This is a genomic window from Aestuariivirga sp. (assembly GCF_037139295.1).
Lineage (GTDB): Bacteria > Pseudomonadota > Alphaproteobacteria > Rhizobiales > Aestuariivirgaceae > Aestuariivirga.
In genome coordinates, this window is the sequence record NZ_JBAXGR010000006.1 from 1 (window position 1) to 91,176 (window position 91,176).

Consider the following 91,176-nt stretch of genomic DNA (forward strand, 5'->3'; position numbering starts at 1 on the left):
CGGACGCGCCATCTTGTCGCCGATGTTGGCACCGCCATTGCCCGGCTTTGTCACGCTGCCGAGATTGCCGTTGCCCGGCTTGGTGATGTTGCCGAGGTTTCCGCCGTCACCGTTGCCGGGGCGGGCCATCTTGTCGGAGGGCTTGAAGCCCTGGGTGGGCTTCTTGTTGAGGCCCTCCATCGTGCTCTTGCGGATGTCCTTGGTCTGCATCCCGCCCTTGGCGGGCAGGGTGGCCGGGCGCTGGAGGTTGCCCTTGTTGTTGCTGCCGACTTTGTTGTTGCCCAGCTTGTTGCGATCGATGTTCGAGATGTCGTTCTTCTTGAACTCGTTGCGGATATTGGTGTTGCTGAGCTTGTTGAAGTCGTTCTTGTTGTAGTTGATCTTGCTGCGGTCGACATTGCGCCAGTCAACGTTGTTGACGTTGAGCTTGCCGTTGAAGTCGCTGCCGATGATGCACTTGTTGCAGTCGATGTTGATATCGTTGCCGCCACCGTGCCAGTAGTTGTTGTTGTGATTGTGGTTGTTGTTGTTGTTCCAGCCCCAGCCCCAGAATCCGTTGTCCCAGTCTACCGCGGCGGTCCAGATGGCGCCGGTCACGGCCCCTGCGAAGAAGGTGGCGCCGGGATTCCAGTAATAGGGGTAGGGCTGCGGGTAATAGCTTATTGGCTGATAGGCGTAGCTCGGCTCGTAGAGCATCTCCGGCTGGTACTGCGGCACGTAGATGGCTTCGCTGCTGGCCGGCTCGATGACGATGTTCTGGCGGCCCGTGTCGGCGTTGACCTCCTCCGTCACCTTCATCTTGTCGTCGGTCTTGATGACGCCGTTGGCGACGGCCTGCTCGCGCAGCTGCTGGATGGCGTTGAGGACGTCTTCCTGCTGGTTGACGATCGACTCGCCCAGGAGCTGGGTCCAGTCGAGGTCTTCGGCCATCATCTTGACGATCTCGGGATAGTTCAGCAGCGAGATGACGCTGCCATCCCAGGTCGCCTTGGGCTTGAGGTCCTTCTTGGTCTTGGAGTCGTCAAGGAAGCGCTCGGCCTCGACGATCTGCAGGGGGTAGAGCGAGGCAGCCGAGATCAGCGCCACGAGCTCATCAGGGTAAAGCGCGATGCGCGCCACGAGGATGTCCATCTCCTCGGGAGACAGCGGCTGGGGGGCCTCCTCGGCGGCCTGGGTGGCCTCGGGCGGCGTGGTTTCAGCGCGCAGCGGTGCGGGGGCAGAACCCAGCGCGATCACCGCAGCGGCGGAGAGCAGAAGCGGGCCCGTCATCAGGCGCTTCAGGAAAGTCTTGTCCATCTCTTCTCCCATTCAATTCGGGGGTGCTCGACCCACGGTCGCGGACCCTACGGCAAACGTCTTCACGTGTTCAAGTTGCAATATGCGGGCGCCCCGGTCGGATTTTCCCTTCCGCCGGCTGCCCGCGATTGTTACAATTTCCCACGTGGTGACATTTAGACGGCAGCTTAATGGCAGGCTGGCCCGGCAAATGCCTCCTGCGATACAATTCGCGGGATTTTCGGAGCGGAGGGAACGAGGCGGCAATGGCGGACAGCGCCACCCAAGGCTGGCTGAACCGGCGCACCCTGACGTGGGCCGGCTATGACGTGGCCAGTTCCGTCTATTTCGGCGTGGCGCCCGCCGTGCTGCTGCCGCTCTATTTCCGGAGCCTGATGGCGGACTTCGCCAACCCGACGGCCGCCTGGGGCGCACTTGCGGCAGGCGCGATCCTGGCCAGCGGCGTGGCCGCGCTAATCGCCGCCGCGCTCACGGCGCATATTTCGCGCCTCACGCTGCTCAGCGCCGCGACGGCAGGGATGGTCCTGTCCATTGCGGTCCTGGCCTGGCCGCCGCTCCCGTCGCTGGCCATGGCGGCTGCCGCCTTTGTGGCGGCCCAGAGCTTCTATTTTGCCGCCACCAGCGTTTATGAATCCTTCCTCCCCGATCTCCTGCCCCAGCGCTTCCTGCAGAAGCTCTCGGGCTTCGGCTGGGCCATCGGCTATCTCGGCGGGGCCTTTGCCATCGTCATTCTTCTGCAGCTGGTGGGCGGGCAGACCCAGACGCAGGCGCTGATGCAGGATTGCTTCACTGTCCTGGCGATCATCAGCGCGGCATTCTTCGTGATCGTGCTGATGCTGATGAAGCGGGCTGACTTCGGGTCGCTGGGCCCCGGCCCCGGCGCCCCGCAACTGTCAGGCGTGATTGCGGTGATCGGCCAGTGGCGGCGCCACCGCGGCCTTTACGTGCTGCTGGCGGGCACCATGCTGGTGCACCTCGCGGTCTCGGTGGTCGTCACCTTCACGGCACCTATCCTCGCCACGCGCTTCGGCCAGACTCTGCCGGACCTGCTCTGGCTGCTCCTTCTCTTGCACGTGCTCTCTGTGCCATCGACCATCGGCTGGAACATGCTGATGACCAGCTGGTCGCGCGTGGTGCCGATGACCATCCTGCTCTCGGCCTGGGGCTTCGTGCTGCTGCTCATGGCCTTTGGCTCCGGCCCGCTGATGCCGGTGGTGACGGTGACGGTGATCGGCTGCTGCGTGGGCGCCACGGCCTCGGCGCTGCGCGGTTTCCTGGCGGAGAGCGTGCCGCCGGGCAGTGCGCCGGCCTTCTTCGCGCTGGCCACGGTGGCGGGGCGCGTGGCGGCGGCACTCGGCCCGGCGCTGTTTGCGGTCATCACCATGCTGAAGGGGCAGGAGGCCGCGCTGATGGTGGTGGTGCTGCTGCTGTGCGCTGGTGCTGCGCTGGTGCTGGTGCACTTGGTGCGCTCTGAGGTGCCGCTGCAGCCCGCCCGCCTGAAGGCCGACGGCTAGACAGAACCGAGCTCGACTGAAACCACGGGGTTGCGTGGAGAGGATCACATGCGCCGCATCATCATCGTCATTTCGTGCTTGTTGCTTGGCCTCATGGCTGGTCCTGTGCTTGCGCACCCGGACAAGCTTGCTGGCGCTGACTGGGTGCTGGCCGGACAGACGGGCGAACGCGCACCTTACCTGCGCTTCGATGGCGGACGGGTGGGCGGGCTCAGCGGCTGCAACCGGTTCGGTGGGCGTTATGAAGCGGATGGCGACATGCTGGCCTTCTCGCCCATGATGGCGACGCGCATGGCCTGCCGGCCGGACATCATGAAGGCGGAACAGACCTTCATGGACATGCTGGCCAAGGTGAAGGCCATGGTGCTCGACAGTGACCGGCTGGAACTGCTGGATGGCGAGGGCAAGGTTCTTGCGACATTCGACAGGCGGGTGGCGCAGTAGGCGGCACTCCCCACGTCTTGCAGGCCATCATCGCCGGGCGTGACGACGTGGTGGGTGAACGCCGCATCTATAGGCAAAAATTCTCCTCGGTATCATTCCCAAGACTTGACTTTAATCCTATAACATGCTATATCGGTGGCTCGTGCCTGCTGCTGATTGACATTGTGAAGATTTTACAGAGGTTTCCGGCGCCGGAGGTTTGTCCTTCCACGGAGGCGACGGAAAGAAGATGCCCGGGTCAGGCCCGGGCATGATGTGTTTGTTCGTCACCGCCGGGTTTTGTTTGTTCATCGTCGCCGGGCGTGACCCGGCGATCCTTTCCCGCTTCTCACACGTCCGCGTAGCTGCTCGTTTCCACCGCACCACCGGGGTGGGTGACCGCACCATTCACGGCGGGGCCGACCTGCTGGGCGTATTTCCAGATGGCGCCTGAGTTGTAGCCGTGGGGGTGGGGCGCCCAGGTCTTGGCGCGCTCGGCGAATTCGGCCTCCGACACGTTGCAGGAGAGTGAGCCCTCCACCGCGTCGATGGTGATGATATCGCCGTCCTTCAGCAAACCGATGGGACCACCCAGTTGCGCCTCGGGGCCGACGTGCCCGATGCAGAAGCCGCGCGTGGCGCCGGAGAAGCGGCCATCGGTGATGAGCGCCACCTTGTCACCCATGCCCTGGCCATAGAGTGCAGCCGTGGTCGACAGCATCTCGCGCATGCCGGGGCCGCCGCGCGGGCCTTCGTAGCGGATGACCAGCACCTGGCCTTCCTTGTACTGCTTCTTGGAGACCGCCTCGAAGCAGGCCTCCTCATTGTCGAAGCAGCGGGCGGGGCCGGAGAAGGTGAGGGTCTTCATGCCAGCCACCTTCACGATGGCACCTTCGGGGGCGAGGTTGCCCTTTAAGCCCACCACGCCGCCCGTCACGGTGAAGGGGTTGTTGGCGGGGCGGATCACGTCCTGATGGGGGTTCCATTTCACCGCCTCCATGTTCTCGGCCATGGTGCGGCCCGTCACGGTGAGGCAGTCGCCATGCAGGAAGCCGTGCTCGAGCAGTGTCTTCATCAGGAGCGGAATGCCGCCCGCCTCGAACAGGTCCTTGGCCACATAGCGGCCGCCGGGCTTCAGGTCGGCGATGTAGGGCGTCTTCTTGAAGATCTCGGCGACGTCGAAGAGGTTGAACGCGATCCCCGCCTCATGGGCGATGGCGGGTAGATGAAGGGCAGCATTGGTGGAGCCGCCCGAGGCCGCGACGACGGTGGCTGCATTCTCCAGCGCCTTCCTCGTCACGATGTCGCGCGGGCGGATGTTCTTCGCGATCAGCTCCATCACCTTTTCACCTGCAGTGTAGCAGAAGGTGTCACGCACTTCGTAAGGGGCGGGCGCGCCGCAGGAGTAGGGGAGTGCGAGGCCGATGGCCTCGGCCACCGTGGCCATGGTGTTGGCGGTGAACTGGCCCCCGCAGGAACCGGCCGACGGGCAGGCGACCTGCTCGATCTCGGCCAGGTCCTCGTCCGACATGAGACCGGCGGAGTGCTTGCCCACCGCTTCGAACATGTCCTGAATGGTGACCTGCTGGCCGCGGAAGATGCCGGGCAGGATGGAGCCGCCGTAAATGAAGATCGACGGGCAGTTCAGGCGCACCATGGCCATCATCATGCCGGGCAGCGACTTGTCGCAACCGGCGAGGCCGACGAGCCCGTCATAGCAGTGGCCGCGCATGGTGAGTTCCACCGAGTCCGCGATCACCTCACGCGAGACGAGGGACGCCTTCATGCCCTGGTGGCCCATGGCGATGCCATCCGTGACCGTGATGGTGCAGAACTCGCGCGGTGTGCCGTGGGCGGAGGCCACACCCTTCTTCACCGCCTGCGCCTGGCGCATCAGCGCGATGTTGCAGGGGGCGGCCTCGTTCCAGCATGAGGCGACGCCGACGAAGGGCTGGCCGATCTGCTGGGCGGTCATGCCCATGGCATAATAATACGACCGATGCGGCGCGCGCGACGGACCGACGCTGACGTGGCGGCTGGGCAGTTTGGATTTGTCGAAGGTGGGCTTGTCCATTCTCGTTCCTCCCGAACGGGGGGATCATAGGGGAGTGGGGGAAGGCGGCAAGGTGGTAGAGTTGCGGAGGCGGATTACAAAGGTGTCAGGTGCGACTTGCCGCTCATGTCTTCTCCCGCTGTTTGAGCGGGAGAAGAAGGGACCCGTTGCGGCACGCAACGGGGAGATGAGGGGAGGCAGTTGACATGTTTTTCGGAGTTTGTGTCCCCTCACCTCCCCCGACTTCGTCGGGTCCCCTTCCTCTCCCGCCTTGCGGGAGAGGACGCTCGGATGCAGATCAGTACCTGATCTCGAACCTGCAGGCCTCGCTGCCTGTGGCGATGCAGTCCGTTTCGCGCACATTGGTGTCGGGATTGATCAGTTTACGGAACAACCGTTCGAATGTTGCCGAATAATAGCTGCAGCAGGGATCGCTGGCCTTGTCCCAGCGACACAGCGGGCAGTCCTCGAAGGTCAGCGTGATGGGGCGGCCCATTTTCCAGCTGAAGCGGCTGGTTCCCGCGAAGGTCCAGGCATGGGCGCCGATGGCTTTCAGCAGGATGAAGGCGGCGAGGCGGGCGGGCAGAACTTTGAGCAGGCGCTGCACGGGTTTGGGGATTCGGTTGGCCAGCAGATAATCTGCGGTGCGTTGCCCCGCGATCCACGAGACAGAGGCCGCGCGGCCTGCACCTAGGTCGCTGCGCAGGTGTCGGTGGAGGACAGTTACCTCTTCCTCCGGCACCATGGTTTCGGGGAGCGCGTGGACGTAGGTCTCAAGCTTGGCGGCGATGAAGAGTTTCTTCGTCACCGCCTTGCTTTCGAGTGCATCCAGCGCTTCCGCGAGGCGGATCACCGCGTTGGGGCCGATCCGGCCCGTATGGGCCGCATCGCTCATTGCATCGCGTCTTCCATCTGGTCCTTACCGCCGCCGCAGGCCATGGCTTCGGCGGCTTCCTGGCCCACCTGGCGATTGGACTTGCGGTTGTGAGTAGTCTGCCACTCCACCTTGCTCATGTCGGCGCGGGTACGGGTGCGGTCGAACTGGAAGTCGACGGCGTCCTTCTTGCCCCAGTAATTGACGCGGCCGAGGTCATAGAACTTGCGCTCGAAGCCCGACTTGAGGAAGGCCTTGAGGCAGCCCAGCAGATAGCGGCGGCGCTCGCCGGAACCGGCCCAGGGGTAAGAGAACAGCGCCTTCTTCATGTAGAAGCGGCGGTAGTTATGCATCACGCGGTCCAAGAGCTCGGCGCGGTCCATGGCATCGGGCTTCATGATCGGCGTGACGAAATTATACTTGTCGTAGTCGAAGACCTCGACCTTGTCCCCTAAATCGCGGAACAGGTCCGAGAAGGGCCAGGGCGTGAACATCGACCAGTTGGCAAGGTCCGGCTTCCAGTCCTGCGCCATGCGGTAAGTCTCTTCCAGCGTCTCGCGCGTTTCGTTCTCGAGGCCCACGATGAACTGGGCCTCGACCACGATGCCCGCATTGCGCAGCAGCTCGATGGCCTTCTTGTTCTGCGCGACGGTGGTCTCCTTGTTGAAGCGGTCGAGCTGCAATTGCGCGGCGGCCTCGGTGCCGAGCGAGACGTGGATGAGGCCGGCCTTGCGGTAGAGCGGCAGCAGGGCTTCATCGCGCAGGATGTCAGTCACGCGGGTGTTGATGCCCCACAGGATCCTGAGGTCGCGCCTGATCAGCTCTTCGCAGAAGGCGACGAACTTCTTCTTGTTGATGGTGGGCTCCTCGTCGGCGAGGATGAAGAAGCCCACGTCATGCTCGCGCATCAGCGTTTCGATCTCGTCCACCACCTTCTTGGGGTCGCGGATGCGATAGTCACGCCAGAACTTCCACTGCGAGCAGAAGGAGCAGGTGAAGGGACAGCCGCGCGCCATGTTGGGAATGGCCACGCGCTTGCCCATGGGGATGTAGATGTATTTGTCCCACTGCAGCACCGACCAGTCCGGGCTGATGCCGTCCAAGTCCTTCACAGTTGGTGCGGCGGGTGTGGCGATGACGTCGGTGCCATCACGATAGGCGATGCCGCGGATGTCTTTCCGGCATTCGGGCCAGCGCTTCTCGTCGATGGCGCGGACGAGATTGACGATGATCTCCTCGCCTTCACCGCGCACGATGGCGTCGATCCACGGCGCTTCGCCCAGCACCTGATTGTACATGAAGGTGGCGTGGATGCCGCCCAGCACGGTGACGGCGTTCGGATGTTCTTGCTTGGCGATCTCCAGCAGGCGCTCGGCCTTGTAAATGGACGGCGTGATGGCGGTGCAACCGATGATGTCCGGCTTTTCACTCCGCAGGATGTCGCGGATCTGGTCCTCGGAGAGGTCATTCGTCATGGCATCGACGAAGCGGAGGTCGGGGTAGCCCGCCTTCTTGAGGGCACCCGCCAGATAGGCCACCCAGGCAGGCGGCCAGTTGCCCGCGATTTCAGCGCCGCCGGAGTGATAATTCGGGTGAAGCAGAAGAATGCGCATGGTGGGCCTCCCTGTGTCAGCTGTCAGGGAGGCTATACGTCAGTTCAAACTGACACTTTGATCAGGATCAAGCTTCAGGAGGCGGAACCGAGGCTCTTCTTCAGGTCCCGGATGCGGTTGGTCAGCGACATGACGCCCGCGTCAGCTTCCTCTTCGGCGATATTGGCCTCGGCGAGGCGCTGCTTCCATTCGGCATCCAGCTTTTCGAGGTCGCGGGTGAGGTCCTCGGCCTGGCGTTCGGCCTCGGCCATCCGTTCGGCGACCGCCGGGTCCATGTCCGGCGGCGGGGGCGGCGGGGCGTGGATGATGAAATCATCGGCCGGCGGGGCCTTGGCCAGTTCGTTCAGCCGGTTGATACGCTCGCGCAGGCGGGCTTCGGCCTCGTCCTCCGGCGGCGGCTGGTGGTGTGCCGTGGCTGGGGCGGGCTTGGCTGTCTGGTGCGGCTGGCGGAGGCGCGCGAGGGCATCTTCCCCGGCGGCGAGGTCGCGGCGGAGATCATGCTCGTTGGTGCGCGACTGGGCCAGGGAATATTCAAGCTCGGTGATGCGCTCGGCCAGGCGGCGGTTTTCAGCACCGCGGCTGGTTTCCAGCGCCTCAAGTTCGTGAAGGCGATTGCGGTGGCGGCTGACCTCGGCCATCTGCTCAACCATCTGCGTCTTGGTGGCTTCGAGGCGGGCGCCAAGGCGCTGCGAGAGCATGGCATATTCGGCGCGCAGCCGGTCACGCTCGGTCTGCAGGCCGACCAGCGAGGAGGGCACCTGGCGCTGCATGCGGCGCGCGCCGACCTTGATGCCGGCAGTCCACAAGCCCCGCGCCATGAACAGCGCGATGAGCGTTGCCAGGGAGAACCCCAGCACGATCAGCAATATCGTCTCGGTCTGAGACATCAGGCCTCCGCAACTCGCCCTACAGTAGCCAATCGCCGGGGCGATTGCCAGCCTGCGGCACTGAGAGCCCTCTCATCCGGGAATCGTGACGGGACGATGGCTGGCCCCTTCGAGGGGCCGCCAGCCGACGTGGCGTCAGAAGGGGTTCCAGGTCGGCTTGCCGGAATATTTCAGGTAGCCGACATTGGCGCCAAGGCGGGCGCCGACGCCGGTGCGGATGGGGGCCAGCACGATGTCGCCCTGCTGCTGGTAGTTCACGCCCACGCCGCCGATGAAATAGGCCGAGCCCTCGACGCCGCCGAAGCGGGTGTAGAGATCTGCCGGGCTGTGGGAATTATAGACCAGCACGAGGCTGCGCGAGCCGTTGCCACCGAAATCGAAGCCGACCGACGGGCCCTGCCAGTAGATGCGCTGCTTCTGGCCGGTCTTGTAGTAGACGGTGCCCTCGCCATAGCGCAGGCCGCCGACGAAGGAGCCGGCCAGTTCCTCGCCCACGATATAGGCGGTGGGCTGGCCCTGCTTCTCGAACACGGTCTCGACGGCGCGCGCGAAATCGCGCGAGGCCTTGCCAAAGAAGCCGTGGCCTGCGGCAACGATTTCATCCGGTGTGAAGGTGTCGCTCGAGGTGGCCTGGGCCTTGGACACGGAGCCCGTGGTCTGGGCCAGGGCGGGAAGCGGTGCGGCGGCGAGCAGGCCGAGCGCCAGCGAAACGAACATCGACTTCTTGAGCATGGGACTCCTCACGCAATTGACGTTGGGACGCTGACAGCAGCTCATGGCGAGCCTGTGGCAGCACCCCTCATGGCGCGAAGAGTAACAGCGGGGACTTGCGCGTTGGTTAACGCTTCCTCAAATCACGCGCTGGCGATGAAACCGGGATTGTCATAGCCCCGCGCGCGCTTGCCATAGGTGAGCACCGGGCCCTCGACGGTGACGACCTTGCCGCCCGCCGCCAGCAGCACGGCATGGCCCGCCGCCGTGTCCCACTCCATGGTGCGGCCAAAACGCGGGTAGAGATCGGCTTCAGCGGCAGCGATGAGGCAGAACTTCAGGGACGAGCCTGCCGAGCACAGCGACTTGACCTTGACCGTCTTGAGGAAGTCCTCGGTGGCCTGGTCACGGTGCGAGCGCGAGGCGACCACGGTGGCGCCGTCGGCAGGCTGGGGCCGGACATGCAGCGGGTGCCAGGCGGCGACGGCATCGCCATCGACCTTGCCGTGGGCGGCGCCGATGCCCTTCTCGCCCCAGAAGATGCGCTTCAGGGCCGGTGCATAGACCACGCCCACCACCGGCACGCCATGCTCGACGAGGGCAATGTTGACGGTGAACTCGCCGTTCTTGGAGATGAACTCCTTGGTGCCGTCGAGCGGGTCGACGAGGAAGAACTTCGCGGACACCTCCGGGATACGGCCCGCCGAGGCGGCCTCCTCGGAGATCACCGGGATCGAACCGTCGATGCGGGACAGGCCCGTCAGGATAATCCTCTCGGCGGCCTCGTCAGCCTCGGTCACCGGTGTCAGGTCGCCCTTTTCCTTGGCGGAGAAATCGGTGGCGTAGATGGCCATGATCTCGGTTCCGGCACGGATCGACAGATCGACGAGGGACTGCAGCAGGGACGAGGGGACGGGATTCATCTGGACGGGCACTCCGGCGCGAATTGCGGGGGTTTCATGGTCGCGAAAACCCCCTCCGTCAATGCGGAAATATTTAGGTCTGGGTGGTACAACAGTCACACGAATCACTCGCCCCCAAGGAACACCCATGTCCGACGCCGACGCTTTCAACGCGAAGCTTTCCGACCTCGACCTCGCTGCCCTGCTGTGCAGCCGCGTCTGCCATGACGTGATCTCGCCGGTGGGCGCCATCGCCAACGGTCTCGAGCTCATCGACGACCCGGAAATGGATGAGGAAACCAAGGTCACCGCGCTCGACATGGTGCGTTCTTCCGCCAAGACGGCGGCGGCGAAGCTGAAATTCTGCCGCATCGCCTTTGGCGCTGCGGGTTCGGCCGGTGCGCTCATCGACATGGGCGAGGCGGGCGAGATCGCCAAGGCCTTCGTCGGCGACGAGAAGGTGAAGCTCGAGTGGAACGCGCCGCGCGAGAACCGCCCGAAACAGCAGGTGAAGCTCGTCCTCAACATGATGCTGATGGCCATGGCGGGCATCCCGCGCGGTGGCCTCGTCACCATCACCGTCGAGGGTGACACCTTCACGGCGCGCGCTGCGGGTGACCGCGCCAAGGTGCCGGAACAGATTTCAGGCGTGCTGGCAGGAACCACCGAACTGACCGCCCTCGATGCGCGCCTTGTGCAGCCCTACTACGCCAAGCAGCTGGCGCGCTCCGCCGGGCTGACCCTCACCATGGACATGGACGAGGCGGACGTGGTGGTGAAGGCGGCCTGACCGTTACCGCTCTGCAAATCGTATTGACGTCATCATCGCCGGGCTTGTCCCGGCGATCCTCTTTGGTCGCCAGAAAGAAGATGCCCGGGTCGAGCCCGGGCATGATGAACATCGAGCCAAACAAAAACGCCGCCCAGTGGGCGGCCTTTTCTGGTCAACACGTGTGTAACTTATGCGCTTTCGCGGATGTCTTCGCCCATCGCGGGGGCGTTCTCGCGCAGCACGTAGCCGCGGCCCCAGACGGTTTCGATGAAGTTCTTGCCGCCTGCAGCGCTCGCCAGCTTCTTGCGCAGCTTGCAGATGAAGACGTCGATGATCTTGAGCTCGGGCTCGTCCATGCCGCCGTAAAGGTGGTTTAGGAACATTTCCTTCGTCAGCGTGGTGCCCTTGCGGAGCGAGAGCAGCTCCAGCATCTGGTATTCCTTGCCGGTGAGATGGACGCGGGCGCCACCCACTTCGACGGTCTTGGTGTCGAGGTTGACGCAGAGGTCGCCGGTGATGATCACCGACTGGGCGTGGCCCTTGGAGCGGCGGACCACCGCGTGGATGCGGGCGACCAGCTCATCCTTGTGGAAGGGCTTGGTCATGTAGTCGTCGGCGCCAAACCCTAGGCCCCGGACCTTGTCCTCGATGCCGGCGAGGCCGGAGAGGATGAGGATGGGCGTGTTGACCTTCGCCACACGCAACGTCTTCAGTACTTCGTAGCCCGACATGTCCGGCAGGTTCAGGTCGAGCAGGATGATGTCGTAATCATAGAGCTTGCCGAGGTCGACGCCTTCTTCGCCCAGGTCGGTGGTGTAGACGTTGAAACCTTCAGACTTGAGCATCAGTTCGATGCTCTGGGCCGTCGCGGTATCATCCTCGATCAGCAATACCCTCATCTCGAATCCCCTATGGTCCCTAGCCCCGTTCTGGAGCCTTCCGGTTTGCGCGGCCGACCGGGCCTTGGCGCACAACTAACCGTTAACGATGACGCCTAAGATATGTCGGGAAAGGTTAACAAACCCTAATCTCACAGCAGAATCCTGTTGACTTGTTAACCGAGATGTAGGGGCCGATTCCACTTGACCGCTACATCTAGATGCCAACCGCGGCGCAACGGCGCCAAAACCCCTGTGGTCCGGCACGACTGGCCGGTAACCGCCCCTTAAGCTTACCGGGCCATCATGTGAACTGCACGACTGCCGGAATCTCTTGCGTAGTTGATTCGGCGAATCGTGGGAAGGGGCCTTGAAGGCGCCTCCGAAAGTGTTGTGAGTAGAGTAAAGGGTCCAATATGCGTTCACGCGAAACGCTCCTTCGGTTGCACCGTTTCCGCACCGATGAAAAGCGGCGCCAGGTTGCCGACATCGAGTATATGATCCAGGACTTCACCCGGAAGTTCGATGACCTCGATGCCCAGGTGAAATTCGAGGAAGGCCGCACCGGCGTCTCCGACCCCAGCCATTTCAATTATTCGCTGTCGGCGAAATCGGCCCGTGCGCGGCGCGACAACTTGCTGCGCTCCATCGGCGAGCTGAAGGGCCAGATGAACGAAGCGCAGATGGTCCTGGCCCACGAGGAACAGGAACTGCGCCGCGCCGAGATGCTGGCCGAGAAGGAAGCCATGGGCTTCGCTGCCGTGCCGTTGCAGGTCGCCGCGATGCGGTGACGCTTCGTACAAGTCTGTATTGCCATCATCGCCGGGCTTGTCCCGGCGATCTTTCTTTGTGCGGCACTGAAAGGATGCCCGGGACAAGCCCGGGCATGATGACTGGTGGGGGGGGTAGCGCCTTACAGCTTGTACTGCTTCAACCGCTCATAATAGGGCCGCGCCTCATCGGCGATCTTTTGCAGGTGCGCAGGGAGTGGCGGGGGCTGAGGTGGCGGCGCGCCGAAGCCTGTCGAGGCCCAGACGGCATTGTACCAGTGCGATGCCCAGACGCCATCGAAGGGCTTGGGGCCTGAGGGCCATGAGAGCATATGATCATCGAAGGGAATGCCGCAGGCTTCGCAGAGGCGGGTGAGGGTGCCGCGCGGGTCGCTGAGAATGTCATCGGTGTCGACCACCGGCGGAGCCTTGCCAGTGTGCTGGGTCACCATGTCGAAGATCTCCGCCTGCTCGACGAAGCCGATGTCGCGGAGCGTCACGTCCGACCATTTCTTGGTGTAGCTCGCCAGCACGCGCTCCGGCGCGCGGATGAGGAAGGCGTTGGTGAGGCCGGTGATCCAGACGCGGTCCCAGCCCTTCAGCATGTGGTGCGTCATGTGCTTCTGGTAGAAGACGGGCCTGGGTGCGGAGCCCGTGCACTTGGCCACGAGGCTGTTCCAGTCGGAGTCATCCGCCGCGATGATGTCCTCGCGCATCGGATGGTCGTTGCCATGGTGGATGAGCGAGAAAGCATAGAAGGGCTCGTCCCAAGCCACGCAATCGGGCCGGTTGCCGAAGGAATACATCATGGCGGTCGAGATGTTGCGCGGCCCCGACCACATGGCGATGTTGGTGCTCATGGTCAGATGCTCCTCCGCGCGTCCTTCACGCAGAGCTCCTTGTAGGCAGCCGACAGGCGGCGCGAGATGGGGCCGGCACCCGACCACTCCTCATTCGACAGGGGATTGCGCACCGGGCGGCCGTCGATGATCCGTACCGGGATCAATCCGGCGAAGGTGCCGGTGACGAAGGCTTCATCCGCGCCATAGACATCGTAAAGCGAGAAGGGCTTCTCGAACACCGGGATGCCGAGGTCCTTCGCCAGCCTGATCATGTTGCCGCGCGTGATGCCGGGGATGCAGTATTGACCGGTCGATGTCCACAGCTCGCCCCGGCGCACGATGAAGAAATGCGTGGAGTTGCAGGTGGCGACGAAGCCGTGCGGATCGAGCATCAATGCTTCATCTGCTCCGGCATTGGCCGCCTGGATGCAGGCGGTGATGCAGTTGAGCTTGGAATGCGAATTGAGCTTCTGGTCCTGCACGTCCGGATAGCCGCGGCGCACATTCACCGTGTGGAGCGACAGGCCCTTCTCGGACTTTTCCGGATTGGGCGTCTTGTATTCGGGGATGATGACGATGGTGGGCTTGCCGATCGTCACGCGCGGGTCCTGGTAGGGCGTGGCCTTGACGCCGCGGGTGACCATGAGGCGGATGTGGACGCCGTCTTCCATCTTGTTGGCATCAAGACACTCGAACAGGCGCTTCACCAGATCGTCGGGTGCAAGGCCGATGTCCATGAAGATGGCCTTGGCCCCTTCATAGAGCCGCTCGATGTGCTCGCGCAGGAAGGGCACGCCACCCTTCACCATGCGGAGCCCCTCCCACACGCCATCACCCAGGATGAAGCCTGAGTCGAAGACCGACACCATGGCTTGCGCGCGCGGCGTGAGCGTGCCGTTGACGGAGATCAGTATGTTGAGGTTGCGGGGGTCGATCTCGACGTCGTGGATGTTGTCGGCCATGGAGCGGCTTTCTTGGTGCGAATGTGATGGGGCTTTTAGCGCGGGGAGGCGAGAGATGCATCCCCCAGAAATTCATGCCGTCATGACTCAGACCGCGTCGCGTCCGGGGCTTCCCAGCCATGATCTTGGGTGAGCGGCGCGCCGCCGAGGTCGGTGGCCAGGACGCGCTCGATCTCGTCGCTGCCCTGGCGGGCAAGGTCAATCAGGTGCTGGGTGTCGTCCACGTGCTTCGCGGCGCGGCGGATGAGCCGTTCGTCTTGGTTCTTGAAGCGCATGGCGGCGCGACGCGCCTCGAAGGGGTGGAGGCCGAGGCGCACCAGCAGGTCCTCGCCCATGTCTACGGATGAGGCGAAGACCTCGCGGTGAACGTCCTCCACGCCGGCATTGATGAGGCGATAGGCGTGCACGCGATCGAAGGCGCGGGCGAGGATGCGGAGCTTCGGGAAATGGCGGCGCGCCGTTTCGACGATCTCCAACGCCTTCTCGCGGTCGTCGATGGCGATGACGAGGGCCTGGGCTTGCGCCGCGCCCGCCGCTTCGAGCAGGTCGGGGCGCGAGGCGTCGCCGTAATAGACCTTGTAGCCGAACTTCCTGAGCGCATCGATCTGCTCGGCATCATGGTCGAGCACCACGGCGCGGATGCCGCTGGCCTGCAGCAGGCGGCCCACCGTCATGCCATAGCGGCCGTGGCCGGCAATGATGACGCGGGTGCCTGTTTCATCAATATGATCGTCCGCGCGCGCTTCGCCGGCGTTGGCAAAGCGCGGCTGGATGATGCCGGCGTCGAAGATCATCAGCAGTGGTGCCGCCGCCATGGAGAGCGCGACGACCGCGACCAGCAGCCCCGCCTGCGACGGATCGAGAAGTGCGAGCCCCGCCGCAAGCGAGATCAGCACGAAGGCGAATTCGCCGCCTTGCGCCAGCGCGAAGGAGAAGCGCGAGGCATCCGGCGTGCTCATGCCGAAGAGGCGGCCCAGCAGGAAGAGCACGGCGAGCTTGACGAGGATGAAGCCGATGACGAGGCCAAGCACCATGAGAGGCTGGCCGAACAGCAGAGAAAAATCGATGCCCGCGCCGACGGCGATGAAGAACACCGCCAGCAGCAGGCCCTTGAATGGCTCGAGGTCCATTTCGAGCTCGTGGCGGTATTCGCTTTCGGCCAGCACCACACCCGCGAGAAAGGTGCCGAGAGCCGCCGAGAGACCGACCAGCTGCATGAGGAGTGCGATGCCCACCACCATCACCAGCGCGAGTCCGACGAAGACCTCGCGCATGCCGGTGCTGGCGACGAGTCGGAACAGCGGGCGCGTGAGGAACCGCCCCGCCAGCACCACCACGGCAACGGCCGCGAGCACGGCGATGGTCTGGGCCCAGCCCGGCAGGTCGCCGATGAGCGAGGTGTCATGCGTGTCATGCGCCTGCGCGGCGGCGAGCAGCGGCAGCAAGGCGAGGATGGGGATGACCGCAATATCCTGGAACAGCAGCACCGAGAAGCAGGACTGCCCTGCGGTTGTCTTGAGAATGCCGCGCTCATTCAGGCTCTGCAGCACGATGGCCGTTGATGACATGGCGAGGATCAGCCCGGTGGCAAGCGCTGCCTTCCAGCCGAAGCCGAAGGCAAGCGCACCGCCGCCCACGGCCAGCGCGGTGACGACAACCTGAAGACCGCCCAGCCCGATGATGGGGCGGCGCAGCTCCCACAGCTTCGACGGCTGCAGTTCGAGGCCGACGAGGAACAGCATGACCACGACGCCGAATTCGGCGAAGTGCATGACATGTGCTCCTTCCTCGCCGATGAGCCCCAGCGCGGCGGGACCGATGATCATGCCGGCAACCAGGTAGCCGAGCACAGATCCGAGGCCGAGGCGCGTTGCCACGGGTGCGGCAACGACGGCTGCCGCGAGGTAGATGAAGGCGCCGAGCAACAGGGCTTCAGGGTTCATCGGTGGATGCCATCGGCAAAGGCGGGCGGCAGCGTGAAGCCGGGCGCCAGCCGCGACAGCGGGTCGATGGTACCGTCACGCAAGCCAACGATCAGGTCTCGGTAACCTTCAGCGGCGGCGGAGAGCTGGGCCGCTTCCATGCGGCGGCCGGAAAAGATGACGAAGGGCTGAAGCCAGGCCATGGAGCAGAGCCAGGCCGTCTGGTTGAAGGGCGCGAGGAGCTCGGTGATCTCGAAGCGGTTGCGGCCTTGCGTGTGGTAGGCCTGTTCAGGGCCGCCGGTGGAGATCGCCGACATCAGGAAGCGCCCCGCAAGCCTGGTGCCTCCCGGGCCATAGGCCCAGCCGTTTTCCAGCACCAGGTCCTGCCACTCCTTGATGATGGCGGGCGAGGAATACCAGTAGAGGGGATGCTGCAGCACGATCACGTCATGGTGCAGCAGGCGCTGCTGTTCGCGCGCCACGTCGATGTCGAGGCCGGGGTATTCGGCGTAAAGGTCGACGAGGGTGACGTCATCCAGCCCTTCGATGGCGCGCAGCATGGCGCGTTGCACGACGGAGGCGGACAGGCGCGGGTGGGCATGGAGGACCAGGATCTTCATCCCGGCAATCTGCCACATTGGCGCACAATGGAAAGGGGCCGGAGATCAACTCCTGCCCCGTCACTCAACTTTTTGCAGAGACTTAGCTCGCCCGGTAGTCCTGGATGCGGGTTGTCCGCAGGCCAGCGAGCCCGTGGCGGTCGATCGACCGCTGCCAACTCAGGTACTCTTCCACGGTCAAGACGTAGCGGTCGCACGCCTCTTCCAAACTCAACAGACCACCCCGGACAGCCGCAACCACCTCCGCCTTGCGGCGGATCACCCAGCGCTGATTGCCAGGCGGCGGCAGATCGGCAACCGTCAACGGGCTGCCATCGGGGCCGATGACGTAGTTTACTCGGGAACGCAACTGACCGTGCATGAAAGACTCAACCAACTCGATACGCACCTACTCACTGGCCCTAAGCCTAGGCGCGCCCTCTTAAAAATCGCCTAAGTAGTTCTGAAGATTTCCCAAACGCCGGGAGTCCCGGGTCCCATTTCGCTACAACCGGGCATTCGGAATCCGTTTACTTTCGGGGCGCGATCGCCCATCTAACAGGCAATCATGATCGGACAGTCCCTCATCGATGGCGTGCGCGCGACGGTTGGCCTTGCTGGCGACCCGGCTGGCATCCGCGTGGTCTGCGCCATGTCGGGGGGTGTCGATTCCACCGTGACGGCGGCGCTGCTGAAGCAGGCGGGCTTCGACGTCGTGGGCATCACGCTGCAGCTTTACGACCATGGGGAAGCGGTGCGACGCAAGGGTGCCTGCTGCGCGGGCCAGGACATCCATGATGCGCGGCGCGCGGCCTCCGCCATCGGAATTCCGCATTATGTGCTCGACTTCGAATCCCGCTTCAAGGAAGCGGTGATCGATGACTTCGTGGAAAGCTATCTCGGCGGCGAGACGCCGATCCCCTGTGTCACCTGCAACCAGACGGTCAAGTTCGCCGATCTCCTCGCACGCTCGCAGGAGCTCGACGCCGCCGTGCTGGCCACGGGACATTATGTGGAGAGCCGGGCGCGCGGCGATGGCACAAGCCGCCGCGACATGTTCACGCCTGCCGACCTCTCCCGCGACCAGAGCTATTTCCTGTTTGCGACGACTCAGCCGCAGATCGACTACCTGCGCTTTCCGCTGGGCACGCTGACCAAGGCGGAGACGCGCGCCATCGCAGCGGAGCTTGGCCTCGAAGTGGCGGACAAGCCGGACAGCCAGGACATCTGCTTCGTGCCGGACGGCGATTATGCAGCGCTCATCCGCAAGCTGCGCCCAGAGGGCGTGGCGCCGGGCGACATCGTTGACCTGGACGGCCGCGTGCTGGGGCAGCACGAGGGCATCATTCATTATACCATCGGGCAGCGCCGGGGCCTTGGCATCGGTGGCACAGAGCCGCTCTATGTGGTGCGGATCGACGCCAAGGCGCGTCGCGTGATCGTCGGCCCGCGCGAGGCGCTGCGGCAGGAGGACATCCGCGTCAACGGCCTCAACTGGCTGGGCGCGCCGCTCGAGGCCACGCCGCGTGCCGTCTACGCCAAGATCCGCTCGGCGCGGCCGCCGGTGCCTGCCGACATCCGGCTCGAGGGCGACGCACCCGTCGTGACCGTCCGTGGCGGCGAATATGGCGTGTCGCCCGGGCAGGCCTGCGTGCTCTATGCAGGCGAGGGGCCGGGACAGCGCGTGCTGGGCGGCGGTTTCATCGGCCGGGCCTAGACGTTTGCCACCGGCTTCCGGCTTTCCTATAGTCGAAGTCCACATGGGAGAATCCGCGCCTTGGCCAAGATCAACCTGCACCCCAACCTCGACCGCGAGGTAAAGAAGGGTGTCGCGTGGGCGGTCCATGCCTTCACCACCTGCGGCATCGTTCTTGGTTTCCTGGCGCTGGTGTCGGTGCTGAAGAACGACGCGGTGGCGGCCTTCATGTGGCTGGGCCTCGCACTGTTCGTCGACGGGGTGGACGGCACGCTGGCCAGGAAAGCGCGCGTGCTCGAATACACGCCCAATGTCGACGGCCGGACGCTGGACAACGTCATCGACTTCTTCACCTATGTCGCCGTGCCGGCACTCATGGTCTACTGGTTCGACATGACGTCGGTGGATTTCATCTTCTCCGGCCAGACCTGGAGCCTGATCTCGGCGGCCGCCATCATGGCGGTGTCGTGCTACACCTTCGCCAATACCGGCATGAAGTCGGACGACTATTACTTCGTCGGCTTCCCGGCGCTGTGGAACGTGGTGGTGCTCTATTTCTTCGTGCTGCAGACGGGGCCGCTCACCAACCTCATCACCATCGCCTTCCTCTGCGTGCTGACCTTCATCCCCGTCAAGTTCGTGCACCCCCTGCGCGTCACGCACTGGCGCGAGATCACTGTGCCGATGACGGTGCTGTGGGCGGCCATGTCGCTGTCGCTCATCATCCAGGCCAAGGACCGGGCGAACTGGGGCAAGGTCGAAACCGTCCAGCTCTGGGTTTGGGTGGCTGCAAGTGTCTATTTCCTGTTCATTTCGATCTATCGCACCTTCATCCAGAAGGACCGGGACCACGACCACGATCATGATCACGACCATGATCAGGAGGGCGAACACGCGGCTTGACTTCAAACCCGCCGCCGCCCTATATCCGCGCCACTTCGGCGGGGTAGCTCAGTTGGTTAGAGCACGGGAATCATAATCCTGGGGTCGGGGGTTCGAGTCCCTCTCCCGCTACCACGTTTCTGGAACCGCCTGGCCCCTGGTCAGGCGGTTCTTTCATGTCCGGAGCCGGGCCCCAAAAAGGGTACGCGCCGCTGGGGCGGCGCGCATTGCAGTCCCGTCGTAGGAATGGGGGTGCCGTCAGCAGGCTGCCGGGCGGCGCGGGGCGGTGAGGTACTGGGCCGCGAAGAAAAGGGCGCAGACCGGGGCGAGCATGCAGAAATAAGCAGGGATCAGAGTGGTGGCATTGGCCGCCACGTCCGGATGGCGCGGCAGCAGCGTGGCGATGACCGGGCCAACCACCATCATGGCGATGAGAACGGCAGTGGTGCCGAGCAGTGGCAGGACCGCCCGATGGGGAAGTTCGGCGGATACCCGTCGCAGCCCGGCACTCCACCGCGAGGCAACGAGGCAGGCCAGAGCGTAGACCAGCGTTGTCACCAGCAGTCCGCCATTGCTGATGCCTTGGGGCAGCACCAGCATGGAGGCGATTTTGAAGTAGGGAAGGTGGGCAATGTAGCGCAGCACCAGCATGTAGAGCGCGTCACCGCTCAGGGAGGGGGAGGGCAGGCGACTGGCCGCCTGGGGCCAGGTCACTAGACTGGGCGAATTGGACGCGAACGACATACTGGTAAACCCCGCCGTGCAGCCAATCGTTGATTTTTCGTCTGCACGCGAGGAATGATAGGCACCGCTTTCACAGCGCGGCAAGGGGCCGGGGTTGCCATTTCAAGACAGGGTTAAGGGCGGTTTATGCAATCTGGGATGAATGAGTCATGTGTTTGGCGCATGAATATGGTTAGAAACGGTTTCTGTTACTCAGTTTTCGCATATCGAAATATGGCAGATCTACCAGTGGGTGCAACAACCTGCCGCATAAGATCTTTAATTATCTGGCCGGCGCTGTATTGAATACTATGGTAATACTGCTAGGTATGATTACCAAGCGCGACCGAACGTAAACCCCGCGCCCGGCCACACCACCCGCGTGTGAACGTTTTTGGAGGATGTTGAGTATGACCGCCGCCAAACGTCGTGTTCTTCGCATGCTGTGCAAGGCCCTGCTTCTCATCAGCCTGCCGCTCGCCGGTTTCGTTTGGGCGCTTTCCGAGGACTCGACCATGATGGTCGCCGCCGGGTTGCTCACCGCGCTGAGCCTGGCCGTTGGCTTTGGTGCCGAATATCTCGCATCGTCGACTGAAAACGATCTTCAGGAACTTGGCGATCGCATCTCGATGGAAACCCAGCGCCGCGCCGACGCACTGGAAGAGCGTGACGAAAAGCTCCGCTCGTTCGACCGCATGGTCGCGCTGCTCACCGAACAGAACCATGACCTGCGCGCCAAGCTCATTTCCATTCAGGTGAGCCTGCAGCGCCAGCGCCAGGAACTGCTGCAGGCCGTCGGGCAGGCTGTTGCTCTGGAAGATGCCGCCGAGGCGAGCCCCACCTATTCGGTTCGCGCGCACTGATCATTCAGCCACGCGCTGCGCTTCCATCAATTCTGAACCCGCAGGCCCCTTCGGTCCTGCGGGTTTTTCTTTGGGCGATCACTGCCCCGAAAGAATGACGAAGCCGTGCGCCTTGAAGATGCCCAGTGCTGCAGGTGTTTGCAGGAACGCCAGGAACTCCGCAGCATCGGCATTCTTCGAGGCTGCAACCAAGGCAGCGGGATAGATGATCTTCGGATGCGTATCCTCCGGGAAGGTGCCGAGCACCTTGACCTTCTTCTCCGCGCTGGCGTCGGTCTGGTAGACGATGCCGGCCGGGGCCTCTGCGGTGGCCACGAGTTTCAGCGCGGCGCGCACATTCTCAGCCTGGGCGAGGCTGCCCTCGACTTGTGGCCATACGCCCAGCTTCTCCAGCGCGGCCTTGGCATATTTGCCGGCCGGCACCGCCTTCACATCGCCCACCGCCAGTTTGCCGCCGTTGAGGACGCCTGCGAGGTCGAAGCCGGGGGCGATCACGATCTCGGCTTTTGAATCCGCTGGCGCCACGAGCACCAGCGTGTTGCCGAGCAGGTTCACTTGGCTGCCCTCGGCGATCAGCTTCTTGTCCGACAGGTATTTCATCCAATCGAGGTCGGCGGAGATGAACACGTCAGCGGGGGCGCCACCCTCGATCTGCTTGGCGAGGGCGGAACTCGCGGCATAGGAAATGGTGGTCTCCTTGCCGGCGGCAGCTGTCCACGCTGCGCTGGCCTCATCCAGCGCGTTCTTGAGGCTGGCGGCGGCGAAGACGGCCACCTTTTCTGCAGCGATGGCCGGCGCGGGCAGAAGCACCGCTGCGGCAAGGAGGGCGGTGGCAAAAGTCCTGCGATTGATCATGTGTTGTATTTCCCGACTCGTTATATCCAATCGAATATAACGTGACTTCGTGGGCGTCAAGCCTCAGGCGTGGGCTGTAACGGGCGCAGATGGTGTCTCGATCATCTCCTCATGCTTATCCGTCCGCCCGCGGCCCAGTCCGGCAATTCAGCTGGCCGCCGGGCAAAGTGGCAGGAGGCCGTGCTGCTGGGACTCACAAATGCCGGCCCGGTCTGCCGAGCAGTGTTTGGCCGCCTTCTTCACAACCCTGCCATGGGCCGAATGCGCCGCCCTTGACTTTGTCGGCAGATAGTCGACAGACACGCAAGATGATCCTTGGAGTTTGGTGATGAAGAAGAAGCTTTCGGGTGTGATGCCCGCCCTTGTGACGCCCTTCGATGCGAAGGGGGAGATCGACTTCAAGGCCTTTGAACAGCTTCTCGTCATGCTGCGCGGCGCGGGCGTCACCGGCTGGGTGCCGTGTGGCTCCACCGGCGAATACAGCTTCATGTCGGATGATGAGCGCGACGCGGTGCTGACGTTCGTGAAGAACTTCGCCAAGCCGGGCGAGACGCTGATTGCCGGCACCAATGCGCCGCACACAAAGGGCGTCATCGCCAACACCAGTCGGGCCAAGGACATCGGTTACGATACCGTGCTGCTGGCCGTGCCGTTCTACACCAAGCCATCGCAGGCCGAGATGATCAACCATTTCACGGCGGTGCTGGACGCGGTGGACGTCAACATCGTGCTCTACAGCTATCCCGGCAAGGATGGCGTGGAGATCGGCTTCGAGGTGCTCGATGCGCTGGCCGACCACCCGCGCGTCATCGGCATCAAGGAAAGCTCAGGAATACTGCAGCGGGCAATCGAGATCTTCAATCGCTATGAGGGACGGCTGCAACTCGTTTCCGGATCGGATGATGCAGCACTCGACTTCATGTTCTGGGGTGCGGACAGCTGGATCTGCGGGCCTGCCAACTGCATGGCCAAGGCCTGCTGCGACCTCGACCGCACCTTCCGCGCGGGCGACATGAAGACGGCGCGCGCGCAGATGGCGACGCTGTTTACCGCGATGAGCATCCTCGAATCCGGCAAGTTCGTGCAGAAGGTGAAGTACGGCTGCGAGCTGCAGGGCATTCCCGTCGGCGAAAGCCGAATGCCGCTGGGCCCGCTGACGGCGGAGGAAAAGGCCGCCTTCCGCGCCGCCATGGAACCGATCATCAACTGGAAGTGACCTCCGCATGACCACTGCCGTCATCGGCGCCGGCATCATCGGAACGACGCTCGCCTATGCGCTGCAGAAGCGCGGGCGCGACGTGGTGCTGATCGAGCGGGACGCGCCCGGCAAGGGTGCCTCCTACGGCAACATGGCCTCGATCGCCGTGACCGAGTTCATGCCGGCATCGCGGCCCTCGATCTGGAAGCAGATTCCGGGCTGGATGCTGGACCCGGAAGGCCCGGTCCGCGTGCGCCCCGCCTACATGCCGAAGCTCACGCCGTGGTTCCTGCGTTTCATCGCGGCATCACGCCCGTCGAGGCTGCGTGAGCTGGAGGCGCAGGGAGCAGCGCTGTGCCAACGCGTGCATGAGGACCTGCTGCCGCTGCTGAAGGAGACTGGCCTTGAAGGCGATATCTCGGAACAGGGCTGCCTTTCTCTGTATACGGACGAAGCGGAGTTCAAGGCGGATCGCGAGCATATCGAGATCCTCCAGCGCTTCGGCTTTCCGCATGAGGTGATCGGACGGCAGGCCATCAAGGCGCTGGAGCCGGAGCTATCTGACAAGATCGGGCTTGCCGTGCTGTTTCCGCAGAACCAGTCTATGAAGAACCCTTACCAGCTGGTGGTGAAGCTCGCCGAGCGGTTCACCGCGTTGGGCGGACAGATCGAGCAGGGCGAAGTCGTCGGCTTCGAGCGCGGCGAAGGCATGCGTGCGGTGCTGCTGAAGGATGGCCGCCGCATTCAAGCAGACGAGGTGGTCATCGCGGCGGGCGTCCATTCCGCGAAGCTGGCCAAAATGCTGGGTGAGCCGATCCCGCTCGAATCCGAGCGCGGCTATCATACGCAGATCATGAAGCCCGGCATCACGATGAAGCATTCGATCATCTGGCCGGCGCGCGGCTTCATGGTGACGCCGACGGCAGGCGGCATTCGCGTCGGCGGCACGGTGGAGATGGCGGGCATTGACGCAGCGCCCGACTATCGCCGATCGAAGGTGACGGTGAAGCGTGCGATGGAAGCACTGCCAAACCTCACATGCGAGGATTTCACCGAGTGGATGGGCCATCGGCCCGCATTCCCCGACACGGTGCCTGTGATGTCCGCTTCGGCGAAGACCAAGGGCTTGTTCTATGCGACAGGCCACGGCCATCTCGGCCTCACCTATGCCGCGACCAATGCGCGGCTGATGGCTGATCTCATCACGGGTGCGAAGCCGCCCATCGACATGAAGCCCTATCGCGTCGATCGCTTCTGAAGGAGTTCCCGCCCATGTGGAAGAACAGCCTCGAACTCCTTCTGGTGCATGCCCAGGGCGAGATCGGCAAGGTGATCGTCGGCGGTGCGCCAGAGATTCCGGGTGCCACCATCCTCGACAAGATGAACCACATCAACAACGTGGATGATTCACTCCGCCGCTTCGTGACCTTCGAGCCGCGCGCCCATGTGGCGATGACGGTGAACCTGTTGCTGCCGCCGACCAGACCCGATGCGGATGCCGCATTCATCGTGCTGCAGGCGGACAAGGCGCACCCGATGTCGGGCTCCAACTGCATCTGCGTGGTGACGGCGCTGCTCGAGTCCGGCCGCGTGACGATGGTGGAGCCGGAGACAGTGGTGAAGCTCGACACGGCAGCGGGCTTTATCACTGCGCGGGCACATTGCAAGGATGGTCGCTGCCTGTCGGTGAGCCTCGACAATGTGCCGGCCTTCGTGCTGCAGCTTGATCAGCCGGTGAAAACGCACAAGTGGGGAATGATCCGCGCTGACATCGCCTTCGGCGGCGTATTCTATGCGCTTGTTGACGTGCAGCAGATCGGGCTTTCGATTGTCCCCGACAACGCCCGCACGTTGGCCGAAGCCGGAATCGAGATCAAGGCGCTTCTGAAAGAACAGGTGAGGGTGGCGCACCCCGAGATCGAAGGTCTCGACGAGATCGCCTATGTCATGTTCCGCGACGACGATCCTGATGGCGCGGTGATTACCTGCACGACGTTGAAGCCTGGCCGAGTCGACCGCAGCCCTTGCGGCACAGGTTCATCTGCCAACCTTGCGGTGCTGCATGCCAGAGGATTGGTGAAAGTCGGTGACAGTCGAATCTCACGCTCGATCATCGGAGGCACCTTCAGGGCCGAGGCCATCGGCGAGGCGGCTGTCGGCAATTTCAAGGCCGTGCTGCCGCGCATCACCGGCGAGGCCTGGGTCTATGGCCGTGAGGAACTGCGCATCGATGCGGAAGACCCTTTCATGAAGGGCTTTGCCTTGTCGGATACATGGGGCCCGCAGGTGGGCGAACTCGGCTAGGATATCGAAACAGAGCGGGCCTCAGGCCCGCTTTGCAGTGACGAGCTTCTGGGCTTCGTTGGACATCTTCGCGTAGGTGCGGCGCGCCGTTGTGGTCAGCATCACCTGCTTGGCGCGGCCATCACGCGGGTCGGGCGTGCACTTGATCCAGCCGGCCTTCACAAGCTCCGCCAGGCGGGAATAGACGGTGGGTGCGGTGCCAAAACCCGGACCCTTCACGACGTCGGAAACATTCAGCGTGCGATGTTCTGCTTCTGCCTCGCCAATGAAACTCAGGATCGCGCGGGCGGAAATGTCGAGCTCATCCAGACCCGATGTTGCCTCAATGGCGCGTACCACGCGGTTGATGCGGAAGATCAGCTGGTTCTTGTCCACGGTAATGTGTTCGCTCCAAATCTTGTACCAGACCAAAAGTTGTAAAAAAGTTCGTGTGTCCGGTTCCGTTTGCATTATACCAGTTGTTTGCTTCGACACAACATAGATAAGGATTCTTTGGCGGAAACTTGTCTTAGGTATTCGTCCAGAGTGACTTGACATGCTCATGCGGCTCAAGCATCGGGCAATAAGGATAAAACCTTGGGGTGTGACTGCTGTTGCACGCCAGCTTGTCGTGGGGAGAGGTGTCGCCTATGACATCCGACAGCGGATCAGCGACAGAATCGACAGTCGCGAAGTGGAGTTGGCGTTGGTCATGAATAGTAGCGAGATGCTGGGTCGCATCCATCCGGTCATCCTCTGCGGTGGATCGGGCACCAGGTTGTGGCCGGTGTCGCGGCAGAGCTTCCCCAAGCAGTTTTCGAAGCTTGTCGGCGAGGAGAGCCTGTTCCAGGCCACCGCGCGCCGATTGTCGGGCGAGATGTTCGCGGCACCCGTGATCGTCACTTCGGCGGAATTCCGGTTCGTCGTGCGTGACCAGCTGGCATTGATCGGCATCACGCCGGCTGCCGTGCTCATTGAACCCTCGCCGCGCAACACCGCGCCGGCGGTTCTGGCGGCGACGCTATGGCTGGAGCAGCACCAGCCTGGCGCGCTGGTGCTGGTAGCACCGTCTGACCACCTGATGCCCGACCCGGCCTCGTTTCGTGCCATTGCCGCAGCGGCATCACGGCGTGCCGCTGCAGGCGGCATCGTCACCTTCGGCATCACGCCCACGGCACCCGAGACCGGATATGGCTACCTCGAACTGGCCAGCCCGGCAGCAGCTGGCGAGGCGGCACCATTGCGACGCTTCGTCGAGAAGCCTGATCTTGGCGCCGCCGAGACGATGATGGCATCTGGCAGGCACCTGTGGAACGCCGGCATCTTCCTGTTCCGCAGCGACGTGATGTGCCGCGCCTTCGCGAGCCTCGCGCCGGAGCTTGTGCCGCCCGTGACGCAAGCCGTCGACGCGGCAAAGCTGGACCTCACCTTCCTCAGGCTGGCGGCTGATGCCTGGGACAATGTGAAGTCCATCTCGATCGACTATGCCATCATGGAAAAGGCGCAAGACCTGTGGGCCGTGCCCTATGGCAGTGGCTGGACCGACCTTGGCGGCTGGGCGGCGATCTGGAGCGAGGGTGCATCCGCCGGCGATGGCGTGGTGCAGACCGGAAACGTGCTGGCGCTGGATTGCCGCGACAGCCTGCTGCGCTCCGAGGATGATGGCCTTCAGCTGGTCGGGATCGGACTTGATGGCATTGTCGCCATCGCCATGCCCGATGCGGTGCTGGTGGCGCGGAAATCCGATGCCCAGCGCGTGAAGGACGCTGTCGAGGCGCTGAAGGAACGCAAGGTGCCACAGGCTACCAGCTTCCGCAGCGATCGCCGCCCATGGGGCTGGTTCGAGACGCTGGCCACCGGCGAGCGCTTCAAGGTGAAGCGCATCGTGGTGCTGCCGGGCGCTGCCCTTTCACTTCAGTCGCACCGCTTCCGCGCCGAACACTGGATCGTCGTCGAGGGCACGGCACGTGTCACTGTGGGTGAGACCGTGTCGCTCGTGGGCGAGAACCAGTCCGTCTACATTCCGCTAGGCGCAAGGCACCGGCTCGAAAACCCCGGCGAGAGCCCCATGGTGCTGATCGAGGTGCAGACCGGCAGCTATTTCGGCGAGGACGACATCATCCGCTACGAGGATGTCTATGCCCGGCAATAGGACTGGCGTGCGCAGCCTTGGTGAAATAGCTGCCGCGGCGGGCGCAGGCTTCGGCACCAGTGGCGTGCGCGGGCTTGTCACCAGCCTGACGCCCGGCCTGTGCATGGCCTACACTGCGGGCTTCCTGTCGATCCTCGACCAGAAGCCAAAGGCCTTGCTGATCGGGCATGACCTGCGCCCCAGCAGCCCGTCGATTGCGCAGGCCTGCCACGCGGCGGCGCGGCAGCTTGGAATTGCCACCGTCAACGCCGGTGTGCTGCCGACGCCGTCACTCGCCTTCGCGGCAGAAGCACTCGGCATACCGGCCATCATGGTGACCGGCAGCCACATTCCCTTCGACCGCAACGGCATGAAGTTCTACCGCGCCGAGGGCGAAATTTCGAAGCAGGACGAGCAGCGCATCCTCGCCTACCAAGTCGCCGAGCCGATGCGGACTGAGGAGATGGAGGCACTGCCGCCCATCGATGCGAAGCCCTTGGTGCTTTATCTCGAGCGCTACCGCGCGGCCTTCAGCCCCGATGCGCTGAAGGGGCTGCGGATCGGTGTCTATGAACATTCTTCCGTGGCGCGCGACTTGCTGCACGACCTTTTCCGCTCGCTGGGGGCAGAGACGCAAGGATTGGCGCGCAGCGACAGCTTCGTGGCCATCGACACCGAGGCGGTGCGACCGGAGGATCGCGAACTGGCGCGCGGGTGGGCCGCCGGGCACGCCTTCGACGCCATCGTCACGACCGATGGTGACGCCGACCGGCCGCTGATCGCCGATGAAACGGGCGAATGGCTGCGCGGCGACCTGCTTGGGCTTCTGTGCGCGCGCGAGCTTGGCGCTGGCACGGTGGTGACGCCCGTCAACAGCACCACGGCGCTGGATGCGCCGGGCCTGTTCCGTGAGGTGCGGCGCACCCGCATCGGCTCTCCGCATGTCATCGCCGCCATGGCGCATCCGAATTATCTGCCCGTTGTCGGCTTCGAAGCCAATGGCGGCTTCCTGCTTGGCAGCGAGGCACGCATCGGCAATCAACCGATCTCGGCGCTGGCAACGCGCGATGCCGTTCTGCCCATGCTGCTGGTGCTGGCCGGCGCACGGCGCCGGCACTGCAAGGTTTCGCGCCTGGCAGATGGCCTGCCGGAGCGCCACAGCTTTAGCGGCCGCCTGCAGGAGATCGACCCCGCAGCCTGCGCCGCGCTGCTTGCCGATGCTGATTCCTCGCAACTGGCAATGGAGCAACTGTTCGGCGAGATGCCGGTGGCCATCGACCGCACGGACGGGCTGCGGGCTACGCTGGCGAGTGGTGACATCCTGCATGTCAGACCTTCCGGCAACGCGCCGGAACTGCGCTGCTATGCCGAGGCCCGGACGGCCGAAGGGGCAGCGCGCCTGTGCAGCGCCTGCCTCCAGCGGCTGTCTGCGTTGCTCAGCGGCAGATCTGCGTTGTCTGCAGCGCGGCCGGGTTGACGGTGTAGCCGGCCACCGAGATGTCGATGATCGTCAGGGCATAGCAGCCGACGGTCTTGGTGGCGGGAGAGGCAATGCTCGCCTTGCCAAGGCGGTTGGCCTTGCGGGTGACAGCGCTGCTGACCACGCCGCTCCAGGACGCCGTCACGATCGCGCCCTTCATCACCTGGCCCAGGTCGTTGACCACCTCGAATGCTGCCTTGGCCTTTCCGTTGCCCGTCCGTGACACGGCGAGGCTGAGGTTGAGGTTGCGGAGCGACACGGATTTTTCCGGCGTGGCGGATCCGATGGTGAGGGTTTGCGTCGTTGTTGCGCTGTAGCCGCTGTCGTCCACCACCGTGAGGCGCACGACGTAGGTGCCGGCTGCGGCATAGCTCTTGGTGGTGGCCTGCAGCGAGCCGGTGCTGTCACCCGTGCCGTCGCCGAAGTCCCAGTAGTAGAACTTTACGCTGCCGTCGCTGTCATAGGACTGGCTGCCGTCGAGGGTGATGGCGGCAGGCGCGATGGCAGTCGTGGCGCTGGCGGTGAGCACGGCGCTGGGAGCTGTACCGCCCGACTGGAAGTTCGCCGACACCCGGTAGTTGCCCACCGAGCCATAGGCCGAGTAGCCGGTGGAAGCGGGATCGCCTTGGCCGGTGGCGCTGACCTTGATGTAGTAGGTGCCGGCGGCCGGGATGTTGTAGCCGAGCGAGGCATTCAGGGCATTCAGCGGGTTGCTGGTGGCCAAAACCTGGCCCGCGCCGTTGAGCAGCGTCAGTTCGAGGTCGGCATTGGCGGAGCGGTTGGCAGGGATCACCGACGCGGTGAAGGAACCGGCAGCAGCGGTGAAGGAGAACACGTCGGCATCTCCCGTCCGCTCGATCACGCCATCGACCGTGCCGCCGGTGGTGCCCGAAACCGGGGCGGCGTTGAAGATGTCGTTGCCGAAGTCGTCGTTGCGCAACGGCAGGCCGTAGCTCTGCATCACCGCGAAGTCATCTTCGGTGTTGCTGGCGTTGGCATATTCGCCGCGGCTGAACTGGACGACGGGATTGTAGTAGCCAACGCCCATGATCGGTGCCCAGGCTGTGACCGGGTCGGTGCCCTGCCCACCATAGTAAGAGGCCGTCGACGTGCCGTCATGGCTGAGGCCCATGTTGTGGCCAGCCTCGTGCGAGATCGCTTCGGCAACAGCCTTTTCATCGCCGGCGCCCAGCATGTTGTAGAACACGAGGGCCGGCTTGTAGGTGTTGCTGGTGCTGTTGAACACACCCACATAGGCAACGCCACCGCAGCTGCAGCTGTAGACGCCGGTGTTGTCGGTGATCAGCACCGTGGTGCCGAAGGTCTGGTCGTTGATGTCGGTGCGGGTGAGGCGGTCGGCAGCAGGCGCTTCCGTCGTCACGTCGACGTCGAAGGGCGCAAAATCTTCGGCCACGCGCTGCCAGATAAACTGGATGCGCTGCATCTCCGTAGTGGAGAATGAGGCGGGGGCGCCGTCGATGTCATAGGCCTTGGCGGTGATGGTGTTGTTGCCTGTGTTCCACGCCGTGCCGGTGATGGTGGCGCCGTTGAAGTCCAGATAGATGGTGCGGGGCGCGCCGGGCCTGCTGTGCAGCAGGAATGTCTGGTCAAGCGACGAGATCTGGCCTTCCAGCAGTGACTGCTGTGCTTCAGCTGTCGCGCCGGCAAGCGGGGCGACCATTTCCTCGACCACGAACATGCGGCCCTTGCTGTCGACCTTCACATCGCGGTCATGCAGCAGTTCTTTGCGCAGGGTATCAGGCGACTTGCCGTACCAGTTCGCGATCTCGTTGATGCGGGTGCCCAGCTTGTCGATGGCCACCTGGCCTTCAGCGTGACGTTCCGCGAGGCTGATCTGCGGAAATGCCGGACGAAGGCGCTCGCGCACGAATCTCTTTGTCTGCGCATCTGCCGTGGCAGCGAGTAGGGACGAGACTGCAAGAGTCACAGACAACAGCTGTGCAATACGCCTGAACTTCAACATCGAACCCTACGCCTTCCAGACTATGCAGCGTGTGCGCCTGATGGCCGCTGCGGAACATCGTTACATCTCGGTGTTCACATTGGTCGTGAAGGTGTCAGCATGTGTGACCCGTCGCAATCTGGGAGAACTTATATATGGACTTCCGAGTAGCTTAGTTATGACTCGGATTTTCAAGCATCACAGCGGAAGCCCGTATTAGGGTTATTGCGGGCTAGTTAGAGTAAATACGAGTTGAGTTATCATGCGTGATTCACCAAGTGCGCATAGCGGATTACACTTAGTATGAGGACGTGGATGCAACGCTCGATGAGTCCCCATGCGCCATCACTGGCGAGTTCGCTATAGTAAATCTGATAGCAACCCTACGGCACCCTGCGTTGGCGGATGCGTTCATCATGTTCTGAATTTCGGAGGCGTTCGCACACGCATGGAGCCGCGTGCGTGGGTTTGGTGGCACCAGTCAGCGCCCAGCATTTCCGGAACAACGCGCATCGTGGTGAAGGCGGATGGTAAATGGAGGCTTCAGCCCGCTGCGCGATTCACCATGCCGAGATTAATCTGCCGGAGACTCTCGTCTCACATCGCTCGAGGCAATGCGGTTGATCAACCGTTGAGAGGGCGTGTCAGCGGGGGCGCAATGGTAAATGCCCCGGGGCCGCGCGGGCGTGTATGGTGGATGGTTGAGGTGAGGCGGGGTTCGCTCAGGAGCGGCGGCGCTGGGGAACGCGGGCCTGGCCCTGCAGCATGTCATGAAGCGCCGTGATCAGCTGCGTCACGTCCTTGCTGGCGATCGAATAGTAAATGCTCCGGCCCTCTCGGCGGGCCGTCACCAGCCCGTCCAGCCGCAAACGGGCCAGTTGCTGTGATACGGCAGCCTGCGGCATGGCCATGGCGGTCTCGATTTCGGAGACGGAGTGTTCACCGTCTGCCAAAAGGCAGAGGATCAGCAGCCGCCCCTCATGCGAGAGTGCCTTCAGCATCTCGGCTGCCTGGCGGGCCTTGGCGAGGAGGGCCTTGCGTTCCTTGCCGGAAGTTGCGGAGATATCGAGGATGCTCATTGTTTCACGCGAATGCTGGTCAGATGATCATTGCAACTGCGGATTGGCAGGGGCGACCATCTTGCCCCCGGCTTGCCGGAAGGCCGACCACCACATGGACGGCTTAACAGAACAGGCTGGCGGCAATTGTCGCAGGGCAGGCAGTTCCATATTGGTCGCGGGCGCGACTTGACGACGCACCCGCAAGGATTACGTAAGGTCAATAAGGGCCGCGGCAGCGATGCTGCCGGCCGTCATAACCGGTGTAGGTGTCGGAGCGCGGGTTATAGCTCTTGTAGCGGCCCTGGCACCACGCCACGTGGCGTGACCGGGAGCCGCCGCCATTATAGCCATAGTAACCGTAGTTCTCGCCGATCTGGAGGTTCCAGGTGTTGCTCCACCACGGCCACGGGTACCAGAAGCCGCTGTAATAGTGGTTGAAGCCCGGATAGCGGTAGGCATAGCGCGGGCCGTACCAGTTGCCGTTGCGGTACCAGTTGCGGTTCCAGTTCTTGTTCCACTTGCCGTTCCAGTTGCCGTTGGCGTTCCAACGGTCCCGTTGCCAGCGGCCATTGTGCGGCTGGCCGCCGTGATAGTTGTTGGCTCGGCGATTCCACTCCTGGCCGGGTGTTCCACCCCAGCCGCGCCCGTTCATACCGCCGCCGCGCCACACCGTGCCAGGGCCACCACCCCAGCCGCCTACGCCGCCGTTGCGGAAGCCGCCGCCACCCATGCCGCCACCCATTCCGCCACCCATTCCGCCCATGGGCGGAATCCAGATCATGCCGCCGCCGCCGCCCATTCCGCCGTCGCGGTCGGCCGAGGCTGGCAGGCTCGTCAGCAAGGTGGCAGCCGCAATCAGGCCCGCTGCCAGCAGGCCAAAGCCAAATTTCTTCATCTCGTTTGAAACTCCCAGAAGGTGCCCCACTTGCCGCAGCAGGCTCTCGGCAACCCAGATGCGTGGACGTTGGTGACACCGCCTTCTGGTCAAGCTCAACCACGCACAGGAAAAGGTTGCCGATCATCCCTTTTGAATCAGAACGTGGCAGAATCTTGATGACAGGGAAAAATAGATGAGGTTGAGCGCTAGGTGATCTGCAGCTGCGTGCCGCCCAGCGAGGTGAACGAGCGCGACCGGCAGGTGAGGACGATAACCTGCTGGTTCTTCCCCGCACGGTTGATGGCGTCGAACATCTGCTCGATGCGGTCATCATCCGAGAACACCAGCGCATCGTCGAGGATGATGGGCACGTCACTGCCGCGCTCGCAGATCATGGCGCCCATGGCAAGGCGCACCAGCACCGCGATCTGCTCCTGTGTGCCGAGCGACAATCGGCCGAAAATTTCCGCCGCCGGTCCGGCGCGGTTCAAGCCCGCGATGGCGAAGTTCTCGCCGAGTTCGATCTCGGCCTTCGGGAACACGTCATGCAGGAAGGGCTTGAGGTGGCGGCGCAGCGGCGCATTCAGCTGTTCGCGGCGCTCGGCGTAGCAGTCATCAACGGTTGTGCGCAGCAGCTTCAGAACCTCCACGCGCTCGGTGAGGCGCGCCTGTTCGGCCAGTGCCATCTCCTGCTGCAGCTTCAGCGTCGCGGCGCGCTCGCCCAGGCCATCGCCACCGGCCACTTTCACTTCGCCCTCGACATGCGCAATGCGAACGCCCAGCTTTTCAAGCTTCTCCTGCTGGCCCCGGATCGCTGCAACAAGGCGGTCGACGCGCGACCTGAGCCGCTCGATCTCGCCATCCTCCGGCGCCTGCTTCTGCTTCTCCGCCACGAGTGCGGCCTTGATGCGGTGCGCATCGCGCCGCGTGGTGAGCTCCGCTTCGCACTCGTCCAGCATCGCTGCACGTTGTTCATCGGGGAGGAGGGCAAGGTCGGAACTGAGACCGGAGTGAATCTGCTCGCTCTGCCCCTGCAGCGCGGCGCGGCGTTCGCGCAGCCTGGAGAGGGCTTCCTTCTGTGCCTCGATCTCGGCCCGGGCGCCTGCGAGTTCGGCGCGCAGCACACTGCGGCGTTCGGCCGCCGCCTGTCTGCGCTGGGCGATCTCATCCGCAGAAGGCAGCGGCGCGCCATCTGTCTGGTCGCGGCGCGCCTCGGCGTCGATTTCGCCGATCGCTGCCTGCAGCCGTTCGATCTCGGCGGTAACGCCGTCCTTCAGCGCCAATGCATTGCGCTCTGCCTTGATGTCACGCGCCTGCTCTTCCAGCGTGAGGCGCTCGGCGCGCAGGCGGCGCAGCTCCGCAGCGTCCGCCGCACCGCAGGCGGCGAGCAGGGCCCTCAGACGGTCGCGGTGTTCTGACAAGGCCTTCTCGTCTGCTTCCCGCGTGGCCTGTGGCGGTGTCACGGTGATCGTCACGTCAGCACCGACCGTGATGACCACGGGCTCGGTAACGGCGCGCGCAGCGATGCCCGAGACGGCCGCGCCATCAAGGCGTACGCCAGTGCCGGGCGCGGCCTCGATGGCAACGCGCGGTGCCGCGGCGTCCTGTCTCGCGCGCAGCCTTGCGTCCTCGTTCTCCAGCGCCTCGAGTGCCTTGACGGCGGCGTCATCGACACGCGCCGCCTTGAGGGCTGCATCATTGGCGGCGGCGCGGCTGCGAAGCCGCTCAAGCAGGTCGAGACGGGCCGACAGGTTCTCGCGTTGCGCGAGCCTTGTGGTGAGACCAGTGAGGCGGACAAGGTCGCGATCCTCCGCATCCAGCGCCTCGCTGTCGGCGTCGAGCCTTGCCTTTCGTTCCGTGACCTGCGCCAGGGCGGCGGAAACCGCCGTCATCTCCTGTTCGATGGGGCCGGTCTCCTTCACCAGCTCCGTTACACGTGCCCGTTGCGCGTCGATGCCGGCGGCGCGGCGCTTCAGCTCGGTCAGCTTGTCTGCCTGTGCCTCTGCCAATGCATGCACCTGCTTTTCATCTGCAATGAGGCGGCGCAGCTCCTCGCCTGCCTTCTCGGCCTCGTCCAGCTTGCGCTTGCTGTCATCGAGATCGGTCTTCATCGCCAGCGCGACGCCGGGGTCGCCCGCAGTGCGCAAATCGGCGCGCAGCCGCGAAAGCTCGTCGAGCTTCTCGTCGAGGGCGGCAAGCTGCGACTCCGCCTCGAGACGCTGGGTCGTGATGTCGGCGCTCGTCTCGATCGCGGCATGCAACGGGCCGCCTGTCTTCGGCTTGCCACTTTCGGTGAGAAAGCGGCCGAGCTCATCCTTCACGGTTCCCAGCAACTGCCGCGCCCGCTCGCCGCCCACCAGCGTGCCGACTTCCTGCTGGATCACGGCATTGAGCTGGCTGGCAGCCGCTTCCGATGGCTCCGGCACGTTGAAGGAGTGGCCCTGCTGCACCCACAGCAAGCCATAGCTCGCCTCGTCCAGCGCGCGAGTGGACTTGGGCGCGATGCCGAGCATGTCCCACACCTGCTCATCAGCCTCGGCATTGCGCGCGATCTCCACGCCGTCACGCGTGAGGCTCGCCGCCTTGCTCTTGAGGAATGACTTGGCGATCTCATAGCGCTTGCCGTCATGTTCGAAGCCGACCTTGATCGACACCGGAAGCGACAGGCCGTCGGTAGCAAGGCCTGCGATGTCCTTCGCTGTCGATGAGTGGCGCTCGAAGAGGCAGGTGCGGATGGCGCGGAACAGCGTGGACTTTCCCGCCTCGTTGCGCGCCGAGAGAATGTTGACGCCCGCGCCGAAGCCCTCGATGCGCGCCGGCGTGCCGAAGCGGCCGCAACCTTCGACCGAGACGTGAAGAAGCTTCATGCCGCTTCTCCCCGGCTGTCGCGCGTGAGGAGATAGAGCTGCACCAGCGCCTCCTCGGCGCGGCGCTGTTCCGCCGGGCTCGCCGCGGGGTTCTCGGCCTGCTGCCGCAGTTTCTCCGCGGCTTCGCGCAGCACGCCATCGAAGTCGATCTTCTCGAGGTCGGCGAGGGTGGGGCGCACGTGAAGGTCAGCGAGATTCGGGGCGAGCCAGAACATCGCGGCCTCGAGGCCACCAAGGCGGCGCGCGAGATCGGCGCGCGCAGTCAGGTCCAGCGTGCCGCGCAGATCGAGGCGCATGAGAAGGCTCGTCAAGTCGGGCAGGGCGCGCAGCCGTGCCTCAAGGCTGTCGATGTCAGTGGCATTCGACAGGTCCTCGGCTTGTGACAGCCAGCGATAGGCGCCGGTGCGATGGGCCGTCACCTTCGCCGGAGCGCCAGCCGCTGCGATGTCCACCATCAGCACCTGGCCCACCTCCTGGCTGTTGAAGCGGTCGGCCTCCGGGGTGCCCGCATACCAGGTGGCTGGGCCGATCTGCAGGGTGCGGTGCCAGTCGCCGAGGGCCAGGTAGTCAAGCCCGGCGCGCTTCGCCCGATCAGCGGCAATCGGGTTGTTCGCCTCGCCAGCGGAATCGAAACCCTGCACCGAACCGTGGGCGAGGCCGATGCGGATCTGGCCCGCGGCACTCGCTGCCGAATCCATCCAGTCGGTGAGGTCGTTCACCTCGCTCTTGCGGCGCAGCGGTGCGGGCAGCAGCACGGCGTTCTCGCCCAGCGATGCGGGTTCTGGCGTGAGATGAAGGTGCACGTTGGGCGGCAGGCCGAGGGTGGCCGCGCGGTCCCATAGCCCGTTGCCGCGATGATGGTCATGGTTGCCGGGAATGACATGCCAGGCGACAGCGGAGAAATTCCGCATGCGCTCCAGCGGTTCGAGCAGCGTCTTCTGGGAGGGGGCTTCATTGTCATAGAGGTCGCCCGCCACCAGCACGTGTGCGGCTCCCTCCGCCTGGGCGAGGCGGCCAATGGCTTCGATGGCGGAGAGGCGCGCCTGGCGCAGCACGCTTTCCTTTTCGCCGAAATTCCGGAACGGCTTGCCGATCTGCCAGTCGGCTGTGTGGATGAATCGCATGGGCCCGAGAATGGGAGCCCCGGGCGCAGCGGTCAACCGGCACGATCCGGCGCATGTTCCTTTCGATCAGGTGATTCTGCCTGATCGGAACAGGCGCGAGATTCCGCTGGCGAAACGCCGCGCAACTCCCCATATGTCAGCCCGAGAACTTTGGAGGTCACCATGTCACTGCTGTTGAACATCATCTGGATCCTGCTGGGCGGCGCCTGGATGGCCTTCGGCTGGCTGGTTGCGGCGGCCATCATGGCGGTGACCATCGTCGGCATCCCCTGGGCACGCGCCGCGATCAACATCGCGCTCTATACGCTGATGCCCTTCGGCTACACCGCCGTGCCGCGTGAGCACGTGACGGGACAGGACGACATCGGCACCGGGCCGCTGGGCACCATCGGCAATATCATCTGGCTCGTTCTGGCCGGCTGGTGGCTGGCGCTGATGCACCTGTTCTGGGCCTTCATCTATGCCATCACCATCATCGGCATTCCCTTCGCCTGGGCACACCTGAAGCTTGCCGGCATCGCGCTGTGGCCGGTGGGCAAGATGATCGTGCCGAAGGACCAGGCGGGCATGCCGGCCCGCCCCCGCGTCTGATCAGCTGACGCGCTTCTCGCGGAACGCATCGACGGTGCGCATCACGCCCCGCAGTTCCGCGAGACCCTTGAGCCTTCCGATGCAGGAATAGCCTGGGTTCACTTTCTTGCCGATGTCATCGACGATCAGGTGGCCGTGGTCGGGGCGCATGGGGATCTGTCGCTTGTCCCGCGTTTCCAGATCACGAAGTGCGGCGACGACGCCGATCATGTCGGTGTCGCCGTCCAGATGCTCTGCCTCATAGAATGAGCCATCTGCCTCGCGCGTGGTGTTGCGGAGATGCGCGAAGTGAATGCGGGGCCCGAAGTCGCGCGCCATCTTCACCAGATCGTTTGACGGGTTCGCGCCGTAGGAACCGGTGCAGAGGGTGACGCCATTGGCGGGGCTCGGCACGGCATCGAAGAGTTTCTGCGTGTCAGCCTGGGTGGAGTTCACGCGCGGCAGGCCGAAGAGCGGGAAGGGCGGGTCATCCGGGTGGATGGCGAGCCTGATGCCCACTTCCTCCGCGGTCTGTGAAATTTCCCGGACGAAGAGGAAGAGGTGCTCGCGCAGGCCTTCGACCGCGATGTCACGGTATTCGCCGAGCTGCTTCAGGAAACTTGCGCGATCATAGACCGTCTCGCGCGCCGGCACCCAGTCGATGAGGTTGCGCTCGAGCTGGGCGAGCTTGCTCTCGGGCCATGAGGCGAGGCGAAGCTTTGCGGCGGCGATGCGCTCCGCCGGATGATCACCTTCCGCATTGCGGCGCTTGAGCACGAAGACATCATAGGCGCAGAAGTCCACCACGTCGAAGCGGAGCGCCGTGCCGCCATTGGGCAAGGGCCAGTCGAGGTCGGTGCGCGTCCAGTCGGTGATGGCCATGAAATTATAGCAGCAGACCTTGATGCCGGCCCTGGCCACGGCGCGGAGCGAGGCCTTGTGGTTGTCGATCTTGGCCCGGAAGTCACCCGTGCGGGTCTTGATGGCTTCCGGCACCGCGATGCTTTCCACCACATCCCAGCTGAGGCCGCCCGCCTCGATCTCCGCCTTGCGCTTCAGGACCTCGTCATCGGTCCAGGCCTGGCCGCGGTTCATGTGGTGCAGGGCCGAGACGACGCCGACCGCACCTGCCTGCCGCACATGGGCCAGCGTCACGGGGTCATCAGGGCCGAACCAGCGCCAGGTCTGCTTCATGGGTGGGTGCTCCGGAAATTTTCGTAAGTCTGCTGGCTGCCGTGACGGATCAGGCTGTCGAGTGCTGCGGTGACGGCAGTGGTGAAACGGGGATCGGCTGGCAGGTCCGAGCCGAAGATCTTCTTGATGGAGAGGAGGGCGGAGGCGATGCGCGCAGCATCGAGGCCTGCCGCATCGGTCTTGGCGCGGAGTTCGTCCTTCAGCGGGTCGCGCAGTTCGATTGCGCCGCCCTTTTCGTCCACGCCCGTCACGTAGCGCATCCAGGCGGCGACGCCTAAGGCCAGGGCCTCGATGGGCGCACCCGCCTTCAGCCGGTCGCGGATGGTGCCGAGCAGGCGCTGGGGCAGCTTTTGCGAACCGTCCATGGCGATCTGCCAGGTGCGGTGGCGCAGGCCCGGGTTGCGGAAGCGGGTGAGAAGCGCCTGCTTGTAGGCCGAAACATCCGTACCCGGAGGAACGGCGAGGGTGGAGGTCACTTCCATATTCATCAGATGACTGACGAAATGCGCGAGAGACTCATCCTTCATGCAGTCGGCAATCGTCTCGTGGCCTGCGAGATAGCCCAGATAGGACATGGAGGAGTGAGCACCGTTGAGGAGGCGCAGCTTCATCGTCTCGAAGGGGGCGATGTCGGTGACGAAGCGGGCGGCCCAGTCTGGCCGGCCTTGCGGGAAATTGTCCTCGATCACCCAGTCGGTGAAGGCCTCCGTGACCACGGGCCACTGGTCTTCGAGGCCGGTGGCTTTGGTAATCCGCGCGCGGTCGGCGTCTGTGGTAGCGGGCACGATGCGGTCCACCATGGTGGCGGGGAAGGCGATGTGTTCCGCGACATACTGGCCGAGGTCCGGGCTGCGCAGCGCGGCGAGGCGGGTGACGACCTTCGCCACGGTGCGGCCATTGGCGGGCAGGTTATCGCAGCACAGCACGGTGAAGGGCGGGAGGCCGCGGGCCTTGCGTGCCCGGATCGCCTCGACGAGGAAGCTGGGGGCGGAGCGCGGGGTATCCGGATGGCCAAGATCGTGGAGAATGTCCGGGTGCTGATCATTCAGCGCGCCCGTTGCCGGATCATGGCAATAGCCCTTCTCGGTGACGGTGAGGGAGACGATCTTGACGGATGGCAGGCACATGGCCTCGATCAGGGCCTGTGGGTTCTCTGGCGCCACCAGCACGCCGCGCAGGGCGGCGATCACCCGGCAGCGCTCGCCCTGCTCGTCTGACTGGGCCAGCGTGTAGAGCCAGTCCTGGTCCTTCAGGGCATCGCGCGTGTCGGGCGCGCGCAGGCTGGCGCCGAGGATGGCCCAGCGCTTGTCGCCCTTGGCCAGCACGGCATCGGTATAATCCGCCTGATGGGCGCGGTGGAACGCGCCCACGCCCAAATGCACGATGCCGATATCCACAAAGGCAGGGTCATAGGGCAGGGTCTTGCAGGTGCTGAGTGAAAGTCTCGTCATCGGGGCACAGTGCTATTATACAAGCCCGACCCGCTCAAGAAGGATCGCCTGCCCATGCCCGAGATGATGCGCGCCGTGCTCTGCCGCAACCCCGGCGAGCTCGAGATCGTCCGGTATCCGGTGCCGGAGCACAAGCCCGGCGAGGCGCTGGTGAAGATCCGCCGGGTGGGCGTGTGCGGCACCGACATGCACATCTACCAGGGCAACCAGCCCTATTTCACCTACCCCCGCGTGATGGGACATGAGCTTTCGGGCGAGATCGTGGAGGCTGGCGCGGGCTCGGCGCTGAAGCCGGGCGACCCGGTCTATATCGTGCCCTATCTGCATTGCGGGCACTGCATCGCCTGCCGGGCGGGCAAGACCAATTGCTGCACCAGCCTTAAAGTTCTGGGCGTGCACATCGACGGCGGCATGTGCGAGTTCCTCTCGCTGCCCGAGACGCACCTGTTCAAGGCCGAAGGCATCACGCTGGACGAGGCGGCGATGGTGGAGTTCCTGGCGATCGGGGCCCATGCGGTGGCCCGCGCCAAGGTGGGCGGCGGCCGCGCACTTGTGGTGGGGGCGGGGCCGATTGGCGTTGGCGTGGCCATTTTCGCCGGGCTCAATGGCGCGGAGGTGACCGTGCTCGACGGGCGCGAGGACCGGCTTGCCTTCGCCAGCCGGCTTGATGGTGTGCAGCACACGGTGCGGCTGGGCGAGAACGACGTGGAACGGATGAAGGACAATACGGTGGGCGAATTCTATGATGTCGTGTTCGACTGCACGGGGAACCCCAAGGCCATGGAGCGCGGCTTCGGCTTCGTGGCCCATGGCGGAACCTATGTTCTCGTCTCCATCGTGCAGGGGATGATTTCCTTCAGCGACCCGGAATTCCACAGGCGCGAGACCACGCTGCTGTCGAGCCGCAATGCCACGCTTGCCGATTTCGCCACCGTGATGGCGGCGATGCGTGACGGAAAGGTGCCGACGCGCGCCATCAAGACCCACAGCGCACCGCTGTGGGAGGCGGCGGCCCGCATGCCGGAATGGATCAGGCCCGAGGCGGGCACGGTGAAGGCGGTTCTGGAGCTTTAGCCGTTGAATTCCATTGCAGGAAGAAAGTCCTTGACAGCGCGCGCTCACTGTGCTAGAAACGCGCATACTCGACAATTGTGACTGGGCACCGGGGCGGGACACCGCTCGCGGTGTTTTTCATTGGCGTCAGCCCGGCGAAGGCCGGGATGACGGCTCATGGGGAGCTTTGTGGATGACAGCCTTGCTTCAGCCTCGCAGCGCATGCCTCGGCCAGATCGCTTCGCTTGGCAACTTCCTTGTCGAGCTTGGTCTTGGCCTCTTGGCGATGGTTCTGCGACGAGCAGAAAAAATGCCCGGGTGTTGCCCGGGCATTCTTGTTTCGGAGGCTGTGCGCCGCTTACTGGGTGGGCGGGAAGGCGGCCTGGGGCTGGTCGCGGCCGATGGCTTCGGCCTTGGCGACCTCTTCCTTGGTTTCGGCGCGGGCCACCATGAGCCTTTCCCGGCGGCGGCGGGCGAACTCGAAATAGAGCATGATGACCAGCGTAAACACGATGAGGATCAGGGCCAGCGCGTTGATGGTCGGCGTGATGCCGCTTCTGACCTTGGAGAAGACATAGACCGTCAGCGTGTCATAGGTGCCGCGGGTGAACAGCGTGGTGTTGAAGTTCTCGATCGACTGGAAGAAGGCGATGGCGGCACCTGCACCCAGTGCCGGATAGAGATGCGGCAGCAGGATGCGGCGGACCACCTGGTTGTAGTTGGCGCCGAGGTCGAGGGCGGCTTCTTCCAGGCCACGGTCGAAGCTCTGCAGGCGGGCAAGGACCATGAGCATGACGAAGGCCGAGATGTAGGAGGCCTGGCCGAGTGCCGAGAGGTGAAGGCCCGCCGCGACGCCGAACTTGTTCCAGAACAAGAGCGTCGAGATGCCGATGACGGCACCCGGGGTCAGGATGGGCGCCACCATGAGCGCATAGAGCACGGTGCGCGTCTTGCCGGCGAGGCTGTTGATAAGGATCGCCGCCGCGGTGCCGATGGGCACCGAGATGATAACGACCGCGATGGCGACCAGGATGGTGTTGCGGAAGGCTTGCCACATGCGGGTGTCGGAGAACAGATCGATGAACCAGCGGTCGGTGAAGCCGACCCAGGGGTAGACCGAGGGGAAGGCGGAGTCGTTCAGTGCTGCACCACCCATCACCGCCAGCGGCAAAAGCATGTAGAGCAGGAAGATGAAGATGTAGAAGTTGAACAGCCAGTTGGACTTCGCGTTCATGGGGCTCTACCTCGCAATGTCCGAGAGCTTGACGCGGAACACCCGCATCATGCCGATGACGAAGACGGTGCAGGTGACGAGCAGCATGAAGGCGTAGGCCGAACCCGTGTTCCAGTCCTGCGACTCGAACATGGCCTGCTGGATGATTTCGGTGAACCAGCGCGACTGGGTGGACGCCAGCAGCGAGGGCACCAGGATGGAGCCGGCGGCCAGCATGAACACCATGACGCAACCCGACGCGATGCCGGGCTTCGAATGCGGGATGATGACGCGCCAGTGGGTGCGCCAGCTGGATGCGCCCAGGTCCTTGGCGGCTTCCATCTGGTTGGTGTCGAGCGACTGGATGGCATTGTAGATCGGCAGCAGCATGAACAGGAGATAGACATAGATGAGGCCGAAGGTGACGCTGTTGAAGCCGGTGATCCAGCGGATCGGCGTGTCGATGATGCCCATGTTGACGAGGGCCATGTTGAGCGGACCCTTGAAGGCGAGGATGATGAACCACGCGAAGGCGCGCAGGATTTCAGACACCCACATCGGCACCAGCAGGCCCACGAAGAGCAGCGGCACGTTGCGGGGGTTGGCTACCTTGGCGAGGTAAAAGGCGACCGGATAGCAGAGGACGAGCGTGATGACGGTGGTGACCGTGCTGTAGAGCAGGGTGTGGACGAAGACCTGCATGCGGATCGGCGCCTCGAAGGGCAGGATGATCGGCTTCCAGGCGAAGGGCAGCCAGAACTTCCATTCCGTCGGCTGCTCGAAGGCAGAGCGGTAATTGGCCAGCGTGTAGACGTCCTTCGGGCCGCCGATGTCGGCGACCGGCAAGTAGAGGCGGAAGCTCTCCTCCAGCAGGTAGAGCTGCGGCAGGATCACCAGCAGCAGGAGCCAAAAGGCTGTGAGGCCCACGAAGAGCCAGGTGAGCGTGTGGCCATAGCGGCGGAGGAGCTCGCTCATTCGTCGATGCTCGGATCTTTCATGCCCTGGTCGGCGAGGACGCGGGCAGTGGCGGCGTCAAAGCACAGATATTGCGAACTGCCGATCGCGGGCAGCGTGACCGAGCCGTCGTTCCGGGTCTCGACGGTCACGTGGCGGCCGGTCTGGTCGGCGGCGTGGACGTGGATGAAGTTGCCCTCGAAGCTGATGTCCGTCACCGTGACGGGGATGCTGTTGCCGCCCTCGGCGGGTGCCGCCTGCAGCCTCGAATATTCGGGGCGGACGTAGAGGCGGGCGATGGTGTTGGCATCAACCGAGGGGCCGAGCGTTGCGGTGAAGGTGCCGGCGTCGGTTTCAAAGGCACATTTTCCGCCGTCGATCGACTTCACCTTGCCCTTGAAGATGTTGTTCTCGCCCACGAAGGAGGCGACGAAGCCGTTGACCGGCGTGTTGTAGATTTCCTGCGGGGTGGAGATCTGCTGGATCTTGCCCTGGCTCATGACGGCCACGCGGTCTGACATGGCGAGCGCCTCGCCCTGGTCATGGGTGATGTAGATGAAGGTAACGTTGGTGCGCTTCTGGATGGCGCGCAGCTCGGCGCGCATGTGCTGGCGGAGCTTGAGATCGAGCGCGGAGAGCGGCTCGTCCAAGAGCATCACCGAAGGTTCGACGGCGAGCGCGCGGGCGATGGCCACGCGCTGCTTCTGGCCGCCCGAGAGCTGCGAGATCGCCTTGTCGGCGGAGTCATGCAGATCGACGAGCTTGAGGAGTTCCTCCGCCTTGGCGCGGCGGGCTTCCTTCGATGCGCCACGCACCTCAAGGCCGAAGGAGATGTTCTCCCACACCGGCATGAGCGGGAAGAGGGCGAGGTTCTGGAAGATCAGTGCGGTAGGGCGCTTGTTGGGGCGGATGCCGTTCATGTCCTGGCCGCCGATCTTGATCTGGCCCTCGGAGGGGTCGATGAAGCCGGATACCATGCGCAGGATCGTCGTCTTGCCGCAGCCCGAGGGGCCAAGGAATGAGAAGAACTCGCCGGGCTTGATGGAGACATTGGCCTTGTCGACGGCGCGGAACTTGCCGAAGTCACAGGACACGTTTTGCAGATCGACGCCAGCACTCATCGGCGCGTTACTCCCCCGGAACGGAATTTCTGAATTTCAGCCATATAAAACGAACCGCCGGGTCTGTTCAACCCGGCGGCCCAGAGATTCAAGCGAACTGGCTTATGCGGCCTTCCACTTGTCGGCGTATTCGCCGCGCAGCTTGATGAACCAGCCCGGCTGGGCCGGCCACCACCACAGCTTCGACAGCGCGTCGCCCGGATAGGCAGCGTTGTAGAACGACTTGACGGCGTCGCTGGCGAGGTCCGGTCCGCCCTTGCCCACAGCGTTCGCCTTGAAGGCGTCGGCCCAGGCGGCCGAGCCCTTGGCGGTCGACACCCACTTGGCGAGTTCGGTGGCCTGCTCGGAGTTCTTGGCGTTGGACATGAGCACGAAGCCCTGGTTCCAGGCGAAGGCACCTTCCTTGGGAGCCACGAAGCCGAAGCCGTCGGGCGCCAGGTTGAAGCCGGTCGAGTCCCAGTTCAGGCCCAGCGTGGCGCCGTTGGTGCGGAACGCGGCCTGCGCCTCGTTTTCACCCGACCAGAACTGCACGACGTTGGCCTTGTGCTTGATGGCTTCCGCGAGAGCGATGTCCCACAGTTCCTTCATCGTGGCTTCGTCCTTGTAGGCGTCGAGCCAGGGCTTCGGCAGCTTGCCTTCGGCGTCGAGCCAGCGGCCCATGGCGGCGAGAGAGGAGTGGGCGCGGATGCAGATCTTGCCTTCGAGGTCCGGACCCCAGAGGTCGCCCAGCGAGGCCTTGCCGTACTCGGTCGGGAAGTCCTTCTTGGAGTAGACCATGGCTTCGGTGCCCCAGACGGACGGGACGATCATGCGCTTGCCGTCGACAGTGGCCATCTCGCCAGCCTTGCCGTCGGCGAGGCCCGGGAGGTAGTTGTCCATGGCGAGCTTGTTGGTATCCCAAGCCTGCACGAGGCCGTCAGCGGCCCAGCCACCGACGCGGTCGCCCGTGGGCTCCACGACGTCATAGGCAGCGGTCTGCAGCGACAGCTTGGCCTGGGCGTACATGTCGTCCTGGCTGGCCTGCTCGGTGAAGTTCACCTTGATGCCGGTGTCGGCGGTGAAGGCCGGGAACACCTTGGCGGCGAGGTCGGGATAACCGGCCCAGCCCATGAAGTTCACTTCGCCCGAAGAGGCGAGCGAGGACTTGATATAGAGCGGACCAGCGAGGCCCACCGCGCCCAGGGCGGCGGCGGACTTGAGCAGGGTGCGGCGCGACAGCATCGCAGCGCGCATCGTTTCCTGCGCGGATGTAAACTTCTTCATTAGGGATCGTCCTCCGTGTTCGTGCGGGCGTCAGTGCCCGCTTCCAATTGAGTGACCAGTCCGGTTGGGTCCGGCTTCGTATGTCTTTTCAAGAGAATATGACGATCATGCAACAGGGTGCAATGGGATTGTGGGAACCCCCGATTGAGCAATTTTTGCGCGGGATTTTAGAAGTTTAGGCTGCCACCCGGTTGCGGCCGCCCTGCTTGGCCTCGTAGAGCTTGGAATCTGCCCTTGCGACAAGCGCGCTGGTGCCCTCGCCGGGGGTGAACTGGGCGACGCCGAAAGAAGCAGTGACGCGCAGCAGGGTGTTGGGCGCACCCGGCTTCTGCCAGAACTGGGCCTCGAGCTGGGCCTTGATCTGCGAGGCGACCCTTGAGGCATTGTCGAGCGGGGTGGCCGGCAGCACGATGGCGAACTCCTCGCCGCCGTAGCGGGCGACCGTGTCACGGCCCTTCACGTTGCTCGACAGGACCTTGGCGAACCATTTCAGAACATCATCGCCCGCCGGATGACCATAGCGGTCGTTGATCGCCTTGAAGTGATCGATGTCGGCGATGATGAGGGAGAGCGGCTGGCCGGCGTTACGCGCGGTGGCAAGCTGGGACGCCAGCACCACGTCGAAGCCTCTCCGGTTCTTGAGGCCGGTCAGGGGATCGCTCAGGCCTTGCGCCTCGGCATTGGCGAGGTTGGTCTTGAGTTTCTCGATCTGCTTCTGCGAGGTTTCGAGGCTGGCCTGCAGGTTGGATGTGCGGGCCTTCATCTTGTCGTTTTCGATCATCAGGTAGGAGATGATGATGCGCACCTGCTCGGTCTTCAGGCTTTCGTGCAGTTCCTCCTTGGCGCGCTCCAACACGGTGGAGAAGTTCTCGTTCGCCTCGGCATGTTGGCGCAGCAGGGAGAGCAGCTTCGACACCTCGGACTGCACGGGGTCAGCCGATGGGCTGCCGTCGGACACATCGGCACTGACCGTGGGCAGTACCTCTGCCGCAGGTCTCGCGGCGCGCAGCGTGTCCCACACGGTGCTGAGCAACGTGGCAGCGATGAGCAGGGTGACGGCACCCAGTTCAATGGCCTTGGCATTGGCAATGCTGCCGGGGCTGCGGATAAGATAAAGCGCGGTGAGCCCCGCCAAAGCCGATACGACGGCAAGCACGATGCGCAGGATCGAGGTCATGGTGCGTGCGCGTCCTCCGCCCAACTGGTTTGCGGGAAAGCTAGCGGCAGCGGCTTGCGGCAAACTTGCATGGCTCGCCTGCCCAAACTTGTGCGTGACGCGACGGGCCCGGCCCGGTAGCGTGCGCTGCAAAATTCAGCGCCCCAGGGAGGCCATCTTGCGCAAGAAGAACAAGACCATCATCACCTGCGCCATCACCGGTTCGATCCATACGCCGTCGATGTCGCCGCACCTGCCGGTGACGCCGGACGACATCGCCCACCAGGCGATCGAGGCGGCGGAAGCCGGTGCCGCCATCCTGCACCTGCACGCGCGCGACCCGGAGAATGGCAAGCCCTCTGGCGATCCGGACACCTACAACCGCTTCCTGCCGCGCATCAAGCAGAGCTGCGACGCCATCGTGAACATCACCACAGGGGGCGGACAGGGCATGAGCATCGACGAGCGCATCAAGGCGGCGGAGGCGTTCTCGCCCGAGATGACCTCGCTCAACATGGGCTCGATGAACTTCGGCCTGTTCCCGATGCTGAACCGCTACAACGCCTTCGAGCATGACTGGGAGCGGGCACACCTCGAGAACTCCAAGGACTTCATCTTCCGCAACACCTTCGGCGACATCGAGAAGATCCTCGAGCGGCTGGGCAAGGGCCATGGCGTGAAGTTCGAGTTCGAATGCTACGACGTGGGCCATCTCTATACGCTTGCCCACTTCCTCGACCGCAAGCTCGTCACCCCGCCGCTGTTCGTGCAGACGATCTTCGGCATTTTGGGTGGCATCGGGCCCGACCCGCAGAACGTGATGGTGATGCGCGAGACGGCGGAGCGGCTGTTCGGCGACCAGTATTACTGGTCGGTGCTGGCGGCGGGGCGCTTCCAGCTGCCCTTCACCACCATGGCGGCGACCATGGGCGCCAACGTGCGCGTCGGGCTGGAAGACAACCTCTACCTCGGAAAGGGCCAGCTGGCGCCGTCCAACGCCGCACTGGTCTCCAAGATCCGGCACATCCTCGAGGAGCTGTCCTATGACATTGCCAGTGCTGATGAGGCACGCGCCATGCTGGACACCAAGGGTGCGGCGAGCGTGAAGTTCTGACGGCTGCCAGGAGGCAGGGCGGCAACCGAGTGGGGGGAGTGAAGCGTCAATGACCAAGCGGGTCATCGTCATCGGATCGGGAATCATCGGCGCCTCCATCGCCTATCACCTGGCGAAGGGGGGTGCGGAGGTGACGGTGATCGAGGCGGATGAGCCTGGCGGCCTGGCCACCCGTGCAAGCTGGGCGTGGATCAATGCCAGCTGGGGCAACCCCGAACCCTATTTCCGGCTGCGGCTGGCCTCGATCGCGCATTGGCACAAGATGCAATCGGAGATTCCGCAACTCGCCATCAATTGGTGTGGCGGGCTGATCTGGGACATTCCGCCCGCCGAACTCGACGCCTATGCCGCCGAGCGTGCCCAATGGGGCCAGCCACTGCGCAAGGTGGGGCGGGGCGAAATCCATGTGATCGAGCCGAACCTTACAACGGTTCCCGACTACGGCTACTTCGCGCCGGGCGAGGGCATGCTGGAGCCGCTGGCGACAACCAAGGTGCTTCTCGACGCGGCCAGGGCGCTGGGGGCGGAGGTACTGGCCGAGACGCCGGTAAAGTGGCTGGCAGAGGAGCATGGCCGCGTCGTCGGCGTGATGACCGACGTGGGCGTGATCCATGCCGACGAAACAGTGGTGGCGGCGGGCACCAGGACGGACCACCTGCTCGACAGCGTCGGGGTGACGTTCAAGATGAGTTCTCCCGCCGGGCTGCTTTCACATTCGAAGCCCGCCCCGAAGCTACTCAACGGCCTCGTGATGACTCCGGGCCTTCACGTCCGCCAGACGGCAGAGGGGCGGATCGTGGCCGGCACCGACTTCGCCGGCGCCGACCCCGAGGGCAATGCCGAGGGGCTGGCCCAGGACCTTCAGGCCAAGGTCGAGGCGATGGTGCAGGGGGCGGAGGGACTGGGTCTCGACTTCTTGACCGTCGGCTACCGGCCCACCCCGGCGGATGGCTTCTCCGCCATCGGGCGACCGCACAGCAAGAACGGGCTCTACCTTGTCGTCACCCATTCCGGCGTGACGCTTGCCGCGGCACTTGGCCTGTTCGCTGCCACCGAACTCCTCAGCGGCACACGCGACCCGCTGCTCGCAACCTTCTCACCGGACCGACCGACACTCACATGACCATGCAGCCCTTGTCCAAAGCCCCGCGCGCCCTTCTTGCCGGGGTGAAGGCCGTCCTCACCGACATCGACGATACGCTCACCCTTCATGGTAGGCTTCCAGCGGAAGCCTTTGATGCGTTGTGGAAATTAAAGCGTGCGGGAATCAAGGTGGTGCCCATTACCGGGAGGCCCGCCGGATGGTGCGACCTGATCGCCAGGCAGTGGCCCGTCGATGGCGTGGTGGGCGAGAACGGCGCCTTCTACTTCCGCTATGACGAGGCAGCGAAGAAAATGATCCGCGTCTACGCGCAAGCACCCGACGTGCGGCGCGCCAACAGCGCGAAGCTGTGGAAGATCGCCAACCGCGTGCTGGCGGAGTTCCCCGGTACGGCGATCGCCTCCGACCAGGCCTATCGCGAGATCGACGTTGCCATCGACTTCTGCGAGGACGTGCCACCGCTGCCGCTTGCCACTGCGCAGGCAATTGCCGAGGCCTTCCACGGGGAAGGTGCCGCCGCGAAGGTTTCATCCATTCATGTGAATGCGTGGTTTGGCGACCACGACAAGCTCACCATGAGTGAGAGGTTCCTGGCCGAATCCTTTGATATCAGACTCGAAAAGGACTTGAATCACATCGCCTATTGCGGTGATTCACCCAATGATGCGCCGATGTATGCGGTGTTCCCGCTCGGCATCGGCGTTGCCAACATCAGGCCCTATGCCAAGCTGATGGCGCATCTTCCCAACTACGTGACAGAGGGTGAGGGCGGGCATGGCTTCGCCGAATTCGCCGACGCCGTGCTGAAGGCGCGCGATGCGTGACACCGCCATTGGCCTGCTGATCGGCACCGCCGGCGGACTGGGCTTCTGGTTTCTCGGCATCCCCGCGCCGTGGCTGGCGGGCAGCATGATGGCGGCGATCGTCGCCGTGTTCAGCAAGGTGAAGATCGGCATGCCGGACTGGCTGCGCGCCGTGGCCTTCATCTTCCTCGGCATCCAGACCGGCACGGCGGTGTCGTGGGACACGGTGGACCGCGCGGTGCACTGGCCGCTGTCCATCGCCTTCCTGTGCCTCACCGTGGTGGCCATCACCTGGGCCTGCACCGCCTATTATGTGAAGCGCAGCAACTGGGACCCGGCGACCGCACTGTTCGCCAGCCTGCCGGGGGCACTTTCCCTCACCCTGTTGCTGGCCAGCGGCACCAAAGCCGACATGCGGCGAGTGACCATCGCGCAGTGCATTCGGCTGTTCTTCCTCGTCGCCGCGCTGCCCTCGGTCATCACCTGGCTGACGCCGCCGGATGAGGTGGTGGTGATGCTGAGTCAGATTGGAGGGATCTGGGACATCCTGCTGCTGGTCGCCGTCTCGACTGCGGCGGGCTATGCGCTGGAGTGGCTGAAGGTGCCGGCCGGGCTGATGCTGGGGCCGATGCTGGCAAGTGCGGGGCTGGAACTTTCGGGCCTGATTGCCGGTGCAGCACCGCCGTCGATCCTCATCCCGGCCAATATCGTATTAGGCGTGATGATCGGGGCACGGTTTGCAAATTTCACTTTCCGGGAGTTCCGCGAAGCGCTGGTGGAGGGCTTCTCGGGCTTCCTGATCGCGCTCGTCATCGCCATGGCGGGGGCGGGGGTGGCAGCCTACGTTTCCAACCTGCCCTTCGCGCTGACGCTGCTCGCCTTCTCGCCCGGCGGGCTTGATGCCATGACCATCATGGCCTTTTCGCTGAACCGCGACCCGGCTTACGTGGGCGCCCACCAGATGGCGCGCTATATCGGGCTGGCCCTGCTGATGCCGGCGGCAACCGCCTATGTGCTGCGGCGCATGGGGATGCCGGTGGTTACGGGCAAGGGAGGGTGGTGATGGAACAGTTGTCGGCGTTGCTGGCCTACAAGATTGTCGCCGTGCTCGGCTGGCTCGTGCTGCTGCTGGCGCTTGAACGGATGTTTCCGCTGGCGCGGGTGGTGGGCGGCATCAAGCGGGTGGCGAAAAACCTGTCGCTTGCCGGTTTCAACGCGCTGCTTTCGCCGCTGATCGTGGTGCCCGTCTCGGCCTTCGCGGCGTCTCACGCCCTTGGCTGGCGACCCCTGTGGTGGGGCGGCTGGGCCGGCCTCGTGCTCGACATCATCGTGCTCGACCTGTGGATCTACTGGTGGCACCGGGCGAACCATGAGTGGCCGCTGCTGTGGCGCTTCCACGAGGTTCATCATATGGATGAGTTTCTCGACGCAAGTTCAGCGCTGCGCTTCCATTTTGGCGAAGTACTGATCTCGTCACTGGTGCGGGCGGGGGTGATCCTGGCGCTCGGCGTTCCGCTGGTGAGCGTGGTGGTGTTCGAGACCCTGCTGGCCTTCAACACCATGTTCCACCATTCCGACCTGCGCCTGCCGCGACGGCTGGAGCAGGCGCTGTCCTACGTCATCGTCACGCCGTCGATCCACTGGGTGCATCACCATGCGATCCGCCGTGACACGGACTCGAACTATGCCTCTCTGCTCTCCGTGTGGGACAGGCTGTTCGCCAGCCACAGCCTGACGGTGCGCACGCCGGAGATGCGGGTGGGCACGGAGGGAATGAAGGACCGTGGCTTCACCGGACTGCTCGCAAGGCCGTTCGAGGAGCGCTAGACTGTGACGAGAGGTACGACATGACGCAATGGACCAAGCGATTTTCACTGGAAGGGCGCCGTGCGCTGGTGACCGGTGCGACCAAGGGCATCGGCTTCGAGACCTGCCGGGTGCTGGCCGATGCCGGGGCCGACATCGCCGCCGTGGGGCGTGACGAGGCCGGGCTGGCCGAGGTCTGCAAGGCGGTGGAGGCGCTGGGACGAAAATGCGTTCCGATCGCTGCCGACCTGGCCACCGTCGAGGGACCGAAGGCGGCGGCGCGGAAGGCACTGGAGGCCTTCGGCACCATCGACATTTTGGTCAACAATGCAGGCGTTACCACGCTCAAGTCGATCATCGACACGCCGGTCGATGACTGGGAGTGGGTGAACAACGTGAACCTGCGCGCTCCCTACCTGCTGGCGCAGGCGCTGGTGCCCAACATGATCAAACAGCGCATGGGCAAGGTCATCAACATCTCGTCGCAGTCGGGCGTGGTGGCGCTGGACGACCACGGCGCCTATGGCGCCTCCAAGGGGGGCCTCAACATGCTCACCAAGGTGATGACGGTGGAGTGGGCCAAGCACAACGTCCAGTCCAACTCCATTTGCCCGACGGTCATCCTGACGCCGATGGGCGAAATGGTGTGGGGCGACCCTGCCAAGGGCGACCCGATGAAGGCCAAGATCCCGGCGGGCCGCTTCGGGCGCACCACCGAGGTGGCAGACCTCATCCTGTTCCTCGCCTCGTCAGCCTCGGACATGATCTGCGGCCAGACCATCCTGCTCGATGGCGGCTTCACGGCGCAGTAGCGGAAAACGGGTGGCGGTGCTTGCCGCCTGCCGCCCATAAGGCACATACGCTCAGGAGGTGAAGCATGATGACTTCGCAGCAGGCCGCACAGGACGACGAGCGCTGGCAGGCGGTCGCGCGCCGTGACGCTGGCTTCGATGGCGTGTTCTGGTATGGCGTCGTGACCACCGGCATCTATTGCCGTCCGCACTGCCCGTCCCGCCCGCGGCGGGAGAACGTGATGTTTTTCACCACAGCCGACGCGGCGCGCGCCGCTGGCCTGAGGGCCTGCAAGCGGTGCCGCCCGGACAAGGAGCTAGACCATGGCCATCCCTGACCTGACCATTCGCATCGACCAGCTGCGCACTGACGTGGCGGCGATGCTGGACGACAAGACCGCCAAGCTGTCGCCGAAACAGAAGACGGCGCTGAAGGAAATCGGCCAGCTGCTGTCGGAAGCGGCCGACGAGGCTGAAGAGGCGGGGCTCTAGCCGCCCCTTCTGCTTTCGCTTGCTTCTGGGCTTGAGCAGGGGAATCCTGTGGGCAACCCATGGCGGTGGCAGGGGTCTTGCACGGTAAGCCGTGGAAGGGGCCTGCCCCCGTTCCGCCGTTCCGGTTTGGGACAGGCGAGGGCAGGTGAGGAGTGTGTGAGCGTGGTGAAGGCCGCAGCAATGCAGGATCGGGACGGCCTGGCGGATGCCCTCCGCGAGGCCAGACTCGCCGAGGCGGCCCATTTCGAGGCAGCCCTCGACCTGCGCGACTCCAAGACGCTGCGTCTGCAAATCCTCAAGGACGAGCTTCTCCCCACCGTCCAGGCGACGCCCGAGGCACGGGAGCTGTTCGACCTCACTTTGCTTCCCGGCGAACCTCCAAAACTCTGGGTTGATCTTACCTCTTATGTCGTGATGGAGCCCGATTACCGCACCTACCGGGTGCTGCAGGACCGGCAGGACAGCCGCGACATTCTCTTCGAGGGCACGGACCGCGAGCAGGCCGCTGCCACCATCCGCCGCCACATGGCGCACCGGTTGATCGCGCGCGAGCGCCAAACCGCCATTTCAGCCCCTGTTTTGGGCACGGGATACAGTTCTGCATCGCTCATTCTGGCTTGGGTTTCGGGCTTCGCTTTCGGGGCCCTGGCGCTGGTTGCGGCGGCACTCTATGCTGGTCTTTTAAAGTATTGATTTACCTTAACGATTTCTTACCATCCCCAATTCGTAACAAACTGAAACAGTAATTGATTTCCCCGGACTCAGGCCGGCTGTTACGAAAAATTACCGTATGCCTCCTAAACCCCGTTGGTCTTGGCGGCCTTACGTAGTCATTTGGAATTCGCAGGGTATCGATTGCATGCAGAGCGCTTTGAAGCGGAGCACTGACGCCGAGACGTCCGGTTCGGTCACGCCGACATCAAATCGCAGCCTCGCCCAGAATCTCGCAGGCTTCGGCACGCTCGCCGAAGGTCTGGACTATGCAGCCAAGGGCGTTACCGGCTTCAATTTCTATTCTCCGCGCGGCCAGTTGCAGTGCGTGCTGCCCTATTCCGAACTGCGCCATCAGGCGATCTCCACCGCGCGCAAGCTTCTGTCGCTTGGCCTGAAGCGCGGCGACCGCGTTGCCGTCGTCGCCGAGACGGGCCCCGAATTCATGGCGGTGTTCTTCGGCTGCCAGTATGCCGGTCTCATTCCCTGCCCGATGCCCTACACCATGTATATCGGTGGCAAGGGCTCCTACATCGACCGCGTGGCGGGCATGCTCGCCGCCGCCAAGGCTCAGACCGTGGTGACGGGCGAGGATTTGCTCGGCCACATTTCCGAAGGTGCCGCGCGCGCCGGTGCGCGCCGCGTGCTGACCCATGCCGAACTGCAGGCCCTGCCTGAGGCTGCCACCAAGCTCGAGGCCTTCAAGGCGCATGAAGACGCCTATATCCAGTATTCCTCGGGCTCGACGTCGAACCCCAAGGGCGTTCTGATTTCGCAGAAGGCCATCATCGCTAACACGCGCGGCATCCTGCGCGACGGCATGCGCATCACCCCGGAAGACCGCGCCTTCTCGTGGCTGCCCCTGTATCATGACATGGGGCTTGTCGGCTTCTGCCTGTCGGCCGCCATGGGCCAGGTGAGCGTCGACTTCCTTGCCACCACCTCGTTTGCCCGGCGTCCCGCGCTGTGGCTGAAGCTGATGTCCGACAACAAGTCGACGATCACCTATTCGCCGAGCTTCGGCTATGACCTCGCCGCCCGCCGCATCAACGGCGATGCAGTGGCGCTGGACCTGTCGCGTCTGCGCATTGCCGGCATCGGCGGCGACATGGTGCGCGCCGACGTGCTCGAGGGCTTCGCCGCGCATCTTTCCGTGGCGGGCTTCCGCTCTGAGGCCTTCCTGCCGAGCTACGGCATGGCCGAAACGACGCTGGCCATTTCCTTCATCGATCCCGATGCGCCGATCCGCGTTGACTCGATCGACCGCCATGCCCTGAAGCATGAGGGCAGGGCCGTTCCGGCCCGTGGCGCCAACGCGCGCAGCTTCGTGGTCTGTGGCCGCCCGATGCAGGGCAGCACTGTCGAGATCCGTGACGAGCGCGGCAATGTGCTGGGTGCGCGCGCCGTGGGCCGCATCTTCGTCCATACGCCGAGCCTGATGTCCGGCTACTATCACAACGACGAGGCCACCGCCTCGGTGGTCGGCGAGAACGGCTTCCTCGACACCGGCGACATGGGCTACTGGCTTGACGGCGAGATCGTGATTACCGGTCGCGCCAAGGACCTTATCCTGCACAATGGCCGCAACATCTGGCCGCAGGACATCGAATGGGCGGCCGAGCAGATCGAACCGCTGCGCTCGGGCGACGTTGCCGCCTTTGCCGTCGAGAATGACGAGGGCGGAGATGACGTGACGGTGCTGGTGCAGTGCCGCCTGCAGGACGACGACTCGATCGAGGCGCTGCGCCACGAGGTTTCCGCCGTCGTGCACCGTTCCGCCGGTGTTGAATGCAAGGTGGTGATGGTGCCGCCGAAGAGCCTGCCCTTCACGTCCTCGGGCAAGCTGTCGCGCGCGACCGCCAAGCAGAAGTTCCTCTCTGGCGAGATCGCGGAGCTTTCCGCCATGTCGCGGAACGTCGGGGCCGACAGCCTCGAAGCCGCACTCTGAGGCGGCTTCGCCCGCCGCGCAGGCCACCATGACCCACATCATCGCCATGACCGGCGCCACCGGATTCGCCGGGCGGCACGTCGTTTCCGAATTGCTGGCAAGGGGCCACCGGCTGCGCGCGCTGGTGCGCAATCCGCAGACGGCAGGGCTGCCGCCAGAGGTGGACGTGGTGACGGGTGATCTCGCCAACAGGGACGCGCTGACGCGGCTGCTTTCCGGGGCCAGTGCCGTCATCCACCTTGCGGGTGCGCTCACCGCGCTGGACCGCGAAGGCTATTTCCGCGTCAACGAGCAGGGCACGCTGGCGCTTGCCGATGCCGCACAGACTACCAATGTCCGCCGCTTCGTCCATATCTCGTCGCTTGCGGCGCGCGAGCCGCAGCTTTCAGGCTACGCTGCCAGCAAGCGGGCGGGGGAGGACGTCGTGGGTCCGCGCATGGCGGCGCTGAACGCCATCCTCATCCGGCCGCCCGCCGTCTATGGTCCGGGCGACCGCGGCACGTTGCCGCTGATCAAGGAACTGACACGGCCGGTGGCCGCCATTCCGGCGCCCGCCCACGCGCGCTTTTCGCTGATCCATGGTCGCGACCTCGCCCGTCTCATCGCGCGGGCAGTGGAATCGGACTTGCAGGGGCTGCATGAGGTGAGCGATGGCAAGCCGGGCGGCTATGGCTGGGCGGACCTGATCCGCACCGCCTCGGCATTCCGTGGCAGCCCGATCCGCCCGCTCTTCCTGCCGCGCGCCGTTCCGGCAGCGGTGGCAACTGTCGCCGAGGGCCTCTCCCGCCTCACCGGAAAGCCGGGCATGGTGAATCGCGGCAAGATTGCCGAACTCTACCACCCGGACTGGGTGGCCAGGGAAGGCGGGCTGTCGCTTCCCGATCCCACAGCCTTCGACACGGGATTTGCCGAAACCGTGACCTGGTACCGCAAGGCCGGGTGGTTGCCTCAGGGGCGCGGCACCGATACAAGGACCGCCAGTTCAAGGACGTTTCAATGACCGACATCGTCTCCCAGCTTAGCAAGCTGCTCGAACCGTTCAACACCAACGGCACGGTTCTTTCAGCCACGACCGACATCTCGACCGACCTCAACATCGATTCCGTCACGGTGATGGATTTCGTGATGGAGGTCGAGGACCACTTCGACATCGAGATCCCGCTCAACGTGCTCTCCGAAACGCGCACGGTCGCCGACCTCGCAAAGGTCGTCGAGACCCGCACAAGGAAGGTGTAGGGCATGGACCTGCTCGCCAAGCTCGCGACGACCGCCGACCGCCACGCCCGCATGAAGATGCTGGGGGGCGATGCCGTGGGCGTGGTCAACGAAAAGATGATCTCGCCCACCCGCGCGCTGATCAACGGACAAGAGACCATTCTTGCCGGCACCAACAACTACATGGGCATCACGTTCGATGCCGAGTGCATTGCCGCAGGCCAGAAGGCACTGGCGGAATTCGGCACCGGCACCACCGGCTCACGCATCGCTAATGGTTCCTTCGCGCTTCACAAGCAGCTCGAGACCGAGTTCGCGACATTCCTCGATCGCAAGCACTGCATCGTCTTCACCACCGGCTACCAGGCGAACCTCGGCATGATGTCGGGCCTCGCCGGCCCGCGCGACACGATCTATCTCGACGCCGACTCGCACAGCTCGATCTATGACGGTTGCACGCTGTCGGGCGCCAAGCTCGTCCGCTTCCGCCACAATGATGCGGCCGATCTCGACAAGCGTCTGACGCGCGGCGAGGCGGACGAAGGCGGCAAGCTGGTGGTGCTCGAAGGCATCTACTCGATGATGGGCGACCGCGCGCCGCTGGCCGACTTCATCGAGGTGAAGAAGAAGCACGGCTTCCAGCTGCTCGTCGACGAGGCGCACAGCTTTGGCGTTCTGGGCCCGCATGGCCGTGGCCTGGCCGATGAAGCGGGCCTCGAGAAGGAGGTGGACTTCGTGGTCGGCACCTTCTCGAAGAGCGTTGGCGCCATCGGCGGCTTCGGGGCTGGCGATCATCCCTATTTCGAATATTTGCGCTTTGCGATGCGGCCCTACATGTTCACAGCATCATCGTCTCCCGCGTCGATTGCCACCTCAATCACGGCCATCCGCAAGCTCGCGGCCGAACCGCAACGCCGCAAGAAGCTCGCCGAGAACTCGGCGCGCCTGTTCAACGGTTTCAAGGCGCTCGGCCTCGAACTCGGCTGCGACGAGGTGAGCCCTGTCGTTGCGGTGCGCTGCCCGGACGAGCCCTCGACGATTGCCATGTGGGGCGCGCTGCTGAAGGCTGGTGTCTACGTCAACATCGCGCTGCCGCCCGGCACGCCCAACAAGCTCAGCCTGCTGCGCTGCTCTGTTTCCGCCGCACACACGGATGACGATCTCGACCGCATCATCGAGCTGTTCGGATCGGTGGTGGCGCAGGGGCATGGCAAGAAGGTCGCAAACGGGTAAGGCACCTTCTTCGCGCCTCTCTCAGCCTCTCACGAAGGTGAACTCCGGTCCCGTTTCAAGCCGCAGCGGCTCAGCCACCGGCGGGGGGAAGAATTCGCCGTCGATCACGAACATCACGTCGGAAGCGACCGAGAGTTGGTGCGAACAGAAGCTCACCGTGTCCGGCGGGCTCGCGTGGTTCTCGCCGCCATACATGATGGGCAGCATCCAGCGCGGCACGGATGGAATGGGATAGGGGATGACGGTCGTCCGGATCGGCGCCGTCTTGCCGCCCCAGAAGGGGTGCGACCGGAGCAGCAGCGTATCGAGCGTCGTCGACATCTGCAGCAGCTGCGTGCCATGCGACATGCGGCGGCCATTGGCTTCAACCAAAATGGCATAGGGCCGGTCGAAGCGCGACTCGTCCTGCGCATCGGGTGGCGAGAACATGTATTTGCGCACCGCAGTCAACAGCGTCTTGGCCACTGCCCACTGGCCCCTGACGCCCTGTGCGTTGAATGCACGCTGGCAGTACTGTGTGGCAACTGCAATTGCACCAGTGCCCACGAACATGCCGTGCCGCACCTTGCCGTCGCCCGGGTTGGCGCAGCGGATGGTGTTGCGCGTGACAAGCTTGCGGGGGTCGAGCCTTCTCAGGAAGGCAGCCTGCGCATCGATGGAGTGGTCGGTGAAGCCGAGGTCGTTGGCGCTCAGGTTGGTGGTGCCGTGCGGTAACAGGCAGACGCGCGGCGAGGCAATGAAGCACTCCCGCTCGGCAATCTGGGTGAGAATTTCCTGGATGGTGCCATCGCCGGAGCTGATGAACAGGTCCGTCACCCCCTCGCGCCCCATGCCGGCGACGATGTGGTCAAGGTGTTCGAAGCTCTCGAGCACATGCAGCGAGATGCTGCTGTCTCCCTGCAGCTTCTCCGCCAGCGCCTGTCCCTTGCCGCGGCCCTTGCCGGACAGCGGGTTGACGATCAGCCCGGCGCGGCGCGGTTGCCCCGTCACACCGTCTCCGACCTGAGCGTCATGACCACAGCGAGCGAGCCGAAGGCGAGGATCGGCAGCCATGCCGCAAGCCACGGCCTGACGAAGCCCAGCTCACCCATGGTGAGCGAGATGCCGTCGATGATGAAGTAGACGAAGCCCATGCCCACGCCCACGGCAAACAGCGCGCCGAGGCCGCCGCCGCGGCGGAAGCGGGTGGCCAGCGGAATGCACAGCCCCATCATGAGGAGCCCCGAGAAGAACAGCGAGATGCGCTTGTTGGCCCAGGTTTCATAGACCCACACCGGCCTGATGCCGAAGCCCTGGTTGCCGATGAAGTAGAACAGCTCAGACAGCGCCATGTCCTCCGGCGCGCCGGAGCGTGCGCCCGCCTGGGCTGGCTTCAGCGTGCCGGAATAGACCATGGTGTCGAGGTGCGAAGGCTGCAGGTTGTCGCGGTAGTAGACGAGCACCTTGGAGAGGGTCCAGCGGCCGCCCTCGAGCTTGGCCGACTGCGCATAGATCTGCTCGCGCAGTTGGCCCTTGTCGTCGCGCCGGAAGATGATGACGTTGTTCAGTTCGGTCGAATCCGGGTTGGCGCTTCCCGCCCGCAGGATGTCGGAACCGGCCCGCATCCAGATCGGATCCTTCTCGCCGAGCTTCAGCTTTTCAGCACCATAGTCACCCACGCCCCACTCGCGAAGCTGCGGCGTGGTGGCGGGGATCGCGGAATCCGAGAGCAGGAAGTTGAGCCCGCCGGCCACGAAGGCCAGCGGCAGCAGCATGATGATGAGGCGCGCCGGCGACACGCCGGCAGACCACATGGCAGCCATCTCGTTGCGGTAGCTCAACTCGGTGAGGCTCAGGAGCATGGCGAGCAGCATGCTGATGCCCATGTAGTTCACGATCACCGAGGGCGCCCGGTACAGCATGTACTGCAGCAGGATCAGCATGTCGTTGGGATGTAGCGTCTGCAGTTCCTTGGCATTGGTGAGCACGTCCAGTGACAGGACGAAAAAGGAAATGCCGAACAGGATGCCAAAGAAACGGATGGCAACCATGCGGTTCAACATCCAGCCGATGAGTTTCATCATGTCGGTGTTCCCCATCCAAATCGACGGACCAAGCTGTGGCGCAGGTTGCCGAAGAAGTCTCCAACGCGATCGATGACAATGCTGATTGGATCATTGCGCAGCGTGAAACACGTGCCGATGTAGCGCCATGCCGCAAACAGGGCAAGCAGCAGGCAGGGCAGCCACATGGTGACAAGCGGCGAGGCGACGCCGTGGTTCGCCAGCGAGGCGCCCTGGTGGATGATCTCATTGTAGACCACGATCAGCACCAGCGCCACGCCGGTGCGGAAGCCACGTGCGCTGCGCCGGTTGCCAACTGCGAAGGGAATGGCAAGAAACGGCAGGATGAGGATGCTCACCGCCGTCACCAGGCGTTCGCTGAGCTCCGAACTGACGTTGTCAGGGCTCGACTTCGGGGGCGGGTGGTCGAGCGCGGTGAAGAGTTCTGGCAGCGTCAATTCACGCTCATCCTCGCCGCGCGGCCGGAAGATGTCCTTGGAGATGCGGCCGAGCGGCGTATCGGCCAATGCGAACTGCGTTGCTTCGCCAATCGACGGATTGTCCGACATCAGATCGGGCCTGGTCTTGAACGTCAGGCGGTGGCCATCTTCGAGGTGCAGGGTCGGGCGCTGGCCTGCTTTGCTCTCCACCAGACGCCCGCGCGAGGCGGTGACCGAGTCGGAGCCCTTGTCCTTCTTGTCCTCGTAGATGAAGACGTTCTGGAAGGCATTGGTACCGCGATCCAGCTTGTCGATGATGAAGGTACGGTCGCCCGCCTGCATGAACACGCCTTCCTCGGCGAGATAGAACACTTCGACGTTCTGCACATCGAAGACGACGGAGCGGTAGGCATAGCGGGCATAGGGTTGGAGCCAGCCCATGATGAGGAGGGAGGTGATGGAGATGAGGGCGCCCATCACGATCACCGGGCGGGCCATCCGGTTGAGGCCGATGCCCGATGCCATGAACGCGTCGGTTTCGGAATTGGCGGACATCTTGCCAAAGCCCAGCAGCAGCCCGAGGAACAGTGCGGCGGGGAGCGCCGTGCCCAGGTAATGCGGTACAAGATAGGCCAGCATCTCGAAGACCACGGAGAAGGAGTTCTTCTTGCCCAGCGTCGTGTCGAGCAGCCGCACCATGCGGTCGGCCAGCAGCATGAGCAGGCCGATGACCAGCGCGCCCGCGAGGGGCAGCGACACCTGCCGCATGACGTGCCTGTCGACGATGGGGAGCAGCAAGGTCGTTTTCAGCTTCCGGAAAGGAGAGATCGCTTTTGAGGGCGTAATCTAGCCAGCCCCCGCTCAGGAAGAAAGGGCGAATTCGGTCAGGGGCGCCACCTGGTGGCTGGCGGGATCATAGCTGCGGATCGACACGTCGATCAGCCATTTTCCGGACTGGCGCTGGATACGGTAGAGATTCCAGGCGGCCAGCGGGTGGTGATCGCCCACGGCAACGGACGCCGAGGGCACCCCCAGTACATGCACCGTGCCGAAGCGGGAATTGAGCGTATTCAGCATGTGTTCGTGGTTGTGGCCATGCAGCACCAGCTCGGCCCCGTGGGCTTCCAGCACCTCGCGCAGCTGTGGCGCGTCGAGCAGGGCCTTGCGCGGGCTGGCAAGGCCGGGAAGCGGGGGATGGTGGATCATCACCACCCGGGCATAGCCGCGCTCGCGCAGGTCCGAGAGCAGGCTGGCCAGAGACGTGAGCTGCGTGCGGCCGAGCTGACCGGAAGCCCTGTGCAGCGGTTGCGGCACCCCGGTGGCCAGCCCGATCAGCGCCACATTGCGGCGCAGCCGGACATAGGGGAACGGGGTGGCAATCTGCGGCGTTTCCTGGGTGAGCGGCACCCGCATGTCGCCCTGCATGTAGGGTTCGAGGTGAATGAGCCCGTGTTGCCATGCCATGCGTACGTAGCAGTCATGGTTTCCCGGCACGAAGCTGATCCAGTCCGGCGGACCGAAGGCCTGCATCCAGCGCGCCGCGGCCACGAACTCCGCGCGCGCGGCAACGTTCACGATGTCGCCCGTCAGCGCCACGTGGTCCGGCGCAGCGCGCGTGATGTCGGCGGCGATGGCCTGCGCCACGGCCGGGCTGTGCTGGCGATGGCGGCTGAGCCGCCAGTTCATCACGCCCAGTGCCCGCTTCAGGGCGAAGTGCCTGCTTGCCGCACCGGCAGGCAGGGGACCGAGATGAACATCTGAAAGATGGGCGAGCGTGAACACGAGGCTGTGCGGACTCTTGAATGACAACAAGCGGGCGTGGCAGAGCTTCGCTGCCTGACGCGCGTAGCGCCTAACCGATTAACTTCTCATAAATGCGATAGGTCTTGTAAGGCTTTCCGCCGAAGGTCTCGATCATGCGGCGCATCGGCATGTTGTCTTCGAGGATCCACGAGGCCTCGCCCTTGGTGGTGCCACGGCCCACGTGATAGTTGCGCACGCGGGCAATCACCGCCATGCCGAGCACTGCGCCCGCGGCGGTTCCGTGATATTTCCTGCGCAAGCCCATCAGCGGCATGCGGACCGATTTTGGCGGCTTGGCGAAAAGACTCCAGGCGAGCTTCGCCCAGCCGACGGGCAACAGCTTGCCATCGAGCCCGGCAATCCAGTCATTGATGTTGGGGAGCGTGATGGCCATTGCCGCTGGCTCGCCCTTGTATTCGGCGATGGCGATGTAATCGCCATTGACCAGCAGCTTCAGATTGTCGGCGAGGGCTGCCATCTCATCCTTGGTCCAGGGCACGAAGCCCCAGTTGTCCGACCATGCGTCGTTTGCGATGGAGACGACGACTTCGACTTCCTTGACGAGCTTCCGCTTGTTGAGGGGGCGCAGGACGACGTTCTTGTCGGACATGGCCTTTTCATAAGCAATTTGCAGGGGGCGCGGCGTATCACCCACAGAGAACAGATCGTAGGCGATCACGTCCTTCGCCTTGGCGAAGCCGGCCTCTTCCATGCGCTGGGCATAATAGGGGCGGGCGTGGCCCATCATCAGCGTCGGCGGCGTATCAAAGCCATCGATGAGAAGCCCCGTCTCGTCATTGATCGAGAAGCTGAAGGGACCCTGGATTGCCGTGGCGCCGCGCTGTTTCAGCCAGTCTGCCGCTGTATCCAGAAGCGCTGCAAAAACCTCAAGATCGTTTTCGGCTTCGAGAAATCCAAACTGGCCGACGCCATCCTGGTAGCGCTCGGTGCGCAGGCGGCAGAGCTGCGCCGAGATGCGCCCGACCGGCTTGTCACCACGGAAGGCGAGGAAGAGTTCGACCTCGGCATGCTTGAAATAGGGATTGCGCTTGGGATCGAGATGTTCGAGGCGCTCGAAATAGAGTGGCGCCACCCAGTTGGGATCGTCGGCATAAATCGCAAACGGAACATCGAGGAAAGCCCTGAGGTCTTCCTTGCCGCGTACCGGGCGAACGCTGACGGTCTGGGTCATGCTTACGGCTTAACAAGCGCGCCCGGAGAACTCAAGCTTGGCGAGAGAGTGGCCAAGGGCTAACCATCACGCATGTCATACAGCCTTAAAACGATGCTGTTCAGCGCCGCCAAGCCATTTCTGCGTGCGGTTTACCGGCAGACCCGCGGCATGACGCTGGGAACGCGCTCAATCGTGCTGAGGCATGACGGCACCGAGGTCCTCCTGGTGCGGCATGCTTACGCACCGGGGTGGCTGCTGCCGGGCGGTGGCGTGGAGCGTGGCGAGACACTGGTTGACGCCGCCCGGCGCGAATTGCGCGAGGAGGCCGGGATCGTGGCCGAGGAAGCACCGCAGCTTCACGCGATTTTCCTCAATGACGCGCAGTTCAGGGGCGACCATGTGGCCTGCTTCGTGGTGCGCCGCTTCCGCGAGGAGGGCTTCACACCCAATGCCGAGATCGCCGAGGCCCGATTCTTTGCGGTAGCAGACCTGCCGGAGGGAACAACTGCGGGCACCAGGCGGCGCATCGCCGAGGTTATTGGCGGCAATTCACCACCTGCCGTTTGGTAATTCTTTACTTAACCTTGACGTTCAGTCGCCTAGAAGCTATGCGCGAAACATGACCGCCATGGACCCGATCAGCCTGCGACGACGAGCCCGCGCCCTGCGCGGCAGCGCGCGCGCCTGAACGCGTTCCGGTCACCCCTTCGCACAACGCCGTTTCTGTCGTGTGCCCGGGGCCTCCGGACGCCCGTCCCGAAGCTCTGACTCCCGAGATCCTGCCAATGTGCGGCCCCATCCTCTGCGAAGACACCACCTCCAGCGACCACGATCCGATCGAGCACCTGCTCGACCTCGCCTTCGGCTCCGGCCGCCACAGCAAGACGTCCTACCGCCTGCGCGCGGGCAACCAGGCTGTTTCTGGCCTGTCGCTGGTGACGCGCGACAAGGGCGTGGGCCTCTCCGGAACCATCAGCTTCTGGCCCCTCGCCATCGGCGCGAAATCATCTCCCGCACTGTTGCTCGGCCCGCTCGCCGTCCATCCGGACCGCCAGGGGCTGGGGATCGGCCTCACCCTGATGCAGGAAGGCCTTACCCGGGCAAAGGCGCAGGGCCATGCGCTGGTGCTGCTGGTCGGTGATGAACCATATTACGCCAAGGTCGGCTTCGCCAGGCTGCCGGCAGGGCTGATCAGCCTGCCGGGACCAGTCGACCCCGCACGCTTCCTCTATCTGGAGCTTGAGCCCGGCGCCCTTCAGGGCGTCGAAGGCCTTGCACAGGTGCCGGGCTCAGCGGCCCTCGCGGTACCACATGCCGCCCAGAGCCAGCAGCAGCACTGCGAGGCTTAGCAGCGTCGCGAACAGCGGCGTGTCGGACACGGCCTGCACCCGGTAGCTGTCATTGGCACGCAAGCCGATCCAGCCCGAGCCTGCCATCTGGCGTCCGGCCGCGACCTTTACAACCTGCGGCATGCCGTCCTCAAGCCAGCTGGTGCTGCCGCCCGTGGCCTTGGCAACGGGCGAGAGGATCGCCGTCGTGGCCAGCAGGTTCGCCATTTCGCGTGCATCGCCATTGCCGGTGGCGGCAACCGACACGAGCTTGCCGTCGGCCAGCCGGTGGAGGCCGGCCTCGGTCACCGGCAGCGCGCCCTGGAAGCGGCCTGGCGACACTTCGCGCAGCGTAATGGTCTCTGTCTTGCCGGACGGCAGCGTGACTTCGACGGGTGCTGCGCTATCGGCCATGGTACGGCGCTCGATCACCAGGTCATTGCCCTGCTGCTTGCCGTTGAGTGCTTCTTCCTCGAGGTCCGGCTCCTTCATCAGCCAATGGGCCAGGCGGCGCAGCAGTTCGGTCTGCGGGCCGCCGCCCTCGAAGCCCCGGGCCCACAGCCAGCCCTGGTCCGAGAGCAGCTGTGCCACACGGCCCTGATCCTGGCGCGAGAGAACCAACAGTGGCTTGCCGTCCGGACCCGACATGACGGTTTCGCCGCCTGACGTCGTGGTGGTATCGACCAGGCGGAACCAGCGGCCCCAGCTGGGCGTGGCACCGCTCGAGTCGGGCAGGTCCTTGGTGACGGGGTGCTTCTTGCCCTGGCCGGTGAGCTCCGGCTTGAACGGCTTCTCGACCACCTCGCCCGTCGGGATCGCGGCCATGATGTCGGAGAGCGGTGTGGAATAGAGGCCATCCTCCGCCGCGAGATCAGGTCCGGATGCGATCAGCACCGCGCCGCCATTGCGCACATATTGCGCGATGTTGAACATATAGGCTTCGGGCAGCACCGACTGGCGGCGGTAGCGGTCGAAAATCACGAGGTCGAACTGGTCAAGTTTCTCGACGAAAAGTTCGCGCGTCGGGAAGGCGATGAGGGCCAGTTCCTTGGTCGGTGTTCCGTCCTGCTTCTCCGGGGGCCTGAGAATGGTGAAGTGCACGAGATCAACCGAGGCATCGGCCTTCAGCAGGTTGCGCCAGGTGCGCTCGCCAGGGTGTGGCTCGCCTGAGACCAGCAACACGCGCAACCGGTCGCGCACGCCCTCGATGACGGCAACCGCGCGGTTGTTCTGCAACGAGATCTCGCCGTCGAGCGGCGGCGCGGTGATCTCAACGATGTTCTGCCCGGCATGATCGACATTGACCGGCACCTCGACCGTCTGTCCGGGCGAGACGTCGATGGTGACGGGCGCAGCCCCACCCACGGCCACGCTCACCGGCACGGGCCGGCCGGGGCCGTTGGTTTCGTCGAGGTGGAAGGAAATGGTCTGCTCCTGGCCTACCATGCCGAAGCGCGGCGCCTTGTCGATGACGATCTGGCGGTCCTTCTGCGATTTCGTACCGCTGATAAGTGCGTGCAGTGGGCCGCCAATGCCGCTCTTCGCCGGGTCCTGCGGCGCGTCGTGCACCTGGCCGTCGGTGATCATCACGGCACCTGCGAAGCGCTCCGGCGGAATGTCGGCAAGTGCGCGGTTCAGCACCTCGAAGGCGCGCGTGCCCTCGTCCTCGTTGCTGGCATTCGACTTGACGTCGACTGTGCGAAGCTCGGTGTTGGGAAGTCGCGCTACGGCCTGCTTCAGCGCTTCGAGAGCGGCTTCGGTGCGCTTGGTGCGGTCGCCGCTCTGCTGGCTCAGGGATTGGTCGACGACGGCGACCGCGATGTCAGCCAGCGGCTGGCGGTCCTCATCACGGATCACCGGATTGGCAAGGGCCGCGAGAAGCAGCGCGAAGGACAACGCACGCAGCAGCGTACCGCGCGAACGGCCGATGGCGAGGCCCGCGAGCAGTGCCAGGCCCACAGCGGCAGCAAGGGCGATGGCGGCCCATGGCAGCACAGGCTCGAACGAGACGCTCCAGTCCATCATTGGCCCAGCCTGTCGAGAAGGTCGGGCACATGCACCTGGTCGGCCTTGTAGTTGCCGGTCAGCGCATACATGACGATGTTGATGCCGGTGCGGAAGGCGAATTCACGCTGGCGGTCGGTGCCCGGCACCGAGGCATAGACCGGGTCGCCGTTCAGATCCATGGCCCAGGCCGCGGCATAGTCATTGGAGCCGATGATGATGCCGCTCACGCCGTCGGTATTGCCGGTGGTGGCGCCCTCGCTGTCGGAGCGTTCGACCCAGAGCTTGCCGCCGTCGTAGCGGCCGGGGAAGCGGTCGAGCAGGTAGAAGCTCTTGGTCAGCACATGCGATGGCGGCACGGCTTCGAGCGGCGGAATGTCGAGTTTTTCCAGAATGCGGCGCAGCGCTTCTGACGATGCCGTAGCGCCGCCAGCCAGCGCGTCAGTGGTGGCGCCGTCCTCGCGCAGGTCGAAGAAGATGGTGCCGCCACCCTTCATGTAGGCATCCATCTTGGCGAGCGCCGTGTCGGAGGGCACGGTGGCCTCCGGCCGTACGGGCCAATAGAGCAGCGGGAAGAAGACGAGTTCGTCCTTCTCGATGTTGATGCCTGTCGGATCGCCGACATTGACGGAGGTTCGCTCGCGCAGCATTTCGCCGAGGCCCTTGAGCCCTTCCTCGCTGATCCCGTCGATCTCTGCATCGCCCGTCTTCACGAAGGCCAGCCGCGTCTCCAGCGCATTCTGCATGGCGAAGTCATCGGTGGCTTGGGCGTGCACCGGAAGTGGCTGCCACGTGGCCATGAGGGCGATTGCCATCAGGCCCGCCGCCACAGCGCGGCGCTGACGCATGCGCATCATGCCGCCGCCGAGGAACAGGGCTGCACAGCAGTCGGCAAGGAAGGCCAGCATAGCGAGCGCAAAGGCATAAGGTGCGAGCGGCAACGCCGGCATCGGTGCCAGGTCGCGCTGGGCGATGCCGGCGGGAAGGGCGGTGATGGTGGTAAGCGACATACCGTCATGGGTGATGTTGATCGAGCGTTCCTGTTCGCCGCGGCGGTAAAGGCCGGGTGGTGTTGCGGGTGTGACGCGAACCTTGTCGATCTGGGATGCCGGAATGGGCTGAATGTCAGGCGAGGGGCTGGTGAGTTCGCCGAAGCCGTCGAGCGCCATGAACGGGGCATAGGCCTGTGCATCGGTTGCCGAAGCGCTGACCTTCACGCCGCTGCCTGCGGCCGGAGCAAGGTCGAGCACGCGGCGTAGCATTTCGACGAACAGGCCGGAGACCGGAAGGTTCGACCAGTCGGCATTGGCAGTGACGTGGAACAGCACGATCAGGCCCTTGCCATCCTTCTTGGCGGTGACCAGCGGCGTGCCGTCACCGAGGCTCGCCCACACCTTGCCGGGAAGATCGGAATCGGGCTCGGCCAGCACCTGACGGGTCACTGTCACGGAGGGGTCGGGTGCAAGGCCTGCGAAAGGGCTCGTCTCGGGAAAGGGCTGCATCGGCTGTGGAGTTTCCCAGCTCAGCGCGCTGCCGAGCGAACGGTCGCCTTCGCGCAGCGTCACCGGCACGAGGCCATCTTGCGCGCCGGCAAAGCGTGGGCCGGCGAAGCGCAACAATACGCCGCCATTGGCAACCCAGCGCGCGATCATCTCCTGCTGCTCACCCGGCAGCACGCCGATGTCGGCCAGCACCAGCATGGACAGACCCTGGTCGAGCAGGTTCTTGAGAGCCGCGGTGTCCTCGGGCTGGCTCACCTCGGCATAAGGATCGATGGCGCGGGAGACATAATAGAGCGGGGCCAGCAGCGGTTCCGCCATTTCGGAAGTCGTGCCGGACATCAGGCCCACGGTCTTGCGCCGCCAGCGGTCATCCATCAGGAAGACGGCCGCTGCATTGCGCTCGTCCTTCACTGCAATGCGGCCCACTTCGTTGCGCAGCTCGACGGGAAGTTCGATCGTGCCTGTGGCGGATGTGGCGCCGGCCGCGAAGTTGAGCTTCACGTCGCCGAAGCTGCGGCCATTGCCGGCCGTGGCGGCGACTGGCACCGACTGTGCCGCGCCACCGGCTGTGCGCAGCACGGTGACATTGATGTTGCCGCCCTCGAAGCGCGGCGTGGCGAGTGCGAGGGGAAGCTGTGCGCTGTTGGGAACGATCGCCTCGACAGACGCAGATCCCTTGGCCAGCTTCTGCAATCCGGCTGCGAAGTCCTTCGCCTTGCCATCGTCAATGCCGTCGGCGAGCCAGATCACCCGCAGCGCGTCCTGCTGGCCGAAGGCGGTGTCGAGGCGCGTGAGCAAGCCGGGGCGATCCGGGTCGAAGGCGCGCGGCATCAGCGCGGCGGCGCGCGGCTTGATGTCGGCGGCGGCCCTGGGTTCCAGCGCCTGCGGGCGGAGTTCCGGTGTCGACGTGGCCAGTGTCACCGGCGCGCCACCAGCCGCTGCATTGTCGAGGATTTCAGAGATGACGTCGAGGCGCTGGTTCCAGTCCTTCGCGGCAGCCCAGCTGTCATCGACGACGAGCAGCACCGGCGTCTTCGTCAGTGCACCAATGCGACCGGGTGCATAGAGCGGCTGCGACACGCCGATGATGACGAGCGCGGTAAGTGCAAGACGCAGCAGCAGCAGCCACCACGGCGTCTTGTCCGGCTGTTCCTCACGGTTCCTCAATCCCAGCAGCAGGCGGATTGCGGGGAAGCGCACCGTTTCGGGGCGTGGTGGCGTGAAGCGCAGCAGCCACCAGATCACCGGCAGCAGCAGCAGCGCGGCAAGCGCCAGTGGTGTCGTGAAGGTGAGGGCGCTCAGAAAGTTCATCGCGCCGCCTCGCCGGAGATCAGCGCATGCAGTGAAAGCAGCGCGCCTGTTGGCGATTCATCTGTGCGGTGGATCACGAAGCTCCAGCCGATGCGGCGGCACAGGTCCTTCAGCGCGACGCGGTGCTCGGCAAGCTTCTCCGCATAGGCCCCGCGCAGGGTCTCCGCCTTGGAAGAGAGGAACTTGAGCGGCCCTGCCATCTCGTGGAATTCAACGCGGCCAGCATAGGGCAGGGTTTCCTCTGCCGGGTCGACCACCTGTATGAGGTGACCCTTCACGCCCGCTTCGGCGAGCGGGGTGATGGCGCGCGCGATGTCCTCCGGCGCTTCGAAAAAGTCACTCGCCAGCACGGCGCCCGAGAAGCGCGGCATGCGGGTGAAGCTCGGAAGGGCGGAACCTTCGGCCTTCATGAACCACGAGGCTAACTTCACCAGCTGCGCCCGCGTGTGGTCAGGCGCGTAGGGCGAGCCCAGCGCACTTACGCGCTCATTGGCGCGCACCGCGAGCGAGGCGATGGCCAGCATCAGCAGTTGCGCGCGGTCGCGCTTGGTCACCTGCGCCAGATGCGACTTGAAGGTCATGGAGATCGCGGGTGATGACCAGACCCACAGCGTGTTGGCCGCCTCCCACTCGTTCTCGCGGATGTAGACGCGGTCGGAGCGGGCGGACTTGTGCCAGTCGATGCGCTGCGTGGAATCGCCGAAGCTGTAGGGCCGGTACTGCCAGAAGGATTCTCCGGGGCCGGCGCGCTTTCGGCCGTGCTCGCCCAAGATCAACGTCGCGGCGATGCGCTCCGCCTCCACCAGAAGCGGTGGCAGCGCGCGGGACTGTGCCGCGGCGCGGTCGGCAAGGGTGAGGGCGTTGGCGGTGGACATCAGCTCAGGCGATGAGGCCGGAGAGCCGCTCGATGGTGCCGTCGATCGTGTGGCCATCGGCGCGCGCCGTGAAATTCAGCGCCATGCGGTGGCGGAACACCGGGCCCATCAGCGCCTGCACGTCGTCGAGCGACGGCGACAGGCGGCCCTGCAGCATCGCGCGGGCGCGGGCGCCCAGCATCAGCGCCTGCGAAGCGCGCGGCGAGGGGCCCCAGGCAACGTTGCGGTTGACGAAATCATCGGCGTCGGGACCGGGGCGCGCGGCGCGGACAACGCGCAGGATGGCTTCCGCCACCTGCTCGCCCACCGGGATCATGCGGGTGAGGCGCTGGGCGTTCATCAGCTCGGTTGTCGACAGCACCGTCTCGGCGTCCGCTTCCGCGGCACCGGTGGTGGCGAACAGCATGCGCCGCTCGGCATCGAGCGAGGGGTAGGGCACGTCGATCTGCACGAGGAAGCGGTCGAGCTGGGCCTCGGGCAGCGGGTAGGTGCCCTCCTGCTCGATCGGGTTCTGCGTGGCCAGCACGTGGAAGGGGCGCGGCAGGTCATGGCGCTGGCCGGCCACCGTCACGTGATGCTCCTGCATGGCCTGAAGAAGCGCTGACTGGGTCCGCGGCGAGGCGCGGTTGATTTCATCCGCCATCATCAGCTGGCAGAACACGGGGCCCTGCAGGAAGCGGAACTGCCGCCTGCCGCCTTCCACCTCGTCCAGCACCTCGGAGCCGATGATGTCGGCCGGCATCAGGTCGGGGGTGAACTGCACGCGCTTTTCATTGAGGCCGAGCACGCGGCCCAGCGTGGTGGCGAGCTTGGTCTTGGCAAGGCCGGGGGCGCCCACCAGCAGGGCATGGCCGCCGCCGAGGATGGCGATCAGCACCTGTTCCACCACCTCGTCCTGCCCGAAGATCACCCGGCCGATGGCGGCCCGGGCCTTGCCCAGCCGTTCGGCCGAGGCCTCGAGGTCCGAGATGATCTGGTGGTCTGCTTCGTTGATGCTGGCCATTGCACTCACTATCGTATGGAGGACACCCTGCCGGGAATCCGCTCAATTGATTTCATCCTTGCAGACCGAGAATGGCCTAAAAGAGGCGGGAAGGACAGTCCGACTCAACTGTAATGACGGGAAAATGAACACGGATCAGCGAGATGCGAGCAACCCCCTGAAAGGGCTGGGAGAGGCCCGGAAGGCCAAGGGACCGCCGCCGGTGCATTTGTGGAATCCGCCATTCTGCGGCGACATCGACATGCGCATCGCCCAGGACGGCACCTGGTTCTACATGAACTCGCCGATCGGGCGAAAACCGCTGGTCCAGCTCTTCGCCTCGGTGCTGCGGCTTGATGCGGACGGGAAATACTACCTCGTCACGCCAGTGGAAAAGGTCGGCATCCGGGTCGATGACGCGCCCTTCACTGCGATCCGCATGCGGGTCGAGGGCGAGGGGAAGGCGCAGGTCCTGCATTTCGAAACCAATGTCGACGACGAGGTGACGGTCGACGAGGCCCATCCGCTGCGCTTTGCCGAGGAAGAGGGCACTGGCGGGCTCAAGCCCTATCTCATGGTGCGCGCCGGGCTCGAGGCGCTGGTCAGCCGCGCCCTGTTCTATGACCTCGCCGCCGCGGGCAAGGTGGAGGACGGCTGGTTCGGCGTCTGGTCGTCGGGCCGCTTCTACCCCATGCAGAAGGCCACCGAGATAGGGATCGCCTCCTGAGCCGCATCGACGAGGCGGATTTCCGGACGCGGGCTGCCAGCCGGCTTCATGCCGCGCCACCGCTTGTCCACAGTTTCAGCGACGATGACCTCAACCCCATGGCGCGGATGATCCCCGAGAACGAGGCGCCCAAGCCCGCCGCCGTGCTGGTGCCGCTGGTGCCGCGCGAACATGGGCTGAGCCTGCTGCTCACCGAGCGCCAGCCGCATTTGCGCCGCCATGCCGGGCAGATCGCATTCCCCGGCGGGCGGATCGACGACACGGACAGCGATGCCGTGGCCGCTGCCCTGCGCGAGACGCAGGAAGAGACGGGCATCGCGCCGTCCTTCGTGGAGCCCCTGGGCTACCTCGACACCTACCTCACCTCCACCAACTATCGCGTGGTGCCGGTGGTGGCGCTGGTTCGCCCGGGTTTCACCGTGGTGCCGGAGGTGGCCGAGGTGAAGGACGTCTTCGAGGTGCCGCTGGCCTTCCTGATGGACCCCGCGCATCATGAACGCCATACGCGGGACTGGCAGGGCCACACCCGCTATTATTATGCGATGCCGTGGAAGGAGCGTTATATCTGGGGCGCCACCGCTGGCATGATCCGCAACCTCTATCGCCTGATGTACGAACCGACATGACCAAGCTTCCTACCCTCGCCACTGAGGCGTGGCTCACCGCGCCCGCGCTGCAGCGCCTGTTCGCCACGCTGGCGGCCGCAGGCGGCGAGGGTCGCGCGGCGGGTGGTGCGGTGCGCAATGCGCTGCTGGGCGAGAAGGTGACGGAAGTCGACGTTGCCACCACGCTGTCGCCCGAGCTGGTGACGGCAGCCTGCGCTGCCGTTGGCATGAAGGTTCATCCCACCGGCATCGAGCATGGCACGGTGACGGTCGTCGTCGATCATCATCCCTTCGAAGTCACCACGCTGCGCCATGACGTCGAGACCGACGGCCGCCGCGCCAAGGTGAAGTTCACCGACGACTGGGAAGCCGATGCGCAGCGGCGCGACTTCACCATGAACGCGATCTACTGCGATGCGCGTGGCACGATCTATGATTTCGTCAATGGCTGGCCCGACGTGCAGCGCCGCCGCGTGGTCTTCGTCGGCGATCCGGAAAGCCGCATCACCGAGGACTACCTGCGCATCCTGCGCTTCTTCCGCTTCCATGCGCGCTATGGCCATGGCGCGCCCGATGCAGCGGGGCTTGCCGCCTGTACCCGCATGAAGGCAGGCCTCGACGGCCTCTCGGCGGAGCGCATCCGGCAGGAGATGTTCAAGCTGATGGCGGCACCGGGCGCCGTCGAGACGCTGAAGCTGATGGCGGGACACGGCATCCTGTCGAAGCTTCTTCCGTATACGGATGACTTGCGCGTGCTGGAACGCTTGCCGCCGGACCCGTTGCTGCGGCTCGCCGTGCTGGCGCAGGACCCGCTGTCGATGCCGGAGCGCTGGCGCCTGTCGAACCATGAGGCAAGGCGCCTCGCCGCCATCGTGTCGCTCATGCCGCCGTCGCCGGCGCTTCGGCCGCAGGAGCAGCGCATCATGCTCTACCAGCACGGGGCGGAAGCCTGGCGCGATCTCGTGCGCGTTGCCTGGGCCCGCTCGGAAGCACCGCTCGACGACGCTGGGTGGAGGGATCTTCTTGAGCTGCCGGACCGTTGGCCCATACCGGCGCTTCCGGTCTCGGGGCGCGATCTTCTTTCAACGGGCATGAGCCCCGGACCGGAAATCGGCGTAGTGTTAAAGAAGCTCGAGGACTGGTGGTTGGCGTCCGACTTCCAGCCCACCCGCGACGAATTGCTGAAACGACTGACATAGAGGGACACCCATGGCCGACATTCTGGTGATGAAGAGCAAGGGCAAGCATTCTCCGAAGCCCGAGAAGGGCAAGCCCGACGCGGAAAAGCTCATCAAGGGCAAGTACCGCACCACGACCTGGAACCACTTCACCGGCGAGGATGACCGCCTCTATTGCGGCATCTGGGAATCGACACCCGGCAAGGTGAAGGTCGACTATTCAGAGTGGGAGTTCTGCCACTTCATCGAGGGCAAGGCCATTCTGACCAATGACGAGGGCAAGTCCTGGACGCTGAAGAAGGGCGATGCCTTCATCATCCCTGCAGGCTTCAAGGGCACATGGGAAACGGTGAAGAAGGTGAAGAAGCACTACGTCATCCTGATGCCGAAGCCCGCCGCATGAAGAAATCGGTTCTCGTCACGGGCTCGGCCAAGCGCATTGGCCGAAGGCTGGCGCTCGACCTCGCCAAGGATGGCTGGGACGTGGCCGTCCACTGCAATGCCTCGCTTGCCGAGGCGGAGGAGGTGGCCACCTTCATCCGCAATATCGGCCAGCGCGCCGTCATTGTGCGCGGTGACCTTTCCGAGATCGACGTGCCAGACCGGCTGGTGGCGGAAGCCTCCGCAGGCCTGGGCGGCCTCACCTGCCTCATCAACAATGCCTCGCTGTTCGAGCCGGACGAGGTGGGCTCCATCACCAAGGAAAGCTGGGCCGCACACCTCGATACGAACCTGCGCGCTCCGGTGTTTCTCTCCCAGGCCTTCGCGAAGCAATTGCCGGAGGGCGAGGAAGGCAACATCATCTCGATCATCGACCAGCGCGTGTGGAAGCTGAACCCCAGGTTCTTCTCCTACACCACGTCGAAGTCGGGGTTGTGGACCGCCACCCGCACGCTGGCCCAGGCGTTGGCGCCCAATATCCGCGTCAATGCCATCGGGCCCGGCCCCGCACTTCCCTCTGCCCGCATGGACCAGGCGGAGTTCGACAAACAGGCCAAGCTGACGCTTCTGGGCCGGGGCACGTCGCCGGCGGAGATTTCCGGCGCCATCAAATTCATATTGTCACAACCGTCGCTGACTGGGCAGATGATCGCGCTGGACGGCGGTCAGCATCTGGTCTGGCAAACGCCGGACGTCGTCGAGGTGAATGAATAATGAAGAAGCCGATGATCAGCCACCACGTGGCGAGCGCCGCCTCGGGCTTGCGCCATGTTTTCGTGCGCGACCTAGACCTGATGGCGCTGATCGGCATCTATGACCACGAGAAGACTGACCCGCAACGCATCATCGTGAACATCGATCTTTCGGTCAGCGAAGGCGATGGCCCGCAGGCCGATGACATCGGCCATGTGGTGTCCTACGAGATCGTGGTGAAGAAGGTCGAGCAGATCATCGCCGATGGCCACATCAACCTGGTCGAGACTCTGTGCGAAAAGATCGCCGCCTCCTGCCTCAAGGACAAGCGCGTGATGGCGGCGCGCGTGCGCGTCGAAAAACCCGACATCATCAAGAACGCCCGCAGCGTTGGCGTCGAGATCGAACGCCAGAGGTAGGCCATTTTCTGGCCGCCTAACAGAAAGTGCCACAACACGCGCAATGGTTGTGATCTGGCGTCATGGATCGCGATTGGTACCGCTCCCTGTTGAACGGACCGTCACAACGTGCTTTTTCATCGGAAGAGCAGACATTCAGGGAGGGCACTGCATATGTTGAGAGCAAGTTTCGTCATGCTTCTGGCGCTTGTCTCGGGGATCATCGGATATTCGGCGTCGGAGGCATCAGCCTTCCCGGGCCAGATCAACGTGGCTCTTGAGACCGCGGCCACCGCGCAGCCGATCATCAACGTGAGGGCCTCGGGCGGCCGTGGCGGCTATCACGGCGGCCGCAACTACAATCGGCCCGTCTACCGTCACGGCTACCACCCCAATTTCCGTCCGGGCTACTACAACGGCTATCGCGGGCCGCACTGCCGGACGTGGAGCAACTCCTGCCGCTTCTATTACAATGGCTGGTACTACAACAGCCCGTGGTGGACGGTTCCCGTGATCGGTGCCGGCGTGGTGGCGCTCACCAATGGCAATGGCAGTGGCAACCGCCACAAGGCCTGGTGCGCGGGTCGGTACAAGTCCTACAATGCCAAGACGAACACCTATGTCTCGAGCAACGGCAAGCTGAAGCAGTGCAATAGCCCCTATGATTGAGGGTCTGGCAAAGACATGACCTCGACGCCGGCGTCCCCAGGGACGCCGGTTTTTTGTTGCGGCAGGGTTACGCCTTCCCCACCTGAGGGGCACGCATGTAAGAGAGCCAGATGACGTCCGAACCTTCCCAGGCCCCCGATGAGTCGCCCGTCCCTGACGGGCGGGGAGCCGACCTCATCCGCGATTTCGTGTCCAGGCTTCCGGCCAAGCCCGGCGTCTACCGCATGTATGATGCCAAGGGCGACGTCATATACGTCGGCAAGGCGCGCAACCTCAAGAGCCGCGTGTCGAACTACACCCGCGTCTGGGGCCACACGGCGCGCATCGCCACCATGATCTCGCTCACCGCCAACATGGAGTTCGTGACGACCTCCACCGAGGCCGAGGCGCTGCTGCTCGAAGCCAACCTCATCAAGAAGCTGAAGCCGCGTTTCAACGTCATCCTGCGTGACGACAAGTCCTTCCCCTATATCCTCATCGCGAGGGATCATGACGTGGCGCAGCTGGTGAAGCACCGGGGTGCCCGCAACAGGAAGGGCAGCTATTTTGGCCCCTTCGCGTCTGCCGGTGCGGTGAACCGCGCCATCAACACGCTGCAGAAGGCCTTCCTGCTGCGCACCTGCACCGACAGCACCTATGCCAACCGCACGCGTCCATGCCTGCTCTACCAGATCAAGCGCTGCGCGGCCCCTTGCGTGAACTACATCGCGGCGGATGCCTATGGCGAGCTCGCCAAGGAAGCCGAAGCTTTCCTCAACGGCAAGAGTCAGGTGGTGAAGGCCGAGCTCGCGAAGCAGATGGACGACGCCGCCGAGAACCTCGATTTCGAGCGCGCCGCTTCCTATCGCGACCGCATCCAGGCCATGAGCTTCGTCACCCAGACGCAGGGCATCAACCCGCAAGGGTTTGAGGAGGCGGATGTCTTCGGGCTGTTCCAGGAAGGCGGGCAGACCTGCATCCAGGTGTTCTTCTTCCGCTCCTTCCAGAACTGGGGCAACCGCGCCTATTACCCGAAGGCCGACAGGAGCCACGAGTCGCCTGAGATCATGGCCTCCTTCCTTGCCCAGTTCTATGACGACAAGCCCATCCCCGATCTCGTGCTGCTGTCGCATGACGTGGAGGAGCGCGAATTGCTGGAGGAAGCCCTCTCCACCCATGCCGGCCGCAAGATCGAAGTGGCGGTGCCGCAGCGCGGCGAGAAGAAGGGCCTCGTCGAGCATGCCGTCACCAACGCGCGTGAGGCGCTTGGCCGCCGCATGGCCGAGACTTCGTCGCAGGCGAAGCTGCTCGAAGGCGTGCAGAAGGCGTTCGACCTGCCCGAGGTGCCGCGCCGCATCGAGGTCTATGACAACTCGCATATCCAGGGCACCAACCCGGTGGGCGGCATGATCGTGGCGGGGCCCGATGGCTTCATCAAGTCGCAGTACCGCAAGTTCAACATCCAATCGGAAGAGATCGGGTCTGACGACTTCGCCATGATGCGCGAAGTGCTCACACGCCGCTTCAGCCGCCTGCTGAAGGAACAGGGCGGGGCGCGCGGCGAGGAACAGGCCAAGGACGTGCAGGCCTGGCCGGACCTCGTGTTGATCGACGGCGGCCAGGGCCAGCTGTCGGCTGCCAAGGCGGTGCTGGATGAGCTCGGCCTGTCTGACCTGCCCGTGGCGGGCGTGGCCAAGGGGCCGGATCGCGACGCGGGCCGCGAACACTTCTACGTGACGGGACGGGCGTCCTTCATGCTCGAGGCAAGGGATCCCGTGCTCTATTACATCCAGCGATTGCGCGACGAGGCGCACCGCTTTGCAATCGGTTCTCACCGGGCCCGGCGCTCCAGGGCCATCGGGGTCAACCCGCTGGACGAGGTGGCGGGCATAGGGCCCTTGCGCAAGAAAGCCTTGCTGCAGGCCTTCGGTTCGGCCAAAGCAGTGTCACGTGCAAGCGTCACCGACCTTGCCGCGGTGGAAGGTGTCAGCCATGCGTTGGCACAGGCTATTTACGACCACTTCCACGACAGTGCAGAATGAGCGGCATGATGAATCAGACGGATGCAGGCAAGGCGGCGAAGTATTCGAAGGTGTGGAACCTTCCGAACATGCTCACCTATGGCCGCATCGTGGCGGTGCCTGTGGTGGCCGCGCTGCTGCTGTGGGGTGGCAACGAGGCGCGCTGGGCGGCTCTCATCGTCTATGTGCTGGCCGCCATCAGCGACTTCTTCGATGGCTATCTTGCGCGGCGCTGGCAGCAGCAGTCCTCGCTCGGCCGCATGCTGGACCCGATCGCCGACAAGGTGCTGGTCGCCGTCGTGCTGCTCGTGCTCTGCGCGGACGACATCCTGCGCGGTGGCCACATCTGGGCCGCCATCATCATCCTGTCGCGCGAAGTTCTGGTCTCCGGCCTTCGCGAATATCTGGGCGAGCTTCAAGTCTCGGTGCCGGTTACCAAGATCGCCAAGTGGAAGACCGCCGTGCAGATGATCGCCATCGGATTCCTCATCGCGGGTCCTGCGGGCGACACGGTGATCCCGCACACCACCATCGTGGGCATCGCCATGCTGTGGGTTGCCGCAGCGCTTACGCTCTATACCGGCTATGATTATTTCCGCGCCGGCATCCGGCACGTCGTCGACTGATGAAGATCCTGTATTTCGCCCGCATCCGGCAGATCGCCGGCAAGAGCTCGGAGGAGGTGGATGTTCCTGCCTCCATCGCCACGGTGGCTGATCTCATCGATCATTTGAGCGCGCGCGACGAAGCCGTTGCCGCAGCGCTTGCAGAACGCCGCACGCTGCGCGCCGCAGTGGACCAGAACCACGTGGCGCTCGATGCCTCCGTCGCGGGAGCACGCGAGGTCGCTTTCTTCCCGCCTGTCACGGGCGGCTGATGCGCCTCAACGTCTATCTCCAGAAGGCCGGTGCGGGTTCGCGCCGCGAGGCGGAGCGGCTGGTGGCCGATGGCCGCGTCAGCGTCAACGGCGTCACGGCACTCCCCACCACGCCGGTGGAGGAGGGCGACACCGTCCTGATCGATGGCAGGCCGGTCACGCCCGAGACCAAGCCATTGCCGCGACTCTTCCTGCTGCACAAGCCGGATGACGTGCTGGTCACCCACCGCGATCACAAGAACCGCCCGACCATCTTCGATCTGCCCTCGCTCAATCCGCCCGCTTGGCCGTCGTCGAACCCGCGCATCATGAATGTGGGGCGGCTGGACGTGAACAGCGAGGGACTGCTGGTTCTCTCCTCCGATGGTCCTCTCGCCCAGGCGATGATGAGCCCGGAGATGGCCCTGTCGCGGCTTTACCGTGTGCGCGTGCGCGGCCAGTTGAAGCCTGAGGAGATCGATGCCATTGCCCAGGGCGTCACCATCGACGGCGTGGACTATCGTGGTGCGGAGTTCGTCGAGGAATATGGCCAGGGCGAGCGCGCCAACCGCTGGTACCGCTGCGTGCTCACAGAAGGCAAGAACCGCGAGATCCGCAAGCTCTTCGACCATTTTGGCTGCGTGGTGAACCGCCTCGTTAGGCTGCAATATGGCCCCTTCTCGCTGGGCGACATGCATCCCGGTGACGTGCGCGAGGTTCCTGCCGCGCAGGTGAAGGAGCTGATGGACTTCCTCGAGAAGAAGGGCGCGAAGCTCTAGCTCCGCCTCACTTGCTCTCGAACACCGTGTTCCCGTCCTTGATCGTCTCCAGCACCTTGATGTCCTTGATGGTCTTGGGGTCGACCTTCAGCGGGTTCTCCGCGAGGATCACGAGGTCGGCGAGCTTGCCTTGTTCCAGCGTGCCCTTGGTTGTCTCTTCCCTGATCTGATAGGCCGGATAGGCGGTGACAGCCTTCAGCGCCACATAGGGGCTGATGCGCTCGTCAGGCCCCACCACCTGACCCGTGGCCGTGGTGCGGTTCACCGCGGCGTCGACAAGCGCCAGCACGTCGGGACGCGGCAGGACCGGCGCATCGTGGTTGAGCGAGAACTTGATGCCCATCTTCTCCAGCTTGTTCATCGGCATTGAGGCCGCGGCGCGCTGTTCACCCCAGAAGTAGACGGCGGCTTCACCGCCCAGCGGCAGCGAGCCCACGGTGAAGGTCGGGAAGGCGCCCACCTTCTTCATGCGTTCGATCTGGTCGGGGCGCATGTAGGTGGCGTGGATGAACACCGGACGGCTGTCGTGCACGCCATGAAGTTTCTCGGCGCGCTCCACCGCCTTCAGGGCCTGCTCTGCCGCGGCATCACCATTCATGTGCATGTTGAGCTGGATGCCGGTTTTCCAGAAACGGTCGAAGGCGCCGTTCACATAGTCGTCCGGCACCTGCTGGAAACCGCGGTAGTCGCCCTGCTTGTCGGGCGGGTTGTGGGCGTAGGCCTCGCTGAACCACGCCGTGGGGATCGACCCGTCGAGCCACAGCTTGATGCCGCCCAGCCGCACCCGGTTGATGTAGCGCTTGTCAAGGTCGGGCCGCGCCGCCAGCAGCTTCTTCGCGGCGTCCTCGTTGTTCACGTCATATTCGGACGACACTGCATAGGCGGCGGCGAGCACGTCGTTCACCGTCGAGTCCTTGGCGCAGAGATAAAGGTCGATCGGCAGCAGCTTCTTGTCGATGGCGTTGCGGATGATGTCGATGTCGTCCTTGCCGAGGCCCACGCCGCATTCCTGCGCGGTGGTCTGGCCATAGCTGGCCCACAGCGACGCGCCGTTGATGGCCACGTCGTCAGCCAGCTTGCCGGTGAAGGACGGGCGCTGCTCGCGCACCGCGAACAGGGCAGTTTCCTCCAGGGGCCCCGCGAGCGAGCCATCGGCATTGCGGGCATAACTGCCGCCTTCCGGATCCTTGGTGCTGGCGTCGATGCCGAGGATCTTGAACACGCCGCTGTTGCCCGCGCCATTGTGGCCCGAGTTGTCCACCACCATGATCGGGCGGTCCGGCGAAACTTCGTTGAGTTCCGCCGCCGTCGGGTGGCGGTTCTCCTTCAGCATCGGCACCGAATAGCCAAAGCCCACGATCCAGTCGCCCGGTGCGGTCTTCGCGGCCTGCGCCTTCATGCGCTCGATGAGTTCGGGGATGGATTTCACGCCGACGAGGTCGGCATCGACCATGTTCTTGCCGTAGTAGATCATGTGGCCGTGGCCATCGATGAAGCCCGGCAGCAGCGTATGGCCTTGGAGGTCGACGAGCTTCGTGGCATCGCCCTTCAGCTTCAGCGCCTCGTCTTTTGATCCCACGAAGGCAATCTTGCCATCCTCGACCGCCAGTGCCTCGGCATAGCTCGGGTTGGTGCTCGCCATGGTGAGGATGTCACCATTGAAATAGATGGCGTCGGCGTTACCGTCCGCTGCACTTGCAAGCGACGTGGTGGAAAGCAGCAGTGCTCCAAACAGTCCAGGCAGCGCGAACCTTGGCATGACGGGTCTCCAGAAGATCGGATTTGCGCGCTTACTGCCCCAGAATTGCCCCAGGTTGCAAGTCGGTGAATCTACCTAAGCGCGCGAATTGAGAATGCAGTCCGCTGCCTTCTCCGCCACCATCATCACTGCCGCATTGATGTTGACCGTGATGAGCGACGCGAAGACCGAGGCATCGACGATGAAAAGTCCCTCGATGCCCATCACCTTCAGCTCTGGCGTCACAACGCGCCCGATCGCCGCCGTGCAGCAAGGGTGATAGACCGTCTCGCAGACGCTGCGGATATAGTCGCGCCATTCTTCATCGGTCTGCACGCCCGGGCCGGGGTGCACCTCCGCCCGCAGCAGCGGTTGCATGGCCTTCGTCTGTCCCAGCTGGCGCGTCAGCTTCAGGGCCTTCACCAGCAGCTCGAGGTCAGCCGGATCGGCGAAGTAGTTGAGGTCGATCACCGGCTTGTCCGCCATGCTGGGGCCCGAGAGGCGGACCTGGCCCTCGCTCGTCGCGCGCGTCACGTTGGGCGAGGCCTTCACGGCGGGGCCATTGGTGGCCAGCCGTCCATCATCGTATTTCTCGCGCACCCGCAGGCCAAAGTGGAACAGGATGTCGGGCGCGGGCGCATCCTCTTCGAGCTGCAGCATCATCGTCGCCTCGAAGGGGCAGATCTCCCAGCCGGACACGGCCTCATGCGTCTCCCACACCACGGGTGCTGCCACATGATCACGCAGGTGCTGGCCGAGGTGCGGCATGTCGCGGATCACGTCGATGCCATGCGCCTTCAGCTGCGCGGCAGGCCCGAGGCCCGACACCATCATCAGCTGCGGCGTCTGGATGGAACCTCCCGCCAGAACGACCGCACGCGCCGCGCGGATCTCGCCGCGTGATGTTCGCGCACCCACGGCCCTGCCATTCTCGATGATGAGGCGCGTGGCCATGCACTCAGTCCACACCTCGAGGTGCTTGGGCAATGCGGCGATGGGATGGAGATAGGCCACGGAGGATGATTGTCGTGTGCGACCTTTTGCATTGAGCGGGAACAGTCCCACGCCCTGCCGGACGTGCGCGCCGAAATCCACTTCGTCCAACCCGAGTTCGAGCCCTGCCTCGATGAAGCGGCGGCTCGCCCGGTGGCAGGGGGCTGTCTCGATGGTGATGGTGTTGATGATGCGCTGCCAGTATTGCGCCATGGCGGCGCCGTTCCAGCCCGTGGCGCCGAGGCGCTCCCATGCATCGAAGTCGGAATCGGGCGGGCGGATGAAGGCGCAGTCATTGTGGTTGGCGCAGCCACCCAGCAGTTTCGCGCGTGCATAGTTGAGAAGGGGAGGAGAGCCCGGCAGCGGGGCTGCGCGGAAGCCCCAGTCATAGTCCGGCGTCTGCTCGTCCAGGCGCTTCAGGTCCACCGCCGCGGGGTCGCCCTCGTCGGACTTGCCGGCTTCCATGAGGATGATCCGGCCAGACGTCCGGTCAGCAAGGCGGCGGGCGACGACGGCTCCGGAGGAGCCGCCGCCGATGATCAGGTAATCGCAATGCGTGGTCACGTGACCGGTTCATGCCGCCTTGGACTTCGGCCGCACCGCGTTGGTGTAGGCGTCCATCATGGTGCGGCTGATGTTGCCGGGCTTGAAGCTGTAGGGGCCGATCTCGGCCACCGGCGTCACTTCCGCCGCGGAGCCGACGATGAAGCACTCGTTGAAGCTCGAAAGCTCGTCGGGCATGATCCGCCGCTCGATGATCTCGAGGCCCTGTTCCTTGGCGAGTGCAATCACCGTCTGGCGGGTGATGCCGTTGAGGAAGCAGTCGGCGATCGGCGTGTGGATGGCGCCATCGCGCGTGAAGAAGATGTTGGCGCCGGTGCATTCGGCAACGCGGCCCCGCCAGTCCAGCATCATGGCGTCGGCATAGCCCTTCTTCTCCGCCTTGTGCTTGGAGATGGTGCAGATCATGTAGAGGCCGGCGGCCTTGGCATGAACCGGCGCACAGGCGGGGTCAGGGCGGCGATAATCCGCGATGTCGAGCTTGATGCCCTTCATCTTGGTCTCGGGATCGAACATCGAGGGCCAGGCCCAGGTGGCGATCGCCACGTGGATCTTGTTGTGCTGAGCTGACACCGCCATCATCTCGGAGCCGCGCCACGCCACGGGGCGCACATACTGGTCGCCGCCGCCGTTGAGCGCCACGACCTTGTCCTTGGCCGCGTTCAGTTCCTCGATCGAATAGGGGATCTCGAAATCCATGATCTCGGCGGACTTCTTGAAGCGCGTCGAATGCTCGGTGGTCTTGAAGATCACGCCGTCATAGGCGCGCTCGCCCTCGAACACGGAGGAACCATAATGCAGACCATGGGTCAGCACGTGGACCTTGGCTTCCTTCCACGGCACGATCTCGCCGTTGAACCAGATCCAACCGTCGCGCTGGTCAAAGGAAATGCCCGCCATGGTGTCGTGCTCCTGTCCGGTATAAGGGTCATGCCAAGGGCCGGAATTTCCGGCCTTTCGCGCCCATTTTGCATTTTGAACTGGCCAAGCGTAGCCAGCCGGGGTAAATATGTCAATATGGCTGACGTAATTTCTGCCCAAGGAATGGGCGATCATCCCCTGAGCGAGCAGGACACCGTTGCGCTCATCGAGTTGATGTTCTTTGCCTACCGCGATTTCGTGTCCGACCCGGACGAGATCCTGGGGCAATATGGCTTCGGCCGCGCGCATCACCGCGTTTTGCACTTTGTCGGCCGCGACCCGGGCATGACGGTGCAGCAGCTCCTCGACATCCTGCAGATCACCAAGCAGAGCCTCGGCCGCGTGCTGAAGGAGCTGATCGACAAGGGCTACGTCTTCCAGAAGGAAGGCGAGACCGACCGCCGCCAGCGCCTGCTCTATCTCACCGAAGCCGGCGAGGAACTTCGCCAGCGCCTCATGGGCCCGCAGATCAATCGCATCCGCCGCGCCGTGGCGCTGCCCGAGGGCAGTGCCGCGCATCTCTACCGCAAAGTGCTCTATCACATGGTCTCGCCCGCCAACCGCGAAGCGGTGCGCGACTGGATCGACCGCGCCAGCCTGTTGGGCGAGCCCACAGATGGTGGATGATCTTCCCCACATCCTGGTGGTCGACGACGACCGCCGCATTCGCAACCTGCTCCAGGCCTATCTCATGGAGAATGGCTTCCGCATTTCCGTTGCCGGCAGTGCGGGGGAAGCGCGCGAGCACATGCGCATCGTGGCCTTCGACCTCGTGGTGCTCGACATCATGATGCCGGGCGAAACCGGCCTTGCCTTCACCGAGTGGCTGCGCGGCGAGGGCAATCCCGTGCCGATCCTCATGCTCTCGGCACTGGCCGAGACGTCTGATCGCATCACGGGGCTGGAAACCGGCAGCGACGACTACCTCGCCAAGCCCTTCGAACCGCGCGAGCTGCTGCTGCGCATCCGCGGGCTTCTGAAGCGGCAGGAGCAGACGGCGCGCGCCCAGCCTGAAATTGCCTTCGGTCCCTTCATCTTCCACATCGGGCGCGGCGAGTTGCGCAAGGGCGCAGAGCTCATCCGCCTCACCACGCGCGAGCGTGAGTTCCTGCGCACGCTGGCCGCCAATGCCAATACCACCGTGGCGCGCGGTGACCTGGCGCCCGAGGGCTCGGAGGAGGGCGCACGCAGCGTCGACGTGCAGATCAACCGCCTGCGCCAGAAGATCGAGGACGATCCCTCGAACCCGGTCTATCTCCAGACGGTCCGCGGTGCGGGCTATGTCCTGCACGCCGACTGAGCTAGGCTAAAGCGCGATGGCACAGAACTGGCTCTACAGCCGCTTCAACACCTTCCTCGAGCGCTACATGCCCGAGGGGCTGTTTCCGCGCGCCCTCATCATTCTCGTGGCCCCGGTCGTGCTGCTGCAGACCATCATGACCGGCCTCATCCTTGAGCGCCATTTCGAGAACGTCACCAGGCTTCTCGCGCGGTCCTACGCGCGTGACGTTTCCATGCTGGTGCAGCTCTATGATGACTCCGACAAGAGTGCCGCCGCCGAGGCCCGGATCGAGAAGCTCGCCAACAACACCCTCGGCCTCGGCCTCACCGTCCAGCGCGGAGCCTTGCCGGAACCCTTGCCACAGCCTTTCTTCTCGCGTGCCGACACACGCCTCACGCGTGAGTTCACCGTGCAGATGAACCGCCCCTTCTGGCTCGACATCAGCCAGCAGCCGGATTTCGTCGAGGTGAAGGTGCTGGCAGCGCCCAACACCATCTTCGACTTCCGCACCAAGGGTGAGCGCACCTTCGCCACCTCCACCGGCTTCCTGCTGGCGCTCATGCTGCTGTCCTCGCTGCTGCTCCTTGGCATCGCCACCATCTTCCTCAGGAACCAGATCCGCCCGATCACCGATCTTGCCCGCGCCGCGCAAAGCTTCGGCACCGGGCGTGACCTCGGCGTCTTCCGCCCGCGCGGCGCGCGCGAGGTGCGCGCTGCGGGCGTCGCCTTCCTCGACATGCGTGACCGTATCGCCCGCCAGGTCGAGCAGCGCACCACCATGCTGGCGGGCGTCTCCCATGATCTCCGCACCATCCTCACCCGCTTCAAGCTGGAACTCGCCGTGCTGGGCGATGGCCCCAAGGTGCAGCCCTTGAAGGAAGACGTGGACGAGATGCAGCGCATGCTTGAGGCCTACATGGCCTTCGTGAAGGGCGACGCGGGCGAGACACCGCAGGAGGTGGAGCTTGCCGCCCTGGTGCAGAACGCCGCGCGCGCCTGCCGCGAAGGCACCTGCGAGATCGACGTGCCGCAGGGCCAGTTGGTGCGGGTGAAGCCCAACGCCTTCGGCCGGCTTCTCGCCAACCTCATCGGCAATGCGGTGCGCTACGCGAAAACCGTGAAGGTGACGGCCAGTGTGGCGGACCACATGCTGACGCTGCTGGTCGACGACGATGGCCCCGGCATTCCGCCCAACAAGCGGGCGGATGCCTTCCGCCCCTTCGTTCGCCTCGACAATGCCCGCAACCTCGACGAGACGGGAACCGGGCTTGGCCTCGCCATTGCGCTCGACATCGCCCACGCGCATGGTGGCGAACTGACATTGCAAGATAGTCCGAAAGGCGGACTTCGCGCGCGCGTGCAAATTCCTGTATAGGTGACGAATGATGGATTATCGCCTCGACCCGCTCTGGCTCAAGATCAACATGATGAATGCCGATGGCATGCAGGCCTTCGCGCCCCTCATGGAGATGATGCAGAAGCAAATGGGCCAGAACGCCGAGATGACGCAGCGCGTCATCGAGGAGTATCGCAAGTTCCTGTTCCTCGCCATGCGCGCCGGCCACCAGGTGATCCCGCCCGGCCCCGTCAACGATGCCTGGATGATGCATCTCCAGAACGCCCAGAACTACTGGGAGAACCTGGGGCAAATGATCACCGAGCGCCCCACGGCCCAAGGCATGGACGCCAAGAACTTCTCCAACATGGCCGACGGCTGGAAGATGACGCTCGAATCCTACGAGAAGATCTTCGGCCAGAAGCCCCCCATGGACATCTGGGGTCAGGGCCCTGCCACGGAAAACCCGTGGATGCAGGCCATGAACAACTGGAAGAAGATGTTCGGCATGGGCTGAGCGCTGCAGCCCCCGTGCAGTGCGGTTCCATGACTTCACCTTCGCCCGGCTTGACCGGGCGATCCTTTTTGTGGCCGCTGAAAAAGATGCCCGGGTCAAGCCCGGGCAAGGTGAGAGTAACGTGGCAATGATGATCGCCACCCAAGCACGCAACCACGCCATTGCTCACTCCTCATAACCTCCCTCACAACGCAAAAACGCGGCCGTAGCCGCGATGACGTCACTCGATACATTTCGGGAGTATGCGCCTGTCTAGCACATCGAGCGCGCGCTGTCAAGGACTAAATTCCCCATCCCGCACGCTCATCATGCCCGGGCTCGACCCGGGCATCCTTTTTCCGAAGCACCAAATGAGATCGCCGGGTCAAGCCCGGCGGTGATGAGCGCTCTCGAATAGTTGGCGCCGCTAATACATCTTCCCGCCATTCGGAACGGCACGTTCCACAGTCACCAGCACCACGTCGCCATCCCCGTCGGGGAAGCCCAGCGTCAGCACTTCCGACATGAACTTGCCGATCTGGCGCGGCGGGAAGTTCACCACCGCCGCCACCTGCCGGCCCATCAGCGTTTCGGGTGTGTAATATTTCGTCACCTGCGCGGAGGTCTTCTTCACGCCGATCTCCGGCCCGAAGTCGATCCGCAATTTGAAGGCGGGCTTGCGCGCTTCCGGAAAGGCTTCGACGTCCACGATGGTGCCGACGCGAATGTCGACCTTCTGGAAATCATCAAAGGTAATGGTCATGGCGTCCTCAGCTGGCCAGTTCGCGCGAACGGCGCAAGGCGGCGGCCACCGCCTTCTCGAACAGTGGCCCCATGCCATCTTCCGCCATCAGCACCTGCAGCGCTTCAAAGGTCGTTCCCTTGGGCGAGGTCACGTTCTGGCGCAGCACGGCGGCGTCCGTGCCCGACTGGCGCATCAGCTCGCCGGAGCCGGCAACCGTGGCGCGCGCCAGCTGCGTGGCGAGGTCCTTCGGCAGCCCGATCTTTTCGCCCGCCGCCGCAAGGCATTCGGTGAGGTAGAACACGTAAGCGGGGCCTGAGCCCGACACGGCCGTCACCGCATCGATCATCGCCTCGTTGTCCAGCGTCACCACTTCGCCCACCGCTTCCAGCAGGGTGCGGGCCAGTGCCAGTTGCGCGGGCGACACATTGGCGTTTGACGCCATCGCCGTGATGCCGCGCCCGACGGCGGCAGGCGTGTTGGGAATGGTGCGGATCACCGCAGCATCAGCACCGAAATGGCGCTCGAATGAGGCGATCGTCTTGCCCGCCGCCACCGAGAGCACCAGCGGCTTCGAGGCTTTCAGCGAGGCAATGCCCGGCAGCACGTCCTCCATCAGCTGCGGCTTCACCGCGATGATCACCACCTCGGCATCCTTGATGGTAGAGACGTCAGGGTTCAGGCGAATGCCGTGGCGCTGCAGCAGCGCCTTCATCTCCGGCGGTGGTGCAGGGTCCAGCGCCACGATGTGCGTGGGGTCGGCCCCGCCCGCCAGCCAGCCTTCCAGCATGGCGCCGCCCATCTTGCCGGCACCCACCAGCACCAGCGTTCCGGTGAGCTTCACCATTGGGCTTCACCCCCCATTACGCTTCACCCCAGGTATCGATCATGGCGGACTCCAGTGCCTGCTCCGCCGGCTGGCCTGCCCAGACGACGAACTGCACGGCCGGAAAATAGCGCTCGCAGGTGTCCACCGCAAAGCGGATCAGCGCCTCGCACTGGGCGTCATTGGCCTCGGCATTGCCGCTGAGCAGCAGGTTGTTGCGAAACACCAGGCTGCCGTCCAGGTGCCACAGGTCGAAGTGCCCGACGAGCAGCTGCTCGTTGATGCGCGCCAGCAGCTTCGCCACTTCGTCGCGGCGGGTGGAGGGCACCTTCATCTCGAGGCTCACGGCCACATGCAGGATTTCGAATTCATCGCGCCAGTTGAGCGAGATGGTCATGTCGCTCCAGCCGCCCGAAACTTCCATCGTCACTTCACGGGCGTCAGTGCGCGAAACAGCCCAGTCATAGGCTTCGGCGATGCGCTCGACCCGGTCGAGCGGATTGCTGAGCTCATTTTCGCGTTCAAGGGCCTCGAGGGCCATTCTCATTCCTCCGCTGGCTGACGAATCATCCGTCGAGCCACGGGAAGGAAATTGCCCAACACATTGAGTCGCTTCAAGAGTCGGGCCGGAGGAACAGGTGATTCCTCCACAGGGGAATGATTTTTTTCCGCAATGGTTGCAGAAACGATTGCGCGCCTGTGGATGACCTTGAGTCAGTAAGCGCCGGGCTCAGTCGGCGCGCGAGTCGGAAGCCCCGCTGGTGCCGAGCTTTGCCTCGAGCGCCGCGATTCGGGCGAGCAGTGCCTCGTTTTCCTCGCGGGCCTTGGCGGCCATGGCCTTCACGGCCTCGAATTCCTCGCGCTTCACCAGCTCCATGTTGTTGAGCACGCGCTCCATCTGCGACTGGACGAGGGTGTCCACCTCGCGGCGCACGCCCTGGGCAGCCCCGGCCGCGTTGGTCATCAGCTTGGCCAGTTCGTCGAAGAAGCGGGTCTGCGTCGTGGTCATGGCGGTATTCCTCTCTGGAAACCCTAGCTATGGGTTTTGGGCGCCGACTTCAAGATGCCGCCTTGCCGCGCCCGCCCGCCGCCTTGACGGGGCAGGGCCCAAAGCCCAGTGTCCGCCGCCATGAATCCCCAGGCCGCCATATTTGCCGTCCTGCCCTATCCGGCCATCGATCCGGTCATTGTCCAGTTTGGACCCTTCGCGGTGCGCTGGTATGCGGTGGCCTATATCGTCGGGCTCGTCTTCGCCTCCTGGTACATGAAGCGGCTGGTCTCCACGCCCCGCCTGTGGGGCGGCCAGAAACCTTCCATGACGGTGCCGCAGGTCGATGATTTCTTCATCTGGTCGGTGCTGGGCGTGGTTCTGGGGGGGCGGCTTGGCTACGTGCTGTTCTACAAGCCCCTGTTCTACGCCTCCCACCCCCTCGAAATCCTCAAGATGTGGGATGGCGGCATGTCGTTCCACGGCGGCTTCCTGGGCGTCGTGGTGGCCTGCCTCCTGTATGGCAGGTCAATCGGGACCAGCCTCGACCGGATGCTGGACCTGGGTGCCGCCTCGGTGCCCGTCGGCCTCGGTCTCGGGCGGCTCGCGAACTTCATCAACGGTGAGTTGTGGGGCCGACCGACGGACCTGCCCTGGGGCATCGTCTTCCCCCATGATGCGCTCCAGATGCCGCGTCACCCCAGCCAGCTTTACGAGGCGATCCTTGAGGGCCTCATCCTCTTCCTCGCCGTCCGGATCGGCACGCATCGCTATGGCGCGCTGCAGTATCCGGGCCGCGCCTCGGGCATCTTCGCGCTGGTCTATGGCCTGTCGCGCATCCTCGCCGAGTGCTTCCGCGAGCCTGATGCCTTCCTCGGCTATTTCGGCGGTTTTCTCACCATGGGTATGATCCTGTCGCTGCCGCTCTGCGCAGTGGGCATCTGGTTGCTGCTGAGGTCCCGTCATGAGCCCGCTTGAGCAGTTCCTCGCCGATGTGATCGCGCTGGAAGGCCCGTTGCGGATCGACCGCTACATGAGCCTTTGTCTCGGCCACCCCCGACACGGCTACTACATCACGCGCGACCCGCTGGGAGACAAGGGCGATTTCATCACAGCACCCGAAGTCAGCCAGGTCTTCGGCGAGCTGATCGGCGTCTGGGCCGTCGGTGTCTGGTCCGCCATGGGCCAGCCCCAAGCCTTTAACCTCGTCGAGCTCGGCCCGGGGCGTGGCACGCTGATGGCCGATGTGCTGCGCACCGTGCGCAAGGTCGCCCC

At 64.3% G+C, this 91,176-nt stretch carries 90 protein-coding genes and 1 tRNA gene; 47 read left to right on the forward strand and 44 right to left on the reverse strand.

The window, feature by feature from the left end:
- Positions 1 to 1,296, reverse strand: a 1,296-nt coding sequence (locus WCJ41_RS03300; protein WP_336904404.1) for a DUF3300 domain-containing protein, incomplete at its 3' end; no start/stop codon positions are given.
- A gap of 245 nt (positions 1,297 to 1,541) precedes the next feature.
- On the opposite strand from WCJ41_RS03300, the gene WCJ41_RS03305 reads away from it, so the two are divergent.
- Positions 1,542 to 2,810, forward strand: coding sequence for an MFS transporter (locus WCJ41_RS03305; protein ID WP_336904405.1), 1,269 nt, complete (start codon positions 1,542 to 1,544; stop codon positions 2,808 to 2,810).
- Between the two features lie 48 nt (positions 2,811 to 2,858).
- Entirely contained in the window at positions 2,859 to 3,254 is a 396-nt protein-coding gene (locus WCJ41_RS03310; RefSeq protein WP_336904406.1) for an META domain-containing protein, read from the forward strand.
- Positions 3,255 to 3,582: 328 nt separating this feature from the next.
- On the opposite strand, the gene ilvD is transcribed toward WCJ41_RS03310, so the two are convergent.
- From ilvD to cysQ, 6 genes are all read right to left on the reverse strand, one after another.
- Entirely contained in the window at positions 3,583 to 5,307 is a 1,725-nt protein-coding gene (ilvD, locus tag WCJ41_RS03315; RefSeq protein ID WP_336904407.1) for a dihydroxy-acid dehydratase, read from the reverse strand.
- A 277-nt stretch (positions 5,308 to 5,584) separates the two neighbouring features.
- Complete coding sequence (gene bchJ / locus WCJ41_RS03320) at positions 5,585 to 6,181, reverse strand: bacteriochlorophyll 4-vinyl reductase (RefSeq protein WP_336904408.1); 597 nt, start codon at positions 6,179 to 6,181, stop codon at positions 5,585 to 5,587.
- Positions 6,178 to 7,773 (reverse strand): magnesium-protoporphyrin IX monomethyl ester anaerobic oxidative cyclase, encoded by a 1,596-nt coding sequence (bchE, locus tag WCJ41_RS03325; protein WP_336904409.1) that lies wholly within the window; start codon positions 7,771 to 7,773, stop codon positions 6,178 to 6,180. The genes bchJ and bchE overlap by 4 nt, the downstream gene beginning before the upstream one ends.
- Positions 7,774 to 7,847: 74 nt before the next feature.
- A complete protein-coding gene (locus tag WCJ41_RS03330) occupies positions 7,848 to 8,660 on the reverse strand; it encodes a hypothetical protein (RefSeq protein ID WP_336904410.1) in 813 nt (270 codons plus the stop codon).
- Positions 8,661 to 8,795: 135 nt separating this feature from the next.
- Positions 8,796 to 9,392: a DUF1134 domain-containing protein gene (locus tag WCJ41_RS03335; protein WP_336904411.1), complete on the reverse strand. Its 597-nt coding sequence runs from the start codon at positions 9,390 to 9,392 to the stop codon at positions 8,796 to 8,798.
- A 122-nt stretch (positions 9,393 to 9,514) separates the two neighbouring features.
- Positions 9,515 to 10,294, reverse strand: coding sequence for a 3'(2'),5'-bisphosphate nucleotidase CysQ (cysQ, locus tag WCJ41_RS03340; protein WP_336904412.1), 780 nt, complete (start codon positions 10,292 to 10,294; stop codon positions 9,515 to 9,517).
- A 127-nt stretch (positions 10,295 to 10,421) separates the two neighbouring features.
- Here cysQ and WCJ41_RS03345 point away from each other — a divergent pair, with 127 nt between their 5' ends.
- The gene (locus tag WCJ41_RS03345; RefSeq protein ID WP_336904413.1) at positions 10,422 to 11,063 is read left to right on the forward strand and encodes a histidine phosphotransferase family protein; all 642 of its coding nucleotides are present in this window, start codon (positions 10,422 to 10,424) and stop codon (positions 11,061 to 11,063) included.
- A gap of 170 nt (positions 11,064 to 11,233) precedes the next feature.
- Here the strand turns inward: WCJ41_RS03345 and WCJ41_RS03350 are convergent, their stop codons facing one another.
- Positions 11,234 to 11,944, reverse strand: a complete 711-nt coding sequence (locus WCJ41_RS03350) for a response regulator transcription factor (RefSeq protein WP_336904414.1) — start codon at positions 11,942 to 11,944, stop codon at positions 11,234 to 11,236.
- A gap of 395 nt (positions 11,945 to 12,339) precedes the next feature.
- Here WCJ41_RS03350 and WCJ41_RS03355 point away from each other — a divergent pair, with 395 nt between their 5' ends.
- Positions 12,340 to 12,714, forward strand: coding sequence for a flagellar export protein FliJ (locus WCJ41_RS03355; protein WP_336904415.1), 375 nt, complete (start codon positions 12,340 to 12,342; stop codon positions 12,712 to 12,714).
- A gap of 122 nt (positions 12,715 to 12,836) precedes the next feature.
- Here WCJ41_RS03355 and WCJ41_RS03360 read toward each other — a convergent pair whose 3' ends face one another.
- The 5 genes from WCJ41_RS03360 to WCJ41_RS03380 all read right to left on the reverse strand — a co-directional run bounded on the left by WCJ41_RS03360 (position 12,837) and on the right by WCJ41_RS03380 (position 17,400).
- Complete coding sequence (locus WCJ41_RS03360) at positions 12,837 to 13,553, reverse strand: hypothetical protein (protein ID WP_336904416.1); 717 nt, start codon at positions 13,551 to 13,553, stop codon at positions 12,837 to 12,839.
- Between the two features lie 2 nt (positions 13,554 to 13,555).
- Positions 13,556 to 14,497, reverse strand: a complete 942-nt coding sequence (locus WCJ41_RS03365; protein WP_336904417.1) for an aminotransferase class IV — start codon at positions 14,495 to 14,497, stop codon at positions 13,556 to 13,558.
- Between the two features lie 80 nt (positions 14,498 to 14,577).
- Positions 14,578 to 16,440, reverse strand: coding sequence for a monovalent cation:proton antiporter-2 (CPA2) family protein (locus WCJ41_RS03370; RefSeq protein WP_336904418.1), 1,863 nt, complete (start codon positions 16,438 to 16,440; stop codon positions 14,578 to 14,580).
- The gene (locus WCJ41_RS03375) at positions 16,437 to 17,039 is read right to left on the reverse strand and encodes an NAD(P)H-dependent oxidoreductase (RefSeq protein ID WP_336904419.1); all 603 of its coding nucleotides are present in this window, start codon (positions 17,037 to 17,039) and stop codon (positions 16,437 to 16,439) included. Before WCJ41_RS03375 ends, WCJ41_RS03370 begins: the two co-directional genes overlap by 4 nt.
- A gap of 82 nt (positions 17,040 to 17,121) precedes the next feature.
- On the reverse strand, positions 17,122 to 17,400 hold the full coding sequence (locus WCJ41_RS03380) for a DUF1153 domain-containing protein (RefSeq protein ID WP_336904420.1): 279 nt from the start codon (positions 17,398 to 17,400) through the stop codon (positions 17,122 to 17,124).
- Positions 17,401 to 17,586: 186 nt separating this feature from the next.
- Here WCJ41_RS03380 and mnmA point away from each other — a divergent pair, with 186 nt between their 5' ends.
- The 3 genes from mnmA (at position 17,587) to WCJ41_RS03395 (ending at position 19,731) form a co-directional block, all read left to right on the forward strand.
- Entirely contained in the window at positions 17,587 to 18,735 is a 1,149-nt protein-coding gene (mnmA, locus tag WCJ41_RS03385) for a tRNA 2-thiouridine(34) synthase MnmA (RefSeq protein WP_336904421.1), read from the forward strand.
- Positions 18,736 to 18,795: 60 nt separating this feature from the next.
- Positions 18,796 to 19,617 carry a phosphatidylcholine/phosphatidylserine synthase gene (locus WCJ41_RS03390; protein WP_336904422.1) on the forward strand — a complete coding sequence of 274 codons (822 nt, stop codon included), beginning with the start codon at positions 18,796 to 18,798 and terminating at the stop codon, positions 19,615 to 19,617.
- A gap of 37 nt (positions 19,618 to 19,654) precedes the next feature.
- Positions 19,655 to 19,731 (forward strand) — tRNA-Met (locus WCJ41_RS03395).
- Positions 19,732 to 19,854: 123 nt separating this feature from the next.
- Here the strand turns inward: WCJ41_RS03395 and WCJ41_RS03400 are convergent.
- Positions 19,855 to 20,310 (reverse strand): hypothetical protein, encoded by a 456-nt coding sequence (locus tag WCJ41_RS03400; protein ID WP_336904423.1) that lies wholly within the window; start codon positions 20,308 to 20,310, stop codon positions 19,855 to 19,857.
- Between the two features lie 419 nt (positions 20,311 to 20,729).
- Here WCJ41_RS03400 and WCJ41_RS03405 point away from each other — a divergent pair, with 419 nt between their 5' ends.
- Positions 20,730 to 21,182 (forward strand): hypothetical protein, encoded by a 453-nt coding sequence (locus WCJ41_RS03405; RefSeq protein ID WP_336904424.1) that lies wholly within the window; start codon positions 20,730 to 20,732, stop codon positions 21,180 to 21,182.
- A gap of 78 nt (positions 21,183 to 21,260) precedes the next feature.
- On the opposite strand, the gene modA is transcribed toward WCJ41_RS03405, so the two are convergent.
- Positions 21,261 to 22,037, reverse strand: coding sequence for a molybdate ABC transporter substrate-binding protein (modA, locus tag WCJ41_RS03410; protein ID WP_336904425.1), 777 nt, complete (start codon positions 22,035 to 22,037; stop codon positions 21,261 to 21,263).
- A gap of 328 nt (positions 22,038 to 22,365) precedes the next feature.
- Here modA and WCJ41_RS03415 point away from each other — a divergent pair, with 328 nt between their 5' ends.
- Genes WCJ41_RS03415 through WCJ41_RS03425 form a run of 3 tightly spaced genes read left to right on the forward strand, consistent with a single transcriptional unit; the run spans position 22,366 to position 25,539 of the window.
- A complete protein-coding gene (locus WCJ41_RS03415; RefSeq protein ID WP_336904426.1) occupies positions 22,366 to 23,253 on the forward strand; it encodes a dihydrodipicolinate synthase family protein in 888 nt (295 codons plus the stop codon).
- A 7-nt stretch (positions 23,254 to 23,260) separates the two neighbouring features.
- Complete coding sequence (locus WCJ41_RS03420; protein ID WP_336904427.1) at positions 23,261 to 24,493, forward strand: FAD-binding oxidoreductase; 1,233 nt, start codon at positions 23,261 to 23,263, stop codon at positions 24,491 to 24,493.
- 14 nt (positions 24,494 to 24,507) lie between these two features.
- A complete protein-coding gene (locus WCJ41_RS03425; RefSeq protein ID WP_336904428.1) occupies positions 24,508 to 25,539 on the forward strand; it encodes a proline racemase family protein in 1,032 nt (343 codons plus the stop codon).
- A 21-nt stretch (positions 25,540 to 25,560) separates the two neighbouring features.
- Here WCJ41_RS03425 and WCJ41_RS03430 read toward each other — a convergent pair whose 3' ends face one another.
- Positions 25,561 to 25,914 carry a hypothetical protein gene (locus tag WCJ41_RS03430; RefSeq protein WP_336904429.1) on the reverse strand — a complete coding sequence of 118 codons (354 nt, stop codon included), beginning with the start codon at positions 25,912 to 25,914 and terminating at the stop codon, positions 25,561 to 25,563.
- 316 nt (positions 25,915 to 26,230) lie between these two features.
- On the opposite strand from WCJ41_RS03430, the gene WCJ41_RS03435 reads away from it, so the two are divergent.
- Together WCJ41_RS03435 and WCJ41_RS03440 are read left to right on the forward strand one after the other, a co-directional pair.
- Positions 26,231 to 27,670 carry a mannose-1-phosphate guanylyltransferase/mannose-6-phosphate isomerase gene (locus WCJ41_RS03435; RefSeq protein WP_336904430.1) on the forward strand — a complete coding sequence of 480 codons (1,440 nt, stop codon included), beginning with the start codon at positions 26,231 to 26,233 and terminating at the stop codon, positions 27,668 to 27,670.
- Positions 27,657 to 29,126, forward strand: coding sequence for a phosphomannomutase (locus WCJ41_RS03440; RefSeq protein ID WP_336904431.1), 1,470 nt, complete (start codon positions 27,657 to 27,659; stop codon positions 29,124 to 29,126). The genes WCJ41_RS03435 and WCJ41_RS03440 overlap by 14 nt, the downstream gene beginning before the upstream one ends.
- On the opposite strand, the gene WCJ41_RS03445 is transcribed toward WCJ41_RS03440, so the two are convergent.
- The 5 genes from WCJ41_RS03445 to WCJ41_RS03465 all read right to left on the reverse strand — a co-directional run bounded on the left by WCJ41_RS03445 (position 29,086) and on the right by WCJ41_RS03465 (position 37,057).
- Entirely contained in the window at positions 29,086 to 31,017 is a 1,932-nt protein-coding gene (locus WCJ41_RS03445) for a PKD domain-containing protein (RefSeq protein ID WP_336904432.1), read from the reverse strand. The two genes, WCJ41_RS03440 and WCJ41_RS03445, sit on opposite strands and share 41 nt — an antisense overlap.
- Positions 31,018 to 31,814: 797 nt before the next feature.
- Complete coding sequence (locus WCJ41_RS03450) at positions 31,815 to 32,171, reverse strand: metalloregulator ArsR/SmtB family transcription factor (protein ID WP_336904433.1); 357 nt, start codon at positions 32,169 to 32,171, stop codon at positions 31,815 to 31,817.
- Positions 32,172 to 32,370: 199 nt separating this feature from the next.
- On the reverse strand, positions 32,371 to 33,048 hold the full coding sequence (locus WCJ41_RS03455; protein WP_336904434.1) for a BA14K family protein: 678 nt from the start codon (positions 33,046 to 33,048) through the stop codon (positions 32,371 to 32,373).
- Between the two features lie 188 nt (positions 33,049 to 33,236).
- The gene (locus tag WCJ41_RS03460) at positions 33,237 to 35,897 is read right to left on the reverse strand and encodes an AAA family ATPase (protein WP_336904435.1); all 2,661 of its coding nucleotides are present in this window, start codon (positions 35,895 to 35,897) and stop codon (positions 33,237 to 33,239) included.
- Positions 35,894 to 37,057, reverse strand: a complete 1,164-nt coding sequence (locus tag WCJ41_RS03465) for a DNA repair exonuclease (protein ID WP_336904436.1) — start codon at positions 37,055 to 37,057, stop codon at positions 35,894 to 35,896. Before WCJ41_RS03465 ends, WCJ41_RS03460 begins: the two co-directional genes overlap by 4 nt.
- Before the next feature lie 126 nt (positions 37,058 to 37,183).
- Between WCJ41_RS03465 and WCJ41_RS03470 the strand changes: the two genes are divergently transcribed.
- Entirely contained in the window at positions 37,184 to 37,612 is a 429-nt protein-coding gene (locus tag WCJ41_RS03470; RefSeq protein ID WP_336904437.1) for a YccF domain-containing protein, read from the forward strand.
- Here the strand turns inward: WCJ41_RS03470 and uxuA are convergent, their stop codons facing one another.
- Together uxuA and WCJ41_RS03480 are read right to left on the reverse strand one after the other, a co-directional pair.
- Positions 37,613 to 38,785: a mannonate dehydratase gene (gene uxuA, locus WCJ41_RS03475; RefSeq protein WP_336904438.1), complete on the reverse strand. Its 1,173-nt coding sequence runs from the start codon at positions 38,783 to 38,785 to the stop codon at positions 37,613 to 37,615.
- The gene (locus WCJ41_RS03480) at positions 38,782 to 40,236 is read right to left on the reverse strand and encodes a mannitol dehydrogenase family protein (protein ID WP_336904439.1); all 1,455 of its coding nucleotides are present in this window, start codon (positions 40,234 to 40,236) and stop codon (positions 38,782 to 38,784) included. Before WCJ41_RS03480 ends, uxuA begins: the two co-directional genes overlap by 4 nt.
- Before the next feature lie 66 nt (positions 40,237 to 40,302).
- Between WCJ41_RS03480 and WCJ41_RS03485 the strand changes: the two genes are divergently transcribed.
- Positions 40,303 to 41,310, forward strand: a complete 1,008-nt coding sequence (locus WCJ41_RS03485; protein WP_336904492.1) for a zinc-binding alcohol dehydrogenase family protein — start codon at positions 40,303 to 40,305, stop codon at positions 41,308 to 41,310.
- Between the two features lie 337 nt (positions 41,311 to 41,647).
- Here the strand turns inward: WCJ41_RS03485 and WCJ41_RS03490 are convergent, their stop codons facing one another.
- The 5 genes from WCJ41_RS03490 to WCJ41_RS03510 all read right to left on the reverse strand — a co-directional run bounded on the left by WCJ41_RS03490 (position 41,648) and on the right by WCJ41_RS03510 (position 47,017).
- Positions 41,648 to 42,523 (reverse strand): ABC transporter permease, encoded by an 876-nt coding sequence (locus WCJ41_RS03490; RefSeq protein ID WP_336904440.1) that lies wholly within the window; start codon positions 42,521 to 42,523, stop codon positions 41,648 to 41,650.
- 6 nt (positions 42,524 to 42,529) lie between these two features.
- Positions 42,530 to 43,477 carry an ABC transporter permease gene (locus WCJ41_RS03495; protein ID WP_336904441.1) on the reverse strand — a complete coding sequence of 316 codons (948 nt, stop codon included), beginning with the start codon at positions 43,475 to 43,477 and terminating at the stop codon, positions 42,530 to 42,532.
- A complete protein-coding gene (locus WCJ41_RS03500; protein WP_336904442.1) occupies positions 43,474 to 44,577 on the reverse strand; it encodes an ABC transporter ATP-binding protein in 1,104 nt (367 codons plus the stop codon). The genes WCJ41_RS03495 and WCJ41_RS03500 overlap by 4 nt, the downstream gene beginning before the upstream one ends.
- 102 nt (positions 44,578 to 44,679) lie before the next feature.
- On the reverse strand, positions 44,680 to 45,840 hold the full coding sequence (locus WCJ41_RS03505; protein WP_336904443.1) for an extracellular solute-binding protein: 1,161 nt from the start codon (positions 45,838 to 45,840) through the stop codon (positions 44,680 to 44,682).
- A 175-nt stretch (positions 45,841 to 46,015) separates the two neighbouring features.
- Positions 46,016 to 47,017, reverse strand: coding sequence for a GGDEF domain-containing protein (locus tag WCJ41_RS03510; RefSeq protein ID WP_336904444.1), 1,002 nt, complete (start codon positions 47,015 to 47,017; stop codon positions 46,016 to 46,018).
- A gap of 157 nt (positions 47,018 to 47,174) precedes the next feature.
- Between WCJ41_RS03510 and WCJ41_RS03515 the strand changes: the two genes are divergently transcribed.
- The 13 genes from WCJ41_RS03515 (at position 47,175) to WCJ41_RS03575 (ending at position 58,211) form a co-directional block, all read left to right on the forward strand.
- Complete coding sequence (locus WCJ41_RS03515) at positions 47,175 to 48,110, forward strand: 3-keto-5-aminohexanoate cleavage protein (RefSeq protein ID WP_336904445.1); 936 nt, start codon at positions 47,175 to 47,177, stop codon at positions 48,108 to 48,110.
- Between the two features lie 49 nt (positions 48,111 to 48,159).
- Complete coding sequence (locus WCJ41_RS03520) at positions 48,160 to 49,233, forward strand: FAD-binding oxidoreductase (RefSeq protein WP_336904446.1); 1,074 nt, start codon at positions 48,160 to 48,162, stop codon at positions 49,231 to 49,233.
- Positions 49,230 to 50,036, forward strand: coding sequence for an HAD-IIB family hydrolase (locus WCJ41_RS03525; protein ID WP_336904447.1), 807 nt, complete (start codon positions 49,230 to 49,232; stop codon positions 50,034 to 50,036). Before WCJ41_RS03520 ends, WCJ41_RS03525 begins: the two co-directional genes overlap by 4 nt.
- The gene (locus WCJ41_RS03530; RefSeq protein WP_336904448.1) at positions 50,029 to 51,078 is read left to right on the forward strand and encodes an AbrB family transcriptional regulator; all 1,050 of its coding nucleotides are present in this window, start codon (positions 50,029 to 50,031) and stop codon (positions 51,076 to 51,078) included. The genes WCJ41_RS03525 and WCJ41_RS03530 overlap by 8 nt, the downstream gene beginning before the upstream one ends.
- Positions 51,078 to 51,842 (forward strand): sterol desaturase family protein, encoded by a 765-nt coding sequence (locus tag WCJ41_RS03535; protein WP_336904449.1) that lies wholly within the window; start codon positions 51,078 to 51,080, stop codon positions 51,840 to 51,842. Before WCJ41_RS03530 ends, WCJ41_RS03535 begins: the two co-directional genes overlap by 1 nt.
- A 20-nt stretch (positions 51,843 to 51,862) precedes the next feature.
- Positions 51,863 to 52,633 carry an SDR family oxidoreductase gene (locus tag WCJ41_RS03540; protein WP_336904450.1) on the forward strand — a complete coding sequence of 257 codons (771 nt, stop codon included), beginning with the start codon at positions 51,863 to 51,865 and terminating at the stop codon, positions 52,631 to 52,633.
- Between the two features lie 65 nt (positions 52,634 to 52,698).
- On the forward strand, positions 52,699 to 52,950 hold the full coding sequence (locus WCJ41_RS03545; RefSeq protein WP_336904451.1) for an Ada metal-binding domain-containing protein: 252 nt from the start codon (positions 52,699 to 52,701) through the stop codon (positions 52,948 to 52,950).
- On the forward strand, positions 52,937 to 53,104 hold the full coding sequence (locus WCJ41_RS03550) for a hypothetical protein (protein ID WP_336904452.1): 168 nt from the start codon (positions 52,937 to 52,939) through the stop codon (positions 53,102 to 53,104). The genes WCJ41_RS03545 and WCJ41_RS03550 overlap by 14 nt, the downstream gene beginning before the upstream one ends.
- A gap of 162 nt (positions 53,105 to 53,266) precedes the next feature.
- A complete protein-coding gene (locus WCJ41_RS03555) occupies positions 53,267 to 53,797 on the forward strand; it encodes a hypothetical protein (protein WP_336904453.1) in 531 nt (176 codons plus the stop codon).
- Positions 53,798 to 53,975: 178 nt separating this feature from the next.
- Positions 53,976 to 55,763 carry a fatty acyl-AMP ligase gene (locus WCJ41_RS03560; protein WP_336904454.1) on the forward strand — a complete coding sequence of 596 codons (1,788 nt, stop codon included), beginning with the start codon at positions 53,976 to 53,978 and terminating at the stop codon, positions 55,761 to 55,763.
- A gap of 28 nt (positions 55,764 to 55,791) precedes the next feature.
- Positions 55,792 to 56,763 carry an NAD-dependent epimerase/dehydratase family protein gene (locus tag WCJ41_RS03565; protein WP_336904455.1) on the forward strand — a complete coding sequence of 324 codons (972 nt, stop codon included), beginning with the start codon at positions 55,792 to 55,794 and terminating at the stop codon, positions 56,761 to 56,763.
- Positions 56,760 to 56,999, forward strand: coding sequence for an acyl carrier protein (locus WCJ41_RS03570; protein ID WP_336904456.1), 240 nt, complete (start codon positions 56,760 to 56,762; stop codon positions 56,997 to 56,999). Before WCJ41_RS03565 ends, WCJ41_RS03570 begins: the two co-directional genes overlap by 4 nt.
- 3 nt (positions 57,000 to 57,002) lie before the next feature.
- The gene (locus WCJ41_RS03575) at positions 57,003 to 58,211 is read left to right on the forward strand and encodes an aminotransferase class I/II-fold pyridoxal phosphate-dependent enzyme (protein ID WP_336904457.1); all 1,209 of its coding nucleotides are present in this window, start codon (positions 57,003 to 57,005) and stop codon (positions 58,209 to 58,211) included.
- A gap of 21 nt (positions 58,212 to 58,232) precedes the next feature.
- Here WCJ41_RS03575 and WCJ41_RS03580 read toward each other — a convergent pair whose 3' ends face one another.
- The 5 genes from WCJ41_RS03580 to WCJ41_RS03600 all read right to left on the reverse strand — a co-directional run bounded on the left by WCJ41_RS03580 (position 58,233) and on the right by WCJ41_RS03600 (position 63,688).
- Entirely contained in the window at positions 58,233 to 59,201 is a 969-nt protein-coding gene (locus WCJ41_RS03580) for a diacylglycerol kinase family protein (protein ID WP_336904458.1), read from the reverse strand.
- Positions 59,198 to 60,274, reverse strand: a complete 1,077-nt coding sequence (locus WCJ41_RS03585; protein ID WP_336904459.1) for an LptF/LptG family permease — start codon at positions 60,272 to 60,274, stop codon at positions 59,198 to 59,200. Before WCJ41_RS03585 ends, WCJ41_RS03580 begins: the two co-directional genes overlap by 4 nt.
- Complete coding sequence (locus WCJ41_RS03590) at positions 60,271 to 61,491, reverse strand: LptF/LptG family permease (protein ID WP_336904460.1); 1,221 nt, start codon at positions 61,489 to 61,491, stop codon at positions 60,271 to 60,273. Before WCJ41_RS03590 ends, WCJ41_RS03585 begins: the two co-directional genes overlap by 4 nt.
- Before the next feature lie 63 nt (positions 61,492 to 61,554).
- Positions 61,555 to 62,475, reverse strand: coding sequence for a metallophosphoesterase (locus WCJ41_RS03595; protein ID WP_336904461.1), 921 nt, complete (start codon positions 62,473 to 62,475; stop codon positions 61,555 to 61,557).
- A gap of 70 nt (positions 62,476 to 62,545) precedes the next feature.
- Positions 62,546 to 63,688 carry a dATP pyrophosphohydrolase gene (locus tag WCJ41_RS03600; protein WP_336904462.1) on the reverse strand — a complete coding sequence of 381 codons (1,143 nt, stop codon included), beginning with the start codon at positions 63,686 to 63,688 and terminating at the stop codon, positions 62,546 to 62,548.
- A gap of 72 nt (positions 63,689 to 63,760) precedes the next feature.
- Between WCJ41_RS03600 and WCJ41_RS03605 the strand changes: the two genes are divergently transcribed.
- Complete coding sequence (locus WCJ41_RS03605) at positions 63,761 to 64,240, forward strand: NUDIX domain-containing protein (RefSeq protein ID WP_336904463.1); 480 nt, start codon at positions 63,761 to 63,763, stop codon at positions 64,238 to 64,240.
- A gap of 215 nt (positions 64,241 to 64,455) precedes the next feature.
- A complete protein-coding gene (locus WCJ41_RS03610) occupies positions 64,456 to 65,019 on the forward strand; it encodes an N-acetyltransferase (RefSeq protein ID WP_336904464.1) in 564 nt (187 codons plus the stop codon).
- Here the strand turns inward: WCJ41_RS03610 and WCJ41_RS03615 are convergent.
- The 4 genes from WCJ41_RS03615 to WCJ41_RS03630 are packed head-to-tail and all read right to left on the reverse strand — an operon-like array spanning position 64,960 to position 71,693.
- Entirely contained in the window at positions 64,960 to 67,023 is a 2,064-nt protein-coding gene (locus WCJ41_RS03615) for a hypothetical protein (protein WP_336904465.1), read from the reverse strand. The two genes, WCJ41_RS03610 and WCJ41_RS03615, sit on opposite strands and share 60 nt — an antisense overlap.
- Positions 67,020 to 69,815, reverse strand: a complete 2,796-nt coding sequence (locus WCJ41_RS03620) for a DUF4159 domain-containing protein (protein WP_336904466.1) — start codon at positions 69,813 to 69,815, stop codon at positions 67,020 to 67,022. The genes WCJ41_RS03615 and WCJ41_RS03620 overlap by 4 nt, the downstream gene beginning before the upstream one ends.
- Positions 69,812 to 70,690, reverse strand: a complete 879-nt coding sequence (locus tag WCJ41_RS03625) for a DUF58 domain-containing protein (RefSeq protein WP_336904467.1) — start codon at positions 70,688 to 70,690, stop codon at positions 69,812 to 69,814. Before WCJ41_RS03625 ends, WCJ41_RS03620 begins: the two co-directional genes overlap by 4 nt.
- Positions 70,691 to 70,694: 4 nt before the next feature.
- On the reverse strand, positions 70,695 to 71,693 hold the full coding sequence (locus WCJ41_RS03630) for a MoxR family ATPase (protein ID WP_336904468.1): 999 nt from the start codon (positions 71,691 to 71,693) through the stop codon (positions 70,695 to 70,697).
- A gap of 124 nt (positions 71,694 to 71,817) precedes the next feature.
- On the opposite strand from WCJ41_RS03630, the gene WCJ41_RS03635 reads away from it, so the two are divergent.
- The 11 genes from WCJ41_RS03635 (at position 71,818) to WCJ41_RS03685 (ending at position 80,018) form a co-directional block, all read left to right on the forward strand.
- The gene (locus tag WCJ41_RS03635) at positions 71,818 to 72,399 is read left to right on the forward strand and encodes a DUF1285 domain-containing protein (RefSeq protein WP_336904469.1); all 582 of its coding nucleotides are present in this window, start codon (positions 71,818 to 71,820) and stop codon (positions 72,397 to 72,399) included.
- A 98-nt stretch (positions 72,400 to 72,497) separates the two neighbouring features.
- A complete protein-coding gene (locus tag WCJ41_RS03640) occupies positions 72,498 to 73,025 on the forward strand; it encodes a CoA pyrophosphatase (protein ID WP_336904470.1) in 528 nt (175 codons plus the stop codon).
- Entirely contained in the window at positions 73,022 to 74,203 is a 1,182-nt protein-coding gene (locus tag WCJ41_RS03645) for a CCA tRNA nucleotidyltransferase (protein WP_336904471.1), read from the forward strand. Before WCJ41_RS03640 ends, WCJ41_RS03645 begins: the two co-directional genes overlap by 4 nt.
- Before the next feature lie 10 nt (positions 74,204 to 74,213).
- Entirely contained in the window at positions 74,214 to 74,585 is a 372-nt protein-coding gene (locus WCJ41_RS03650; protein WP_336904472.1) for a cupin domain-containing protein, read from the forward strand.
- Positions 74,582 to 75,337 carry an SDR family oxidoreductase gene (locus tag WCJ41_RS03655; RefSeq protein WP_336904473.1) on the forward strand — a complete coding sequence of 252 codons (756 nt, stop codon included), beginning with the start codon at positions 74,582 to 74,584 and terminating at the stop codon, positions 75,335 to 75,337. The genes WCJ41_RS03650 and WCJ41_RS03655 overlap by 4 nt, the downstream gene beginning before the upstream one ends.
- Positions 75,337 to 75,735: a dihydroneopterin aldolase gene (gene folB / locus WCJ41_RS03660; protein ID WP_336904474.1), complete on the forward strand. Its 399-nt coding sequence runs from the start codon at positions 75,337 to 75,339 to the stop codon at positions 75,733 to 75,735. The genes WCJ41_RS03655 and folB overlap by 1 nt, the downstream gene beginning before the upstream one ends.
- Before the next feature lie 153 nt (positions 75,736 to 75,888).
- Positions 75,889 to 76,383, forward strand: a complete 495-nt coding sequence (locus tag WCJ41_RS03665; protein ID WP_336904475.1) for a BA14K family protein — start codon at positions 75,889 to 75,891, stop codon at positions 76,381 to 76,383.
- Positions 76,384 to 76,493: 110 nt separating this feature from the next.
- Positions 76,494 to 78,404, forward strand: coding sequence for an excinuclease ABC subunit UvrC (uvrC, locus tag WCJ41_RS03670; protein ID WP_336904476.1), 1,911 nt, complete (start codon positions 76,494 to 76,496; stop codon positions 78,402 to 78,404).
- A gap of 5 nt (positions 78,405 to 78,409) precedes the next feature.
- Positions 78,410 to 79,009 carry a CDP-diacylglycerol--glycerol-3-phosphate 3-phosphatidyltransferase gene (gene pgsA, locus WCJ41_RS03675; RefSeq protein WP_336904477.1) on the forward strand — a complete coding sequence of 200 codons (600 nt, stop codon included), beginning with the start codon at positions 78,410 to 78,412 and terminating at the stop codon, positions 79,007 to 79,009.
- Entirely contained in the window at positions 79,009 to 79,260 is a 252-nt protein-coding gene (gene moaD / locus WCJ41_RS03680) for a molybdopterin converting factor subunit 1 (protein WP_336904478.1), read from the forward strand. The genes pgsA and moaD overlap by 1 nt, the downstream gene beginning before the upstream one ends.
- On the forward strand, positions 79,260 to 80,018 hold the full coding sequence (locus WCJ41_RS03685) for a pseudouridine synthase (protein ID WP_336904479.1): 759 nt from the start codon (positions 79,260 to 79,262) through the stop codon (positions 80,016 to 80,018). Before moaD ends, WCJ41_RS03685 begins: the two co-directional genes overlap by 1 nt.
- A gap of 7 nt (positions 80,019 to 80,025) precedes the next feature.
- On the opposite strand, the gene WCJ41_RS03690 is transcribed toward WCJ41_RS03685, so the two are convergent.
- The 3 genes from WCJ41_RS03690 to WCJ41_RS03700 all read right to left on the reverse strand — a co-directional run bounded on the left by WCJ41_RS03690 (position 80,026) and on the right by WCJ41_RS03700 (position 84,210).
- Positions 80,026 to 81,777 carry an amidohydrolase gene (locus tag WCJ41_RS03690; protein ID WP_336904480.1) on the reverse strand — a complete coding sequence of 584 codons (1,752 nt, stop codon included), beginning with the start codon at positions 81,775 to 81,777 and terminating at the stop codon, positions 80,026 to 80,028.
- 75 nt (positions 81,778 to 81,852) lie between these two features.
- Positions 81,853 to 83,313, reverse strand: coding sequence for a GMC oxidoreductase (locus tag WCJ41_RS03695; RefSeq protein WP_336904481.1), 1,461 nt, complete (start codon positions 83,311 to 83,313; stop codon positions 81,853 to 81,855).
- A 9-nt stretch (positions 83,314 to 83,322) separates the two neighbouring features.
- On the reverse strand, positions 83,323 to 84,210 hold the full coding sequence (locus tag WCJ41_RS03700; RefSeq protein ID WP_336904482.1) for a branched-chain amino acid aminotransferase: 888 nt from the start codon (positions 84,208 to 84,210) through the stop codon (positions 83,323 to 83,325).
- A gap of 144 nt (positions 84,211 to 84,354) precedes the next feature.
- Between WCJ41_RS03700 and WCJ41_RS03705 the strand changes: the two genes are divergently transcribed.
- From WCJ41_RS03705 to WCJ41_RS03720, 4 genes are read left to right on the forward strand one after another with little or no spacing between them, the layout of a single operon-like run.
- Complete coding sequence (locus WCJ41_RS03705) at positions 84,355 to 84,858, forward strand: MarR family transcriptional regulator (protein ID WP_336904493.1); 504 nt, start codon at positions 84,355 to 84,357, stop codon at positions 84,856 to 84,858.
- Positions 84,848 to 85,531 carry a response regulator gene (locus tag WCJ41_RS03710; protein ID WP_336904483.1) on the forward strand — a complete coding sequence of 228 codons (684 nt, stop codon included), beginning with the start codon at positions 84,848 to 84,850 and terminating at the stop codon, positions 85,529 to 85,531. Before WCJ41_RS03705 ends, WCJ41_RS03710 begins: the two co-directional genes overlap by 11 nt.
- Positions 85,532 to 85,547: 16 nt before the next feature.
- Positions 85,548 to 86,888: an ATP-binding protein gene (locus WCJ41_RS03715; RefSeq protein ID WP_336904484.1), complete on the forward strand. Its 1,341-nt coding sequence runs from the start codon at positions 85,548 to 85,550 to the stop codon at positions 86,886 to 86,888.
- 7 nt (positions 86,889 to 86,895) lie between these two features.
- Positions 86,896 to 87,366, forward strand: a complete 471-nt coding sequence (locus tag WCJ41_RS03720; RefSeq protein ID WP_336904485.1) for a hypothetical protein — start codon at positions 86,896 to 86,898, stop codon at positions 87,364 to 87,366.
- Between the two features lie 406 nt (positions 87,367 to 87,772).
- Here the strand turns inward: WCJ41_RS03720 and WCJ41_RS03725 are convergent, their stop codons facing one another.
- From WCJ41_RS03725 to WCJ41_RS03740, 4 genes are all read right to left on the reverse strand, one after another.
- On the reverse strand, positions 87,773 to 88,108 hold the full coding sequence (locus WCJ41_RS03725) for a tRNA-binding protein (RefSeq protein WP_336904486.1): 336 nt from the start codon (positions 88,106 to 88,108) through the stop codon (positions 87,773 to 87,775).
- 7 nt (positions 88,109 to 88,115) lie between these two features.
- Positions 88,116 to 88,934 (reverse strand): pyrroline-5-carboxylate reductase, encoded by an 819-nt coding sequence (gene proC, locus WCJ41_RS03730; RefSeq protein ID WP_336904487.1) that lies wholly within the window; start codon positions 88,932 to 88,934, stop codon positions 88,116 to 88,118.
- 16 nt (positions 88,935 to 88,950) lie between these two features.
- Entirely contained in the window at positions 88,951 to 89,454 is a 504-nt protein-coding gene (locus WCJ41_RS03735; protein ID WP_336904488.1) for a YbjN domain-containing protein, read from the reverse strand.
- Positions 89,455 to 89,643: 189 nt separating this feature from the next.
- Positions 89,644 to 89,922: an accessory factor UbiK family protein gene (locus WCJ41_RS03740; protein WP_336904489.1), complete on the reverse strand. Its 279-nt coding sequence runs from the start codon at positions 89,920 to 89,922 to the stop codon at positions 89,644 to 89,646.
- A 120-nt stretch (positions 89,923 to 90,042) separates the two neighbouring features.
- On the opposite strand from WCJ41_RS03740, the gene lgt reads away from it, so the two are divergent.
- Entirely contained in the window at positions 90,043 to 90,879 is an 837-nt protein-coding gene (gene lgt / locus WCJ41_RS03745) for a prolipoprotein diacylglyceryl transferase (protein WP_336904490.1), read from the forward strand.
- Positions 90,866 to 91,176 (forward strand): SAM-dependent methyltransferase (locus tag WCJ41_RS03750; RefSeq protein WP_336904491.1); only part of this gene is annotated, 311 nt, incomplete at its 3' end. The genes lgt and WCJ41_RS03750, both read left to right, overlap by 14 nt.

What these genes read in the sequence shown, in the direction of transcription:
- WCJ41_RS03305 (WP_336904405.1), top strand. Translation starts at nt 1,542, where the DNA reads ATGGCGGACAGCGCCACCCAAGGCTGGCTGAACCGGCGCACCCTGACG.
- WCJ41_RS03310 (WP_336904406.1), top strand. Translation starts at nt 2,859, where the DNA reads ATGCGCCGCATCATCATCGTCATTTCGTGCTTGTTGCTTGGCCTCATG.
- ilvD (WP_336904407.1), bottom strand. Translation starts at nt 5,307, where the DNA reads ATGGACAAGCCCACCTTCGACAAATCCAAACTGCCCAGCCGCCACGTC.
- bchJ (WP_336904408.1), bottom strand. Translation starts at nt 6,181, where the DNA reads ATGAGCGATGCGGCCCATACGGGCCGGATCGGCCCCAACGCGGTGATC.
- bchE (WP_336904409.1), bottom strand. Translation starts at nt 7,773, where the DNA reads ATGCGCATTCTTCTGCTTCACCCGAATTATCACTCCGGCGGCGCTGAA.
- WCJ41_RS03330 (WP_336904410.1), bottom strand. Translation starts at nt 8,660, where the DNA reads ATGTCTCAGACCGAGACGATATTGCTGATCGTGCTGGGGTTCTCCCTG.
- WCJ41_RS03335 (WP_336904411.1), bottom strand. Translation starts at nt 9,392, where the DNA reads ATGCTCAAGAAGTCGATGTTCGTTTCGCTGGCGCTCGGCCTGCTCGCC.
- cysQ (WP_336904412.1), bottom strand. Translation starts at nt 10,294, where the DNA reads ATGAATCCCGTCCCCTCGTCCCTGCTGCAGTCCCTCGTCGATCTGTCG.
- WCJ41_RS03345 (WP_336904413.1), top strand. Translation starts at nt 10,422, where the DNA reads ATGTCCGACGCCGACGCTTTCAACGCGAAGCTTTCCGACCTCGACCTC.
- WCJ41_RS03350 (WP_336904414.1), bottom strand. Translation starts at nt 11,944, where the DNA reads ATGAGGGTATTGCTGATCGAGGATGATACCGCGACGGCCCAGAGCATC.
- WCJ41_RS03355 (WP_336904415.1), top strand. Translation starts at nt 12,340, where the DNA reads ATGCGTTCACGCGAAACGCTCCTTCGGTTGCACCGTTTCCGCACCGAT.
- WCJ41_RS03360 (WP_336904416.1), bottom strand. Translation starts at nt 13,553, where the DNA reads ATGAGCACCAACATCGCCATGTGGTCGGGGCCGCGCAACATCTCGACC.
- WCJ41_RS03365 (WP_336904417.1), bottom strand. Translation starts at nt 14,497, where the DNA reads ATGGCCGACAACATCCACGACGTCGAGATCGACCCCCGCAACCTCAAC.
- WCJ41_RS03370 (WP_336904418.1), bottom strand. Translation starts at nt 16,440, where the DNA reads ATGAACCCTGAAGCCCTGTTGCTCGGCGCCTTCATCTACCTCGCGGCA.
- WCJ41_RS03375 (WP_336904419.1), bottom strand. Translation starts at nt 17,039, where the DNA reads ATGAAGATCCTGGTCCTCCATGCCCACCCGCGCCTGTCCGCCTCCGTC.
- WCJ41_RS03380 (WP_336904420.1), bottom strand. Translation starts at nt 17,400, where the DNA reads ATGCACGGTCAGTTGCGTTCCCGAGTAAACTACGTCATCGGCCCCGAT.
- mnmA (WP_336904421.1), top strand. Translation starts at nt 17,587, where the DNA reads ATGATCGGACAGTCCCTCATCGATGGCGTGCGCGCGACGGTTGGCCTT.
- WCJ41_RS03405 (WP_336904424.1), top strand. Translation starts at nt 20,730, where the DNA reads ATGACCGCCGCCAAACGTCGTGTTCTTCGCATGCTGTGCAAGGCCCTG.
- modA (WP_336904425.1), bottom strand. Translation starts at nt 22,037, where the DNA reads ATGATCAATCGCAGGACTTTTGCCACCGCCCTCCTTGCCGCAGCGGTG.
- WCJ41_RS03415 (WP_336904426.1), top strand. Translation starts at nt 22,366, where the DNA reads ATGAAGAAGAAGCTTTCGGGTGTGATGCCCGCCCTTGTGACGCCCTTC.
- WCJ41_RS03420 (WP_336904427.1), top strand. Translation starts at nt 23,261, where the DNA reads ATGACCACTGCCGTCATCGGCGCCGGCATCATCGGAACGACGCTCGCC.
- WCJ41_RS03425 (WP_336904428.1), top strand. Translation starts at nt 24,508, where the DNA reads ATGTGGAAGAACAGCCTCGAACTCCTTCTGGTGCATGCCCAGGGCGAG.
- WCJ41_RS03435 (WP_336904430.1), top strand. Translation starts at nt 26,231, where the DNA reads ATGAATAGTAGCGAGATGCTGGGTCGCATCCATCCGGTCATCCTCTGC.
- WCJ41_RS03440 (WP_336904431.1), top strand. Translation starts at nt 27,657, where the DNA reads ATGCCCGGCAATAGGACTGGCGTGCGCAGCCTTGGTGAAATAGCTGCC.
- WCJ41_RS03450 (WP_336904433.1), bottom strand. Translation starts at nt 32,171, where the DNA reads ATGAGCATCCTCGATATCTCCGCAACTTCCGGCAAGGAACGCAAGGCC.
- WCJ41_RS03455 (WP_336904434.1), bottom strand. Translation starts at nt 33,048, where the DNA reads ATGAAGAAATTTGGCTTTGGCCTGCTGGCAGCGGGCCTGATTGCGGCT.
- WCJ41_RS03460 (WP_336904435.1), bottom strand. Translation starts at nt 35,897, where the DNA reads ATGAAGCTTCTTCACGTCTCGGTCGAAGGTTGCGGCCGCTTCGGCACG.
- WCJ41_RS03470 (WP_336904437.1), top strand. Translation starts at nt 37,184, where the DNA reads ATGTCACTGCTGTTGAACATCATCTGGATCCTGCTGGGCGGCGCCTGG.
- uxuA (WP_336904438.1), bottom strand. Translation starts at nt 38,785, where the DNA reads ATGAAGCAGACCTGGCGCTGGTTCGGCCCTGATGACCCCGTGACGCTG.
- WCJ41_RS03480 (WP_336904439.1), bottom strand. Translation starts at nt 40,236, where the DNA reads ATGACGAGACTTTCACTCAGCACCTGCAAGACCCTGCCCTATGACCCT.
- WCJ41_RS03485 (WP_336904492.1), top strand. Translation starts at nt 40,303, where the DNA reads ATGCGCGCCGTGCTCTGCCGCAACCCCGGCGAGCTCGAGATCGTCCGG.
- WCJ41_RS03490 (WP_336904440.1), bottom strand. Translation starts at nt 42,523, where the DNA reads ATGAACGCGAAGTCCAACTGGCTGTTCAACTTCTACATCTTCATCTTC.
- WCJ41_RS03495 (WP_336904441.1), bottom strand. Translation starts at nt 43,477, where the DNA reads ATGAGCGAGCTCCTCCGCCGCTATGGCCACACGCTCACCTGGCTCTTC.
- WCJ41_RS03500 (WP_336904442.1), bottom strand. Translation starts at nt 44,577, where the DNA reads ATGAGTGCTGGCGTCGATCTGCAAAACGTGTCCTGTGACTTCGGCAAG.
- WCJ41_RS03505 (WP_336904443.1), bottom strand. Translation starts at nt 45,840, where the DNA reads ATGAAGAAGTTTACATCCGCGCAGGAAACGATGCGCGCTGCGATGCTG.
- WCJ41_RS03510 (WP_336904444.1), bottom strand. Translation starts at nt 47,017, where the DNA reads ATGACCTCGATCCTGCGCATCGTGCTTGCCGTCGTATCGGCTTTGGCG.
- WCJ41_RS03520 (WP_336904446.1), top strand. Translation starts at nt 48,160, where the DNA reads ATGACCAAGCGGGTCATCGTCATCGGATCGGGAATCATCGGCGCCTCC.
- WCJ41_RS03525 (WP_336904447.1), top strand. Translation starts at nt 49,230, where the DNA reads ATGACCATGCAGCCCTTGTCCAAAGCCCCGCGCGCCCTTCTTGCCGGG.
- WCJ41_RS03530 (WP_336904448.1), top strand. Translation starts at nt 50,029, where the DNA reads ATGCGTGACACCGCCATTGGCCTGCTGATCGGCACCGCCGGCGGACTG.
- WCJ41_RS03535 (WP_336904449.1), top strand. Translation starts at nt 51,078, where the DNA reads ATGGAACAGTTGTCGGCGTTGCTGGCCTACAAGATTGTCGCCGTGCTC.
- WCJ41_RS03540 (WP_336904450.1), top strand. Translation starts at nt 51,863, where the DNA reads ATGACGCAATGGACCAAGCGATTTTCACTGGAAGGGCGCCGTGCGCTG.
- WCJ41_RS03545 (WP_336904451.1), top strand. Translation starts at nt 52,699, where the DNA reads ATGATGACTTCGCAGCAGGCCGCACAGGACGACGAGCGCTGGCAGGCG.
- WCJ41_RS03550 (WP_336904452.1), top strand. Translation starts at nt 52,937, where the DNA reads ATGGCCATCCCTGACCTGACCATTCGCATCGACCAGCTGCGCACTGAC.
- WCJ41_RS03565 (WP_336904455.1), top strand. Translation starts at nt 55,792, where the DNA reads ATGACCCACATCATCGCCATGACCGGCGCCACCGGATTCGCCGGGCGG.
- WCJ41_RS03570 (WP_336904456.1), top strand. Translation starts at nt 56,760, where the DNA reads ATGACCGACATCGTCTCCCAGCTTAGCAAGCTGCTCGAACCGTTCAAC.
- WCJ41_RS03575 (WP_336904457.1), top strand. Translation starts at nt 57,003, where the DNA reads ATGGACCTGCTCGCCAAGCTCGCGACGACCGCCGACCGCCACGCCCGC.
- WCJ41_RS03585 (WP_336904459.1), bottom strand. Translation starts at nt 60,274, where the DNA reads ATGATGAAACTCATCGGCTGGATGTTGAACCGCATGGTTGCCATCCGT.
- WCJ41_RS03600 (WP_336904462.1), bottom strand. Translation starts at nt 63,688, where the DNA reads ATGACCCAGACCGTCAGCGTTCGCCCGGTACGCGGCAAGGAAGACCTC.
- WCJ41_RS03605 (WP_336904463.1), top strand. Translation starts at nt 63,761, where the DNA reads ATGTCATACAGCCTTAAAACGATGCTGTTCAGCGCCGCCAAGCCATTT.
- WCJ41_RS03610 (WP_336904464.1), top strand. Translation starts at nt 64,456, where the DNA reads ATGTGCGGCCCCATCCTCTGCGAAGACACCACCTCCAGCGACCACGAT.
- WCJ41_RS03615 (WP_336904465.1), bottom strand. Translation starts at nt 67,023, where the DNA reads ATGATGGACTGGAGCGTCTCGTTCGAGCCTGTGCTGCCATGGGCCGCC.
- WCJ41_RS03620 (WP_336904466.1), bottom strand. Translation starts at nt 69,815, where the DNA reads ATGAACTTTCTGAGCGCCCTCACCTTCACGACACCACTGGCGCTTGCC.
- WCJ41_RS03625 (WP_336904467.1), bottom strand. Translation starts at nt 70,690, where the DNA reads ATGTCCACCGCCAACGCCCTCACCCTTGCCGACCGCGCCGCGGCACAG.
- WCJ41_RS03630 (WP_336904468.1), bottom strand. Translation starts at nt 71,693, where the DNA reads ATGGCCAGCATCAACGAAGCAGACCACCAGATCATCTCGGACCTCGAG.
- WCJ41_RS03635 (WP_336904469.1), top strand. Translation starts at nt 71,818, where the DNA reads ATGAACACGGATCAGCGAGATGCGAGCAACCCCCTGAAAGGGCTGGGA.
- WCJ41_RS03640 (WP_336904470.1), top strand. Translation starts at nt 72,498, where the DNA reads ATGGCGCGGATGATCCCCGAGAACGAGGCGCCCAAGCCCGCCGCCGTG.
- WCJ41_RS03645 (WP_336904471.1), top strand. Translation starts at nt 73,022, where the DNA reads ATGACCAAGCTTCCTACCCTCGCCACTGAGGCGTGGCTCACCGCGCCC.
- WCJ41_RS03650 (WP_336904472.1), top strand. Translation starts at nt 74,214, where the DNA reads ATGGCCGACATTCTGGTGATGAAGAGCAAGGGCAAGCATTCTCCGAAG.
- WCJ41_RS03655 (WP_336904473.1), top strand. Translation starts at nt 74,582, where the DNA reads ATGAAGAAATCGGTTCTCGTCACGGGCTCGGCCAAGCGCATTGGCCGA.
- folB (WP_336904474.1), top strand. Translation starts at nt 75,337, where the DNA reads ATGAAGAAGCCGATGATCAGCCACCACGTGGCGAGCGCCGCCTCGGGC.
- WCJ41_RS03665 (WP_336904475.1), top strand. Translation starts at nt 75,889, where the DNA reads ATGTTGAGAGCAAGTTTCGTCATGCTTCTGGCGCTTGTCTCGGGGATC.
- uvrC (WP_336904476.1), top strand. Translation starts at nt 76,494, where the DNA reads ATGACGTCCGAACCTTCCCAGGCCCCCGATGAGTCGCCCGTCCCTGAC.
- pgsA (WP_336904477.1), top strand. Translation starts at nt 78,410, where the DNA reads ATGATGAATCAGACGGATGCAGGCAAGGCGGCGAAGTATTCGAAGGTG.
- moaD (WP_336904478.1), top strand. Translation starts at nt 79,009, where the DNA reads ATGAAGATCCTGTATTTCGCCCGCATCCGGCAGATCGCCGGCAAGAGC.
- WCJ41_RS03685 (WP_336904479.1), top strand. Translation starts at nt 79,260, where the DNA reads ATGCGCCTCAACGTCTATCTCCAGAAGGCCGGTGCGGGTTCGCGCCGC.
- WCJ41_RS03690 (WP_336904480.1), bottom strand. Translation starts at nt 81,777, where the DNA reads ATGCCAAGGTTCGCGCTGCCTGGACTGTTTGGAGCACTGCTGCTTTCC.
- WCJ41_RS03700 (WP_336904482.1), bottom strand. Translation starts at nt 84,210, where the DNA reads ATGGCGGGCATTTCCTTTGACCAGCGCGACGGTTGGATCTGGTTCAAC.
- WCJ41_RS03705 (WP_336904493.1), top strand. Translation starts at nt 84,355, where the DNA reads ATGGGCGATCATCCCCTGAGCGAGCAGGACACCGTTGCGCTCATCGAG.
- WCJ41_RS03710 (WP_336904483.1), top strand. Translation starts at nt 84,848, where the DNA reads ATGGTGGATGATCTTCCCCACATCCTGGTGGTCGACGACGACCGCCGC.
- WCJ41_RS03715 (WP_336904484.1), top strand. Translation starts at nt 85,548, where the DNA reads ATGGCACAGAACTGGCTCTACAGCCGCTTCAACACCTTCCTCGAGCGC.
- WCJ41_RS03720 (WP_336904485.1), top strand. Translation starts at nt 86,896, where the DNA reads ATGATGGATTATCGCCTCGACCCGCTCTGGCTCAAGATCAACATGATG.
- WCJ41_RS03725 (WP_336904486.1), bottom strand. Translation starts at nt 88,108, where the DNA reads ATGACCATTACCTTTGATGATTTCCAGAAGGTCGACATTCGCGTCGGC.
- proC (WP_336904487.1), bottom strand. Translation starts at nt 88,934, where the DNA reads ATGGTGAAGCTCACCGGAACGCTGGTGCTGGTGGGTGCCGGCAAGATG.
- WCJ41_RS03735 (WP_336904488.1), bottom strand. Translation starts at nt 89,454, where the DNA reads ATGGCCCTCGAGGCCCTTGAACGCGAAAATGAGCTCAGCAATCCGCTC.
- WCJ41_RS03740 (WP_336904489.1), bottom strand. Translation starts at nt 89,922, where the DNA reads ATGACCACGACGCAGACCCGCTTCTTCGACGAACTGGCCAAGCTGATG.
- lgt (WP_336904490.1), top strand. Translation starts at nt 90,043, where the DNA reads ATGAATCCCCAGGCCGCCATATTTGCCGTCCTGCCCTATCCGGCCATC.